The following is a 115,343-nucleotide window of genomic DNA, read 5'->3' on the forward strand; positions in this document are numbered from 1 at the left end:
TTGTATCATGTATGGCAATAATAGCTTTTAAACCAGATTGTTTATCCTGTACAAACAGCAATTGTTCATAATCATATTGCTCCATATATTTAAAAATTTCCATTTTTCATTTCCCCTCTCTATCTTCGGTCTAACCTTTACTTTTTACTGACCTTTTCACACTTTAAGATTTAAAATGAAGTTATTTGGCTTTTTAGGTCCTTTTAGGGTGTTGACCGTAGTTGAACTTGCCTCCTCTGCAGACTTGTTATGAACAGCACAGCTGCTGTAAAACTCAAGCCACCATCTTGGCCCCTTGTTTTGGTCCACCCACAGTCTTTAGATGCAAGAATCGTGCCAACATGAATTTTGTTGAGTAATCTACCTTTTTAGAAGAATCTTTTTTCATAGAACCTGCAAAAATTTGCACATACGAAAAATTCTGCATGCAAATTTATTCAAGACTAAACTTTTGCAATTTATAATAAAAATTACGAATAGACAAACCTAGATCACGGCTGGCAGCAGTTTTATTCCCATTATGCTTTTCTAAAGAACGCATAATAATGCTTTTCTCCACTTCATCCAATTGATCCGCTAAACTTTGTTTATCATTTATTGTTGATCTTTTTTCGATTGTATGGTTAGGAGAACCTTCTGCAGCCTTCAATAATTTTTCAGGTAAATGCCTCTTTTGTATAATTTTTTCATGCTGATCCATAAAAATTATGGCTCTCCCTAATATATTCTCTATTTCCCTTACATTTCCAGTCCAATCATATTCCTGAAGCATGATGAGTGCCTCACCGCTTATATCCTCAATACTTCGGCCATACTCCAAATTCAACTTTTTGATTAAGTGGACGCATAATGGGGGAATATCTTCCTTACGTTCCCTTAAAGGCTCAATATATATAGGCATTCTGTTAATTCGGTAATATAAATCTTCTCTGAAGTTTCCTTTTGCAATCGCTTTCTCAAGATTGACATTGGTCGCTGTTATCACACGCACATCAATGGAAATAGGCTTGGTTCCTCCTACACGAACTATTTCATTCTCCTGCAAAACGCGAAGAAGCTTCGCCTGCATATTTTGAGAAAGCTCACCAATTTCATCAAGAAATATGCTGCCATTATTGGCTTCTTCAAACAGTCCTCGTTTACCGCCACGCTTTGCACCTGAAAAAGCTCCATCTTCGTAGCCAAATAACTCACTCTCTAAAAGCGACTCCGATATCGCTGCGCAATTCACGCGGATGAATTTATTATATTTTCGATCACTGGCATTATGGATTGCATGGGCGAATAGTTCCTTGCCTGTACCCGATTCACCCCTCAATAATACGGTAACTGGCGTACGGGCGCATAAACGGGCCTGCTCCAATGCCAATTTCATCTCTTTAGATTGGCCAATAATATCGTCAAATGTATATTTAGCTTCTAGATTACGAATGATTTGTCTCGCCCTTTTCAATTCCTGTGTCAGGCTTTGTATTTCAGAAAGGTCATGAATGACGCCAACGCTTCCCTTCAAATAACCATTCACCATAATCGGTGCTACATTAACCACCACATCCCGGTTCGATGCCCCCACCTTCATTCGTACGCCTCGGACAGGTTTTTTTGTTTTCAAAACCTGCATATGCATACTTTTACCTTCTGTAATATCTGCCGTAGCAGGTTTGCCCAGGACATCCTCTTCGGTCAACCCGGTAATTCTGGTATACGCAGGATTAATTAAGATTCCATTCCCATCCTCATCCACTACAGTTATGGCATCTTCACTCGAATGAATAATAGCTTCGAGCATGTTTTGAATATGCTTTAAATTTGTAATTTCCTCTGCTAAGCTTGTAAATTCCGTGATTCCTTTGAAAACGGCCAAAGCTCCCAGTAAACCGCCTTCTTCATTCTTGATAGGCATTCTGGTTGTTACCACATCTAAATTTTTATCCAAATGAGCCCGTTGATTGCTCTCCGTTTTTCTTGTTTTGAGGATTTCAGGAAGACGGGACGCAGGAATAACTCTATGTATGTGCTGACCGATTGCTTGTTTTCTGGGGACACCCGTAATCGTTGCTGCAGCCTGATTAAAAAAGATTATTTTCTCTTCTGTATTTATAAGTACCATCCCGTTATCGGTCGCATTCAAAACTAATTCATGTAAATAAGCCTCTTCTTTCGACTTCCTGATTAAACTTTCTTTCTCTTGAATCAGATTGGCTAACAGAAAGGCAATCTGCCCGTGAACTAAAAGAGTGTGATTACTTTTATGGCGGGCTATATCCTGGTAAACTTGCTCATCCCCTGTCACTTCAAAAATGATATCCGAGCCATCAGTGATAAAATCTACCCAATCACTACCTGTTTTTATATGATTTTGTTCAGCTAATTGAAGTCCCACTGCACTCGAATGACGATCCACCACTCCTATAACCTGATAATCCTTTGCCTCAAGTAAGATTTTTAAAATGGATAGCCCTCCAGTGCCCGCCCCAATAATCAAAACTGTTTGCAAGGCAATCTCCTCCTTTTGAAGTGAGGGTACAGAATAGTGCAAATTTTTTCATTGTTTCCTCTATCATAAGTTATTTGAATAAACTTGACAAATTTTCTATATTTTATAAAGTTGAAGATAGAAATACACTTGATCAGGACGTGATGAATTGCAACGGATAATCGCCTTTGCGCTTTTATTGATTCCGGGCCTTCTAACCGCACTCGGAATTAAATGGATGAGAGACATGATTTTTGGCAGACTCAGCCCAATGCTACCTGCCCTTTGGGTACAATTTTTATTAGGTTTACTATTATTTATTGGCGGACTTTCTTTTATTGCCGGATTCGTGTTTTATCGCGATCGAAAACGTAATAAAGTTCAAAATCGATTTAGTGAGAAACCTGTCCGTAAATGAATTTCAGGTGATCCTTACAGGCATACAACCATTAAGTTTTGCAAGGGTGCCAATAGAAGTACCAATTTTGAAGACCAGATCCTACATGATTTGGTCTTTTTTTATGACACATATTTAAAAGAGTTGGTAATTGAAATGTTATTTAAATTAATCGCTATATGAGGATAAGGCAGGAGGTGAGGGAATTATAAAAGGATTTGTTCGTAACCTTGGTACTTATGACTAAAGAAGGAGACAGCTTTTATTGGCTGTCTCCTTAATTGACCTAATTTCGCAATTAGTTCTAAAAGATGTAAAACTATTTTATTTAATGGCTGAACTTCCAGTAAACTTTATGAAATCCTTTTCAAATTATATAAACTAACAGCGTGAATAATATAGGTTCCAGTTAATAAGAACCATATAGCCATTTTGTAACCATCAAAAGAAAATGGTGTTATAAATTCATCAATTAAAAAAATAAAGAACCATCCTAATATGAATATCGGGAAAGCAATTGAGTAAGATGTGTTTAATATACCCTTCCCTCTCTCATCCTTACTCTCGTCTCCAAATTGGAATTTCACACTAAAGAACACAGAACCAAAAAAGATCAATATATACGCGATTATAGCGATAAGCAGAAACACTGCCATTATAACCCCTCCCCTTTTTTTCTATACTGGAATACTTCATTAATCCCAACATTAAAAGCTTCTGCAATATCAAAGGCTAGCACTAATGACGGGGTATAGTTACCTTTTTCTATCGAAATAATTGTCTGTCTGCTAACCCCTGCGCTTTTAGCTAAATCCTGTTGAGTCATTTTTCGTTCGGCTCTTAGAATACGAATTCTATTTGATAATAAATATCCCTCTCCTCCCACACAAGCCCTCCTTTGTAAATATTTGTTAAGTTAATTGTAAAACTAATTTTACCAAAAGTAAAGTTTGTTTTACAAATTAGTTTAAAATTGGTAACCTCATTCCACTCTTCTAACCGTTAGCTGAAAAAGTATATATTCGTTTTCCATTTCCGAAATACCTTTTTTCATACTAAAAAACGAACGTATACAATACGTTCGTCTGTTATAATGCTATTCACGAAACACGATTCCACGCTTCGACTATATCACGATTAGAAAGGCTCCAACCAAAAGATATCCTATTGCTATATCCTACTTTAGTTGATCTATTTATGTACGCATATATCTAATTTTAAACCAAAGGCTGCCCATTTTAGTCTACTTATATGATCTGCCTTCTTGCAAATACTTTTGGTAGGCCTCTTTTACTTTATCTTTTCTTGGCTCATCTTTTAAAAGATAATTATGTACCTTAGTTATAAGGTATAAGCTTCTGACAAGACATCCTAATACTATTCCCAAAACAATTATACCGCCATATAAGTAGCCAAATATCGCAAAGGTAAAATACCCTATAACTATGCAGCCGACGATACAGAGTAACACTAACAATTCATCATCCCCTATTTATCTATATGGATAAATATACCACGAAAATGGATAAGTTCAGATGAAATTATTGATATTGATTCCTGAGCTGAATCGCTTTATCTGGGTCATCCGTAATAAATGCAGTGCATCCCACCTTAAATAATCGCTTCATATCTGCTTTGCGGTTCACCGTATAAGGCCTGACTGCAATCCCAGCTTTCATAGATTCCTCAATGATTTCATTAGGTGCTGCTTTGTATTTTGGATGAATCCCTTTCGCTTTTATCGAGCTTGCATAAATCCAGGGCATATATAGCCCATCTGAGTATAATGGCGCTGTTTCAATCTCAGGAGCCAATCGATGACAATAGACCATACTATAGTGATTAAACGAGGACAAAACCGTCCTCTCTTCCATGTCATACTCACGAATCATTTCAATCACTTTTTCTTCCATGCCTGGATAGGGAAATACCCCATTTTTTAATTCAATGTTCAATAGTAAATCATTTGTAGCCAACCACTCCATAACTTCCCGAAGAGTAGGTATACTAGCAAATTCTACAGTTTTGGAGTTATTGGCAGCATTGAGCTTTTTAATCTCTGCAAGAGTAAAATCACGAACATTACCTTCTGAGTCTGTCGTACGGTCAACCGTTAGATCATGGATGACAACAAGCTCACCATCTTCCGTTAATTGTACATCCAATTCAATCCCATCTGCACCTGCATTAAAGGCTTCGATAAAAGAAATCATCGTGTTTTCCGGATACACAGCAGCATATCCTCTATGTCCAAATATTAATGTCAATATTCATACCTCCGTTCAAAACATATAAATTCCTATTCCCTATATCAGTTTATTTCATGCATCTATTTTATAGGACAGGATTTAGAATACAAACTAACAAAACCGGAGGAAGTAGGATATTTTCTCTGGAGGTAATTATTAAACAGTATTCCCGTAAAGGTAGCTGTTCTTTCATTTTCGAGTCTCACAAGATTAGGAAAATCTGCAAGGCATAAAGCTAGGGGAGTACATGAAGAAGGGGTTAAAACAAAACGGGTAAACTTTTGTAGCTAATATGTGGTATTTAATCCAGATTAAAGGTCAGATGATTAGAAAGAAAAGAAGTATCCATGCAAATTTCATTTCACAGATACCTCTTTATGATAATAAACCAGACAGTTGGTACATAAGGTTTATTAATTAATCGCGTCGCACCACTAAGGGTTAGATCACAAGTACGTCAATTACATATGATTAAGATGCTTTATGTTCGAGTCGAAGCTTATCAGCGACCATTGCAATAAACTCACTGTTTGTCGGTTTCGCTTTCGTCATACTGACTGTGTATCCAAATAATGAGGAGATGGATTCAATGTTTCCTCTGCTCCATGCGACCTCAATTGCATGTCGAATAGCACGTTCTACACGGCTCGCAGTAGTGTTGAATTTTTTCGCAATATCCGGATAAAGGACTTTAGTAATCGAACCAAGCAGTTCAATGTCGTTATAAACCATAGAAATTGCTTCACGTAAATACATATAGCCTTTAATATGCGCAGGTACCCCAATCTCGTGGATAATGCTAGTGATACTTGCATCAAGGTTTAGAGGCTTAGATTCCGATGGCTGACGCGGTGTATATGTGCTCGTTCTCGCTATGCCAGCACCCTTTTCACCTGTCTGTCTAATATGATTGACAAGGTTATCCATATCAAATGGTTTAAGTATAAAATATGACGCTCCTAGTTCAACCGCTTTTTTCGTAACATCTTCCTGGCCAAAAGCAGTTAACATGATGACATTCGGAACACTCGTTCCTTTTTGAGAATCTTTAATTCGCTCCAAAACGGCCAGACCATCCAAATGCGGCATGATAATATCAAGTACTAAAACATCCGGCGTTTGCTGTTCAAGCATGCTTAAACAATCCTGTCCATTATGGGCAACCCCTGTAATCTCCATATCCGGCTGTTCTGATATATACTCTTCCAATAAAGCAACAAGTTCACGATTGTCATCAACGACACATACTTTTATTTTTTTCAACCAGATATCCTCCTCAGACATTTCCTTTATTTTCTATCATTTCTAATCTTTATTCTAACCGAGAAATTCGACATTGCAATATAAAAAGCATTGAAAAAATGAAAAATACTTAAAATTATATATTAATACAAGTTTTGCTCCTGAATCCTCTTTATTTCGACTGTTTTCGTCTTAACATGCAAATAATATTATTCAATTGTCGAAAAATCTCCACTCTACTCCCCATTATACTACCAATAAAAGGAAAAAGCAGGCTGAATTACCCTGCTTTTTGATCCTTTTGATAGATATTAATACCTGCTTCATTGAGCATCCATTCAATATGAACTCCGTATCCGCTTGTTGGGTCGTTGACAAAAACATGCGTGACTGCGCCAATAACCTTCCCTTTTTGTATAATTGGACTCCCACTCATTCCTTGCACAATCCCGCCAGTTTTGCTTAATAAATCTTTATCGGTAACCTTCAAAACCATTCCTTTAGTTGCCGGAAATTTTTGCGGAATAGTACTGATTATCTCAATATCGAATTTCTCTACCTTATTTCCGTTCACAACTGTATAAATCTCAGCTGGTCCTTCTTCGACTTCATTTGATAAAGCAATTGGCATTGGTGTATCATTTACTCCATTGTCCACTTGCCGATTCAACCGTCCAAAAATACCGAATGGAGAATTACGGTTTATATTCCCGATTACTTCCCGATCAGCTGCAAAACGAGCCAGCTTTTCTCCAGGATTTCCATTGCTTCCTTTTTCTATCGAGGTAACGGTTGACTTAACAATTTGACCATCCTTCACTACAATTGGCTTTTTTGTATCCATATCAGAAATAACATGACCTAAAGCCCCATATTTTCTCGTCTGTGGATGGTAAAAGGTCATTGTACCTATACCCGCAGCTGAATCACGAATATATAACCCCAATTTAAATACTTTCTCATTCTTATCCTTTAAAGGAGATAATTGTTTGGTCAATTTTACATTATCCCGAAATATATCTACAATCAGCGGTTTATTATTCTTCTCAAATTCCTGAACGAAAGGAGCGACATCCTGCATTTTGGTAATTGGTTTCCCGTTTATAGCAGTAATAATATCTCCAACTTGCACTCCTGAAATCTCACCTGGCGAAAGGTTGCCTTTCTCGGTTGCTATTTGATGATGGCCTACCACAAGGACACCCAATGTATTCAATTTCACTCCAATGGATTGCCCTCCCGGAATTACCTTAAAATCCTTTAAAACCTCTATGTCAACCGTTTTAACAGGAATACCTGCAATATTAAAAACGACTTGGTTATACCCATTTTTAGAGCCCTTAATATTCAGAGCCTTGGAACGATTATCAATTAAAACTCCAGAGTTTGCAGAGACCACTTCTGCGTTAAGGAACTGGCTTTTTTTAAATGATTTATTTTGTCCTTCAAATAAAGTAAGTTTGGTGGGAATTTCAAAATATTTTTGCATTGGGTGGCTAAAAATAACGGCTAACAGCGAAACAAGGAGAAATACACCGAAACATTTTCTTATTGATATCGATTTCATCCATTCACTCTCCTCGTTTCTATGGCTACCCTTATAATTTTGCCGAGAGGGATTGACTTTATAACAAAAGTACAAAATAAAAAGCTACCCATTATGGATAGGAATAACAATGGTAAAATATTTACATAAGATAATTTTAATGAGGAGACAATAGTATTGAAAAAAACTGAGGAGAACGCTCCTCAGTTTGTCTTTATATTGTATTTAATTTGATCAGCCTGATTCAGCATTTCTTTTACATGCTCTTCTGTTAAAGCTGTTAATTCTTTACCGGAAATCATTCGGCCAATCTCTATTACTCGTTCCTCTTTTTCAAGCGGTTTGACATTCGTTTTTGTACGGCCTTCTGTAATTTCCTTAGAGATAAATAAATGAATGTCTGCCATAGCTGCTACCTGCGGCAAGTGACTGATACATAATACCTGCGAGCCTTCCGACACACGGTATATCTTTTCGGCTATTGCCTGTGCAACCCGTCCGCTGACTCCTGTATCTACTTCGTCGAAGATAATCGATGTGATTCCCTGGTGTTGAGAGAAGATATTTTTGATAGCCAGCATAATACGTGAAAGTTCTCCACCGGAGGCTGTTTTGGATAGCGGCTTTACAGGCTCGCCAGGGTTAGCAGAAATATAAAATTCCACCTGATCTATCCCGTTCTCACCAATAAGATTGGATTGATCTTGTCCAGAATGATGAAAATACACTTCAAATACGGCTTTATCCATGTACAGCTCTTTAAGTTCACGGTGGATTGCGTCCGTTAGAAGATGTGCATATTTTTGTCTCAGCTCTGACAGATTTGTGCCCTCTAGGATTACTTCTTTCTCTAAAGCTGATAGCTGGGTTTTTAATTTTTCAAGATGTGTTTCGCGATTCAATATCGTATCAATCTCTTCCTCAATGGTTGCAGCATACTCCAGAATTTCCTTGATCGTCTTACCATATTTCCGCTTCAAATGATTAATTTCATTAAGTCTTGCATCAATATCATGAAGTCTTTCAGGATCAAACTCCAATAAATCCAATTGGGAACGAATCGAGCTTGTTACATCCTCAAGAATATAAAACGCATTTTTCACTGATTCAGATAACTCTTTATATTGTTCATCAATGTGTTCAATTCCTTGTAGGTCTGTCATCGCATTACCGACCCAATCAAGTCCGCCATTCTCATTATTTAAGGACATATAGGAATTATGTAGACTTTGGTGAACCTTTTCAAAGTTACTCAGTTTATGCTTTTCCTCCATTAATTGCTCTTCTTCATCAATCTCCAATTCAGCCTTTTGGATCTCATCAAATTGAAATTGTATCAAATCAAGCCTGTGTGCCATTTTCTGCTCATTTTCACTTAATTTTTTCATTTGCTGACGGGTTTCATTATATTGCTTATAAAGCTTCCGATATTCAGTCAGAGATTGTTTAATATCCTGCTCGCCAAATTGATCCAATAAAGGGAGATGAAAATCGGGATCCATTAACTCCTGGTGTTCATGCTGTCCATGAATATCAATTAATTTTCTCCCTACCTCTCTTAAGGTTGAGATTGTAACCATCTTCCCATTGATTCGGCACACACTTTTCCCTGAGGTATACATATCTCTTCTGATAATAATTATATTGTCTTCAGATTCAATCCCAAATTCTTTTGCTTTCTCTATGGCTGGGTGTAATGAATCCGGCAACTGAAACAAACCTTCCAGTTCAGCTTTTTCTTCACCATGTCTTATGAATTCAGACGATCCTCGTCCACCGGCCAATAGCTGTACTGCATCAATGATTATAGATTTACCGGCACCTGTTTCACCAGTAAGTACAGTCAAACCTTTATCGAGGGAGAGCGTTTGTGATTCAATGATGGCGAAATTACGAATGGAGAGTTCCAATAACATCTTTCATCCCAACTTTCTTAAAGCATATCAAGAAAACGTTTTGATATGATTTCAGCATCTTTTTCATCTCTGCAAATAATTAAACATGTATCATCTCCGCAAATCGTTCCGAGAATCTCTTCCCAATCCAAATTGTCCATTAACACACCAATTGCCTGAGCATTACCTGGTAATGTTTTCATGACCAATAGATTGTTGGCTGAATCAATTCGCACGAACGCATCTACCAATGCCCGTTTAAGTTTTTGAAAAGGGTTAAAGCGCTGATCTGCTGGCAGGCTGTATTTATAGCGTCCATCCTGCATTGGTACTTTTGCCAGATGCAGTTCTTTAATGTCTCTTGATACAGTCGCTTGCGTAACATTTACCCCTTCCGCTCTTAAAATATCCACTAAATCATCTTGTGTTTCAATATTATTATTTGTAATGATTTCACGTATTTTTATATGTCTTTGACCTTTATTCATCTAGTTTGACACCTCTCAATATAATGCCTTCCATACCTAATGTTAGCGGATTTTGTCACAAAAGTACATGTATTTTATGTATTTTTATGCAAGGATTGCATAAAGAAATAACCCCCATGGCAAAGCCACCGGGGGATTAAACATTTCACTTATCTTCACCTTTATTCGTTTTTAACGCTTCGTGTGCCGCTTCAACTACCTGCTCAAGATTCACGACTACATCTTGTGTACAATCGGAACCTTCCCCTGGCCAGTATAAATGGAATAAAAATTCAATATTTCCATCCCCGCCTGTAATGGGGCTAAAAGTAGCTTCTTTTAGTATATAGCCTTCCTGGATAGCAAAGTCTCGAATTTGCTCCACAACTTGAAGATGTACTTTTTTATCACGAATAATTCCTTTTTTTCCAACCTGCTCACGACCAGCTTCAAATTGCGGTTTTACAAGACTTACAACATCGCTTCCAGGCACAAGAATTCGTTTTAAAGCCGGTAAGATAAGCTTTAACGATATAAAAGAAACATCAATTGTAGCAAATTCTGGCAGACCTTCAGTGAAATCCTCAGGTACTGAATGACGGAAGTTCGTTCTTTCCATTACGACTACCCGCGGATCCTGTCTCAGCTTCCAAGCCAGTTGGTTATAACCGACATCAACAGCATATGATTTTTTTGCACCGTTCTGCAGGGCACAGTCTGTGAACCCTCCCGTCGATGACCCAATATCAATCATTAACTTATCCTTAACGGAAATAGTAAATGTCTCCATAGCCTTTTCCAGCTTGTAGCCGCCTCTTGATACATAAGGCATTACTTGCCCTTTTATGGATAGCGGCGCATCGGTAGCTATTTTTTCACCAGCCTTGTCCATTCGCAGGTCGTTTGAATAAACAATACCAGCCATTACTGCCCTTTTTGCCTTTTCTCTTGTTTCCGCTAATCCACGTTCAACCAATAATACATCTACACGTTCTTTTTTCATATTTAATACGCCTTTTTCGTCACTTTATAGGTCATCTTAGATAATTTTTCTACCACTTGTTCAGCAGTTAGGTTGATATCATGAAGCAATTTACCAACGCTGCCATGTTCTACAAATTCATCCGGTATTCCAATTCTTTCGATATAGGCTTTATGGAATCCATTTTCCTCTGCAAATTCAAGTACTGCGCTTCCGAAACCTCCCTGAAGAACAGCTTCTTCTATTGTTAGGATTGGCAAATTGGCAGACATTAATTCTGAAAGCATTTCATGATCCAATGGTTTTATAAAACGAGCGTTTACTACCTTCACATGAATATTATCCTTCTGGAGTCTATCAGCTGCTTCCATCGCCATTGGAATGGTTGTGCCGAATGTTAATATGACAGCATCATTTCCTTCACGCAGGACCTCCCAAGTACCAATCGGGATTGTTTTTAGCTCTTCATCCATCGGAACACCCATACCATTTCCTCTCGGGAATCGCATGGCAATCGGACCATCATTATATTGAATAGCTGTATTCACCATATGCTGTCCTTCATTTTCATCTTTAGGCATCATAATGACCATATTAGGCATAGGGCGCAGGAAGGAAATATCAAATACACCCTGATGGGTTTCTCCATCTGCTCCAACAAGTCCTGCCCGATCAATTCCAATGAAGACATTTAATTTTTGTCGGCATATATCATGAAGAACCTGGTCATAAGCACGTTGCAGGAATGTAGAATAAATCGCCAGGAATGGCTTCATTCCCTGCGTGGCAAGTCCTGCAGCAACAGTAGTCGCATGCTGTTCCGCTATTCCGACATCAAACATTCGATCAGGGAATTCAGAAGCAAATCCGAGCAGCTTCGAACCTACCGGCATTGCCGGAGTAATCGCTACAATTCGCTCATCTTCTCTCGCCAATCTTCTGACTGTTTCGCTGACAAGTGCACTCCATGCAGGAGGTGCATTCAATTCCTTGATTATATCGCCTGTCTCGATTTTATATGGCCCCGTACCATGCCACGTACCAATTGCATCTGTTTCCGCAGGTTTATAACCTTTTCCTTTTTTCGTAATCACATGCAAAAGAACAGGACCTTTTGTTTTTTTAGCATATTTAAGGTTTTCAGACAAATCTTCAAAGTCGTGTCCATCAACCGGACCTAAATAAGTAAAGCCCAGTTCCTCAAAAAACATTCCGGAAACAACCAGATACTTCAAACTGTCTTTTATACGTTCAGCTGTATTAGCAAGCTTGCCACCCACAGCCGGTATTTTTTTAAGCAGTTGTTCCAGCTCATCTTTAACATAGTTATATTTGCCTCCTGTCCGCATTCTTCCGAGAATAGAATGCAGGGCACCTACGTTTGGAGCAATGGACATCTCGTTATCATTTAAGATAACAATCATATCTTTTTTTTCATGTCCTATATGGTTTAATGCTTCAAGGGCCATACCACCTGTTAAAGCACCATCACCAATAATAGGAATGATAAAGCTTTTTTCTTTTTTCAAGTCACGAGCAATCGCCATACCCATTGCAGCTGACAAAGAAGTTGAGCTATGACCTGTCTCCCAAACATCATGCTCACTTTCATTCATCTTTGGAAATCCACACAGCCCTTTGTATTGACGGAGAGTTTCAAACTGACATGCCCGCCCTGTCAATATTTTATGAACATAAGACTGATGGCCGACATCCCACAAAAATTTATCCTTTGGGCTATTAAACTCCTTATGTAAGGCGAGCGTTAACTCTACTACACCCAAGTTTGGTCCAATATGCCCGCCGGTAACAGATAGTTGTTTAATTAAAAAATCCCTAATATCCTGTGCCAAAGACTCCAATTCCGCATTGGACATCTTTTTAAGAAAAGATGGGTCTTTTATGGATAGCATATCCATCAGGATCACTCACTTTCATTTCTTTTTCTTTTGAGTCTCTTTCCCTTATTTTCCTTTATAATAACAATTTGGAAATGTTCTTCGAGAATGTACAATACTTTGCCCACTGCAAATATAATATCCTTTGAATATCGAATAGCAAGGGTTTTGCCCATTGCTTTACCGCCCACTGTCAATGCTGCGATTAAACTCGTTAAAATAATCGAACCAACACTTTCAGCTACTGACGCTTCATTCCAGTCAAAGCTGATTGATAATTGCACAATCACAATTGCAGTTGCTGTTCCACTAACAATACCCGAAATATCCCCGATTACATCATTGCAGAAGCTTGCAAACCTATCGGCATTTCGAACGATCCGAATAGAATGCTTCGCTCCGTGTACCCGATTGGAGGCCATTGCATGAAAAGGAATTTCATCAGCAGCAGTAGCTGCAATACCAATCATATCAAAGAAGATACCAATAAGTACAATGCTAAGAACAATCGCCAAACCACTTATCCAACCAACGCCATTTAAAGCTACGGTAGATACGACTGTAAATATAGCTGCAAGAAGAAACGTAATAACGGTAATCGTAACTGTCCATCTGGCTGATTCTTTCAATATTTTTTTCATAATATATATACTCTAACCATCCTATATGCAAAATAAAGCCTGCTATCAGCAAGCTTTTAAAGTAATTTTTATAGGAGAGTGGTCATATAGGAAGTTAATTTTACGGCTTAGGTCCAGTAGGATTTCCCAGTCAGTTACCGAATGTCGCCATATCGGCGGTTCCCCTTTAAATCTGACTCAACTGCGTTTCCGTCAATTGGACTGGATTGCCACTTAGTCCGTACCTTAATCCTTCATATATGTCATTGAACAGTCTAGGAGATTTCCCCGACAGCCCTTAACCAATTCTTTAGCCTCTTTTGCAAAGCCGATTTCATGCGATGGCAGTAGATATATCAATGGCCAACTGATGTATATACGCTCCTTTCGCAATCCCCTCAAACTTCACTCAAGGCAGGCTACGCTGCACACAGTTTCCTGTTTATGCAGGTTTTCCAATATTCCAATTTATTTTCAAATCAGAATAAAGCCTCCGCGAAACCAGGGTCAACGCCCACATGCCATTGTGGATCGCCCTAATTCCTTACTTCCTGAATCGACCCAAAGCTGGGCGCCCCGAGCCAATCCAAGAACCATCATCGATGTGCCCTTTAGTGAATTTTTAGGCTCACTCTCCAGAACGGTAGACCGACTAGAATACTGCACCACTCTTAGATACCAAAAAGTATAGCATACATCATAATTCTAGGTAAGTGGATTTGGATGGAAAACCTTCCAAATCAATGGTCACGGTTTGCTACCAATTCAACAAACTTCAGTAATAAGGTCTCATTAAAATCAATTTCGGAAAGTAATATTCTTGCTGAATGAATATGCTGATCCAGCATTATTTTAGCTTTATCCATTGTTAAAAGGGATGGATATGTACTTTTATGATTAGTAACATCGCTTCCTACAGGTTTACCTATTACACTTTCGGAACCCTCAACATCAAGAATATCATCGCGGATTTGGAAAGCAAGGCCAAGATGGCGGGAAAACTCCCTTAGCTTCTCCTTCTGTTCCAAGCTTGCTCCCGCAAGTATGGCTCCGGCCATAATGCTGTACCCAAGTAGTTTACCAGTCTTATTTTCATGGATATACTCAAGACCCTGTAAATCAACACCATTTTCCTCTGCTTCTATATCGGCCACTTGACCCCCAACCATGCCCTCAGCTCCGGCTGCTCTCGCCAATTCAAGAACTAATTCAAGTTTGACTGACGGGTTTATTTCATATTTAGACTGATTAGCAACGACTTCAAATGCTAATGTAAGGAGTGCATCGCCCGCCAGGACTGCCATTCCCTCTCCAAATACCTTATGGTTCGTTGGCTTGCCTCTTCTTAGGTCATCATTATCCATACACGGGAGATCGTCGTGAATCAATGAATACGTATGTATCATTTCAATAGCACATGCTGTATCAAGGCCAATCTCTCCCTCTTTGCCAAAGGCATGTAAAACAGCCAGCACTAATAAAGGCCTTAGTCTTTTTCCGCCGGCTTCCAAAGAATAACCCATTGCCTTTTGGAGAGTTGACGGGGTATTTAAATTAGAGACGATTTCTTCCATCCTTGACTCAATTTGATGTTTATTACTATTTAAGAAGGAAGCAAACTCTTCCATGTTACTCCTCCTCATCAATGGAAAATGGCTTAAACGCATCTTCTTTCATAATTAACGTTAATTGCTCTTCAGCTGTTTTAAGCTTATCATGACACCATTTGGATAACTCCATTCCTTCTTTGTAAAGATTAATCGACTCTTCCAATGGTACTTCTCCATCCTCGAGTCGCGCCACGATTCCTTCAAGCTTAGACATTGCCTCTTCAAATGTGATAGCAACCTCTTCCTTTTTACTCATATCAATCACTCTCCCTAATATCATTAACCGTACAGTCGATTTCACCGTCTTGTACAACAACTGTTATTTGATCGCCTATTTTTACAGACTCAGTTGATTTTATCAAGTTATCTTCATCTTTATAAACCAGTCCAAACCCCTTTTCCATAATCTTAAGAGGGCTGACTGCCTCAAGAAGCGTTACCGTATTCAAATAATCCCGCTGTTTACTTTTAACTGTATGGACAGCCGCACGGGTCATGCGAGACTCTATTTGTTCAATTTCACGTATTTTTCTCGATATCGAATTCAATGGAATATTACGCTCCACCGCTTTCGTGAGTGCCAACAATTGGTCTTGTTTACGTTCGAAATAAAGCTTGCTGTTCCGTGAAATACGCTCCGCCACTCTATCCAGCTGCTCTAATTTTTGTTGATATAACAGGTGGGGATATTTGAAAGCATATGATTTATGAATAGCAGACAAGCGATTTTTCTCTGTTTCAATCCGCTGATTAGAGTAACGAATCAGCTTCGTTTCCATTATAGTAATCCGTTCTGCAATATCACTTACCCTTGGCGCTGCCATTTCTGCTGCCCCAGTAGGAGTAGGAGCTCTTAAATCAGCTACAAAATCACTGATCGTTGTATCTGTTTCATGGCCAACAGCTGAAATAATCGGTATTTTAGAAGCATAGATAGCTCTTGCGACTATTTCTTCATTAAATGCCCATAATTCTTCAATAGATCCACCGCCCCGACCGACAATTAAGACATCAATCGGATACTCATTTGCTTGTTCAATCGCTTTTACGATAGAGGGTGCTGCCTGTTTCCCTTGAACTAAAGCCGGAAAGATCAAAATTTCCCCAATTGGATAACGCCTTTTTAAGGTCGTAATAATATCGCGAATCGCAGCTCCAGTTGGAGACGTAATCACTCCAATTTTAGCCGGAAACAGGGGGATTGGCTTTTTATACATCCTTTGAAAGAGTCCTTCTTGCTCGAGCTTTTTCTTCAACTGCTCAAATGCAATAAAGAGCTCTCCAATCCCATCAGGCATCATTTCTTTTATGTACATTTGATATCCGCCGGTAGGTTCATAAACACGTATTTCTCCTCGCAACAGAACCTTCATCCCGTTTTCAGGAGTAAACGCGAGCGATTGTGCAGATTTAGCAAACATCACCGCATTAATTCTTGATTTATCATCCTTTAATGTCAAGTACATATGACCGCTGGAATGCTTTTTGAAATTTGATATTTCTCCCTTTACATAAATATCCGCAAGATGAGGATCTGCATCAAATTTTCGTTTAATATACTTGGTTAAGGCGGCCACAGTTAAATATTGATTTTTCTCCATTTTATATATGGCCTCCTTCTTCGAATTATTATTTTACACATAAAAAAGCTGCCGTAAATGTTATTATAGCAATTTTCGGCAGCTTTTTATAATCATACTCTTTATTATTTTACAAAGATTTTTTAGCAACTTGAACCGTATTATACATGAGCATCGTAATTGTCATCGGACCAACACCACCGGGAACAGGCGTGATATAAGATGCTTTGTGTATGACATCATCAAAATCGACATCACCGCATAATTTATTCGATTCATCCCTGTTCATACCAACATCAATTACTATAGCGCCTTCTTTTATATCATCCGCTTTAATCATTTTAGCAATTCCCACCGCTGCAATCAGGATATCGGCCTGCTTAGTGAAGTGTCTCAGATCGACTGTTTTTGAATGACAATAGGTTACGGTCGCATTCTCATTTAAAAATAGCTGTCCGACAGGTTTGCCGACAATATTACTTCGACCCACAACCACAACATGTTTACCGGCAATCTCAATTCCTGTTTTTTGTACCATTTTTAATATCCCAAATGGTGTACAAGGCAACAATGCCTCCTGCTTGGTCATCATTCGGCCAATATTAATTGGGTGAAAACCATCTACATCCTTAGCAGGATCAATCGTTTCAATTACCCGTTTTTCATCAATATGCCCCGGTAAAGGTAACTGAACTAAAATCCCATGGATATCCGGACGATGATTCAGCTCTACAAGCTTATCAAGAAGCCTGTCTTCGGAAATAGATGCAGGGTAGGTGATCAACTCGGATTTCATCGCCAATTGTTCACATGCTTTTTCTTTATTTCGCACATATGTTTGCGATGCCTGATCGTCACCGACCAGGATAACCGCAAGACCTGGTATAATGCCGTTTTCTTTTAATAATTCAACTTCACTTGCAATCTCTTCGCGGATTGTTGCTGATATCGATTTCCCGTTAAGTATCTGTGCCGGCATGACAGCAGCTCCCCCTTAAAATCTTATCATCTTTTCTATTTATAAAGATTCTTTTATCTTGGATAATACTGCATTAATAAACTTCGGAGACTGATCATCCCCAAATAGTTTAGCTAATTCGATTGCTTCGTTAATGGCAGCGTTCTGCGGAACTTCTTCGTTGAATAACAGTTCGTATGTAGTTATTCTTAAAATATTACGATCTATATTAGAAAGACGGTCCAATTTCCAATTCTCTAAATTGGATATAATAAGACTATCTATCTTTTCCAACTGATCTGTCGTTCCATTTACCAATTGAACCAAATAGGGATCTGCCTCTGATTCTTCCACCACATGTTCTATAGCTAGTTCTCTTTCTACTTTCCCAACGTCTATTTGAAAAAGAGCTTGAAGAGCTTTTTCTCTTGCCTCTCTGCGTTTCATGAATAATTCTTACTCCTTTACTTTCGAAAAGTACACTAAACTTTGTGCACCTCGTATCATATATGAAATCATACCACATCATGACAAGTAAAGGTAGTATAGTAACATCATTTAAAGATTGTCATTAAGTGATTTACTATTAACTTACCTGCAGATGCGAACGACATCTTAGATCTCCCATTATTTCCCTTATAGTGAACTATATACAAAATTTGTTTCCAAAAAATAAAAGCACTCAGTATGGCTGATCTACCCCAAGAAAGTTAGATGGATACCTAACTTAATATAGGGAAGTTCAGTTCTGAGTGCTTTTTAGTCGGTGCGTCAGTGCCACAATGAGGGCAGCCTATACACCATTAGTTATACAATTATTTAGATTGTATCCTGGTAATCTGATTCAGCTTTAGCTGTTTCAAATTGAATGCCAACAATATGAATATTCACTTCAGTTGCTTCAAGAGCAGTCATATTTAATAATGTTTGGCGGATATTCTCCTGTGCTTCCTGAGCTACTTTCGGGATAGATACACCGAATTTCACAAGGCAATAAACATCAATTTTAATGCTGTCCTCATTAAGTTCAACTTTTACACCTTTGCCATGATTCTTTTTACCAAGCTTTTCTACAACACCTGAAGCAAAATTACCTCGCATTTGGGCAATTCCTTCTACTTCACTTGCTGCTATACCAGTGATCACCTCAATAACTTCAGGGGCAATTTCAACCTTGCCCAATCCATCATCATAGCTCTCTAAATCTACTGTTTGATTTTGTTCCATGTCATACACCTCCAAATCTTCTACCTCTATTATGGATTCATAACGTCATAAGTTTCAAGAAATTTTGTGTTAAAATCTCCAGAAACAAAAACATCATGGTTCATTAACCTTAAATGAAAGGGTATGGTTGTTTCAATACCTTCGACTACAAATTCTGATAATGCACGTTTCATTTTTTGAACAGCTTCGTCTCTCGTTGGAGCATGGACTATCAATTTTGCTACCATAGAATCGTAATATGGAGGAATAAAATAGCCTGTATATGCTGCCGAATCAACCCTTACGCCAAATCCACCTGGGGGTAAATACATTTCCACTTGACCCGCTGACGGCATAAAATTTTTATTCGGATTTTCCGCATTGATTCTGCATTCAATTGCCCAACCGTTAAATTGAACATCATTTTGCTCAACCGATAATTTTTCACCGGAGGCTACTCTGATTTGCTCCTTAATTAAATCAATTCCAGTCACCATCTCTGTAACAGGATGTTCAACTTGAATCCTTGTATTCATTTCCATGAAATAAAATTTTCGCTTGTGATGATCGAAAATAAACTCAACTGTTCCCGCTCCGGTATAATCGACAGCTTTTGCTGCAGTCACTGCCGCTTCGCCCATTTCGGCTCTCATTTCACTATCAATTGCAGGCGAAGGTGTTTCTTCTACGAGCTTTTGCATTCTTCTTTGAATTGAACAATCTCTTTCACCCAGATGGATGACATTCCCAAACGTGTCCCCTAAAACCTGAATTTCAACATGGCGGAAATCTTCAATAAATTTTTCAATATAAACACCGGGATTGCCAAAAGCAGTTAATGCCTCTTGGCGGGTAATGCGAAAACCTTTTAGCAGATCGGCTTCATCTCTTGCTATTCGAATCCCTTTACCGCCGCCCCCGGCAGTCGCTTTAATAATGACCGGATATCCGATGTCAGAAGCAACCTGAATGGCAGCATCTTCATCATCCACAATTCCTCTCGAACCTGGCACTACCGGTACACCGGCCGCGCGCATGGTCTCTCTAGCTACATCCTTTGTACCCATTTTTGAAATGGCATCCGCTGACGGGCCAATAAAAATCAGATGACATTCTTTACACATTTCGGCGAAATCAGCATTTTCGGCTAAAAAGCCGTAGCCTGGATGAATAGCATCACATCCTGTTAATTTTGCCAGACTGATTATATTTACCTTATTTAAATAACTGTCCTTAGAGGCAGTGGGCCCAATACAGTAGGCTTCATCCGCAATTTGTACATGCAGGGCAGTTTTATCAGCTTCAGAATAAACAGCTACCGTTTCAATATCTAATTCCTTGCAGGCGCGGATAATTCGAACGGCAATTTCACCACGGTTTGCAATTAGTACTTTCTTTATCATGAGTCGGTTCCTCCTATTCGGCTTTTACTAAAAACAGAGGTTGACCGTATTCAATCAATTGGCCATCTTCCACCAATACTTCCACAATCTCACCGGAAACTTCAGCCTCAATTTCATTAAACAATTTCATCGCTTCCACAATGCAAACAATTGTATCCTTCTTAACTTTTTCACCAATTTTTATGTATGGGTCTTCATCAGGCGATGATGCTCCATAAAATGTGCCAACCATTGGCGAAGTAATCTTGTGAAGGTTGGATGGTTGTTCTGTTTTTTCTCCCACAACAGGCGGTTTCTCTTCTATACTCTCAGATTGAACCTCTTGTTTAGATACAGATTGTACTGCCGGTGCAGGCACTGGTGCATCTGTTGGTTGTATACTGTTTTCTAATCCAGTACTTTTAATAATTTTTATTTTTGTACCCTCTTGTTCAAACTCAAACTCATTAATAGTTGTTTGGTTAATTAATTTTATAATTTCTCTTATTTCCTGTACTTTCATCAGGAACCACCCCTCCTATTTATGACCAGATACTAATATAATACTATAATAGCTGGTAGAAATTCAATTTTGATAAATAGATACCCCTTTTGCAAGTTTCTAATTTTTGTTAAAAAGATTATTAAAAAAATCCAGTTATTCAGTCTGTATGCGCATACAAAACTTACTCTAGCTGCTTGATTCGGCAATGAAGTGAGTAGTTTATTTCCTCAAAAAAAGCATTTAAATTTCACTAGTAAAATCTCTATAGATCAATTTAGAAGCTTTCCTAATTTAACTCCCTCCTCTGCTTTCTCTTATGGCAGGTTATTTACAAGTTCGATAAAAACACCTCACAATCCTTTTTATTTACATATAAAATTATTGGATTGTTTACTAAAACTAATAATCCCACCCTGAGATGAGCTACGTTAAATATCTGTAAAACTATATAAACAGAATTTTGCCGGCCTGCTTTTAAAGAGTTTCCTAATCTCTCTGGACGTATTCCAGATAATCACAGATTACCTAAAATCCTTTTTCAGATACGCCAACTTGTCCGATTCCATTTTTATTTACTGATGGCTACACAGAGTATAGCTTCCTGCCAATACTAACATTTTGAGAACACTGTTCACCTGATTACGCTCCATCATTTGCTGGTAGTTGTGATTTGAATTATATAAACTAGCAATTATGGAGGGGAATTGGCTTTTAACTCTTTCCTTACACCAAAAACGATATCGGCAGCTCACCGATATCGTTTCATAGATTGGTATTATTTTTCCGGTTGAAATTCAACAGCAACTGCATTTGTTTTGCCAATTTCTTTTGTGACCATTTGGATAATTTCATTTGCAGCCCCTGCATCCTGTTTATCAGCTTTTACAGTAATTTGAATTTGATCACCATCAGCCCTTACCAATGCGTCTTTATAACCAAGCGCAATAATCATCGTCTCTAGCATATCCTCTTTTGTGGACATTTCGGCCAATGCCTCAATCTGTGCGTGTGCTTCCACTCTCTCTTCTTCCGATAAATCGCTTGAAGCAACTTTATTTGTCAGTTCCTCTTTCTGCCTGCTTCTTTCATCATTCAGATCAATACGCATCGCTTCAAAAATAGAATCACTTGATTCATTTGTTATAACTGTGGAAGACTCTTCATTTTCAGTTGAATCTTTAGACGAATTTGTATTTGTTTTTTCTTTCGTAGTCTGAGTATCCTGTTCCTGATTTACCGCTGTATCCTGTGGTGTTGTTATATAATATACACTTAGCACCGCCACCAAACTTAACATCGTCAATAACCAAACTGTTTGCTTTCTTAACAACATATTTTTCCTCCTTAAAATCCTTATTTTTTAGCTGATACGGCTACACGGTGACTTGGTACATCCAGCACCCTGGTTACCGCATCAATGATTTCCTTTTTTACACGAACATCATCTGCTCCCTTTGCCACAATTAATACTCCACGAATAGCCGGTTTCTTCGTTTCTCTAACCAGAGGAACCTCTTTATCCCCTTCGCGTATAATCACAATCTTTTCATCTGTTGAAAAATCCTCAACCTTTCTCTGCCCGCCATCACGGTCTGTTTCTTCTGTTGTTTGGCGCTGCGCGACTGAATTCTTTTCGTAAACCTTTGTTTCTGTTGCGTCAATATTGACGATAACGGATACATTTGATACCCCTTGCATCGTTTCCAATGTACCCTTCAATTCACTTTCATACATTTTTTCAATATCTCCGATTGATCCAGACTTTTTTGATGAAGTTGATTTCCAGGTCGTGACCGCTTCCTCTTCTTTCTGATTTTGCGTAGAACTCGCTTGAAAAACTTTATTTGTTTGTCCATTTTCAGAGGTGGGTTTATTCGTAAACATGCTTGCCACCATCAGTAATATACCGGCAATTAAAATAATGGCAAGATACCGATATGTTTTCTTTTGTTTGCCTCCCTCATCTCCTTTGGACAATAAGTCCTTAATCTTTTGAATCCAATCATTCTTCAAAGCCCATCACCCCCTTCATTTAATCCGATTACAATTTTATTTGAATCGATCCCCCATATATTAGATAGTATTGTGGATAGTTCGGATGACGGTATATCATTCATATTGGTTTGTTTCTGATCAATGTTAATATCAATTTTTTCTACGGGCTGCACAACCTCTGAGCTGGACTCTTGGCTTTCTGCCACAAATACGTGTATGGTTTCAATATTTTCTACATTCATTTCTCCATTCTTATCCAAAAGTGTAATTGTAATATCTTGAATGGCATAATTACTTTGGTCCATCAGCTCCTTTTCTGCTTCATTCTTTAATTGGACAGCCATATGTTCCAATATATATGCCTGCTGTGTCTCTTCTATTTCTCTTTTCTTACTTTCCATTGAATTTTCTAATTTTGGATTTTTCCATGTACTGCTCTGCATGATTTTTTCCTGAATGTTACTTGTAAAATTTTTATTAAAAATAGATAGAATGGGAGCGATGAAAACAGCGATCAAAAGTAACCCGATAACTAGCTTTGTATATTTCTGCATGGTTGAGTTTGGGAGGAGCATGTCCAAAATGATCGCAAATAAGATAAAAACGATTATATTAGTTACCCAGTCAGTTAAAATACTCATTCATTCAGCCTCCTATCGAACCATCATCGTGATATTTCCTGCAGCCACGATTACAGTAACGGTCAGGAAGAACATAAGGCTGACAATGGCCAATGCAGCGAAAACGAAAATGATATTTTTGCTGATAATCTCGAGACACTTAATCATCTGCCCAGCTCCAAGCGGTTGTAAAATCGCTGCAGCCACCTTATATACCATGGCGATTAACAATATCTTTAAAGCTGGAAAAGCTGTCATAATCAATAGAATGACCACACCCGCTATCCCAACTGTATTTTTTAAGAGGAGAGATGCTCCAATTACGGTATCAGCTGCATCGGTAAACATCCTTCCAACTACCGGAATAAAATTCCCAGTCACAAATTTTGCTGTTCTAATCCCAATTCCATCCGCCACTGCAGTTGATACTCCTTGCACGGAGATCACTCCTAGAAATACGGTCATGAAGATACCTAGCAATCCCACACTCCAGGTTCGTAATAAACCAGCTAATTGAGTGACCTTGTAGTGCTCAGAAAGCATGCTGACTATGCTTAGCAGAGTCGATAGAAATAACATCGGCAAAACAATATATTCAATTAACGCTCCGCTCGTATTCATTAAAAACAGGAGCATCGGATGAAAGAATGCTGATGACAGAACACCTCCAGAGCTTGCGATTAGCGCAAGCAATAAAGGGATTAAGGCAACCAGAAAATCCGTGATGGCGGCAATCGTATCTATCACATAATCAACTGCTACATAGAAGCTATTCAGTGCAATAATCATCAAAACCATAAAGACAATTGCATTTGCCACTTTACTGACAGATGTTTTTTCAAATGTGCTTTGCAATGTTTGCAGAAAGACACTGAATACAGTCAACAGAATGAGCGTTCCGAGTAATTTTCCATTAGCAATAATTTCATGGAAGATGAATTTGAGAATACCACTGAGCCATTCTTTTAAAGAGAATTTTTTCTCTCCACTTATAAAATCTACAAAGCTTCCTTTTTGGGACTCAGGCAAAAAACCTCCATATTCCTCGTAAACCGAATCCCAAAATTGTTTTAAATCATCAAGAGGAATATCGCCCACATTAAATGTTTCAACAGCCTGCGTTTCTTCTGGCAAATCAGTAGAGGTGGGAGAGGCTTGAGTTGTTTGGCCATTGCTTAAGCTAAGAATTAGAAATAGAATGATGATACTTGTCCACTTTAATTGCTTCATTTATTCTTCAGCCCCTTTAAACCTTTCACCACAATGATTAGTTAGGAATCATCTGAATGACACTTTCAATAATGACCGTTAAAATTGGAATGGCCATCGTGAGGATAATAATCTTTCCAGCCAATTCAATTTTTGAAGCAATTGCACCCTGCCCGGCATCTTTTGTTATTTGTGATGTAAATTCAGCAATATAGGCAATTCCAATGATTTTCAAAACTGTTTGTAAGTAAACCATATTCACATTTGCATTAACGGCCAATTGCTGAATCATTTGAATGATTTCGTAGATTTTATCTATCAGAAAAAGAAATATAGCGCTTCCGACAAATACAACAAGTAAGAAAGCTAAATTTGGCTTTTGTTCCTTGATGATCATTGCCAGAAATGCCCCAACCAATGCAACACCCGTTATCTGCAACATTTCAATGGCTCATCACCCCAATATTCCTATTGAAATAAAAACACGGATTTAATTCGATCAATCAACTGACCTACCACCTGTGCCACATTAAATAAGATATAAATAAAACTCACCAATATGACCCATTGTGAATATTCCTTCTTGCCCACCTGATCAAGAATCGTATGAATGAACGCAACAATCAGCCCGACCCCTGCAATTTTAAAAATAATATCGATATCAATCCCCATAACCCACTATCCTCCCTCTCGCTACATCATTAAAATGGCAATGAGCAGACCTGCAAAAAACCCTAGACTTCTGGCCATTTTGTCGTATTTCACCTGCTTATCAACGGCATCTGCTTCCTCCCTCTCGAGATGAACCAATGCCAACTGAATTTGTTTTTGCTGGCTCTCCCGATCATGTCTACCTAATGTTTCTCCGAATTGGAGAAGGATATCTATTTCTTTTTGCTGTAGTTCTGATTGTTTTCTTACCACTTCAAGACTTTCACCCCATGCTGCCGACACAGATTGATTGGCTGAGCCGAGCCTGCCTGCAAAGTCCGAAAAAAGAATTGAAACTGGAGCAGGAATTTGTTTCGCCAGTGTTAATACCGCTTCTTTTAAGGGAGAATGCCCATACATAATTTCAGCTTCCAAAATTTGAAGTGCCGCTCGTAAATCACGGATATGTTTAGGTCTGGTGATTAATTTTTTAGAAACTTCAAAGCCGATAAGGGATGTAGCTATAACAATTAAAACTGCACCTAAAATTTTAATCATATTCTCACTCTTTCCCCATCAAATAGCACCTTGCCTGTACGATCTTTTATTTTTGATATACATCCTGGCCGATCTATTCTCTTGAGTTCCACAATTCTCTCAAAATTAGCTTCCTGTACGATGTTTTTCATGATGGGTCTGGCTAATATATCATCAAGCGAATGTCCATGCGCCGTTATAAAGAGCGTTATACCAGCGTTTACGGCTTCCATCATCGCCTCAGCATCTTCTATTCTTCCGATTTCATCGGCCACAATGATTTCCGGGCTCATAGATCTAATCATCATCATCATTCCTTCAGCCTTTGGGCAGCCATCAAGCACATCTACTCTGATACCGAAATCCATTTGTGGAACTCCTTGAACACATCCGGCAATTTCAGATCGCTCATCTACAATTCCCACTTTCATCGCACGGATCGGATAGGAGCGATCTCCACTGGAAGCATAGCGGGCTAGATCTCTTAAAAATGTCGTTTTCCCCGTTTGCGGCGGTCCGATAATCAGAGTCGATAGCCATCGATTATGATATAAATAACGAACCCATTCATTTACCAACCCCTTCTTTTGTCTGGCAATCCGGATATTAAAAAAAGTGATATCTCTAAGTCCCTTCACTCTTCCATTTTCTAGAATGACTCTCCCTGCTAAACCAATCCGATGTCCTCCCTGAACGGTTATATAACCGCGTTTTAACTCTTCCTCGAGCATATAAAAGGAAAACTGGCTGACTTTATTAAGAAATAAATCTGCATCCTCCCGTAATACAGGCTTATGCCCATACGTGATTCCATTTCCGAACATGACTTCAAGCGGTCTTCCAACTCTAATTCTTATTTCTTCAATTTCCCCTGGATTTTTGGCTATTTCTTTTAACTCAGCGCCAATAGCCGGAGGTAATAATTCAATGATTGAATCCATATCTCTCCCTCGCCTGGTCTGTCATTATTTAAAATGTATTCATGGACAGGCCGTTTATGACTTTTTTAGAAACAAACGCGCGGTTAAATGACTATAACCGTAAAATAAAAATCTCTTTAGATTCGGAAAAAAGGTATAGAGATAGAAGAATCCAGTAAATTAATTGGAATGGCGGAACTAAGGAAAGGTGGAATTGGATGACGGGGTTGTTCACTATATATTTTGGCTTAAACAAAAAACTCCCGGGAATTTACTCCCGGGAGTCTTTACACCTATTTATTAACCTCTTGATACATAAGATGCATCAGAAGTATTGATGATCAGTTTGTCACCTTCATTTACAAAGAAAGGAACTTGAACAGTAAGACCAGTTTCAACAGTAGCTGGTTTCGTACCGCCTGATGCTGTATCACCTTTGATACCTGGTTCTGTTTCAGTTACTACCAATGTAACAGTTGTTGGAAGCTGAACGCCAAGTGTTTCCGTTTGGAACATCATGATAGACACTTCCATGTTTTCTTTCAAGAATTTCAATTCATATTCGATTTGCTTAGATGACAATTCGATTTGATCATATGTTTCGTTATCCATAAACACATGATTATCTCCACTTGCATATAAGTATTGCATTTTACGGTTTTCGATATGTGCTTTAGCAACTTTTTCACCAGCACGGAAAGTTTTCTCCTGGATAGCACCTGTACGAAGATTACGTAATTTAGAACGTACAAACGCAGCTCCTTTACCAGGTTTTACGTGTTGGAATTCAATTACTTGCCAGATACCGCCATCCACTTCAATTGTTAAACCAGTTTTAAAATCATTAACAGAAATCATACAATATAGCCTCCTACAGCCTTATAAAATAAGTAAATCTTTCGTTGAATGAGTAAAGGTTTCGTTAGAATCATCCGTAATAAGGAGATCATCTTCAATTCTTACTCCTCCAACTCCAGGTAAATAAATACCAGGTTCACAAGTGACAGTCATGCCTTTTTCCAAAATAATATCAGATTTAGCAGAAAGTCCAGGACCTTCGTGCACTTCAAGCCCAATCCCATGTCCAAGGGAATGACCGAAGTATTCCCCATATCCTTTGGCAGCTATGATATCTCTTGCAAGAGCATCTGCTTCGCGACCTGTCATACCCGGTTTAATATGCTCCATTGCATACAACTGAGCTTCCAGGGTAACATCATAGATTTTCTTTAATTCATCAGTTGGGTTACCGACCGCCACTGTACGTGTAATATCAGATATATACCCATTATAAAGGGCACCGTAATCCATTGTGACAAAATCGCCTTTTTCTATTACTTTTTCTGTTGCAACACCGTGCGGCAATGCAGAACGTGCACCAGAAGCGACAATGATATCAAATGATGATGAAGTAGCCCCTGCTTTACGCATAAAGAATTCTAATTCATTTGATACTTCTATTTCAGTTAAACCTGGACGAATATACTCAATAATATGTTTAAATGCAGCATCTGCTATGTCTGCTGCTTCCTTTAATATCTTAATCTCTTGCGGTGTCTTAATCAAGCGCAATTTTTCAACAACATTGGAAACAGGAACAAGTTCACCTTCCACAACTTTTTCATATAACTTATAGGTCGCATAAGTAAGGTCATCCTGTTCAAACCCGATTTTTTTTGCATTCATTTCCTTCAATTGAGCTGCTATCTCATCTTGAATTGGTCCGCTATGTTTGACAATCTCAAATCCAACTGCCTGTTTACCCGCTTGCTCCACGTATCTAAAATCTGTAATAAATTTTGCATCCTTCTGGGAAATTACGACTACTCCCGCTGTTCCAGTAAAGTTAGAAATATATCTGCGGTTATATGGGTTTGTAATAATGATAGCATCAATATGTTCCTGACTTAATCTTTCACGCAATCTCTGAATTTTTTCCATTGAATAGACCTCTCCCTCATGATTAACTAGTCAATAAAGCACGTAACGCCAATTCATAGCCATTCAACCCAAGCCCTACAATTTGACCCTTCGTGACAGGGGCAGTGACAGATTGATGACGAAAAGGTTCTCTGGCATGGACATTTGAAATATGTACTTCTATTACCGGAACTGAAATAGAGGCGATCGCATCCCGTATCGCATAGCTGTAGTGCGTAAATGCCCCTGGGTTTAAGATAATCCCTGAAGCCGAGTTTGTTTCCGCCTCATATAGCCTATCTATTATCGCTCCTTCGTAATTGGATTGAAAACACACCAATTGCGCCCCGAGTTTTATAGACTGAGTCGCTAACGACTCTTCAAGATCTGCAAGAGTCGTTCTTCCATAAATCTCGGGCTCTCGAAACCCCAGATAATTTAGATTTGGTCCGTTGATTAAATAAATTTTTTTATCCATAACCAGGCTCCCGTGTTTTAAAGTGATACTTTCAATTTTAACACAAGAGTGAAAAATTCGACTACCTATTACTGGACGGAATCCACTTTTACTTTCTTTCCTTCCTCTGCCTCTAGTTTCCGTTCATGATATTCAAAACTAATGGAGTACCCGACAAATAGTCCGTACAAGACAAAGATACATAGTGTCGTTACAATGGTATCCGCTGATAGTTCCCCAACCGTTTTCATTCCTGGAAATAATGGCCTTAATACAAGGAATGAAAGACCCCACAGAGCAATCCCATAAACAATACCAATCCAATAAGATTGCATCTTACGAAAAATAAAGGAGTAAACATAAGCAAAGAGCATAGAAATAAGACACAGGCATAAAATTGACAGTACCACGCCCATCCACCCTTTAACAAAATCGGCTTTCACCCATGTGCGAAGAAGAAATGTTGGACCTATTTCCGTAAAATGAAAATAGTGACAGATTTGAAAAATCGCACCCCAAAGCAATCCTCCATAAAATCCAACTGAATTAATTACACCATAATAGCCCATCGGCTTTTTCAGCTTTTCTTTTGCTGTTTCCATATCCAATCACCTCACAACTGCTAGTATGTGCGAAATAGACAAAGTTCATAAGAGAAATGGAAACAATCACTAGTGAAATAGAGAAAAATTCTGTAGAATAGATAATATAGACAACTTAACCATTATGGAGTGATGAATAAATTGGATAATAAGCCAATCTACGGCGGACAGGCTGTATTAGAAGGTGTAATGTTTGGAGGCAAACATTGTACCGTTACAACCATTAAACGAAAAGATGGATCATTCGATTCCTATGCATTGCCAAAAACAAGCCATCCCCTGCTGATAAAATTAAAAAAGATTCCGTTTCTGCGTGGTATTGTGGCTTTATTAGAATCCAGTGCAATCGGCTCCAAGCATTTATCTTTCTCTACAGATCGATATGACGTTGACCCAGCAGATGACCATAAGATTGAAGAAGAAGAAACGTCTAAACTGGGTATGATTTTGGGCGTAGCAGGCATTGGGATTTTATCCTTTATACTCAGTAAATTACTTTTTACCGTAGTACCAATATTTTTGGCTGTTATTTTTAAGAGCATAGCACCCGGAGAAACAGTACAAGTATTATTAGAAGGTTTTTTCAAACTCACATTATTATTACTATATATCTATATCGTATCGTTAACACCGCTCGTAAAAAGAGTCTTTCAATACCATGGGGCAGAACATAAGGTTATCAACGCATTTGAAAGCAATAAGGAATTAACGGTGGAAAATGTTCGTAACGCATCTAGATTGCATTATCGATGCGGAAGCAGCTTTATTTTATTCACCGTATTTGTTGGAGTTTTTCTATATATGTTCGTTCCTTCTGATGTCCTTTATATTCGTATTTTAAACCGAATTGCCTTAATACCAATTGTCCTAGGTGTATCATTCGAAGTACTGCAGTTAACCAATAAAGTACGTAACGTTCCTGTATTGCGCTTTTTAGGTTATCCGGGACTATGGTTGCAGCTTTTAACGACAAAGGAACCAAGCGATGAACAAATTGAGGTAGCCATCGTATCATTTAACAAAATGCTCGAAACTGAAAATAACTACAAACAAGGTTTACTCGAAGAAAAAATAGTGTAAAGAATAATAAAAGAAAAATAATTTCCTTGCTTATTGTTTATTTTTTCCTAAATATGCCAATGATGCTCTTAAAGGAGGTGCTTTCTGTGAATCGTAAGAATTCGATGATTATTATTTATATCCTTCTTGGTTTCGCAGCTTTGGGGTTAATTTCCACTTTGATAAATAACCCGTTCGAACTAATTAAAAACGTACTCATTGGAGCCGCTGTTGTTGGGTTGATTTATTTTGTTATTACACGATTCAGGAATGGTAACTCGGGTGGAGAGTATCAGGCATACAGGAAAGCAGCCCGAAAAACAATCAAGAAGAAACGTAAACATGAAATGATTAAAACAAAAAGAAGCAAACATAATACACATGGATTAACTGTCATTTCTAAAGAACAGCTGATTAACAGACCTAAGAAAAAGTCAGATGTCAAACTGACTGTCATAGAAGGAAAGAAAGCACGTAAAAAAAACCGGGCCCTTTTTTAAAGAGTTCGGTTTTTTACGTGCTTTCGTTAAAGAACAATATATGATTGATACTTTAATCCTTATTTCACCTAACGGGTAAAATTAGAATAATAAGCTAGGGTGATTATAATAAAGGATAATCCATAAGTTATAGATTAAAAGTTTAACTGATAAATTGACTTATTTAAATTCTCCACGATACAACCATGGAAAAAGGCCATCTAAAAATCGTTCAGTTGCCGGCATAAAATAGGAACCATAATGATAGTCAGGATCAAGAGTCGTAATAATCCAAGTGCCCTTAGTTGATTGTTCATCTATATACAGTACAGATCCGCCATCATCCGTAGCTATAAGTGTGGTAGCATGCTCTGGTGGCCAAAATACTCCGTGTTGATGCCATGTTGAATCCTCAAGCGTAATATACTTAAAAAATTCATGGTCATCATTTTTAGTTACTAACCCACTATTTGCATTTTCTTCAAGCCACCACCAAAAATTCGTCTCGCGTTCTTCCCATTTTTGATTAGGGAGCCATTCCCATGGCTGTGGACCCATAGCCACAATAATACCGCCCTGATCAGCAAACTCATAGAACTTCTCTTTATTATCAAGCAGTATTTGACCATTTAATTGAGAAGGAACAATCAACACATCAAATCCTGTTAAATCAAAATCTTTCAATTCAAGCTGATAAATAAGAGAGTCTATGAATTGCGCATACTTTGGCTCATGAAAAGTTCTATAATGCGGCGCATGCCCGCCATAAATCACAGCTATTTTTCTCATTATGCCTCAACTCCTTTGGTGCGTACTATTTCCTTCTTAAGAACCTCTATAAATTGAGGAGTTATTTGATTTGTTGTGTTTTTCCGCTGACCATATCCTAATAAACTCCTGCCAGCATGAACAATAACTGTCCCATTCGTTGTTTCACGATCAATGTACGTAATGGCCTTACCATCTGTAAATGTTAGGCAAATCTCCGCATGTTTCGGTGGCAAATAAAAACCTCTTGCAAAGAAACCTGCAACACCCTTCGTATATACCATATCCTCTACTTTTACACCTTTAAAAATCGGTGAATCCTCAGGAACCTCTACTAGGTAATCCTGATGGCCGCGAATCTTCTTCGGCATCATTGGCGTACAGCCTGGCAGCCATTCTCTGAATAAGTGGCCACAAAAGACAACAATCTTTCCTTCGTTTAAGAATTGCTCTATTTTTTCTTTATGTTTATACAAATACTCCTGATCTGCAAAATCCGTAATAACCAAAACATTGTATGGAGCCAATTCAATGTTTGCAAACTCATATTCCATTAATTTAGTATGTTGACCGGATGATAATTCTGTTTTATAACCAAATGCATGATTCGGACATAGTTCCAGTATTTTAAGTTCCATTGTATCTCCTCCTTGTGTTGAGTAATCTAGCTTCAACTCCTAACTCCTCGAGTCATAAGTGTAGCCACTACAGGAGGAAAGATCACCTCCCTACGTGCCTCCTCTTATGCTTGTCGGAGCTGGGCAGTCGTTTCAGCTTTTTGCGCAATCTAGCTTCAACGGCTAGAAGCTCAGGACATAAGCATAGTCTCTGCGGAGGGCTACAGGACGTAGGTCACGAAGGCGTTGCCACACGATGTGGCGCTCTTAGCCTTTGTTCCTTAAAGCCTTCCCCTACGAGCCTCTGTCTTATGCTCTTCGCGGGCCTACAGGATGTAGGTCATGAAGACGTTGCCACACGACGTGGCGCATTTAGTCTTCGTTCCTTAAATCAGCCGTCTCAGCTTTTTATTTAATCCAGCTTCAGGGCCTAGCCGCTCGAGGTCGTAAGAATAGCCACTACGGAGGCCAACACGATGTTGGTCACAAAGACGTTACCACAGGATGTGGTGTCTTTTGTCTTTAGTCTTTGTTCCATCAAACACTCTCCCTGCGCACCTCCTCTTATGCTCTTCGCGGGCCTACAGGATGTAGGTCATGAAGACGTTGCCACACGACGTGGCGCATTTAGTCTTCGTTCCTTAAATCAGCCGTTTCAGCTTTTTATGTAATCTAGCTTCAACGGCTAGAAGCTCAGGACATAAGCATAGTCTCTGCGGAGGGCTACAGGACGTAGGTCACGAAGGCGTTGCCACACGATGTGGCGCTCTTAGCCTTTGTTCCTAAAAGCCTTCCCCTACGAGCCTCTGTCTTATGCTCTTCGCTTCTGGGCAAGCCGTTTCAGCTTTTTATTCAATCTAGCTTCGACTCCTAGGAGCTCGAGTCATAAGCAAATACTCTGCGGGGAAGAACTTTCCCTTCGAGTATTCGTCTTATGCTCTTCTCTCCTGTTCAGTCGTCTCAGCTTTTTATTTTCAAAGTAGTAGCATGCCTCTACTAATTTTTTTGTGTAGGGATGTGTTGAGTGGTTTAGAACTTGAGAAGGAGGTCCGCTTTCGACAATGGTCCCTGTCTCAAGTACCATCATTCGATCTGCTACATTACCGACAGACTGAATTCGGTGCGTAATGTATAAAACAGACATATGGAATTCAACCTGAAATTTCTTTAATAGGTTGATGATTAACTTTTCTGTTTGCGGATCCAGAGCAGATGTAATTTCATCGGCTATTAAAAGCTTAGGATTCATTAATAAAGCTCTAATAATAGCTAATCTCTGCTTTTGCCCACCGGAACATTGGCTTGGTTTTTTTGCTAATAATTCTGTTGGCAAGTCTGCCTTAGCCATTAATTCTTTTATTTTCTTTTTTATTAATTCCGGTTTTTCCTTTTTAAGGACAAGCGGTTCCATTAAACTTTTCTCCATTGTCCAAAACGGATTAAAGGAACGCTCCGGATTTTGGTAAATATATTGAATCGTACAACATGGCTCTTTTTCAACAAGTCCGCTTGTCGGTGATTGAATCCCCATAATGATTTCAGCCGTTGTAGATTTACCTGATCCTGATTCTCCTATCAAACAAATAAATTCATTGCACAAAATCTCAAAATTGATTCCCCGAAGCACATCCTGATTTTGGTAGCTTTTATTTACATCTTGAACTCTTAACATTCATTGCACTTCCTTCATCAGTTGTTTATCATTTAAACTAAACATCCGATCCGAGATTGCATACGCTACATCTAAATCATGCGTGATAAATAATAGACTGATCCCATGTGAACGGACTTTTTCCTCCAAGAGTTCCACTACTTCTTTTTTCAATATAGGATCCAGCGCACTTGTGCATTCATCTGCAATCACAAAAGCTGGTTTATTTACCAAAGAAAGTGCGATTAGAGCCCGGCTCAACATGCCGCCGGAGCACTCATGCGGATACTTGTCCAAAATGTTTTTATTTAACGCGACTTCCACAACACTCTTCTCAGCTTCCACAAGACTTATACCGGTTTCTAAAAACTGTTCTTTTATTTTTAATACTGGATTAAATGCCGCCCGTGCATCCTGATAGATAAATGAGCATGTTTTCCAGTAGTGCTTTTCTCTAAAGGATTTCTCGCGAACAGACTCACCGTCATATGTAACATCGCCAACCCAGTTCTCAGCCGGCAATAATCCGTACAAAGCTCTGGCTATCGTTGTTTTTCCACTGCCTGAAGGCCCAATCAAACTCACAATCTCTCCTCTTTTGATCGTAAACTCGATATTTTCAACAATAGTAGTCTCGTCATATGTAACCTGCTCCAAGTGACAATATAAATCGCGAGACTTGCCGGTCACTGGTGTTGTACCCTTTTGTTTCTTTGTTTTTGAAGACTTCTTCTGTTTATCTTCCAATAAGAAAGCAAGCGAAACCGATGTGATGAGCAGCATAATCACTGGCGGCAATACAATCCATGTCCATTGGCCAGTTAAGAAAATAGATGTTTGTGTGAAAGCCATATTTAACATGCTTCCCCAAGATATCACATTCGGGTCACCCAAACCTAGGAATGCTAAACCTGCTTCTGTCAAAACAGCAGATTGAAATGTCATCACGAATTTAGTCTTTATGATGGGCTGCAATTGCGGAAGAATATGAGATTTCAATACATAAAAAGAACTGCCACCAAACAGCGCCGATGCTTTTACAAATTCTCTTTCTTTTAATGTTAAAACAGAGGATCGAATAATTCTCATATAACCCGGCCACGATAAAAGACTTAAAATGATTACAAGCTGAATTACACCGGAACCCGTAAAAGCAACAACCAATAATATCAAAAGCAAATTTGGAAGCACTAATAAAATATTGGCCAGCCCGTTAATGAATTTATCGAATTTCGGCAAATATCCCGCTGCCAGTCCCAGCAATACACTTAAAACTGTCGAACACAGAGCAATACAAAGTCCAATTAAGACACTTGTACGGGTTCCATATAATAATTGGCTAAATATATCCTGACCTAAACGATTTGTACCCAGCCAATGCTCAGATGAAGGAGGTTCAAACAATCCTCCGCTATAATCCATTGCTGAATAAGGAGAAAGTAATGGACCAAAGAATGCCAACAGCATGACCACGGCTAAACAAAGTAAAGGGAACTTATAGAACTTTTTCAACATGTTTGCCCCCTCTAACACGTGGATCTAGTTTAGGATAAATAGAATCTGCCAGTGCATTGCAAATCAAAATCATAACAGCAAATAATAAAAACAGACCATGCATCAATGGGTAATCCCGTGAAAGAATGGACTCTTTTAATAACTGCCCAATTCCCGGGTAAGAAAATAACGTCTCTACAAAGATTGCTCCTGTAAAGGTGTAGCCAATTCTTATCATAATCAGAGTAAATATAGGTATTAAAACATTTTTAAACGCATGTCTGAAAACTAACCGGATTTCCCTGACGCCCTTCATCTTCGCAAATTCAATGTAAGGTGAGGAAGCTACCTGAATCGTTTCATTACGCACGAGTAAATAGATCCTTGTCAGGTTTACCATGGTTAATGTCACTATTGGTAAAATAGCATACTTAGCCGCATCATTAACTTTTACCCATATTGATTCGCTATCCATAAACGGTGTATGGGCTCCGCTCATTGGAAGCATATCCAGCATAACTCCAAACACAATAAGCAATAGCATACCGAATAAAAATTCGGGTAAAGCGCCAATTGCCAGCATTGTTGACATGAATGTTTTATCACCTTTTTTATGATGAACCCAACCCGATAACAGTCCTAAAAAAATACCAATTACAATAGATAGAACAGAAGAAATTCCGACAATCCATAGCGTGTAAGAAATATGGTCCATTATGATATCATTAACAGGCAATTTATAAGTATATGAAAATCCAAAATCAAACTGTACGATGCCAACTATATAATCAATAAATTGTTCAGCCATTGAATCATTCAGCCCATAATATTCAATCATTGAATTCTTTTGTTGCTCTGTTAAAGTTGCACCGCTTTCCTGCCCCTCTAAATATTCAAGAGGTCCCCCCGGCATTAGTCGAGGAAGAAAAAAATTTAAGAGAATCAAGATAAGAAGAAGAGAACCGTACAGCTTAAAAATTTTAATCATATTCAATAAACGCTGCCTTGTTATCTGTTAATGGAATTCCGTCTGAAATACCACCATATGTGTTAAACCATCCATCAAATACATTAGCATCATAAACAAAGTAGAACGGGCGATGGTAAATCACTAATGTAGGCAGCTCTTCAGCTAAAATATCCTGCATAGAATCAACTGTTTCGTTACGCTCTTCCCCTTCTTGAGACAGTTGTTTACTAGCCAACTCGTTAAATTCTTGATGATTGAATACAGCATTCCCAGCATATGCATTGCTTGCCTGACCAGAGAACCATAAGCGGAGGAAATCAGGATCCCCACTTAATCCAATGTGCCCTGTTAAAGCCATATCATATTTCCCTTCACTCATAGCAGTTGTAAAAGTAGCTGTATCTACTGTTTGAATTTGCAATTTCACCCCTACATCAGCAAGCATTGATCTCATTAATTCGGCTTCCTGAGGAGTAGAAGAAACCAGAAGTTTTAAGCTAAGCTCTTCTCGAACACCATTTTTATTTTTTTCATATCCGAGTGAATCTAACATTTCATTTGCTTGATCCACATCATAATCATATTTTTTTACATCTTCATTAAACCAATCCGAATCAGGTGGAATTACCCCTCCGCTACCAACAATGGTTTTGGAATTCCCCAATACTTTTTCTGCTATTTCACCTCGATTAAGTGCATAGGCAATTGCTTGACGTAGCCTTTTATCACTTAACTGTTCATTTTCCAAATTAAAAACAATACGAACTGCGCTTCCTGTTGGATTACTTTGAAGCGCTTTAAACCCTTGTTCTTCCATTTGCTTCACTTCTGTATAGTTATACGTCATGCCGCCGGTTATTTCCCCTTTTTGCAGGGAGAGCATTTTATTCTCTACATTCAAATATTGAACTTCCTTAACCGTAACATCACCTTTGAAATAAGCCTCATTTGCTAGGTAACGATAATTACCAGTCGAGCTGTTATAGCTATCAAGAACATATGGACCTGTACCTATTAATGCATTTTCTTCCGTATATTCCATTGGATTTTCGATTTCTGACCAGATATGCTCTGGTAGAATTGGAAGAATTCCGGCAATTTCAGTGATAAATGGGGAATATTCCTCGGTCAACGTAATTGCAACTTTGTGATTTGATATTTTCTTTAGTGAAGCTATTTTAGACATATCTGCATTCCACTGGAACGCATGTTTCTTAAAATAGTTATATGAAAAGACAACATCATCGGCGGTTAATGATTCTCCATCATGAAACTGCACATCTTTTTCTAAATTAAACGTGTATGTTAGCTTGTCCTCAGATACTTCCCAGGAAGATGCCAGCCAAGGAATTACCCCAGTCTCATCTTTCCAAGTAAGCGAGTCAAAAATGAAACTGCTGCGTAAATATCCTCCGGGACCATTTGAGGTAAATGTAAATGGAGATGGGAACCCACTATCTGCCCATGCAATCTTCACGGTCTTATTTTTTTCAGATGCCTTTGAATCTGTATTTGTATTTGGTGAAGTGCCACCACCTGAACATCCTGCGAGCAGGATGAATAATGATAGTAGTAAAAATGAAATCCTTTTCATCCATACAACTCCCTTTCAACATATGATGGTTCTTATCATATAACAGTTGATAATGATTATCAATATCATTATTTTAAAAAATTATAATCGTTTAATAAATGAGAAAAACGTCCTATACAAAATACACTATATAATGGAAAATATTACTAATATATAAAGAAAATGTTTTTATTTTCTCATTCAATTTATTATATCAACATATTCTTAACGTTTATAACTATTAAGAGCCACTCTTTTTGAGACAAAAAAAGCACCCTACTATTAGTAGATGCTACAAAGTGTACTTGTTTATTGTTTTATATCATCTGATTCGGTAAACCCAATCCTTAAGAAAATGCTTCGCCGCTTCTTTACCTTGATCAATTAATACTAGCCGCTGATTGTCAGAAATAGAAAACTCTATAAATCCCGCCTCTTTAATTGGTATAAACACAATGTTTTTAACGAATTTTCTTGAAATATATCTGGCATCATGAGCATTCCTCATCGTTTCAAATAAAGATGTAAAAAGTTCGATTGCATTATTGATATCACGCTCATGGACCACTGCTTGTTGTTTTTCTGGTACCAGCCTTAATCCCAGCACCGGTCTCTCAGCGATAACATTATCTTGATCAAACAGCCACATAGGAAAATTACTTAAAACCCCGCCATCTACGATAACCCTTTTCTCCCCTACCGTTCGAAGCGTAATCGGCTGAAAGAAAAAGGGGACAGAGCAGCTCATACGAATCGCTCTCGCCACTAAGAACTGATTGGGGTTTATATTATATTTTGGCAGATCATCCGGCAAAACCATCAATCTTCCATTTGTTAGATCAGATGCAATAACTCTCAATTGTTTATCAGCTAAATCTGCAAATGTCCTAATATTTTTCCTGGCCAATACCTCTTTAATCCATAGCTCCAAGGCATCCCCTTTGTAAAGTCCCATACTCCAATATAATTTGAGCCATTTGGCTAGTGGAAAATGTTTATTTTTTTTTGTTTCCAATAGCTTCGTTAATTTAACGCTTTTCATAATTTCATTAATTTCGCTCCCTGAGTACCCCGCTGCTATAAACCCGGCAATGATTGCGCCTGCACTTGTTCCGGCTACTCTTTTAAACCGATATCCCTGCTTCTCTAATTCAATTACTGCCCCAATAAGAGCAAACCCTTTTATACCTCCTCCGGAAAACACTCCGTCAATAAACAAATAAAACCCCTCCCCCCTTACTTACTCATTTTTAATCTGGGAGAGAGAGGTTTAGAACACATTAGGTAAAGTATTGTATTTCTGCATTCGGAAAGAACTCTTTGATGGAGTTTTCTATATGAGTTTTCAAAGCATTCGCTTCTTCATCAGGATAGACATATTTCCCTATACCGTATTTCCCCCATTTATACTTACGCTTCGTTTCATCCATCTCAAGCTTTGTCTTAGGATATCGTGCTTGAATAACTTTTTTTGCCGGCTTTGTAAAGCGATGCTGGATGAGTTCAAAGCTAATTTTCATCATGGACAGCTCTTCACCTAACGCATGCCTCAAACGATCAAATAATTCGTAATATCCTTCTTCCCAGCCTTCATGCATATATATCGGAGCGACTATAAACCCAAGATGATATCCCGCTGCTGCCACTTTTCGAGCAGCCTCCAACCGCTCATCAAACGAAGAGGTTCCTGGCTCAAAATTTTTTATAACATAACGGGAGTTTATGGAGAAGCGGAAACTGGTTTTTCCATTATGTCTAGCATCAAGCAAATGATCGACATGATGAAATTTAGTTACAAATCGTAATCTTCCATATTCAGTACTGCCGATAAAATTAATCGTTTCCTTTAAGGAATGCGTGAGGTGATCAATACCTACTATATCGGAGGTACAAGCCGCCTCAAATCTTGTGATTTCCGGCGCTCTCTGTTCCATATATTTACTTGCCTGTTCAAAAATCTCTTCTAGATTCACGTACACTCTAATATAGGGCTTACTGCCAAGCGTTGTTTGTAAATAACAATAATGACAATGCCCCATACATCCTGTAGCCAGCGGGATCGCATACTCTGCTGAAGGCTTTGATGTATCAAATTTTAATGTCTTCCGTATTCCAATCACCATCGTGGATTTGGCGATTCGATATTTTTGCAGTTCATTATCACCGGGCAAATCGCGAATCTGATTATGGGATGTGGTTTGCCTAATTTCCACTGGCAGGCTCTGAAATTTTTCATATAAAGCCTTTCCTAACGGATATTCCAATGCTTTAGGTTCAAAATAAACTAATTGAGGAATAAATGGTTTCATGTTTTTCACCTACTTAACAGATAGTGTGTTCAGAAATAAAAAAAAGGATGGCGTTAATCTTTACCATCCTTTTTATCACTTATATCAATTTTTTATTTACAATCCACATTTAAGCTGAGCACCGCAGTTCGTACATGTATTGCACCCACCAAGTTCCTCCACTTTTCCTTGGCGGCAGACCGGGCAAGTATTTCCAACTTCGCTTCCGATTGTTACGCTTGTTGATTCAAGTGCATCAATTGTGTCGATAAGAACAACATGCTGCTTCGTATGTTGTGGCTGAGTGGATTGATCCGTATCGTTTTCAGCCTTTAACGTTAATACCTGTGTATCACGGCTTCCATCTACGTATACAGTTCCACCCTTAGCTCCGCCTTTATATAGACGCTCATACACTCGTTCTACTTGTTCAACGGAATATCCTTTCGGTGCATTTACCGTTTTACTGATCGAGCTATCAATCCAACGTTGGATAATGCATTGTACATCAGCGTGTTTCTCAGGAGTTAAATCCATTGCAGAAATAAACCATGAAGGTAGATTATTGCTGTCTGCATTAGGATTGCGACGTAAATACTCTTCTACTATATCAGCTTTCACTTCAATAAATTTACCCAAACGTCCGCTTCTGAAATATGTGAATGAGAAGTATGGTTCAAGACCTGTAGAAACACCTACCATTGTACCAGTGCTTCCAGTAGGAGCAACTGTTAACAAATGTGAGTTACGAATACCATATTTCATGATTCCTTCACGAATATGTTCAGGCATTTTTTTCATATACCCTGTATTAATAAAACGTGTGCGCAATTCTTTCGTTTCTTCCTCTGATTCACCAACTAAGAATGGGAAGCTGCCTTTTTCTTTCGCGATTTCAATAGATTCCTCATATGCTGCAGTTGCAATTGTTTCAAATACAATATCAACCAGCTTATTTCCTTCTTCGGAACCATATTCTTTTTCACAATAAATAAGCATATCATGCAGACCCATTACACCTAGGCCAACGCGTCTTTCCCCTAGAGCCTGTTTTTTATTGGCTTCAAGGAAGTATGGAGTCGCGTTAATAACATTATCCTGCATGCGCACGCCCACTTTTACCGTTTGTTTCAGTTTCTCCAAGTCCACTTGTTTGCGATCTTTATCTGTCATTTCAGCCAGATTGACAGCAGCCAAGTTACATACAGAATAAGGAGCCAATGGCTGTTCCCCACAAGGATTCGTCGCAACTACTTTTTGACCGTACGCTTTAGCGTTTGTCATATCGTTTGCATTATCGATAAAGAAAATGCCCGGCTCCGCAGAATAAGTCGCACAGATATTGATTAAATTCCATAATTCGCGAGCTTTAATTTTACGATATACACGCACAGCATAACCTAGTTTCTCCCATTCGCGTACATCACCGCAATCAGCCCATTTTTCATTATAGGCTTTCATATCTTCTTCATTATAGGACTCAACATCCGGGAATCGAAGTTCATATTCTCCGTCATTTTCTACAGCTTCCATAAATTCTTTTGTTAAGCACACTGAAATATTGGCACCTGTTAAAAAGTCTGGATTATGAACAGTATCATTTCCACCAGCGGAAAGTTTTTCTTCTGCTTCCTTAATGATTGCCTCATTAAATCCGCCAAACCCCGAGATGTTTTTATAATTGACTATGCCTTGATACATGGCTTCCTCTTGCATTGTGAGCGGAGTGAATTTCAATTTTTCAGATGCATGTCTACGAATTACTTCATCCTTGCTGACTTCCATTAAGAAGCGCAAAATTTTAGGATTTTGCATTTTTGAGATGATAAATTCTACGATATCCGGATGCCAGTCAGAGAGCATAATCATTTGAGCTCCGCGACGGGAACCACCCTGTTCAACTAAGTGAGTTAATTTTGCAATATCATCCAACCAGGATACTGCACCTGAGGATTTTCCGTTTACACCGCGAGCAAGCGTGTTTCTTGGACGTAAAGTGGAACCATTCGTACCGACACCGCCTCCGCGACTCATAATTTCCATCACATGTTTGCGATGTTCAGAAATCCCTTCACGGCTGTCATTAATAAATGGCATTACATAGCAGTTAAAGTAGGTTACTTCTGTTTCAGAACCGGCTCCATAGAGCACACGTCCTGCCGGGATAAAATTCGTTTGAACTAATTCATTATAAAATTTATCAAACCATTCCTTGCGTTTCTCTTCCGTTTTTTCAACTTCAGCCAAACCGCGTGCATTCCGTTTCGCAATCTGTTCATAATAAATTTCAAGTGGTTTTTCAATGACGTCGAGTGATTTACAAATCAGACCGGTTTTAATTTCATCATGCTTGTCCAAGGATGAGCGGAATTCTTCTTCAACCAATACATGTGCTTTCTTGGCTTCCCAATCAATATGTTGGATGTACCCAAGTCCACGGGCAGGAAATTTTGGGTCTTCTTTAATGGTAAGTACAACAAAATCTCCATTACTAAGTGTCATTTTTTCCGTATCTTTGAAGGAATAGCGATCTATCATCACAAGCCTTGAAACACCCTTATACGTCTTATTCATGTCTGGAGTAATCGGAAAAACTTGCGGAAATAGGGCTATATCTTTATTTAACCTTTCGACATTTATAGACAACTTGCGATTTGTTACAGTAGGCAATTTGATCTCTCCTTCAACCAATAATATTATCTCTTTTTTATTTATCTTTGTTAAGTTCTTAAATGAATATCTCTACGTTATCATAGGCTACATTTTAATTCAACATATAGTATTTGTATTTTTATAATTCATACCACATATAGTGTCTGGAGCATCTTCTGCTAAAATTGTCAATTATTAAAATTTTACAAAAAGTAAAGAAAATCAAAGATATAATCTTCTTTTTAACTATTTTCGAACCAAAATAAACAAAATCTCAGCTTGCATATTATGAAGCTTAACTATGCTTCATATAACAGCATTTTTGCATTTTCGACCCAAAATTTTTTTCCTAAAAAATAAATTTTTGTCCATAATGCACGATACTTGATTTATAGTGATTTGTAAACTTATTGTCCTTTCTAATAACGCTATATCGATATAACCATTATTTTGAATCCAAAGACAATATGTCTACCTTCCTAAATGCAATAATTTTTTATCACAAATTCGTAAACTATTACCAGAAAATTTTTTTGCCAGACAAATATACGAACTGTATAATAGTAAAGTGAACAGAAAGAGAAAGTGGGGATTGAATTGCCAACATCATTAATCGTATTAATTGTTCTGGCTGTATTGATCATTGGATATTCCATCTACAGTTGGTTCTCCAGCAAAAAAATGGTTACGACATTGTCCCAAGAGGACTTTAAAGCTGGCTATCGAAAAGCTCAGTTAATAGATGTTCGTGAGCAAAAAGAGTTTGATGGCGGACATATTTTAGGAGCCCGCAACATACCTTCAACACAATTGAAAATGCGTATGAAGGAACTCCGCAAAGATAAACCTGTTTATCTTTATTGTCAAAGCGGAATGAGAAGCACACGAGCTGCTCAGATGCTATATAAAAAAGGCTATCGTGAACTTTATCAACTCGACGGCGGCTTCAAACAATGGAAGGGTAAAATTAAAACTAAATAAAATCAAAGAGCCAATGCAGGGTATGCACTTGGCTCTTTATAATTAAACAGATATTTTTTATGATTTCGTTTTATTACCACTGTTAAATTCATCTACCAGATTCTCTGCTGCTTTTTTATACAGCTGGCTCATATGAGAAAGAGAAGCGATCATTAATAATTTCTCAAAATATTCAACATCGCCATTGAACTCATCCAGAGTGCCGCCTAAATGTACCCCTTCTTCTTTTGCCTCAGAGATACTCTCTAGTATGTCTTCTTTAAATTTATGAGCATTGTGATCAGTCAAGCGCAGAAAGCTGGAATACAGCTCATCAAGCTGTAAGTCTTCCTCTACTATCTTAGTGTTCAAGGGTCCCAGAATCGTTTTAATGTCACTTATAGAGAGTGTCCCTTTCAACTGATAAATCAGGCTGATTACTATTAAATGCCGCTTAGAATATTTTTTATTTTTAATAGGAAAAAATACTTTACCCTTGGCATAATTGTTAATCATCGTTTTAGTTAAAACTTTTTCATCATCATTCCGCTTAGACATTTTGAATTTACTCTCGAATAATTGAATGACTTGATCCATATATAAATCAATATCTGGTATATCCTCTAATGTGATTTTATCTTGCAATCCCAGTTGATTGATAAGTTCTTCATTGTTTTTCATTTTGTAACCTCTGTTTACTAATAGTAATTTCTATTATACATTAACCATTCAGATTCTGTAAGGATGGTGAACTTTTAGCATTTTATAATTTATCGGAATACTTGGCAATTTGCTCTATCTCATAGGAAGCAACTTCATTTATACCCTTTTTATCCTGCAGCGCACATATATACATAGCCTCTGCCACCATTTTTCCTTGTACCGGCTTATATTTCTTAAGAGGACCTTTAAATACAAACGGGCAAGATTTACTGACTAAAGCTGCCAATCCCTCTCCCAATCTAAATTCTTGCCTATTCCCCAATAAAAGTGATGGTCTAAAAATGGTTAGACTGTTTAATTGAAGCTGTTTCAATGCAGTCTCCAGTTGCCCTTTTGTTTTGCTGTAAAACACATGGGATTTTTCATCAGCACCCATTGCAGAAATAATTAAGAATTGACGAACCTGGTGCTGTTTAGCATTCTCTGCAAGCATCAACGGGTATGTATAATCGACTTTCCTAAACGCTTCCTTTGTCTTCGCTTTCTTAATGGTTGTACCCAAACAGCAAAAAATACAATCAACATCACTTGGTAGAGGTTCCTGATCCAATTGTTCAAAATCCGGAAAACTTTCCCTAAGCTTTGAATGTTGAATACCCGTGCTGGTCCTTACCCATACAATCACTTTCTCAAATTCACGTGAATCCAAAAGCGTTGTCACCAACTCCTTTCCAACTAATCCGGTTGCCCCAATTACTAACCCTACTTTACCGGTCATCTATTTTCCTCCATCTACCCTTTATTTTCGTTTCCTCTATTATAATCTATTTTCGTCATGCATGAATTCCATTAAAATTGAGAAAATAACTATAAATCCATAAGAGGGAGGATGAAATATATGAAAGAAGAAAGCACTCATGAATTTGTAGAAAATTTGCATGAAAAGCAACAAAAGGCTGAAAAGAACCAAGCTAAACAAGGATATGGACGTCCAAGCAAAAAACTTCCAAATAAACAGCATTAATACCTTGTAATCGAATGCCATGAGTTATGTTTCTCATGGCTTTTTGCTTACTTGCCAGCCTTTCTTACGATTAATTAATCCCATAAATAGAGTAACACCTATTAGTACCAGAATAAATCCAAAGGTTTACGTTTTGAGATGCTTTTCTAAAAATACTCTGAAGTAATAACCTTTTTGATATCATAAATGGCATAAAGATAAAGAAAACACGCCCCAAAAAACGGCGTGTTTTCTTTATTATAAATATTACTTCTTCTTTAACTAATCCTCCATTAATTTATTAAAATGCTATCTACGCCCACAATTGGGTTCGTTCTTTATACTCCTCTGATAGATTCACCAGTCCCCCCTATTTCCTCCAAGTAGTATTATAGCTTCGTTTGTTATACAAGATCTCAGTCCACCTAGCCTTATATATATTTATACAAGTAGGGGGTGAACAGTTTAGCGGAGGAAATCCATATCAGTCCCACATCCCCGTAAATTCTACCCTGGCTACTGATAGAATAAATCCATATAAAAAGTTCAACCAGAAAGTCCTGGCTGAACTATATAATACGAACCATACCAACTTCCCCTTCCATACGAAAGCCACAATCTTTACGAAACAGCCTTTTGTTAAGGTTCTTTATAATGACCCATTACCTTTTTCATAACAAAAAGGAAGGAAACAAAGCTTCCCTTCCTTTATATATATTTTTCTCTCATGTAGATTTATTCAGCTTTCATATCAACTACGGCTTTTTTTCCTTCCAATATATCCAGACTTAACTGAACTGATTCTCCGATGGCTTTTTCTATATCATCTGGCTGTACACCAAAGTGGTCAACAATTGTCTTTTTATCAATGAAAAGATTTTTAGTAAAGATTTTTGCGAATTCAGCCGTATCCAATCCCAGTTCTATTCCAGCACTCTTTTGTTTTTCTGCTTTCGCCTTCATCGCTTCAATATAATTAGAGGCAGGAATTGTTATGATTTCTTTGTCCGGTGTTCCCATGTATTTATGGAAGATGGTCAGCATTTCTTTCCACTCCATATTATAATAGCCAACCGGATAATTACCTGTCTTCCCATTTATTAAGGCACCAGCAATGCACTCCCCGATCTGCTTCGCTGTCACCATGGTTGTTCCTCCTTCAGGATACATGACAGCTTCTTTCATATTTTGAATCTGTTCAACAAGGAATACCCAAACAGGCTTACGTCCCTGCTGGCTTCCAAAGACATATGGAACCTCCAAAACGGCTACACTCATATCATCATCCCCGAAGGATAAAGCCATATTAGCCTGATCTACACGGCTCCTTATATATGGATGGTGCTTCGTCAGTTCATACTCGGGTAGTTCTCTATTAAAATAAGCAAAATACGACCCAAGTACAACTGAATGTTTGACACCGCATTCCTTTGCTATTCTTAATAGCCGTTCTAATGGTGTAATATTATATTTTTCAAAAAATGAATAGATTGGTGATGGTGCCTCTACTCTTTCATCTACACCTGCCGCAAAAACAAATCCGTCACAGCCTGTTAAATATTTACGAATATCATCATCTGTCAATGTTAAATAATTTCCCAGAGTTATCTCCATTTCTTCAGGAAGGTTACTGCCTTCAGGGATAGGTGGCAGTGACAATGTTGCCACTTCATGCCCTTGTTCAATTAATACCCTTGCGCCTTCAGCACCTAATAAGCCCGTACCGCCAATCATAAATACTTTCATGTTGGTTGCCTCCTCCGTTTCATTCTCCTAAATTTTATCATCTAAGATAGTGGTATATTTGACCAAAAATGTATTTTATGTGAAATCTTATACTCACATTTCCCTTTACCTTTAAACGGTAAACAAAAAAGCTCACAGGTAGAACACCTGCAAGCCTATTCCTCAATTTCCTGAAGCATAACACTCTCCACATAATTCACAAATCGACGTAAATCCTGAGCCAGTTCGCGATTTATTTGGCCTTCTTCATACATTCGCTGAATGTCAGCTCGTTCAGCTTCAATAGCTTTGAAACGTAATTCTTCTTTTTGCTGATCCTTCATACTATTATTTGAACGGGCTTTATTTGGTTGCTTCAGTTTATCAATAATTCTTCGATACTCATAAATGATGGATGAAACATGTGAATTGTTCGTTTCCTCTACATATTTTTCTAGACTTTCAATGGCAGCTTTTGTCGCCTGAATCTGAATATCCCGCATATCATTTAACAAGACTGCTGTCTTTTCGTTTTCCTTGGTTATCACACGCTTATATTGCTTATACTTCCTATATAATTGGCCAAAAAGAGTCGTTATTTTGGACATGAAATTCTCTGTGAGTAAATTTTCTCTTATATCCAGGGACTTCTCGAGTCTTTTCACGATTTCTTCACTTACGGAACCATCAGCAGCAGCCTCCTGGATATAATGTCTTTCTGCTCTTAAACCAACTAAGCGAGCCTCTATTCTCTCTTTTTGCGATACCTTAATAAATTCTAAATCCTTATTTTCATAGCGAATTTGCTCAATCATCTTTTTATATTCACCAATTAACTCGTAACCAGCGGATTGATTCTCCGGCTCTAGTTCTTCTTCAATCCGCTTTATGGCAGTCCTCAATATTTTTAATTTCATCTGAGCATCTAAAAACTCTTTCTCTTCATCACTCTCTGGTTCAATGGCTTTTTTACTGATCAAAGGCAATAGAATAGTCGCAGCTAAAAGAGTAAATAAAATAACACCGCCTGCTATAAATACAATTAGAGACCGTTCAGGAAATAAATCTCCAGTTGCTACAAAGTATGGCATTGACAATACACCTGCCATGGTAATTGCACCGCGTACGCCAGTCAAGCCGGTTAGAAGGGCCACTTTCCAGCTGGGCTTCGATTGTTCTTTTCTGTTAGTTATGTAATAACCCATGCTTAAGAAGCAGTAGGACCAAACAATTCGGATAATCATGATAGCCAAACCAATCGCCAGGACATAACCGAGCACAAGCCAATTGCTGATTAGAGGATTCTCTACCGTTGCTCTCATAGAAGAAGGCAAACTCAAACCCAATAATAAAAACACCACTCCATTGAGTACAAACAAGATGATCGACCACATATTCTCAGTGACCACCTGTTCCTCCGCACTTTTCATTCCAGTCTTTTCACTTAAACTGGAATGAACAATACCTGCAGCTACTACAGCAATTACACCAGAGGCGTGCAGGACTTCTTCTGAAACAATATAAACAATAAATGGCGTTACAAATTGCAGCAAAGAATAAAAGGTAACATCCTGTATCCCTTGTCTTCTTAGTGAATAACGGATTAGGATAGCTAATAATCCGAGGATAATACCAGCAATCGCGCCAACAATGACCACATAAACAAAATCGGCTGCTGCCTCCCGCAATGAAAAATAACCTGTTACAACCGCAGCAACCGCATAATTAAAGGCAATTAAACCAGACGCATCATTAATCAACGATTCGCCTCGAACAAGACGTAAAATAATCGTCGGTAAGTAAATCCTTTCGGCAATTCCGTTCACCGCTACTGGATCCGTTGGAGAAAGGATAGCTGCTAAAGCAAAAGCAGCGGCCAACGGAATACTGGGAATAAGCCAGTTAATAAAATACCCGCCAATTATAGTCGTTAAAAAAACAAGAATAAATGCATTGGCCAATATTGGCCAGCGCATTTTCCATAAATCATCGCGTGGAAATCTACGTCCATCATTAAATAATAGTGGTGCAATAAATAAAAGCAAAAACCATTCCGCTTTCAACTCAAATGATAGATCCTGTATGAATAAAGCAAATAAAATCCCCAAAGCTATTTGAGTTAAAGCTGTGGGGATGGATGGAATATAGTGGCTAATAATATTCGATATTAAAAGCATCACTAAAAGCAATATAATTGATAAAAGTAAATCCATTATTCTCCCTCTAATTCGATATTATTAATGTTTATATTCTGCCACAAAAAGAGGCTACTTATTACCATACCCAAACAGTTATGTAGGAAACATTTCTCTTTAATCGGATTCATTACTGCGTTGTAATCGATCCGCTTCAATCTTATATCCAAGTTCCCTTAACTCACTTAAAACGAACTCCCTGACTTCTTCATCATCCATTATAATGCCAAGAGTTTGTGCATCTCTGACATAAGCAAGTTTATTTTCTACGGAAGCTTTCTGAAAGTATGCCTGTAAATCCTGAACGTCAATTTCCACATCCTCTTCCAATTCGTATTTATCGCGTGTGATTGGTTGATTACTTATCGGAATCACCCCAATCCCGTCTTGTGTATGTATAGCGATTTGCTGTTTTCTCTCCTTAAATAGATTCTTATAATATGACTTTACATCTTGAATAACCGTACAATTTAATGATTCCTTTAATTTTCCAAGTACATATTCCCTCTCTTGTAAAAACTCTTCTTCATCATATTCAAATTCCGCTTCGTCTTCACGTTCTTCCCCTTCATCAGCCATGTCAATTGATAGAAAATTTCCGATTTCGATCGCATCCTTCATCGTGAAAAGGAGATTCGTAAATTCCTTTAAATTACGAGCAGCCAAAAATACAGCTGATCCAAAGTCCATAGGACTAACATAAACCACATAGGCCTCTTCTAAATCGGTAACAGCTCCAAAATCAGTCAATAAACCAAAATGAATCCCATCCCGATCCGGTAGACGCAAATGTAATGACATCGCATGGTGTGACGAAATAATTCTGATCCTCCGTATCCAGCATTAGTCCAAGTGAATCTAAAGAATACCCGTCTTCTTCAAGATTGTCCTGCAGTTTCTGTAACTTTTGAAAAGTGGGTGGCATCTCTTTATAATGTCTAACAATATCCACGTAACTGCCTCCTTTGTATTGCCTTTTCTATAATTATAAAGGAAAATATTTCTAAAAGAGATTAAATAACAGAAAAATCCAAAAGGTTTATTTAAGTGAGGACAACTTCAAAGTACAGGAGGAAAGGAAATACTTGAGAAATTATATACAAAATCTAATTAATCAATTACCCGAACTTAAAGTAGGACAAAGATTTATTCTTGGTATTGATGGCCTCAGTCGTTCTGGGAAGACGACTTTTACCAAAAGAATGAAACAGTCACTTGAGAAACAGAGTCTATCATTTCACCTTTTTCATATTGATGATTTTATTGTAGATAAAGATAAACGTTATCATACTGGTCACGAAGAATGGATTGAATATTACCGACTGCAATGGGACGCGGAGTGGCTAAGAGCTAATTTTTTCAATCAATTAAAGAAATCAGCTGAGTTACTCCTGCCTGCATATGACCCCACCACTGATAAGCAAAAATGGCAAGTAATCCAGATTCCAGTAACCTCCCTCATTATCATTGAAGGTATATTTCTGCAAAGAAAAGAATGGAGAGCATTCTTTGATTATATGATTTACCTGGATTGTTCCAGAGAAACTAGATTCAGCCGTGAAAGTAAGACCACACAGGAGAATATTGATAAATTTCGAAATCGATACTGGAAAGCAGAACAGTATTATATAAAAACAGTTACCCCGCTAGAACGAGCTGATTTGGTTATCAAGAATGATGATTAGATCTTCAGCATGGATCTAATAAAACAGCCCTTCCGAACGATTCGGAAGGGCTGTTTAGATCGGTGAAGCAATTAGTATTATTCAAATGCCTCATATACCTTTAATTTCTTTCCTTTAATAGTTTTATTCTTCATAGCCTGTAAGACGATTGGACCTTTATTGTTCAATATTTCAACAAATGTAGCCTGGTCTTGAATTGTGATAATTCCAATGTCTTCAGCAGATATGCCTTCAATTTTTGCAATTGTCCCCACAAAATCGACAGCTCGCAATTTCTTTTTCTTGCCGCCATTGAAAAACAGCTTCATAATTCCACTGTTTAATTCGGTCGCTTTATCTTCCTTTATCTCATTTTCGAACATTTTTGATTCGAAATTCGGTCTGCATTTTTCTACTTCTGCTTCAGTTGGCTCCTCTTTTACCTGAATAGCAAAGCCTATATATTCTTCTGTCTCTCTCAATAATTCTTCATCAAAAGGAGTTACAAAAGAAATGGCTACTCCCGTATGTCCCGCACGACCCGTTCTTCCCGTCCTATGTACATAGGATTCCTTTTCCACTGGAAAATCGTAATTCAAGACATGCGTAATATTTTCAATATCAATTCCGCGCGCAGCGACATCCGTGGCAATTAAATATCGAAACTCACCCCGTTTAAATTGATTCATAACATCGAAGCGGTCCTCTTGATACATTCCACCATGAATTTTGCCGCATGAATACTCCCATTTAACCAATGTATCGAACAGATTGTTTACCTGTTCCTGTGTGCGGCAAAAAACGATGCAGCTATCCGCATTTTCTATCGTCGTAACTTTCCTTAGCAGCTCCGCTTTCTTTTCATGCTTGACCCTATAATAAGAGTGTTCGATCAACTGAGTCGTCATCTCTTTTTTATTAATTTCAATAAATATTGGTTCTTTTAAATATTGATTGGATAGGTTCTGAATATCATCCGGCAATGTTGCTGAAAACAGCATGCTGATTCGTTCCTTAGGTAATTCATTTATAATGGCTTCAACCTGATCAATAAAGCCCATATTCAACATTTCATCTGCTTCATCAATTACCAGATAGCGAAGTTCGCCAACGTTTAATGTTCCTTTTTGGATATGATCTAACACTCTTCCAGGTGTTCCAACGACAATATGATTTTTTTGCTTAAGCTCCAGCTGTTGCTTGGCAAATGATTGCTTTCCATAAACAGCTGCTGCTTTAATCCGCTTAAATCGACCAATATTCGTTAAATCTTCCTTCACCTGTGCAGCCAATTCTCTGGTCGGTGTTAGGATAAGTGCCTGAGGTTTATTTTCTATCCACTCTATATGATGACAAATCGGGATTCCATACGCAGCTGTTTTCCCACTGCCAGTTTGTGCTTTTACGATAAGATCCTGATTTTCCAGCGCTGTTGGAATTACTTTCTGCTGTACCTCTGTCGGTTGAAAATAATTCATTTTACTTAATGCCCGAATAATTTCGGGACTTATGTTAAAATCTTTGAAGCTATGTTCAGTCATGTATGTTCCTCTTTTTCGGTTACTTAGCTGATTCTCCACTTGAGAGATGCTTTTATTCATTATACCTGATTGGCACTGAATAATCGAAATTAGAACGATACTCTAATCTCAGGCTACCGTTCTAAAACACTGTATAATAATGAATCACGCCAGCCTTCTCTCATGATCAAATGGTCGCGAATGATTCCTTCCCTAACCATTCCAACTTTCACCAACACCTTTGCTGAACCTATATTTCTTGGGTCACAGGTTGCAAATATACGATGCAGGTTCAGTTCCTTAAATCCAAATTCAATTAACAAAGACGCGACTTCTGTCGCCACTCCTTTTCCCCAATAATCCGGATTAACAATATAGCCAATTTCTCCAGCTTTATTAGTGAAACTTCGTATAGTAAGCTCTCCAGCCCCAATCATATTTCCATTATAAATAATTGCGAAGACAAACCTTGCTCTTGGTTTTTTTGTTGAATCTTCGATTACTTGGCTCACAAATTTTTTCGATTCTTCTTCCGTATTCGGTCCCCAGGGCTGGTACTGACAAACGATATCTTGTGATGCGTATTTATGTACATCAACCCAATCACTACTAATCATTTCTCTCAGCATGATTCTTTCATTTGAAAGGCAGAATATATTTTCTATCGTATTTCCCTCCCTATCCTGAACCACTTCATTCTTCTAAAAAAGCAGCTATCTGGTCATGATAGCTGCTTAAAATTTATTCTTATTAATTTTGATATCTCAATACAGGCTTACGAGCAGCCAGTGCCTCATCCAAACGGCTGATTACCGTTGTATGTGGTGCTTCCTGTACAATTTCCGGATTCTCCTCTGCTTCCCTGGCAATTTGAATCATAGCATCAATAAAGCCATCCAGTGTTTCTTTTGATTCTGTTTCTGTTGGCTCAATCATCATGCATTCTTCCACATTCAAAGGGAAATAAATGGTTGGTGGATGATAGCCAAAGTCTAACAATCTCTTGGCAATATCAAGAGCCCGAACACCAAGTTTCTTCTGACGTTTTCCGCTGATAACAAACTCATGCTTACAGTGCTTATCATATGGGAGATCATAGTACTCTGCCAATCTTCTCATCATATAGTTTGCATTTAAGACAGCATACTCCGTTACTGCCTTCAATCCGTCTGGTCCCATAGACCGAATATACGTATAGGCACGGACATTGATTCCAAAATTTCCATAGTACGGCTTTACTCTGCCAATTGATTGCGGACGATTGTAATCAAGCTGATAGCCATTCTCTTCTTTTACAATAAGCGGTTTTGGTAAGAACGGAATTAACTCCTTCTTAACCCCAACCGGCCCTGAACCTGGCCCACCGCCGCCATGTGGTCCAGTAAATGTCTTATGCAAGTTAAGATGAACAACGTCAAATCCCATATCACCCGGGCGAGCCTTGGATAGTACAGCATTCAGATTGGCACCGTCATAGTATAGTTTTCCACCGGCATCATGAATAATTTCGGCCATCTCGATGATCTGTTCTTCAAAAAGCCCCAGTGTATTCGGATTTGTAAGCATTAAGGCTGCTGTATCTTTCCCTACAACACTTTTCAAATCTTCCAGATCTACTAAACCATCCGGACCTGACTTCACGGTAACAGTTTGCAATCCCGCAACTGTGGCTGAGGCAGGATTCGTACCATGCGCAGAATCAGGAACAATTACTTTTACGCGGTCAAAATCACCATTCGCCTCATGATAGGCACGAATCATCATTAATCCCGTCCACTCTCCATGCGCTCCCGCAGCCGGTTGCAAAGTGACTTCGTCCATACCTGTGATTTCCTTTAGACTTTGCTGCAAATCATACATTAACTCTAAAGAACCCTGTACAGCTTCTGCATCCTGCAGAGGATGAACATGTGCAAATCCATTTAGACGGGCAACATTCTCATTAATTTTCGGATTATATTTCATGGTACAGGAACCGAGCGGATAGAAACCGGAATCGACGCCATGATTTCTTCTCGAAAGTGCCGTGTAATGACGCATGATATCCAACTCGGATACTTCAGGCAGCTTTGGTTCCTCTGTGCGAATGAACTCCTCAGGCAAAAGCTCAGTTAATGCTGACTCCGGAACATCCATTTCCGGCAACGAATAGCCGATACGGCCCGGCTTGGTTTGTTCAAATATTAATGGCTGATCCTGTTTATTCATGGAAATCCCCCAATTCCTGTGCAAATCTATCAATCTCTTCTTTTGTACGCAGCTCCGTCACTGCCACAAGCATATGATTGGTTAAGGTAGGATAATCACAAGCTAAATCATAACCACCAATTATGCCTTTTTGTAGGAGCATTTTATTAGCTGCAGCTACAGAACCATTTAACTTAACAACAAACTCATTGAAAGAAGGTCCTTCAAAGGCAATTTCAAGTCCATTTGCTTTTAATTGCTCCTTTGCATAATGCGCTTTTTGGAGATTTTGAAGCGCCATCTCCTGCACGCCTTTCTTACCTAACGCAGTCATTGCCACAGAGGCTGCGAGAGCATTTAATGCTTGGTTAGAGCAAATATTCGAGGTCGCTTTATCGCGACGAATATGCTGTTCCCTCGCCTGCAAGGTTAATACAAACCCACGCTTCCCATCCTCATCAACCGTTTGGCCAACCAAACGTCCAGGTACTTTTCTTATCAGCTTAGAAGTAACTGCAAAATATCCGCAATGAGGTCCGCCAAATGCAGCCGGGATTCCGAACGGCTGTGCATCCCCTATGACAATATCTGCACCAAATTCACCCGGCGGTTTCAAGACACCAAGTGAAAGTGGGTTACTTGAAACAATTAACATTCCTTTATGTTCATGAACAATTTGTTCAATTTCAGCTAAGTTTTCGATTCGGCCAAAGAAGTTTGGATATTGAGTAATAAAACCAGCTACCTCATCAGTCATCATACCCGCCAATTGTTCTGTATCCGTCACTCCATTTTTACAGGGGACAACTTCAAGCTCAAGATATTGGCCTTTTGCATAAGTGGATAAAACAGCCCGTGATTCCGGGTGCACTGTCTCTGAAACAAGCAGTTTCTTACGACGTGTATGTCCTGCTGAGAGCATGGCTGCCTCGGCCAGAGCAGTTCCCCCATCATACATGGAGGAGTTCGCCACATCCATTCCGGTCAGTTCACAAATCATCGTTTGAAATTCAAAAATAGCCTGCAATTCTCCCTGGGAAATCTCCGGTTGATACGGTGTATAAGCGGTATAAAACTCTGATCTTGAGATAACGTGATCAACGATGACTGGCATGTAATGGTCATATACTCCCGCTCCAAGAAAAGAACTATGGGTCCTGAGATTGGCATTTTTCTCGGCCAGCTCAGTTAATTCTTTCAGAAGTGCTGATTCAGACTTTGCTTTTTTTAGCTTGTATTCACCCTTAAACCTTACTTTTTCAGGTATATCAGAAAATAAGTCATCGATTGATTCTACACCAATCGCTGTTAACATCTGTTCAGTATCCTGCTCTGTCATTGGTAAATAACGATGCTTCATTTTTTTACTCCTCCTGCCTGAGTGCGTTTATAAAATGGAGTACTAACAATTTTCGCCTTTAATCTTTTTCCCCGTATCTCAACCTCGACTACCTCATCAAGGTTAGCGAATTCTACATTAATCAGGACAAGGCCTACGTTTTTCTTTAAGGTTGGGGATTGTGTTCCAGTGGTCACTTCCCCGATGTTTTCATCCTTAACGAAAACCGGGTACCCATGTCTCGGAATACCGCGGTCAATCATTTCGATTCCGACAAGCTTTCTAGGGGCGCTATTTTCCTTCTGTTCCTTTAAAACTTCCTTACCAATAAAATGTTCTTTATCGGTTTTTACAGCGAACCCAATCCCCGCTTCGATAGGTGTAATCTCTGGAGATAACTCTTGGCCATATAAAGGAAGTTTTGCTTCAAACCGAAGCGTATCTCTTGCCCCAAGTCCACATGGAACCAATCCCTTATCCTTACCGAATTCTAAAAGATCTTTCCAAAGCTTCACTGTATCTTCGCTCTTACAGTACAATTCAAATCCATCTTCACCGGTGTAGCCAGTTCTTGAAACAAGTACACTAATGCCATTTATCATGACATCTTCACGAAAAGCAAAGAAACCAATGGTATTGAGATTTACTTCCTCTGCAAGGTTCTGTAATATATCAGCTGCAAGCGGTCCCTGTAATGCCAATTGCCCTATTTGTTCCGATATATTTTTTAGTTCTACATCTTCGCTCGCATGCTTTTTTAACCACTCAAAATCTTTATCAATATTAGATGCGTTCACAACTAACAAATAATCATCTTCACCTTTTTTATAAATAATCAGGTCATCAACCGTTCCGCCATTCTCATAGCACATAGCAGTATACTGTGCCCGGCCCGTTTTCAGCTTACTGACATCGTTGGTCATCATCAGCTGCAAAAATGGTAAAGACCCAGCACCCTTAATCATGAATTCGCCCATATGTGATACATCAAAGAGGCCTGCTTTTGTACGCACTGATTCATGCTCCTGTTTAATGCCCGAAAATTGGACAGGCAATTCCCAGCCGCCAAAATCAATTGTTTTTCCTCCGTACTCCCTGTACACACTGATCAGCGGAGTCTGCTTTAATTCTCCCATCCTTACCCTCCTAAAATATTCGTTTTATACGGATTCTCTTGCTTGTTATGCCATTTAAATGATTGCTTGTTAACTTATTAAGTAAAACGCCGCTTTTCCACATTTGACCGAAGCGATATATCCTTCAGCGATCCACGAAAAAAAGGACAGAAACCTCCCTTAATTAGGGGGGCTCTGTCCTGATACCTGAAAGTTTACCGCCGGGTAACGTACTTCGGCGTTTCCTCTTGGGTGGCTTCACAATAAAGGAAGCGCTCTCCAGAGATGCGTCCAGCAAGAGTCTCTGTACCTGAGAGATTCATGGATTCACCATTTGCTCCTTCGGTGCCGCAAATACGGTCTCTCCCCTTGCCTTCATTCGCTCATATAATTATGTAAATTGGTCATACTAAACAAAAAGCAAGAGATAAGCCGTTTTCTAAATAGTCTTACATTTATATCCTACCATCAACAATTATCAGGTGGCAACATTTACGTTATCTCGATGAATGATTGGAAACTAAAAAAATATCAGTAACACCTCAGCTTTATTGGGGCAAAAAAATTGTTTAGGCGTCACTTAATAAATTCCTTATAATTTTCTGCCATCCGCATAAAGCATTTAATCAGATTTTAGCCGGAGATTAAACTCCTACTATTGTTTAGAAATTAATGACACCACCTATACCTATATAAGGTAAGAGAATTCTATTGAATTTAGTTAAATTACAATCAAGCATTTATCTAACTAGCTTAAATAAAGAAAGTTGGGATTCACATTGAGTTTAACACCAAAGGTCTATTTTGATGAAGATTGGGAAAAGGAGCTTGAGGAAAAGATTATGGAGGATGGCCCCTGGTGCAGCTACTCCCTTTTTAAACTCGGATTGGAGGCCGAAAAGCATAATCTGATTCCAGATTTCAACGGCCTCCTTGCACCAAAGCATTTATCAGGATTTACACCTTTAACCCATCAGCTCGAAGCTGCTACCGAAGTCATCGAAAGAATGAATGGTAAAGCCATATTAGCTGATGAAGTAGGTCTTGGTAAAACAATAGAGGCCGGTCTGATCTTAAAGGAATATATGATTCGGGGCCTGGCAAGCAAAATACTAATACTAGTCCCAGCCTCTCTCGTATCTCAATGGGCACAGGAGCTTAATCAGAAGTTTCACATACCAGCTGTCATATACAGAAAGGGGTATGGGTGGGATTCTGAATGTATAATCACTTCCATAGATACTGCTAAACGAGAGCCTCATCGTTCTGCCATACTCGAACAAACCTATGACATTGTCATCATAGATGAAGCTCACAAGTTAAAAAACAATAAAACCAAAAACTATGAGTTTGTACAAAAAGTCCAGAGAAAGTTCTGTCTACTGTTAACGGCAACCCCTATTCAAAACAAGCTAGAAGAAATTTTTTATCTTGTATCATTGCTTAAGCCAGGGCATTTGGGAAGTTATGCCAAATTTAATGAACGCTTTTCTGCTAAGAAACGTTCATTAAAGGATGATGCTTATTTGAAAGAATTGGTTAATATGGTGATGATTCGAAATAAACGTCAGGATACCGGCATTGAATGGACTAAGAGAAAGGTTGAAACCATTTTTATAGATTTCACCGAAAAGGAACAGGCTCTATATGATGGGGTTTCTTCATTTAGGAAAGAATTACCGGAGGGTATCGGGAGTACATTTTCTTCGTTAATCCTTCAGCGTGAAGCATGCAGCAGCAGGGAAGCCGTCTACTTTACGCTAAAAAATATGCTCGATCGAAACCCGGATGCCGGACTAAGCTTTAAGGAAGCCATACATAACCTTATCAACCTGGTCGAACTGGTTGATTGCAATTCAAAAGCGAAAAAAGCACTTGAAGTGATTCATTCTATAAAAGATAAGGTTATCATTTTTACCGAGTATCGAGCCACGCAATTATATTTGCAGTGGTTTCTTAAGCAAAATGGAATCACTTCTGTTCCATTCCGCGGCGGATTTAAACGTAGTAAGAAGGACTGGATGAAAGAACTGTTCGAAAAACAAGCACAAGTCTTAATTGCTACAGAAGCAGGTGGAGAAGGAATTAACCTGCAGTTTTGCCATCATATTATAAACTTTGATTTACCTTGGAATCCGATGCGACTGGAACAAAGAATCGGCCGAATTCACAGACTTGGACAAACAGAAGATGTCCGAATCTATAATTTTGCGACCAGGAATACCATTGAGGATCATATTATGAAAATTCTCTACGAAAAAATTCAATTATTTGAACGTGTCGTTGGGGAACTTGATGATATTCTAACGAGGCTGGAGGTTAAGAATCTTGAAGAGCATTTAACTGACATCCTCAATAAATCAAAAACAGAGGGTGAGATGAAGGTTAAAATGGATAATCTCACGTCTTTAATACAGCTTGCTCAAGATCTAAAAAAGGAGATGCCTTCACATGCAGCAACAGGAAATTCTTGAGTTTCTCGTTCAATTTTTCACAGCCAATCAATGCGAAATCATCAATCAAGGGCCAGGTCATCTAACTGTGCAGTTGACAATTGATATGGATAAAGAACTGATGAACCGACCTTTTTATTGGCATTATCTCGAGAAAGTTGGCGGAGTGCCTAATCCGATGAGCTTAACGTTTATCCTCGACAAAGAGGCAGCTCCTCCTGATTTAAAAGGGGAATTCATACATTTTGGATCCCCTCGCCTGCACCAAATATTCGCGTCTGCCCAAAGACTATCGAAGCATATCCGCTTATTTGAGGAGATTAAAGTGACTAGTGGTCAGATGCCTTTATTTCCCTGGTTAGGTGTAAATGTTAATATATCCTATGAATGCGACCGAAAAAAGGATTTATTCTTTTCAATAGGATTGAACCTGATCAACGGTCTTTTTGTAGAAAATTTTATTGATTCAGCTGATAAACTCTCGCTTACACCTAAAATATCTGACTATACATTTACCCTCACACCCATTATTCGTTATCAAAGCGGGTTGCATCGTATCAAAACTTACATCCAAAATAAAATTAATCAGGATGACCATGGGTGGGCTGATGAGGCTCTCGTGCGCTGGAATAAAGACTTGAGTTTGCTGAACCATTTTTATGAGGATAAAAAAGAAGAGGAAACTCACATGTATGACCTTGAAAAAGAAGCATTACGAATGCAATACGAACCCAGAATCCGTGTCAGCATTATAAATGGCGGACTTTTTTATCTTAGCGGTCAGGCTATCTAAAAGAGGTAATTAAAGTTAAGGCTGAATTCTCGCATAACCTAAACAATAGTTTGGAATAAAGCTTAATCTTTGCTGAAGATATAAAATGAATACAAAAAAAGCAGTGGGTTGTAAAAAATCCACTGCTTTTTTAAACAAACACTATTTATTACGCCTTACGTTTAAAGAGCATTTCAATTGATAACGGAATGATTCCGAACCAATGGTTCATTAATGGCGGCCGATCATCTCTATGATGACGGCGTTGCTCTTTACGTACTTCCTTTGGCTGCTTCATATACACTAACCACTGAATTGTTAAAAATTTTATATAATCATTTGTTTTCATCGACATTCACCCATCAGAAGTATCTCCATTTATCATGGATGTTATTCATTATTTTCTAAAAAAGATGGCTAGTTTATGGTGATTTTCATTAATATCTCTTCTGTAATCTCCATTTTTGTTTTTCTGTCCGTATGAACCTGTAAATCAGCAGCTAGCTTATATAGGTCAACCCTCTTTTGATAAAGCTGCACTATTTGTTCCTCTTTATTTCCGGACAATAAAGGGCGTGATGAGTCAGTCTCGAGTCTTTTTATGATTTCTGTCGGATTGGCATGGAGCCAAATAACTGTTCCCTTTTCCTTCATATATTTCCGGTTGTCTTCCCTAAGAATGATACCCCCGCCTGTCGCGATGATACAATTTTCGATAGGCAATGATTGCAATGCCTGCTGTTCTAGGTCCCTGAATCCATCTTCACCTACTTCATCAAATAGCTGCGGAATCGACCTTCCTGTACGTTCAACCACCGTCTGATCACTATCATAAAAGGGACAACGCATTTTTTCGGCGAGAGCCCTACCCACAGTCGTTTTCCCAGCTCCCATAAATCCAATTAAATAAATGGCTTTCATCTCACTCCCCCTAACTCCTAACTATCTATCCATTTCACTACTTTCTTTGCTTCAATTGAGTACGTAATCGTCTCCCGTTTCACCGTATGATCAGTCTGAATATCCAATGAGATCTCATAGAACCCTCTCTCAAGCGGTTTTATATGATAGCCTATTCTTCCATTATAATAAATCCATTCCCCTTTTGTCTCAGGAACACTATCATCATCAAGCATTAAAATTGCAGCATGTGTACCCGTATCACCCAGATAGGTGGTAATTAACCATTCGGTTTGATACTTATGATAATTCACTTCCTGACCCATATTTCCTATCGAATACATACAAATGATAAAAATAACCGAAAAAAACAATAAAGCAACAGGCATAAATATCCCACGTTCATTTTTAAGAAGGTTCAAATTTATATCGTTTGAACAGCCGTTTTTCATACTTATCACCATTTATAAGAATCACAGATATGATCAGTGACTCTCCTTCTTTTTTAACATGAAAGCTCTTAATATCTTGAAGGACCATTTCATGTCCAGCGCCATCCACTCGCCTTCTTACCATATTGTTATAGACTTCATATGTTATTTCTTCTCCACTTTTATCAAGTAAAAGGACATTGCTTTTAGGTACTCCAAAGTCTTTTGTCTTTTGAAATTCTCGTTCCAATTGACGTATAAAGATATTCCATTCCATCCTTGTATTTGTGTTCGTATCCTTGACATGCCAGTCTGTTATACTGGCAAGTGCACTCGTCATAAAGACACCTAATAACGAAAATAAACCAAGAGCAAATAATATCTCTACCAAAGTAAAGCCATCATCTTTCAGGCAGCTTTTCATACACTTTCTGTAATTTATCCTTTGAGTTGCTATACTCTGCAAAATAAACGTCCCCTTCAAGATAAAAAGTATAGGCTTTCCCCTCAATCTCTGCTTGTCCAGTAAACAGTGGACGGCCGTTTATCTGATATTCATTTAAATTTTCAAACAATCTATTAAGAGCGGCTTCCTCCATTCTTAAGTCATTCTTTAGCGTAATGCTTTCCATATATGCCGGAAGCAATAAACAGCAGCATAAGATAAGTATTCCAAACGAAATCAGCAGGTCCAAGATAGCATATCCATGCTCTTTATACTTTTGATATATAAAATCTCCCCCTCCCTAATTGAAAGACAAGCTTGTATATCGTTTTACCATTTTTATCGGTTAAATAGATTGTTGTTGGATTTTGGATATTTCCTGCTGGAATATAGGTAATTGGCACATTGCCAACTTTTTTAAACTTGATTGATTCGGCCTTCTGAGTCGAAATAATATGACTGTTTGTTTTGTATGAGTAAGCTGAATATTCATTTTGGTCAGTTACAAATCTTAGTAAGACATACGTGTTATTTTCCATTGCATAGACCTGAGCATAGTAAATATCCTTCTCCAGTTGATTTAAAAATGCTTGCTGTTCATATGTTTCAAACATTTTACTTGTAACCGCACTTGCTATAGTCAGCATTAACGTCAGACATCCAAGTACAATCAACACCTCTACTAACGTAAACCCTTCTTCGTTCTTTTCCATTTTTATTGTCCCTGAAGAGTTACAGTCCCATCATCCGAAATCACCGCGGTTTTTCCTTCCGGACATTTAACATCCTCTTTTAAAAAACCAGAAGAGATAAGCTTCTCCATCGTCGGAAGCGTACCTTCCTTTAATTTATAGGCTTGTACCTGTCCCTCAACCATCTTGACGAATGCCTCGCATCCCTTACTATTAACTGCTTCCTGGTTTTTCATTACATTGGGTACTGTAATAATCAATAGAACTGATATAACCAGCATGACAATCAACATCTCAATCAAGGTAAAACCTTGTTCATTTTTGTATTTCATCAAAAACACCTTCCTATATCGTATTCATCAATGAAATCATTGGCATTAATATTGCCAAATACAGAAGGATCACTAAAATGGCAACAAGGCCAAACATTAATGGTTGAACCACCTTTATATATTTTTCAGTCTGTATCTCCATCTCATTTAACAGATATCTGCTGTAGTAAAGAAGTTCTTCTCCTAATAAACTATTTTTTTGCCCATGGCTGATTACTCGCTCAAAATCATTCATAAAAATTGTGAGATTCCCACTAATGCTTTCTAATGAATCTCCCTCCTGAAGACTTTTAATCATGTGATGGGTTATTTCCTTAACTAAACTTTTTGGATCCTGCTGACTCATAATCGTTAACGCATCAATAATCGAAATACCACCCTTTAATAATGAGCCCAGCTGCATAGAAAAATAATACGTTGTGGAAAGCTTTCTAAAAGAACGCAGGAACGGAATTTTATTCATCAGTAATTCCTGTTTTATTTTGGATAGTTTTTTTAAATAATAGTGGTATATAAACAAATGCATGGTTAGGAGCACAATGATAAAAAATGGAAGATTGTTAACGAGGGTTGCCAGTAAAACGGATAACTTTAAGAATATATTTGATTCCTGCCCTGCGCCCTGATACATACTTGAGAATTTTGGCAACAAATAATTTGTAAATACTTGCAGCAAGGTAAATGTAAAAACAAGTAGGAAGACTGGGTAATACAATAAATTTTTTAGTTTTGCGCGATCCTCACTTTTCTTAAGCCATATTTCCCCTCCATTCTGCAAGGATTTGGATAGCTGTCCGTGTTTTTCACCGTAGGAAACTAAACCAACGAGCTCTTGTTCAAAATCGAGCCATTCTAAAAAGTCCCTAAAAGTATGGCCATCTTTCAATAGTTCCAATGCATCCTTAATCTCTTCTCGATACTTCTTTTTTCCATGAATAAGAGAAAATTCAATACCCTCATAAAGAGTAAAGCCATTCTCCAATAAATCGCCCAATTCCTGAAGAAATCTCGCCTGATCCCTGCAAGACCATCGGGACTTTAGATTACTCCTCATGCACCCACCTCTCATACTCTTTTCGATCCACAAATCCATAGGCAACAGCCTTGCTGATGAGAGAAGCTAAATCCGGATAATGAAAGTTCACATCATCTCCCTCCATCTCTGCCCAAACCTTCGCCAATTCATTGCCATAAATCATTTCATGCACACTTACCCGCCCTCTGCTCTTTTCCATAAGGCAGTATGGTGAGCATTCACCCTCACAAAAAGGACAGTGCAATTCCAATAATCTTTGGGAGGTTACACCTAAAAGAGTTTGCTTTGCCTCCTCCTTGTCTATCCCAAATTCCAAAAGCCTTCTAACTGCACCCAATACATCACTGGCATGCATTGTAGTTAAGATTAAGTGGCCTGTTAAAGCGGCGCGCACCGCTATTCTGGCCGTTTCAGCATCCCTGATTTCTCCAATCATGATAATATCGGGATCGTGGCGCAGGGCAGCTTTTAAGCCTACTGAATAACTGATACCGGCTTTTTCATTAATCTGGACTTGAATGGCATCATCGGACTGATGTTCAACAGGATCTTCCAGTGTAATAATATTTCGGTTAACGGTATTTTTGGCATGATGGAGCATGGAATATAAAGTTGTAGTTTTACCACTTCCAGTCGGTCCACAGATGATCATTAATCCATGGGAATGTTTAAGCATGGAAATTAACGTAGTTGACATTTTTGGAAATAAGGAGATTTCTTCGATTGGGAGAGTTTGTAAACTTGGAATAATACGAATGACGAGAGATTCAGAGTATGGGGTAGGCAAGGTGGATAATCGGAGACCAATCCATTTATTTGAAACAAACATCGTTAAGGCCCCTGACTGAGGACGTCTTTTTTCTCCTATATCCATGCCGGCCATAAATTTAAAATGAGAGATGAGTCGTTGGGACCTGTCTCTTTGGTAACTGCCTTCTGAAAATAAGCGATTGTGAATCCGATAGTAAAGATGGGCTTTCTTGCGTTGGGGAACAATGTGGATATCTGAGGCTTTGAATTTTACTGCTTCTGTTACAACTTTTTCAGCTAACTTATCGATGGTGAGCAATTCTCGTTTCACCTCCTTATATGTTACTCTCTTATGTTATTAGACATTAATTTTTCAATACCTGCTGGCATAACGAAAGTTTCAAAATCTGTCACAATTCGTCGTTAATTTGGGTAATTTTTCATAATCATGAAATATTTCATTCCTTTTATTCTGTTAACATATTTACAGATTAATTTTAAAATTAAGATAGTAATATATACATGTTAAATATTGATTTATCAAAATGTGGCTAAATTACAACATATGTTTCCAAAGAGTCAGAATAGCCAAGAACAGCATATCAATGCTTGATTGACTGTATTATAATGGAACTATTAAGGAGCGCGAGGTGGACCACAATGGACCAAACATTAAAAATTACCAATGTATTATCAGATCCGACCAGATACTATATTTATCAGCATATAGCTAAAAGGCACAGCGAGGTGACGGTACAGGAAATTGCGGATATATTTGAGATTCACCCCAATGTTGCGCGTTTACATTTAACAAAGCTCGAAGATGTAAATATGCTTGTTTCTGAAACTAAGAAAACAGGAAAAGGTGGAAGACCAAGCAGATTATATAGATTATCAGATGATGTCATACAATTAAACTTCCCATACCGCGATTACCAACTGCTTGCAAAAATAGCCCTTCAGACAATGTTCTCACTGGGAGAAGCAGGGAAGGAAGCGTTATTCAATACCGGAAGATTATTTGGGAAAGATTTGGCTGAACAGCATATGAAAGGAATTGGAGAAAGTCAGGACAGCCTGTCTTTCGACCACAAACTCTCTATCATAAAAGATGCATCGACTACTGCTGGATTCTATCCGGAATTCATAACAGCTGAGGATCATTCAACCATTTTCTTTAGAATACACAACTGTCCTTTTAAAGAAATTGCCTTTGAGCAAAAAGAAGCCGTATGCGGAATGCATTATGAGTTTTTACACGGTATGTTCAGCGTCCTTTTTGATTCAATCGAATTAATAGAAGAGGAAAATATGTTTGATCATGCAGGTTGCCAAGCTTGCACATACAAGATGCTTGCCGGAAATTAATCACACAATTCAGTCATCCTATTTTAAGATAGTTTACATTCTTTAACAATATCCTTATAATAGTAGTGATGGAATTATAAGGGGATAAGGGAGGTTAAGGAATGGACAGAATGTTCAGAGTATGTGGTTTCTGGACTGGAATTATGGCAGTCATGTTCTTTGTTGGCGGTATGCATACTACATCACTCATCTTTTTCGGTCAAACTGGTTTCTTTGTTATTTTAAGCTATTTAAAATTGTCTGAAAGAATGTACTTATATGTTTTCGGTGCTTATTTAACAGTTTTCTTTGCAGGGTTCACCTATTGGACAACGTTCATGATGACTCCTGGAGCGGGACATTAATTTACAGTAAAACCTTGATTGAGCTGGAGCAATCAAGGTTTTTTTATATTCTTAGATTGAACTAAAACACTGAAACTATCACTAATCCAGTCTCCCAGAACTAATTGTTTGATTTGTCTGTTGCGCCTGGCGACAGGAGAAAAAGGATCTGCATCCGCATGTGGAACCAGCTCATCCAATATCCCTTCCTCTAATAAAAATGACTGTTGTCCTCCCCAGTACTCTAGATCAAGCCCTCTTCTCTTCCCTTCACATTTAAGCAATGAAAAATTGACGGTACTCGTTATATCTGTTTCTCCTGGATTTTCGAGAATTGAGCCGATTAATTGATGGTCCTTAAATCCTCTTAAGGTACCATTTTTACGGGCAGGTATATATAAATCCTCCGCATCCATTCCATAATCTATCGTCATGAGATATCCACTCTCCATTTTATCGACAATTTGCTCGTAGACAACCATCATTGGGCATGGCACCTCTATACGATAAATAAACTCCGGGATATTCAACTTCTCTATAACGGATAAAATCATCTGATTATTGAGATCTCTGGTCGTTTCAAATAGCTCTCCATTCTTTACTGTGACGCCCGCTTCTTTCCACTGATTCTTATCTTTAATCAAAACATGAACTGGAAAAGCATCAAAAAATTCATTTGAAAAAATGAACCCCTCTATTTCTGGCATATCCTTGATCGAATCTAACAAACGAATTCTATCATCCTTTGCCGCCGTATCTAAAATCAATTCTCGATGATAGGAACTGGATTCAACAATATAATAAATTGCATTAGATGCCAGCTCTGGGTTGTACAGTTCCAATCCTCTCAAAAAATCACATGCCATCTTCCCGGTGCCGCCGCCAAGCTCACATATAGCGGGAGGCAGGTCAGATTCAATTAGCTTCCTTCCTGCCCATTTACCTATAAATTCACCAAAGATAGGGGACATACTCACCGAAGTATAGAAATCACCGCTACTTCCAATTTTATCTTTTCTCCGTTGGTAATAGCCATATTCAGGATGATACAATGCCAACTCTATATATTTGTCATACGGTAAAAATAAATCTTCTGTTTCCTCAATGGACCGAATGATTATGTCTTTCATAAATTCACCTAATTTTGTAAATATTTCCACAATAGGCGTTGACATCACATTATCCCTATTGTAAATTTATGGTATAGCTTAAAATGGCCCCTCCCATTTTATAGGAAATACCCCCTGACCCTCCTTATCTAATTGTTAAGGAGGGTCTACAATTAGTACACCTCTTACCTTAAAAATGGATTATGATTCATCTCATCTTCAATGATGGTTTCCGGCCCATGTCCAGATAAACAAAGCGTATCTTTTGGAAGAGTTAATAATTTTTTATGAAGACTATCCATTAGCTGTTGATGATTTCCACCAGGTAAATCGGTCCGGCCTATACTCATATGAAATAATGCATCTCCTGAAAATACAATCGCCTCGTCCTTATCATAATAAGAAACACTTCCTGGTGAATGTCCAGGTGTAAACAGTACATTAAAGGTGAAATCCCCAATTTTTAGAATACCTTCCTCTGAAATCACATTTTCTGCGGGAGCAGCCTTAATCTCACCAAGTTGGAAAAATCGCGAACCGTTCAAAGCTGGGTTTGTTAACCATTCTGTTTCTTTTTTGTGCACATAAACCGGGATACTAAAGACTTCCCGTACCCTGTCCACTGCCCCTATATGATCAAAATGAGCGTGAGTTAAAAGAACTGCAATTGGTTTCCATTTCTTTTCACGAATGATTTGAATCAGCTTTTCTGCTTCCTCGCCCGGGTCGATGATTAAACATTCACCGTCCTGCTTGGCATATAAATAACAATTTGTTTGCAAAGGTCCTAAAGGAACTCTTTTCCATGTTTTTTTCATGTCTTTCCTCCTGAAGTCTCAGTTTAGTTTCTTTTATTTTACACAAGTGATGGTTTTGTATAAAGAGTCTTATACTGTATTGTTCCTATTCCTTCCAAATTGCCTATAATATCTCGACAAATAATCTGAAAAGAATTAAAATACTATTGAATGCATTTATTTTACAATTTAATGATTTATTGGGTTTTATTACTTAATAATTCCAGGGGAGGTAAATGAAATGGGATTGGTAATTATTTTTGGTTTAGTTGCCATTTTGGCTATTTTCGCATTAATCAGCGCCTTTAAAAACAAAAATTTCCTTGGTCTAGTATTCGCTTTGGGTACTGCCGTTGTATTTGGCTGGTTCGCCATCATGACCTTCATTAGAGATGGCTATCCTGCTGTACATTAATTAATTGTATACGTCATACATCTGAAAAAGAGGAATCCTTTAAACAGGATTCCTCTTTTTCGTTCACCAGCTCCTGTCTTCTATAAATAAAGACAAGCATTTAAAATTGGTTTTGTATCCCGATAAATTTGTTCAAATTGTGATAAAGGAAGTGGATTGATTCCTTTACCCAGCTCTAATGTAAATCCAGGCTTCTTGAACTGATCAATAAACCAATCCTTAAAGCCTGCATGGCTATCAATATAGCGAACGGCCTTGTAGCCAGATCTTGCGGTAAATTCCATAGCCATAACAGAGGTGATTTCCGGCTCTTTTTTCTCATATCCCCAGTAAAATTCTTCTCCCTGGGTGTGCAGAGAAACTACACGATCGAACCCTTCCTTCAGCACAAGTGCAACCAGTGATTTCACTTCACTTTCTGTTAATGGCTCGATTCCAGGAAAATCTCTTGCTGCTGGTTTTTTCGGCCGTTTTCTCTTTTTCTCAATCTCCCAGTTTGCCGGAAATTGATTATTTAAGTCAACTCCTCTAATATTCGCTTTCCAGCCTAAAAATTCTTTTCTTCCATCATTCATCCTAATTAAATCTTTTTTCATTTTTTCAGATGGACCATTTACTACTAAATCTACACCATCAGGATTCACCATCATAACAAGTGACAAATCACACTCCAGGAATAGCTCCAATGCTGAACATTCTCCTAAATTTGTCCCCGTTGTTAATGCCAGTAAATAATCATTCAGCCACTTCATTAAAACCAAGCTAGTAATCCATTCATTCGCATGCATCGAGGCATTCATATGGACTTTTTTCGGACCAATACCAATTCGCAGTTCCCAAATATCCTGGCCAAGTTCAGATTTCCCGATAGATTTCATCTGCAGGAAAGGATAGATGGTTGTAAGTATTTCCATGTCATTCATGCATTTACTTGATGAGTATGGACAAGTCTGATCCACAATACTATGTTGAATTTTCACAGGCAATCTAACAGATTGCTTCGGATTCTCTTCCATACTCTCCATTGAATTAGCTACCTGAATTCTTTCACGTTCTACAGGGTGTGTGATATCCAAGGACGATAACCTTTCCTCCCTTGTCCAATATCCAGGTATATGAACCATATCGCCAACAGATAGCTCATTATTACTAATATGTAAATTACATTCCCGTAAAAGTACGAACGGTATAGAATACAAAACGGCCAATCTCGATAATAAATCAGGCTTCTTTATGATGACTTCCATAGAATCACATCCTTTTCTACTCATTTTATGAATACTCCGATCAAAAAATACAGAAGCTAACAGATATTATGTATAGATTCGTAAAAAACAGCTTGATTATAGTTGCCTTTAACTGTATAAGCCTTTTTAGTATGCCATTTAGCGGGGTATGGGCTGGGGAAAGGCAGGGTGTAGATGGGGCATAGGTGTTTCATAGGTGGGGCATAGCTGCTTTCCTACACACTTCACCCACCTTTCAGGCACTTTTACCCCGGTATAGCTGGAGCATAGGTACTTCATAGGTGGGGCATAGCTGCTTTCCTACATACTTCACCCACCTTTCAGGCACCTTTACTACCCCGGCATATGGTTTGGTGCGGCTATCTCTGTCCTTTGACAAGTACCTCCTACATCCTCACTCAACTATCCAATTCAAACCGAATGAAAAACAGTTGGGTCAACGAAAAAAAAAAGGCATTAACCCGTATTGGATTAATACCTAATTAATTGATTTAGTTAAAAATATCCCATCAAAGAAAACAAATTCAAAAGGGCGAATTTCATTTCCTACTGACTAATTTTCCGCTCACTCTCCCATAACCATTTAAACCATCTGCCGTGCCCGTCGGTTTCTGCAATCGTATTTTTGTTCAGAATGCCATCCAAATAATAATCCACATGCAAATATCTATCTTGAATATTATTATAAATATGAAATACCTCTCTCTTCTTCCCAATATCCTCGATGGTTTCCAACAGATGCTTTTTCACATCCATTGGCATTTGGTTAGCAACATGTGTATGAAAAATACAAACAGCATGATTCTCTGGGATATCCTGTATACAGTCAGGTAATAGATCAGCGCCATCACCATTTATCAATCTTAAGGAACTTCCCCTCACATAGGCTGCAGCTTTTTCAAACATAGACAACCGCTCCGCATGCTCGGGCCATATTAAGGATTTAAGCCACAATTTTTCGTCCTCAACATTTAAATCAACCGTATGTAAATCCAAGCCAACCCTAAACGAAACTGGCGGCGGCATGAAGGGAAGGTTTGGCACATTTTCTCCTTTTATTTCTGCTGAAATTTTAAGTTTAGATTCTGAATTTCCATAGGTACTTTCTTGCCCATATGTATATGAATAGTGGTCCCAAAGAAGCTGTAATCCTGCACTTGTTCCAATTTCAATAAGTGCCAAGGGTTTCTTTGCTATCTCATGAACAGTACAAAAGGCGGGGTACAGGTATGCACATCTTCGCACTTCATTGGTTTGAACCCGTCTCGATCTAAGAATAAATTCAATCTCTTCTCGATAAGTAAAGCAAAAATCCCTAAAAGGTCCATAAGATTCCATAAATGCTTTCGGATACTCAACCAAACTAGGATAATACTCTTTCAGTGAATGTTCTTGACCCTTTAACAGAAGATAGTGGACAGCACCGAATAAGAGATTTGGTACTGGCTGACCCTCCCTCGCATTCATACATATCTCTAAAAGCGCTTCATCTCCAGAAATTTTTATAGATAAGTGCTCGTATAGCCTGCTGGAGCCTATACATTCTCTTTCAGCAAAATTTATAAAGGTTTGAGACAGAACACTATTAAACAAATGGAACCCCCCTTTTAAAACTAAATAAATGACACCCGCTGTTTGATTTTGATTGGCTTCATTCACCTATAGCTCCTTCACGATTCTTACCATTAAATTCGACATAAAACGGCTGAATGCTTTCGTCCAGACAATACTCGATTCTTTGTCTAAAATTATTCCAGGTTACCATTTCCAATGCCTCTGCTATGGGATAAAAACCTACCTCTAAACTTTCAGGGCTGGTAGTGGGAGTACCTCCAATCGCCTTACCCAAGAATAAGGTGTTACAAATAGAATGGTCTATATTTTGAAAAACACCACAAAATTTAGTTACTACGATATCAATCCCCGATTCCTCTTTTGTTTCTCTTATCGCAGCATCTTTGAGTGACTCGCCTTCCTCGACTTGTCCTCCAGGCATTTCCCACCCCCGGTGCGGACCCCTAATCAACAAAATTTCCCCAGCATCGTTTAATATAACCGTTGCTGCAGATACAATATGCTTCGGCACCCTCATCCCCCAAACCCTCTATCATCGGATTTTCATGTTATACTCATCAAATTAATTTCGACATATGGTTTTTATATTCCTTTATAAAAACTTTTGCAAATAAAAAAGCACTTCAACAAAATACATTGAAATGCTTCCAAAATTAATTAAATTCTACTAAGTAATTACCGTTTACCTCAGCACGTGGACTCTTAAATCTCTTGTCCTAGTTGCTGCATGATTAAGCCCGCTGCGCCTATAACACCCGCATCATTACCAAGAGATGCAACTTTGATTTCAGTTGATTCCGCAACCCGCGGAAAGGCAAATTGCTTAAAGTATTTCTCAATTGGTTTTAAAATAATGTCCCCAGCTTTTGAAACACCACCACCGATTACGATGATGTCGGGGTTAATCATATTGCCCACATTGGCAGCTGCAAGTCCAAGGTATTTAGCTACCTCATCAAGGACATCCTGACTTGCCTGGTCTCCGCCTATAGCACAATCAACTACGTCTTTAGAAGTGATCAACCCATTTTCGTTAAAAACAATCGAGAGGTCCGAATCTGGTTTCTCTTTAATCTTCTCTAACGCCAGCCTTACGATACCGGTAGCTGAGGCGATCGTTTCAACACAGCCTGTTTTCCCACAGTTACAAGGAGCTCCACCCTCTGGCTGAACCGTTATGTGACCGAGCTCACCAGCTGCCCCACTAATTCCATGCACCAAATGCTTATTAGTGATTACACCGCCACCCACACCAGTTCCGAGAGTGATACAGACTAAATCATTTGTACCTTTTCCTGCTCCCTTCCAAAACTCACCGAAGGATGCTACATTCGCATCGTTATCAACCACTGCAGGAATTCCTAATTCTTTTTCCAGCAACTCCTTTAAAGGAAAATCTCTCCAACCGATATTCACGGCCACATAGATTGAACCGTTCTCAAAATTAACTGGACCAGGAGCACCCATTCCGACACCTACTAAATTACCATCCTGCCATTCTTCCAATTTTGCCCTGACAGATTTGCCAATGTCAGAAACGATATGCAGACCATTTTCTTCCGTTCTCGTTATGATTTCCCATTTATGTACAATGGTCCCTTCTTTATCTATAAAAGCAAGCTTAATCGTTGTACCGCCAATATCAATTCCCAGTAACCAATCTTGTTTCCCCAGCATATTGATTCACCTTTTCGATTGTTTTTGTTTTAGCTGTTGCTTTTCCTTCTCATACTCTATTTCTTGTTTCAAGATTAAAATTGCCGTTTGATAATCTCTGATTTCAATCAATTGAGAGTGAAATAGCTCTCTTAATTCTCCTGCCATCATCTCTAGATCAGCTAATCGATCACCCATGTATATGATGGTTCCAAACCTCTTTAAATATTGTTGAATTTCATATACGGATTTCATTTTTGTCACATTCCTTCCTGCTTCTTTAGTATATCTGAATTTAGTTGTTCTCCTCAAGATACTTTCTTTCTGTATTCCGTCAATTGTGACATTTATAAACAAAGCATATGTATTTAGAGTTACACATATATTGCTTAGGACAAAGCATCCGTCTATTTATCATTTGACATCCATTTAAGAATATATACGTAAGGCAATAATCTAAAGTGAGGAGAGAATCCTTTTGAAAAAATATATTGGTTACCTAATAGTCGGTTTAGTACTCATATTTACCTTTATGTGGTGGAAACAGCTTTATATACAAAGGGATATAGCTGTTATTAAATATTTTCCACTTAATCAAAAGGCTGCGTTTATTAAAACAACCTCTTCCCTTGTCATGCCTAAGCAGGAAAAAGATACAGAACAGTACGATGTTGCGTTATCGACTGAATCTATTTTAAATCAAACAAGTTATCTCAGACAGGATTTCTCACTTCTTTTTCAAAACGGTCGTTTAAAAGAGTTTACAAAGAAATGGGAGCAGAATACAGATCGAATATCCCAAAAGACAACCGTAAAAGCTCATGAATCTTCTTTATTTCAAGTGGTTACCATTCATTATGCTGAGATTCATACGGAAAACGACAAGATTACCAGCTCATTTAAATTAACTGATAGTAATCTGTTTGTCATTGCTTCACGTTATGGACCAACCAAATCATTTCATTCTCCTGAAACCGAGGAACAAAAGGAATGGGCCTTTACCCTGTCTTCTGTAAGTAATTCCAGGCTGACTAAAGTGCTCAATCGCTATACAGATAACAAAAAGATTGATATTACAAGGTATCACGTAGTTCCCCTGACACAGTTTTCGACTGAAGAAAAAAGATTATTAGCCGGATATTCAGAGCAAAAGCGTCTGGAGATTACGGAAAAGCTATGGGAAGCTTTTTATTCCATTTATGTTTCAGGAATAAAAAAACAGGATGGTACAGTCATAAATCCGATAGACAGTACCATCCCCTTGATTTTGCGTAAACAAGACTCAAACAAACTAATTATTCTTATTCAGGATAAATCAGGCAATATACATGAATATTATCAGCAGCTGCCTTAAAGTAAGATAACTATTCGGAATCAAGCTCATTCAGCGTTGTTTTATAATCTTCATTATCCGGTTCCTGATAAACTGCTATTTGGATATAATCTTTAGCTTTATCGATTTGTCCCAGTTGCCAGTAGAGCAGTCCAATATCATAATATGCTTCTGGAAACACTTCTTGCTGTTCAATGGCTTTTAGAAAATACGTCTCAGCCGCTTTCAGATCATATTGATGATACTTTATATATCCTGCTAAAAAATATGCTTCTGGAGCGTCTTCTTCCTTTAGATAGCCTTCGATAAGCTCATAGGCTTTGGCATATTCCTTAGAATTCACATATTCATGAGCAAGAGTGACATCATTATGATATTTATGGTCAGATTCATTTGATGAATACCCATATACTAAAGCTCCTATTGTTAACAAAACGGTCAGGAGCAGCGCACCCATTTGCACGGCAAGCTTAGGATTTTTCGGCAATCTGACAATCGCTGCTGCGAGGAATCCACCTATTAAACCGCCGATATGGCCGGCACTATCTATAGCATCTGCAGAGAATGTAATAACCAGGTTGATGGCCAAAATTACAATCACATTCCATCCCATTGTTCTGAAAAAAAGATTGGGGTGGAGTATACCAAACAATAGCAAGGCACCGAGTAAGCCAAATATCGCACCACTGGCACCGGCTGATAGATTGGGCATCAAAATAAAACTTGCTACCGAACCAATAAAGCCTGCAAAAAAGTAAATAACCAGAAATCTTAAGCTTCCATAAATACGCTCAACAATAACTCCGACAAAATACAAACTTAAGGTGTTCAGAATCAAGTGTGTAAATCCAATATGAAGAAAGATGGGTGTGAAGAATCTCCACCATTCCCCTTCCATAATCAATGGGTTATACTTTGCACCAAATTGGATGAGGGTTTCAGTGTTTGTACTTCCGCCACGCATCTCGAGTAAAATAAACACAAGAACTTGGATGGCCATTAACAAGTATGTAAAGATTGGTTTGCCATGGCTAAAGATTTGTTCATCTTGTTTCTGCTTTTGGTAAGAAGCAGCCAAAGCATCTTCTTTAAGATGGTTAATTTCATTTTCTTCTATAAACTCATAATCCCTGTTGACCACTTCCAACGGAAACCCCAGAAAGCTTTCCAATTCCGTCAAAGATTCTTCCATAGCCTCTGTTTGAAAAATCATGGTATCAATCGTAATTTTTGCACGACTTTCGTTTGAGTATCTTCCAAGGACATCCGAATAATCATCAACCGGAGCATATTGACTAACATAAATGGTTTTAACAGTTAGTTCCTTCCTGGAAAGAAACCTACGAATCTTCTCTGCATTCTGCAGTACAAGATTTCGGTCACGCTTCATATTATTGGACCAATCCAAATCTTCTCTTTTTATACGGATTAGGGGATCTATCCGACTCGACTGATTTTCAAGCCATATTTCTTGCTGATCAGTGGATGCAGATATAAATCGATACCCTTTTTTCGTAATCAATTGATTGATAAAGGACCAATAGATATATTCTTCTTTAAAACTCACGGATTCCCCTACTTTCTCTCCCTAAAAAGTTTCTATATCTATTTTATCATTACGTAAGAGGAACAGAAATAATTCCTCTGGTCATTATGTTTGATCTTGCACAGTTTTAAAAATTGGCAATTCCATTAGAACGGCTATAAGGATGTTGCGCAGTACTTGATTCTTCATAATGGAAGACCTCTTTTGAAACACTATATACCCTATTATGCCAGATACGAAAATAATTAAGAATTTATTCATGTAAAAATCCCTCCTGTATTACCATATAGTTTGGTGAACAGGAGGGATTTTTATTCTACTTATAGTAACTGATCAAGAATTGGATTCATCGTTTCTTTTAATACTTTAACAGAATGTGAAAATTTCTCTTGCTCATCATCTGATAATTTCAGTTCGAGGATATCAGAAATTCCTTCACGGTTTACTATCGCAGGGACACCTACATACACATCTTCTTGTCCGTACTCCCCATCTAGGAAGGTTGACACTGTCAAAATGCTGTTTTCATTCTGAAGGATGGCTTTTGTAATACGAACCAGACCCATGGCAATTCCATAGAATGTTGCACCTTTTCGATTAATGATTTCATAAGCTGCATCACGTACATTAATAAAAATCTTATCCAAATCTTCCATGGAATGATTAGGTTTATCTTTAATCAGTTCGTTCATATTCTTTCCGCCTACATTGGCATGGCTCCATACAGGTAATTCTGTATCCCCATGTTCTCCAATGATATAGGCATGGACATTTCGAGGATCCACTTCAAAATAATCGCTTAACATAAATCGAAATCTGGCCGTATCAAGAATCGTACCAGAGCCAAGTACGCGATGTTTAGGAAGACCTGAAAATTTCCATGTTGCATATGTAAGGATATCAACTGGGTTCGCAGCCACAAGAAAGATCCCATTAAATCCATTAGCCATAATTTCTCCAACAATGGATTTAAAGATTTTCATATTTTTTTCAACTAAATCTAAGCGTGTTTCACCAGGCTTCTGATTCGCTCCTGCAGTTAGAACGATAATGTCTGCATCTTTACAGTCTGAATAATCTCCGAACCAAATTTTCGTTCTATTCGGTGCAAATGGAGTTCCATGATTCAAGTCCATTGCATCGCCTTCTGCTTTATCCTTATTTAAATCAATTAAAACAAATTCTTCAGCAATTCCCTGATTTAACATAGCGAATGCATAGCTGCTTCCAACAAAACCTGTACCAACAAGGACAACACGATTTACATTCTTTTTCATTAACAAAAACCACCTTTTCACACTGCATACAAGCTCTTTATACCATAGTATTATGTGATACTATACCAAGTTATTATACAAAAAATAGTGCTTATCAGAATTGAGCTTAGATTTACAGTTTCGTTATTAATCCAGTTAATTCCTTTCCTTTTAACAGTCCGTGTATTGCAGTGCACTTTTTTCTCCGTATGAACCGAACAAACTGGGCATATATATTCGACTTGCAGGAAAGCCCCCAGTAAGGTATCCAGAATACTGCCCAGAAATCCGAATGCACTCAGTAGGAGAATTGTTGAAAATGACAGATTAAACAGTATACCTGCTATTACTGCAATGAAGATGGAGCCAAACAGCCCGGCCAGAGTTCCATGGACTGAGACTGCCCCTGAAGTCCCCCGTTCACATCTCTTCAAACTGATGATATGCATTGGGTCGGATTTACTTAATACACCAAGTTCAGATGACCATGTATCAGAAGTAGCTGCTGCAATTGAAACGATAAAAGCAATTAACCAGATATCCGAACCGTCAGATATAAAATAAAATAAAGAACTTATACCAGCAGGACCGCCATTTGCTGCCACCTGGGCCCAATTTCGCCTGCTTCCGTTTGCTAATTTTTTATCAATACTCTGCTTAATTCTTTTTTTGTAGCTGGAAAACAAACTAGATGAGGAAAAAAACAAACCAATTAGCAGTAAACCTTCCCATCCAAGTCCTATAACAATCGAAGCTCCCAAAAGAAATGCTGCGAGAGCACCGGATTTACTCAGAGCTTTAAGCCGATAAGCCCCGTAGGAGCCGATAGCAACAGCGCCATAAATGATTAAGTTACCCACAATTTATTACCCCTTGTTCTGTGAATAGATGGTCGACAGGGATGTCGAACTCTTCTGTATGGATATCATCTCTTATTTGCATCATAAACGCCAGCGAAAGTTTGATTCCATAAAATGATGTCAAATAACGATCATAATAGCCGCCGCCAAATCCAATCCGATATCCAGATGTTGAGAATAGGAGTCCCGGAACAACCATTATATCGATTTGGTCGGATTCTATCTTTTGTGTTTTATCCGGTCTGGGCTCTTTTAAGCCACTATAAACTGACTCAAGTATCGTATTCGGATAATAGTCATAAAATTCCATTTGTTTTGTATGTGGATAGCATTTTGGAATCACGATATTCTTATTCTCTTTCCACGCTCTCTCGATAATCCCTTTGGTTTCAATCTCAGGATGCCGAGAAATTGTGATTCCGATTGTCTTTGCATTCTTCCATATATCATGACTAAATAAGTATTCGACAATTTTAGATGTATATATATCCCGCTCGTATGATGGAAATTCCGCTAATAAACTCCGATAAGTCGATCTCAATTCTCCCTTTAACATTACGTTAAATCCCCTTAAATTCTATATAATTCCAAAAAAAAACAACAGGAGAGAACCTCCTGTTGTTTTATTTTGTTTCGCGGTGTGCAGTTGTACGCTTCTCTCTTGGGCAATATTTTTTAAGCTCAAGACGATCAGGATTATTACGTTTATTTTTTGTGCTGATATAATTACGCTCACCGCACTCTGTGCAAGCTAAAGTAATGTTTACACGCATGTGAGTCCCTCCAGTTCATTCAAAACTTCATTTTATACGACTTTTCTATAATATCACCTTTCACTAATAAATGCTAGTCTGATTTTTGACCAAGTAATCAAACAGCATAACTTCCTCTTTATTCTTGCCTGTAATTATCCAATTAGAGACCCCCATTTTTACTCCGGGCTCAACTAAAAGCTTGTACATCGTTGTACAGAAAACTAGGCCTCTGGCTAAAGGAGAGTGGATAATTTGGCCATTTTCCATTAATTCGTACACCGCTTTTTTATGTTTTCGTTCCATTATCGATATAGATGCACAATCATTTCCATTTAATAAGCTTATCGTATTCTTACCATATAAATAGATTAAAGAATCCGCAGGACTATAAAAACTTGCTGATACTTCACTGAAGGCCTCATGGACAAAAAATATCTTCATCTCAAGTGGCCGATCCCCATCATTTTTGCAGACTACATCTACTCTATCGAAATAATCATTATTTGTTAACTGTACTGCAGCAGATATCCCCTCTTGATCTTGATCGTTTTTGCACCAAAGATAGGGTACAATTAATCCGGATTTATCATCGACAAGCCTTTTACAGCTGGCTTTTTTAGTATTTTTATTTAAAGAGTCTAACTGGTCCATGCGGTCCCACCCCTTTCATTCATCTTGCCTTCTTTAGCGAACCACTAATATCTTCCATTAAATCCTAACACTCCATGAACCAGATGACAATGAACGCAAATTGTCGAAGAAGCACTACCTACTTCCAAATTATGAGTAATACTTCCTTTTTCATATATTTTTACCAAAATCAAGTGAAAATTGTTGTACAATAGGGATTGTAATTTAATTTGGGAGGTATTCATGATAGTCATTATGATTTGTTTATTTTCTCTATCTGCCTTACTGTTCTTGCTATCGTTATTTTATAAAGGACAGGAAACTAAAGTAGAAAAAGAGATTGAACAGCTTTCATTAGAGCATGTACAGGAAATGTATATAATAAAAAAACGAATTCGTGCACTTGAAGAGGAAATCCTGCACGAGGAATCGTTATCAGAGGTATCTTTTTTAACTAATTCCTCGCCCATACACGAGGTTATTCAAAATCAGGTCATTCATTTGTACAAACAAGGATTATCGATTGAACAAATTTCCAGACAATCTGCATTATCAAACAATGAGGTAATTAGAATCCTTGAAAGTCAGGGAGGCGATCTTCATTGAACCGACCATACATATCTGGAGCAGCTGCAGGTATTTTTTTAGCCACAAGCGTATTTACGGCATATTATCTTTCTGCAGATGAATCAACAGCTAAAAGGGTGCCTCTTTCAAGCGAGGACGCTCATAAAACTCTACAGGAGGATGGTTATCATGTTTTATCAAAAAGTGAGTGGGATGACTATCAAAAGAACCTTCAATCTATTAATCAACTAAAAACAGAAAATCAACAAAGTAATAAAGAAGAAACTGTAGCCATTAAATTATCGATTAAGCCTGGAATGGCTACCGACGAGATTATCAGCCTTTTAAAAGAGGAGCGCGTGATTGAGGATACTGAAAAGTTTTCTACCTACTTGAATGATCGGGATCTCACAAAAAAGATTCAGACTGGGACCTATACAGTTTATAAAAACATGGACTATGCTGCCTTATCTGCCATTTTAACGAAGGGTAAATAGTGCATCAAAGTGGCAGATTTTCAAACTGGGATGACCTTTGCGATAACATCCCAGATTTTTCTGTTTTGATCAATACTCTCTTCCCCTGAATCGATAATATCGGCTTTTTCAATCAAATTTTCCATCGCTTGATCAACAAAACCGGGTAAAGGCAGTTCTTTTATCGCTTTGGCCATTTTTTCTGGATAGATATGCCCGTAGATTTCAATAGCCATAGAGAGCTCAGATACCGATAATTCCCTTCCGTATTTCTTTTGATAGTTTGCTTTCAGTTTCCTTGCCAGCTTAATGGCTGTTTTAGGGTTTGGGATGATGGATTCCAATTCTTTATTATTGTCTATATGAACCGCTTTTTCACTCAGAAAATAGGTTATAGGTACTCCGTCCACTTCTACTGTCTCTTTTTCCTTCATTCTTCTCATTCTCCTTTTATGAATAAATGTTATTTTCTTATATCCAAGTCACCAATTTATAAACCTCTTTAAGAATTGTCCGTTAGTCAGATAAAGCTAGAGTTTAGTTAAACACTTTTTACAGCCTCAATAAAACTGTTATACATACTTATCCACCTTTCCTCATAATATGTACAAGTTACTAATACATAAGAAGATGGAGTGAAAGCGTGAGCGGACATATTATGTTTAGTTATTTTTTGTTAGGAATAACATTAGCGGCACCCATTGGTCCGGTTAACTCAGCCCGAATTGATAAGGGGATCAAAAATGGTTTTTTACACGCCTGGATAGTAGGCGCAGGATCTATGATTGCGGATGGAATATTCATGTTATTGGTCTATTTGGGTTTTGTACAATTTATTACGATTCCATATGTCCAGATTTTCCTGTGGCTCTTCGGAGGATTTGTTCTTATTTATACCGGAATTGAAAGCATTTTGAGGGTCCATACACTTTCATTAGAAGATTATCGTACGAAGGACTCGTTATCGAAATCTTTTTTAACTGGATTTATAATGTCCATTACAAGTCCATTATCCATCCTCTTTTGGATAGGGATATATGGGTCGGTTCTCGCTAAAACAGTTACTTCGTACGGAACAAGCTCTCTTCTCGTATACAGCTTGATGATTTTCCTCGGCTTAACCTTTTGGGACATTACCGTTGCCTTTCTAACAACCGGGTTCAGAAGATTTTTAAATGACACTAGCTTGAAAGCTATATCAGCCTTTTCAGGACTTTCTCTAATCGGTTTTGGGGCATACTTTGGTTTTCAGGGCATAAAGACACTGTTTTTTTAAGCATTAAAAATAGGCACAAGAAAAAAATGGAGTACCCTATATGGGAATCTCCATTTTTATTATCACAATTCTATTCATTTAAATGATAGTGTCTTCCTTTAATCATATAAAGGGTTTCTTCCGCCATATTAGTTATATGATCGCCTATTCTTTCATAGTGGCGGACAATAAACAATAACTGAGAATTTTCGTTAACCGTAGCAGACTCAGGATGCTTCATTTCAAGTATTTTACGGATTTCCTGTCCATATAAATCATCCACTGTATCATCAAGCTCTGCAAGTTCCTTAGAAAGGACAATATCTTCCTCCATAAAGGATTTATTGAACATATCAAGCATCTTCATACAAGTGGCGTGCATTTCGCCTACAGCCTCATTAACAAAGGGCTTTTCTTCCTTTGATAATCTAATCGCAGTTTTGGCAATATTCTTTGCATAATCACCAACCCGTTCAATTTCAGAACCGATTTTAATAGCTGAAACAATATGCCTTAAATCCGTTGCAACAGGCTGCTGCTTTGCAATCATCAAGATAGCCAGTTCATCAAGCTCTTCTTCCATTTTATCAAGTTTTTTATCATCCTCTATAACAGAAAGTGCTAGCTCTACATCATTTTTCAGCAATGCTTGGTACGATTTATTCAAGGCAGATGAAGCAAAACGTTCCATATCTATTACTTTAAGCTTTAATTCCTTTAGCTCGCTCTCGAACTTTTCTCTTAAAACCATTTTTTATTCTCCCTTCAAAATGATCTGGCTTATCCAAAACGTCCTGTTATATAATCTTCTGTTCTCTTATCATATGGGTTTGAGAAAATCTTATCTGTCTTGTCATATTCAATGACTTCACCATTCAAGAAGAAGGCAGTTTTGTCAGATATACGAGCTGCTTGCTGCATATTATGCGTAACGATAATAATACTGAATTTCTCTTTCAACTCTTGTACGAGTTCTTCAACCTTTAATGTTGAAATTGGATCTAATGCGGAAGTCGGTTCATCCATTAATATCACATCAGGAGAAACGGCAAGGCATCGTGCCAAACAAATACGTTGCTGCTGTCCGCCTGATAGTCCGTTGGCGTTTGTATGCAATCGATCCTTAACTTCGTCCCAGATTGCTGCGCCACGTAAGCTTTTTTCTACAATTTCATCCAATTCTTTTTTGTTTTTAATACCATGTATTTTAGGTCCGTATGCTACATTTTCATAAATAGACTTTGGAAAAGGATTTGGCTTCTGAAATACCATTCCAACTTTTGTCCGTAATTCTTCCACTTGAAAATTTTTATCAAAGATATTCTGTCCCCGGTAAAATATATCACCAGAAGTACGAACACTTGGAATAAGCTCAATCATTCTATTTAATACTTTAATATAAGTAGATTTCCCACATCCAGATGGGCCAATAATGGCTGTAACTTCATTTTCATTAATGGCAAGATTAATATCCTTTAAAGCATGGTGATCACCATACCACAAATCCAAACCCTGTGTATCGTAAACAAGTTTACTAGACTTTTCCGTTTTAGCCGGGTTGGCTTCTTTTAATTCTATCATCTCAATTTCCCCCTTGGTAATGGTGATTTCACTTAAGACACAGATGCCTTTTGTTTTGTTTTACTTTTGCCGCCTTCAAAATGTTTTTGGATAATTTTTGAGAATAAACGTGCAAGGAGATTAAAGATTAATACCATTATAATCAATACTGCTGCTGATTTAGTTGCGATTGCCGTTGCATCCGGAACAATTCCTTCAGAATTTAATTTCCAAATATGAACAGCCAATGTCTCTGCAGGTCTGAATATATTAAAAGGATTAACCGGACTTGTTAGATCGGCTGCTGTATTCAAGATTGGTGTTGTCAATCCTGCTGTAAAAATTAACGCTGCTGCTTCACCAAAAATACGACCGGCTGCCAGGATAACTCCCGTTATAATTTGAGGCATTGCTGTAGGAAGAGCAATTTTTACAATTGTCTGCCATTTGGTAGCCCCAAGTCCCAGACTGGCTTCTTTAACGCCGGCTGATACCTCTGTAATTGCCGCTTCACTGACACGTGTTAAACTCGGTAAATTCAGGATCGTAATTGCTAGTGCCCCTCCGATAATGGTGTACCCCCAACCTGTAGCTGTGACAAATACCAATAAACCAAATAAACCAACTACAATGGACGGGAGAGATGCCATCGTATCAATACATAACCGGATAAATGTTAATAACTTTCCGGGTTTGGCATACTCCGCCAAATAAATACCTGCGCCTAAGCCAAGCGGTACAGAGATTATCAGAGTAATAATTAACATATAGAAAGAGTTAAATAGCTGATATCCTATTCCCCCACCAGCATCTATATTGCTGGAACGACCAGTTAGAAAAGATGGATCCCAGAAACCCCAGCCCTTTTTGAGTATTTCAAATACTAAATAACTCAATAAAATAATGACAAAAATAGCAACGATATAGAAAATACCCGTCCAGATTTTATTTACTGTTCTAGCGCTCATTTCTGTGCCCCCCTATTCCCGATAAAACGAATAATCATGATGAATAAGAATGACATGATTAAAAGAATTAGCGCGAGGCTCCATAATGCATTATTCCATGCAGTTCCATTCATTGTATTAGACATGTCCATCGTTAAAATTCCAGTTAACGTTGCCGTGGGATCATTTAAGCCAGTCGGCAATTTAACCGTATTTCCGATAACCATCTGAACGGCAAGTGCTTCACCAAAAGCACGGGCAAGCCCCATAACGATTCCTGTAAAGATGCCATTCTTTGCGGCAGGAATGATTACTCGGCTGATTGCCTGCCATCTCGTGGAACCGAGCCCATAGGAGGCTTCCAGAAGTTGTGGCGGGACATTTTTTAACGCATCTGTTGCCAAGCTTGCAATTGTCGGTAATATCATGATACTAAGTACTATTATCCCGGCTATTAAACTGAATCCCACTCCGCCGAATGTATTTCTAAGTAGGGGAACTAATAAAGTCACACCCAGCAAACCATAAACAACGGATGGAATACCAACCAGCAATTCCAAAACCGGCTGCAAGACCTTTTTTCCGAATTTCGGGGAAATAAAATTCGTAAATATTGCTAGAGCTATTGCAATAGGTGCACTGATAACAATAGCACCAATTGATACAAGTATAGAACCAATGATAAAGATCAAAGCTCCATATTCCCCATCATTGGGACTCCAGTTTGTTGAGGTCAACATCTCCACTATAGAGATATTACTGTTTGTAAATGACTGAATACCCTTTCCTGTAATAAAAACGATAATAGCCAAAGTTGTTACAACGATTAATAGTCCACATAATGTAACAAGAATCCGTCCGATATATTCACTTTTCCAATAGTTGATTGGTTTATGATCATTCAAGCCTTTTCGCTCCTTCCGGCAAACAGATGATAACCAGGCTGTTTGACTTCCTGTTTACTTCATCCTTGGAATTATTCTTTATTTTCTAGCTCTAACATTGGAATGTATCCCATTTTCGTAACGGTTTCGGCAAACTCATCACTCCTAATGAAATCCATATAACCTTTAACAGCTCCGCCTATTTCGCCTTTCGTTACCATATATTCATAGGACCAAAAAGGGTAGCTGCCATTTACCACATTCTCAATTGTGGGTTCAGCCCCATTAATAGTTACCGGTTTTAAGGATGAGCCTTTCCCCTCAGCGAGGTAGCTCATAGCCAGATAACTAATAGAACCAGGTGTGGAATTAATCGAGTTTTCTACAGCACCGTTAGAATCCTGAGTTGTTCCAACCCCTGTATTCATGCTGACATCCTTCATGATTGTTTTTTCAAAGGCATATCGGGTACCTGATGATTCTGGTCTGTTCACGACATTTATTTCTGAATCAGCTCCGCCAACCTCTTTCCAGTTTTTAATTTTTCCGGAGAAGATTCCTTGGATTTGTTCAATTGTTAAATTATCTACATTGGCATCATCATTCACCACTATGCCAAACGCAATACCGGCTACTTTATAATCAACCAGTTCTTCTGCTAATTTCTCATCTTCAATTTTATCTGCTGAAGGTAGATCAGAGTTTCCGATATTGACTGCACCACTCGCCACTTGATTTATACCTGTTCCGCTTCCACCGCCTTGAACAGTAACCGATACATTTGGATTTTTCGCCATAAATTCAGTTGCTGCTTCATCTGCCAATGGTAGTAAAGCTGTAGAACCAGCTGCATTTATGATTCCTGTGTATCCTTCTTCTTCAGAGCCGCTTCCTGCCTTTGCTCCTCCTCCATTATTACTGGTACAAGCTGCCAGCAATCCGATTATAAGTATCAAAGTAATCATAAATGCTGTTTTCCTTCTACGCATTTCCAATCCTCCCATATACTTTGGCTATTTATTTGTAATTTTTAATTTTCACCCTTTACATTTTCTATAGTAAAGATAAAGTTTAAATACTGTGTTAAAGAATTGTAAACGTAGTGTAAAAAATCAAAAGTTTATTGTAAAGATGACTGCAAAATCCTAGAAACCGCACTATTTATTTGTAATAATAATCCAAAAGAATGATACTTACCTAAATTATGCTGGCAGTAAATAAAAAAAGGTCTGCCCCATAAATCAAGGCAGACCCAATTTTCTATTAATCTTTTATTTTTGTTTAGCTCGTTCTTCTTTTAATTCATAATATTTTTCATAAACTTCTTTTGCGATTTCGAGGTTCATTTTATGTCCTGACGAATTTTGGTAAGCCCATGGTACTACTACACTCATGGCAATTTCCGGGTTATCGGCAGGAGCATAGGTAACAAAGGTTATATTATAGGTTTCTGGCTGTACAGTACCCTTTTCCCATTTAGGTCCATCATAAAAGGCTTCCGCTGTACCTGTTTTACCTGCTGGTTTATAGTCAGCATTTCCAAAATAAGAGTAGGCGGTTCCTCCGGTGGATTGGGTAACTTGTCTAAATCCTTCCTGGACACGTTCAATCCATTCAGTTTTCATTGGAAGAGTATTCATCACTTCTGTTTTAACCTCTTTAATAACCGGTCCAAGCGTATTATCTTCATCATCATCCACTGGCTCACGGACTTGTTTTAAAACATGCGGTTTTATACGGTTACCTCCATTTGCAATGGTAGAAACATATTGAGCCAACTGCAATGGAGTATACGTATCGTATTGGCCAATGGAAAAGTCCATTAATAATCCGGCACCCTGCGAGGATCCTTTATAGCCGATTTGTTCACCAGGTAAGTCTATACCTGTTTTAACACCTAAGCCAAATTGACTGTAATAATTCCTCATTGTGCTGAATGCTGAGTTATTAACTTTCAGAGAGCCTCCCGGAACATAGTTTCCTTTACCAAGAGCAATCGCTGTTTTAAACATGTAGACATTGGAGGATACTTTCAGTGCTTCAATGTCACTAATATTCCCAAAATTCTTCCATGATTTTTTAATTGGCGTAGCTTTAATCTTCATTGGTCCATCATAAATGACTTGTCCAGGTTTTATTGCACCGGTCTGGTATCCCGTTAAAATAGTTGCTCCTTTAACTGAAGAGCCCATGGCATAGGATGAAGTAAAAGTTCCCAATGCCATATCATTCATTTGCATTTTTCCATTATCATCGGCTGCATATTGTTTACCAGCCAGAGTTAGGAGTTCACCAGTATTAGGATTCGTTACAACAACAAAAGCACGATCGAGATATTTTGTATTCCCGCTTGCTTTCTTTTCCTTCAATTGCTTTTCAATAATTTCTTCTGTGGCTATTTGAAGATCCATATCAACTGTTAATACAAGATCCTTACCTCTTTGTCCTTCAGAAATAACCTCCGTGCTGACAATATCGCCGGATGTATTAGTTACATTTCTAATTTTCTCCTGTTGACCGCGTAATAAATCTTCATATTGCTGTTCTAAGTAGGAGGTTCCAACTCTATCATTTCGACTGTAGCCCCGAGCTAAATAATAACTTGTTTTATCAGAGGGCAATCCTTCGCTGGCACTTGATACTTTACCTAAAACAGATTTAAGCGTATCGCCATACGCATATTTACGTTCCCAATCTGTTGTTGTATCAACGCCTGGAAGAGATTCAATCTGCTCATTAACTCTCGCTACCTCTTCATATGTCGTTCCTTTATTTTTCACAATTTGCGGAGTTAAATAGTAACCGGCAATAAACTTGCTATAGATCGCCAGCACTTCCAACTCACTTTGACTGTAATCTATTTCTTTTTCAGTAATTCGCTCAAGCTGTAATTTGTATATATCATCATCTGTCAGCTTTCCATCACTTAATTGCTGATATTCTTTTTCTGTTACTTTCTTTTTAGCAGCTTCTGGGTTATTTAAAATCCAAAAGTCTTTCATATCCCTTTCACGAACTTTATCAGTATCAACCTCAATTAGCTTGGAAAGTTTTTCAGCAGTTTCAAGCATCTCTTTGCTTGAGGTTTTTTGTGTACGTGTGTAAGTTATCGCATATAAAGGTTGATTATCAACGATGATTTTTCCATTTCGATCATATATTTTTCCCCTAGGCACAGAATTGCTCACAGTTACATCCTCTGTCCGCTCTATTTCACGCTTATAGTCATCTCCATATACAATCTGAACAATTCCTAAACGGAGTATTAATGCAGAAAACATTACAAATACTGCAAAAAACAGTAGATTCAGGCGAACAGGTACATGTTTTTTCTTTTTCTTTTTTCTGACTTTCACTGTCCCCATCCCTTCTAATACACATTTCTTATCATTTTATTATCAATTTTTAAAGATTAACAGAAGTAAAAGATTCCAGCAACTTTTAGTTTCTTACATCTTGATGTCTTTTACAAAATAATAAACAAACAGATGGCCGGACCCTAATAATAATAGCAATATTTTGATGCCGGTACTCTCCGGCAAAGTTTTAATGAACAATATAAACATAAGAATCGATGCGGCTCTTCCCATATTTAAAAATAATTCCCGGATTACCACATATTCGATACGATGTTCCCCTGCTTCCCAGGATCGTCCTATTACATCATACGTGACAGACATATAGGGGACAAGCAATAAGGGATAAGCTACTGCAAGAATAGACGCATATGTAAGCAGTTTAGTGAATGACACTTGATATATCAGAAAAAAGATTGAACCATAAAGGAAAATGGCCCCCACCAGCATCGACCATTTTCGGTAACGAACCTTTATATATCTGCTGACTAAAAAATAAGCAATAAATGATACTCCTGAACTAATTAATCCATATGTACCTAAAGCCATTTCGCTACCGGTTTCGACAAATACAAAAACGGAAACAACAAAGAGAAACGTCCCTTCCCTTAGCCCCTGCGAAAAATTAGCATACGTAATTCTTCTCCAATCTTTATTATTTTTTCTTTCATCAAGAATACGCTTCAGCATATACTTCCCATTAGCTGCTCTGCTTTTTAATAAGAAACTGACAAGTACTGCCACGATAAACAAACACAGGGAAATTCCAAAAATGAACAGATAGCCATTGTTATCAGTCAAAACCGTAATAATATATCCCGCAAAAAAAGGACCAATCATTCCGCCGATAGACCCAGTTATCCCTTGGAGCCCATTAAATGTATCTCTAGTTTCAGGTTCGGTAATTTCGAATGTCATGAGATTATATGCAAGCCAATAGAATCCATATCCTATTCCAAGTAAACCACCAATCAGAACAAGATAAAGGTGAGAGGTAGAACTGAATGTCAGGACCGCTATATAAAATGCAGCTAAAAACAAGATTCCAATCCTCAGTACAATAATACGATCTATGCGTTTAGCCAATTTCCCAGCTAAAATAAAGGTAACTCCCTGAAGGATTACAACGGACAGATTATAAATCCCCAGATTGATCAATGCCTCAGACTGTTTCCATAAATAGATATTGACAAAAGTATTGGAAAGAGCCGTACTCAAGGAATAAAGTGCTCCAATTAACAAAAGGATATAAAGTTCTTTATTTGTTTTTATTTTATTGACAAATTGATTATCCATTTTCATAAAAACTCCCCTTCACTTCCGGTTAGTTTTCCTGTAGATAATCCTCTTATGTAGAATTAAATCATTTGGTATTTGTTAACAGCACAATCCTTTATTTTTTGCACAAAAAAAGATACAGGAAACGAATCGGATTCGTTTCCTGTATCCACACTTATTATACGATTATTTTGCTGCTGCGTAGCGCTTAGAAACTTCATCCCAATTTACAACATTCCAGAAAGAATTAATGTATTCAGGACGACGGTTTTGGTAGTTTAAGTAGTATGCATGCTCCCAAACATCAAGACCTAGGATTGGTGTTTTACCTTCCATTAATGGAGAATCCTGATTAGCAGTGCTGGAAAGTTCTAGTTCACCATCTTTAACAGTAAGCCAAGCCCAACCGGAACCAAAACGAGTTGTAGCAGCTTTCGCAAACTCTTCTTTAAAGTTTTCAAAGCTTCCGAATTTAGCTGTTAGTGCATCAGCTAATTCGCCTTCTGGTTGTCCGCCCCCATTAGGAGATAGAATATTCCAGAATAATGTGTGGTTAGCATGTCCACCGCCATTGTTTCTAACAGCAGTACGAATGTTTTCAGGTACAGAGTCGATGTCAGCTAAAAGATCTTCCAAGCTTTTTGCAGCCAATGTTTCCTGTCCTTCTAAAGCATTGTTTAAATTAGTCACATACGTGTTATGATGTTTTGTGTGATGAATATTCATTGTTTCTTTGTCGATATGAGGCTCCAACGCATCATACTCGTACGGTAATTGTGGTAAAGAATAAGTCATAATTCTCTCCTCCTAATAATTGTAATAATAAGTACTTTCGGGCAATTCTGTAAGTACATGTGTTACGAAAGTCTTTATCTTTAGATTAGCAATTGAAACCGTTTATTTCAACCTTTATGCCTTATCAGAGCACTCGGATAAAGAAATACACAATCATAATGATCTGAATGATAAATTTGGTTATCACACTGCCGACAAATCCAACGACAGAACCCATACCAATTTTCACTGCATTTTTTAGCGACTGTTTATGTACCAATAATTCAGCTATGACTGCACCTAAAAACGGTCCCAGTATAATACCAAGAAAAGGAATGACAAACGGTCCAATCAGCAATCCTATTGTACTACCCCAAACACCTGCTTTTGAACCCCCAAATTTCTTAACACCAAAAAGATTGACCAAATAATCTGCTCCAAACAACAGTAAAACAAACATTCCCTGTACAATCCAGAAAAACCACGAAAACGGTTCAAATGAAAAGAATACCCCATATAAAAGCATTCCACCTACTATAAATAGAACACTTGGAATAATAGGATATATCAATCCTACAAACCCAATAATAAATACCAGCCAAATAATGAGCCAATACATCCACTCCATTTTCGACACTCCTCTCAAATACCCTAATTCAATACACACTTAACGCTTTTCCGATTTGTTTCGCTATAATAAGCAGAACTTTCTTGTCTTATCGACATAAGCCAGATAGAATAAAGAATGAATTTAAAAAAAGGTGTTGTAGCCCATGAATATATTCTCACAATTTATTAAAAGTCTATACTCGCCAAAGCATATTGCGTCCTTTCGCTTTCAGGGTATAGGGAAAACCATCCTCTATGCTTTTTTATTATCTCTAATAACTATTTTACCATCATCGATCTATCTTACAAATGCAATCCTAGATGGGGCAGATCATATGGCAAAAACATTAACGACAGATTTTCCTGAATTTGAAATTAAAGATGGCAGACTTCATTCAGATGAATCATTACCTGTCGCTATTAATGATGATGTAGCTACGTTCCATTTTGACAGCACCGGTAGTCTGAATGCAAATGATATCACCAGCCCTACTGGAATAGACTTTGGAATACTACAGGATGAATTTGTCATTGCTGCAGACGGGGAATCACAAACAATTCCTTATTCTATGATACCCGGTCTTGAATTAACCAATGAAAAGGCCAGCGATTATATTAAATCCGCAAAAACATCTTTATACATAATTATCGGTCTATGTATGCTAGTGATGTATCTATTTACAACAGCAATATTCTTCTTGGAGATTACACTTTTAGCCTACCTTACCGGCTTATTTGTCACTTCTATGAACAGAAAAGCTACTTTTGGACAACAGTGGAGGATAGCCACTTACAGCTTTACCTTAGCCGTAACGTTCTTTACGTTTATGAATTTTATTCAGGTTCCTGTAATAGGTGATGTTTATGTCAAATGGTTTATTACACTAATGATGATCTACCTGACTATTAAAGAAATGCCTATTCCAAAAAGTAAACAAAAGACCATACAATCATAAAGATAAGCCCTTCCGAATTTCTGCGGAAGGGTTTATCTTTATCCTCTAGTATTAAATGCGGGTCATCCAGGTCAACATTTCCTCTATTCTATCTAAACGTTAGCTCTAAAAAAATCCTTCAAAATCAATTCTATTATCTCTACTAACTTCATATACTCTAGTAAAAGATGGAGGGAGTGCTAAAAGAAATGAAAAGAATAATCCTGTTTATCGGTTTTTGTATAGTAGCTTACTCGATATATTTTGATATAAGTGTAGGCACCCTTCCTGCCTACTCCTCCGAGAATATGGATAAAATGAATGAAAACTACTATAATATAAAAGTAGAGCCGGGAGATACCGTTCTTTCTATAATAGAGAAAAGTGAAGGTACTGTCCCAGTACCGATTGATCAAATGATTGAAGACTTTTCATTATTAAATAACGGAATGAAACCGGAAGAAATAGAAATCGGACAAACTTACCGATTTAAAAATTACTAAATAGCCAATTCATAATCAACTTTATTGTTATTTTAGCTAAAACGCTGATACAATAATTTAGAAGATAATATATTTATTGGTATTGAGGCAACAGCCTAAAAGGAGAGAATGACCAGTGAGTGAACTAATACATCGTACAAAAACCCGCCCCGTAAAAGTGGGACCACTGACTATCGGTGGCAACGATGAAGTTATAATACAAAGTATGACGACAACGAAGACACATGATGTAGAAGCAACAGTCGCGGAAATAAATCGTTTAGAAGAAGCGGGCTGCCAAATTGTACGTGTAGCTTGTCCTGATGAACGGGCTGCTCATGCAATTTCTGAAATAAAAAAACGTATTAATATACCTTTAGTAGTTGATATTCACTTTGACTATCGTCTGGCTTTAATCGCGATTGAAGGCGGAGCTGATAAAATCCGTATTAACCCGGGCAATATCGGCCGACGCGAAAAAGTGGAAGCCGTTGTAAAAGCAGCAAAGGCGAAAGGGATTCCAATTCGCATCGGGGTCAACGCAGGATCTTTAGAACGTAAAATCCTTGAAAAATACGGTTACCCAACTGCAGACGGTATGGTTGAGAGTGCTTTACATCATATAAAAATTCTTGAAGACTTAGACTTCCATGACATCATCGTATCAATGAAAGCATCTGATGTACGCTTGGCAATTGAAGCCTATGAAAAGGCAGCACAGGCCTTTGATTATCCACTTCACCTTGGAATCACAGAATCCGGCACGTTATTCTCAGGAACGATCAAGAGTTCTGCCGGTATAGGTGCCTTATTAAGTAAAGGCATTGGGAATACATTGCGTATTTCTTTAAGTGCTGATCCGGTTGAAGAAGTCAAAGTAGCCAGAGAGCTGTTAAAAGTTTTTGGTTTATCAGCCAATTCCGCTACCTTAATATCATGTCCGACATGCGGACGTATAGAGATTGATTTAATTTCCATTGCTAACGAAGTGGATGAATATATTCAAAAAATTAAAGCTCCAATTAAAGTGGCGGTATTAGGATGTGCCGTTAACGGACCTGGCGAAGCAAGAGAAGCTGATATCGGCATTGCTGGTGCTCGCGGAGAAGGTCTATTGTTCCGCAAGGGTAAAATCGTTCGTAAAGTGCCAGAAGAAATAATGGTTGAGGAACTAAAAAAAGAAATCGATATTCTTGCTGAAGAGTATTACGAAAAACAAAGAATTGAAAAAGAAAAAGCAAGCCTGTCTTAAATTAAGCAGAAGCAATTCAGGTTCGAACCAGAAACTTTAAACTTATTTAAAGGTATGAGAATTTATTCTTTTTCCCAGTATATGTAAACAAAGAACTTCAAAATAATTATTATTTTGAAGTTCTTTGTTTTATATCTGTTATTTATGAATGGAGGGATTGGATAAAAATCCACTCCCTAAACTATTTGAGATTTGAAAGCCCCTAAACGATTCAGGCCTAATGTATTAGAAAAAGGGATATACCAAAAGACCAGCAACAACAGAAAATACACCAATTACTATTGCTGCTATCCCCATCATACGCGATTCAGTTTTCATCGCAAAAATCCCTGCGACAATGCCAATTGTTCCAAAAATCACCGGCATAAAAAATAGAGAGGCAATTGACAAGGCTAACGCCACTATACCAAAGCTGCCAGCCTTAGAAGTGGTCTTATTATTATTTCCTGTTTGACTATGACCTCTGTATTCAGCAGTATCCATAAATTCTGCTCCGGTCTCCTCATGATAATTGAGCTTTTGACACACGTCTTCATTTTTAAATTTATCTCTTTTATTTCTTGCATTCCAATGTCTTTTTGAGGCTGACAATAGCATCCCCTACCTTCCTTTATTGAAGCCTTCCTAGTTTGCTCCATAAAAGGCTAACTCATAAGCAGGGATTGTTTCATGAATCTACAAAATTTAGAAAAGCAATTTGTCGCATTTTGATGTAAACTACAGACAAACATATTTTGGAGGAAATGCTTCATGTCAAAACCTAAACGTTTTGGAATAGATATTGATGGTACCATCACTACACAGGATTCCATGCTTCCTTATATCAACAAAGCCTTTCGCTTACAATTAACATTAGAGGATATTAACCAATATGAATTTTATCCGTTTGTAAATGTTCCAGAGCATGAATTTGATCTTTGGTTTCAAAAACACGAACCCATCATCTATTCTGAATCACCTATGGCAAAGGATGCCAAACGAGTTTTACAGGAATGGAAAGAAATATATGAACTGTATTTCATCAGTGCCAGAAATCAAAGTTTATTGCCAGTTACAAAGGAGTGGTTCAGTAAAAACGATTTACTGTATCACCACATCGAATTAATCGGTACGCATAATAAAATTGCAACGGTAAAAAAACACCAAATTGATCTTTTCTTTGAGGATAAGCACGATAACGCTGTTGCAATTGCTGAGGAATGTGAAATTCCAGTCATCTTATTTGACGCACCTTATAATCGGATGGCTATCCCAAACAATGTGAATAGGGTGAAAAATTGGGAGGAAGCCTATCAGTGGGTAAACCATTGGAATAAAGAAAATCGGTAATAAAAAGGAGCCACTCTCCAAAACGCAGAATGGCTCCTTTCTAGTTACTTTGTTGTATATTCTCCTGCAAACAATCTGGACATCTTCCGTATATTTCAAATTTATGTCCTGAAATATCATATCCTTTAAAATCCTCTGTTATTTTTTCCATTGGGCATAACTCTACATTACGAGTTTTTCCGCATTCCATACAAATGAAATGATGGTGATGATGATTTCCAACACAAGCAAATCGGAATCTTTTTTCACCAGATAGCTCAGTGGTTTCTAGAATCCCTAAATTTGCATACAAGGATAAATTTCGGTATATCGTGTCATAGCTCATACCTGGGTACGAACTTTTCAATTTTTCAAGGACTTCTTTGGCTGTTAAATAACGATTGCTCTTCGAAAAAAGTTCAAGCATGTCTTCACGCTTCTCAGTGTATTTGTAGCCCTTATCTTTCAAGAGTTGTATTGCTTCTTTAACATCCATCTTCAGATACCTCCTTACGCAGTCATTCTCCATTTCTTGATAAAAATTGTGATTAAAAGAATGATAATTGCCAATACAACGATTGTACCACCCGGAGCAAGATTTAAGTAATAGGATGTGAATAATCCGCCTATTACAGCCAATTCTCCAAACAGAATGGAAATAAAAATGGTTTGTTTAAACCCCTTCGCTACTTTTAAGGCAGCGGCTACCGGTAAAGTCATTAATGAAGAAACAAGCAGGACACCCACAATTCTCATAGAAATGGCAATGACCAATGCAACGAGCACGATAAAGATAAAGTGAATCGCTTTAGCCGGTATTCCGGAAGTTTTAGCATGCTCCTCATCAAAGGATAAAAGGAATAATTCTTTATATAAGAATATAACAATTGCGATAACAGCAATACTGATCGCCAAAACAATCCATAAGTCTGTCCGACTTACCGCACTGACACTTCCAAATAAATATCCAAATAAATCAGTCGTGAAGCCATTAGCGAGCGAGATAAAAATAGCTCCCAGCCCTACTCCTCCGGAAAGAATGATTGGAATGGCAAGTTCCTGATAATGTTTATAGACGGAACGCAGTCTCTCTATAAACAGAGATCCCGTTACCGAGAAGGCCATCCCCATATATAAAGGGTTGATAGGACCCAGTGCAGGCACTTCCTTACTTAGTAACAAACTGAATGCAATTCCAGTCAGGGTTACATGGCTAAGGGCATCTGCAATTAAGGAGAGTTTTCGAACTACAATAAATACACCTAACAGCGGAGCAATAATACCAATCACAATCCCCGCTAGAAAGGCATTTTGTAGAAATTCATACTGAAACATTGATAACATACTACTTCCTCCAAATTAATGATCATGTGTTAATGTATAAACATCATGGCCATAAAAAGCTGACATATCCTTATCATCTAAATGTTCATATTCACATGTATTCCCGTGAAAATGCAATTGTTTATTTAGACAAGCAATATGAGTGACCTTTTCTGTAATGGTACCAGTATCATGAGTAACCAAAATAAGTGTCAATCCAAGGTTACGGTTTAAATCGTATAGTAGGTCATAAAAATTAGTAACATTCTTTACATCTACACCAACTGTAGGTTCATCCAGTATTAACATAGCAGGATCGCTGACCAGTGCTCTTGCAATGAATACCCGTTGTTGCTGACCGCCCGATAATTCTCCAATTGGTCTTTTGATGAAATCCTGCATTCCTACTTCTTTGAGCGCTTTCACCACTTTTTGGCGATGAGTTTTATTATAGAAACGAAAAAGTCCTATTTTCTTCGTTAATCCGCTTGCTACAACTTCTTCCACTGTAGCTGGGAAACCACTGTTAAAGGAATTGGCCTTTTGTGATACATAGCCAATTTTCTCCCAATGTTTAAATTTGTTTATTTTCTCACCGAATAAGAAAATTTCTCCTTGCTGTACTTTATTTAATCCAAGCATCAGCTTCAGCAATGTTGATTTGCCAGAACCATTCGGTCCGACAATAGCGAGGAAATCTCCATCCTTGACGGATAAATTAATATCTTCCAGAACGTTTTCTCTCTCATATTTATAAGTAACATGTTCAATTTTAATTAAGTCATTATTCATAATCGGCCACCTGTTAATAAGAATGATTACGATTTATCTCAAGTAGTATACAGGACAATTTCAGTAAAGTAAACACATTTACTTAATATTGTATAATTTAGTTCATTTTTTTCTGTCCTTTTCATATGGTAAACATGGGGTGGTAATTTGAAGCTATTTGAAAGCATTGTTAACTTAAAAATCAATCGTATCACTGCCAGTGAATTGCTTGATTTTGCCGGGCAGAATGGTTTAACTTTAACAAAAACGGAAGCTGAGGAAATAACCAAACTAATCCGGGGGAAATCCGTTAATATTTTTGATCAGACTGAACGAAAACAGCTTTTAAAAAATATCGAGAAAATTACTGGTGCTGAGAAAGCGCAGAGAATCGAGAAAATATTCTATAGCATGACCGGAATTTAAAAAGGAAGCAGTACATCTGTACTGCTTCCCCTTCTCTTTATACCGTTTGTCCAAGCATGGAAGCTTGAAAATCTACCCAAGCTCCATCTCTTAGCATATCAATTTCATGTTTATACGGTGCTTTTTTGTTTGTTTTATCCGTACCCACAAATGGAGTCTCCAATATTTTTGGTACAGAGCTTAATTGTGGATGATGGACAATGTAATGAAGAGGCTGAAAACCAATCTTTCCATACCCGATATTTTCATGTCGGTCTTTTCTCATTCCACATTCATTTTTACTGTCATTAATATGCAGCACTTTAATACGATCTGCACCGACAGTTTTATCAAAATGATTTAAAACGCCATCAAAATCATTCACAATATCATAACCCGCATCATGCGTATGACAAGTATCAAAGCAAACACTCAGCTTATCATTGTGTGTAACTCCATCGATAATCATCGCTAATTCTTCAAAGCTTCTTCCACACTCTGAGCCCTTTCCGGCCATCGTTTCTAATGCGATTTGGACTTTTTGATCAGGGGTAATGACTTCATTTAATCCCTCGATGATCTTTTTAATACCTACTTCTGAACCTTCTCCGACATGAGCACCTGGATGCAATACAATTTGGTAGGCCCCCAGAGCTTCCGTCCGTTCGATTTCCGAACGAAGAAAATCAACACCCAATTGGAAAGTAGCGGGATTTACTGCGTTACCGATATTGATAATATAAGGAGCATGGACAACGATATCGCTCATTCCATTTTCCTCCATATGCAATAGGCCTGCTGCAATATTTAAATCCTCGATTTTCTTTCTTCTTGTGTTTTGAGGAGCGCCTGTATAAATCATAAATGTATTGGCACCATAAGAAGCTGCTTCTTCACTTGCGCCTAAAAGCATTTTCTTTCCGCTCATGGAAACATGTGATCCAATTTTAAGCATCCATTTGCCCCCTTTTATCTTTTCTTTAAGCGTCTTTCTCTCTTTTTGATTTTTTCTACTTCTGCTTTAACTTTCTTTTTATAGCCAGGCTTTACTTTACGTAAATGCTTAGAGAATTTACCATAATTCTTTACCTCACCGGCTGCTTTAGGTGAATTTTTACGTTTTTTACGCTTATTGCGGTCATCAATTTCAACCCATTCACCTTTTACTACGTCACGGTTGCTGAATGTTACACCCATGGATTCGAGTTTATTCAGAGCTTGATCATCCTTCTCTTCATAAAGGGTAACAGCGACTCCGGACATACCTGCGCGCGCTGTACGGCCACAGCGATGGATATAGAAATCCAAGTCCTGAGGAAGTTCATAGTTAATCACATGACTTACACCTTCAATATCAATACCTCTCGCTGCTAGGTCTGTCGCTACAACATATTGATATTTAAGAGCATTAATCTCTTTCATAACCCTTTTTCTTTCTCTTGCCGGTAAGTTACCGTGTAGTCTTCCTACCTGCAATCCCTTTTCAAGGAGGGCATCTGCCAGCTCATCTGCGTTTTGCTTTGTGTTAGCAAAAATAAGCACAAGGAAAGGATTTTGAAGTTCAATAATTGACTTAACCAATTGAACCTTGTCTCGGTGTCTAACAGGAACGAGAATGTGCTCCAATTTTTCTACAGACACTTTTGTCGGATCCACATGGATATGTTTCGGATTGTTCATATACTTTTTCAAGAATGGCTGTAGCTTTTCTGGAATTGTCGCAGAAAATACTAGCATTTGCAGCTTAGGAGCCATCCTTGAAGCGATTTTATCCACATCTTCCATAAATCCTAAATCAATCATTAAATCAGCTTCATCAACTACTAAAATATCGGCAGAAAAAACACTCAACGCATTTTCTTCCGATAAATCTTTAATACGACCAGGTGTACCGATCACAAGCTGTGGTTGAACGGTGAGCTTGTCAATTGAACGTTGTTTATCTGTTCCACCTACATAGCTTTTTATATGAATTTGTTTATCTTCAGGAAATTTCTCATTCAAAGAAACAGCAGCTTTATAAATTTGGGCCGCTAATTCTCTCGTCGGTGCCGTAATTACAGCCTGTACTTCCATCTTTTCCTGATTGATTTTAGCCATGATCGGCAATAGAAAAGAATGGGTTTTTCCAGTGCCAGTTTGTGACTGCCCTATAATACTCTTACCGCTAAATACAGCTGGAATGACTCTTTCCTGTATGATTGTCGGCTCCTTAAATCCTACCTTCTCAACAGCTTCCAATACATATTCGGGTAACTTAAACATTTTAAATGAACTCATTTTTTACCAACTTTCTGACATGCTTACAAGCTTTTTAGCAACTATCCTTCTCATATTACCTTATGTGAAGGACTAATAACAAGTTTTTGTAGATTAAAAGCCTATTCTTTCATATATTCGCACTTTACCGTCCCTAACTGACATATTCTATTATGGGAACTTAAGTAAAATATTGAATAGAAAGGAGGGTTAAATATGCCGCCTATGAGACCACCCATTTTCGGCCCGCCACGAGGACCAGGCTTTATCAGAGGTTCTGCCCCACCACAATTTAATACAAGAGGATTATTCGGTCCACCTATGCCAAGGAGAGGAATTCCTTTTGGAGCAGCAAGTGCTCCCAAGCAAGGAGGAGGATTTCTGGCTTCTTTGTTTGGCAGAGGAGGAGGTTCCGGCTTGGCACAGGGTGCCGGTACAGCTGCTAAAGCTGCCGGAGGAGGTTCCACTTTAACAAATTTTATGAACAGTACGCAAAAGGTGTTAGCAGCAGGGGAACGTGTGGTACCAATGGTTCGCCAAGTTCAGCAATATGGACCTTTAATTAAAAATTTACCATCCATGTGGAAAATTTATCGGGGATTAAATGCAACTACAGCAGAAGATCAAGAAGAAGCTATCGATCAGGTCGACTCAAACATTTTGGAGTCATCCAACCATATAGAATCTTCAGCTTCTCTTAAAAGCTCTAAAAAGGAAAAGAATGAATCTAGCGAAATAGACTATTCACACGAGCTTCCTGGAAGCACAATAATAAAATCGAAACCTCAAAATGTGAAACCATCCCTGCCAAAGCTTTTCATCTAACTATACAGCGCCCCTAAAAGGAGCGCTTTTCTACATATGCAATATCTCCCGAAGGATTTCTTTTTGTAAGTTTTTAATCACTCGCTTATAATATAAGAAACACTCCATCTGTCAAACAGACATGGAGCAAGGAGGTTTTTTTGAATTAATGAAAGTAGTTAAAATTTCCCCAAGAGGATATTGTTACGGCGTTGTTGATGCGATGGTTATCGCCAGAAATGCCGCTTTAGATAAAACTTTGCCACGCCCTATTTATATTCTGGGTATGATTGTTCATAATCAGCATGTAACGGAAGCGTTTGAACAAGATGGGATTATCACCCTCGACGGCAAAGACCGTAAAGAAATAATCGAGAAGGTTGATTCCGGCACTGTCATCTTTACTGCTCACGGTATCTCACCTGAAGTAAGAGAAATTGCCAAACAAAAGGGGCTTGTAACGATTGACGCAACCTGTCCGGATGTAACAGCAACTCATAATTTAATTGAAGCAAAAGAAAAAGAAGGATATGATATCATTTATATCGGTAAGAAAGGCCACCCGGAACCTGAAGGCGCCGTTGGTGTAGCCCCGGATATCGTCCATCTCGTTGAGTCCAAACAAGATATTGATGACCTCACAATTGAAAACGAGAAAATCATTGTGACCAACCAAACAACTATGAGTCAGTGGGATGTTGCCGACTTAATAGATGAAGTTAAGAAAAAATATCCTGCAGCAGAAATTCATAAAGAAATTTGCATGGCTACTCAAGTCCGTCAGGAAGCTGTTGCTGAGCAAGCAAAAGACCTTGACGTTCTTATTGTAGTTGGAGATCCTAAGAGTAATAACTCAAACAGATTGGCACAGGTATCGGAAGAAATCGCCCATACAAAAGCCTATCGAATTGCTGATGTCAGCGAGTTGGAAATAGAATGGATTAAAGATGCTCAAGTAGTTGGTGTAACAGCTGGAGCATCCACACCAACACCTATTACCAAAGAAGTCATTACATTCTTGGAACAGTTCGACCCGGCTGATTCATCGACATGGAAAACGGAAAAGAAAGTACCTCTTTCCAAAATATTACCTAAAGTGAAAGTGAAATAATGCAATAGCTACAAAGAAAAAAGGACCCCTGGGTCCTTTTTTCTTTTTATTACTCTATCTTCAGGCCTTAACCGCTCGAGTCATCATAAGACAGGACGTTTTGGTCACAAAGACGTTGCCACACGACGTGGCGTTCTTAGTCTTTGTTCCTCAACCAGTCGTCTCAGCCTTTTAGTCAATCCAGCTTCGACGGCTAGAAGCTCAGGACATAAGCATGACCTCTACAGGAGGAAAGAACACCTCCTTCCGAGCCCCTGTCTTATGCTCCTCGCTTCTGGGCAAGCCGCCTCAGCTTTTTAGATTACCTGGAATGGATTTGTGTCTATTTCTGATGCGATAAATTCTACCTCATAGCCAGCGTTTTTGCATAGGGAGGTCATTTTTTGGGAGACGCCCTGTTTCATAATTTTTTCAACATTATGGCCAGGGTCAATGATATTCATGCCTTCTTGTTTAAAATCAACGGCTGTATGGTAATAAATATCTCCAGTAATAAATACGTCAGCACCAGCAAATTGAGCTGTTCTTACAAATTTATCACCGTCTCCGCCTAAAACAGCTACCTTCTTCACTATCGCGTCCAGATTCCCGATTACACGAACAGAAGTTACATCCAGTGCCTGTTTGACATGCTCTGCATATTCTCTTAAAGACATAGCCTCTGAGATAGCACCTACTCGACCTAAACCAAATTCCTTACCTGACTCGTTTTCAAGAACATACAAATCGTAAGCGACTTCTTCGTAAGGATGAGCTTTGAGCATTGCTTTTACGACTTTGTTTGTAATAGATTCCGGAACAATTACTTCTATTTTTACTTCTTCTACGTGTTCAAACTCGCCAGAAGACCCAATATACGGATCTGCCTCTTGATTTGGCTTAAATCTACCCGTGCCTGATAGGGTAAAACTGCAATGACTGTAATTGCCCAAATTGCCTGCACCAGCTTTTCCTAATGCTTCACGCACTTCAGTTTCAGCTGAAGTAGGCGTATATACGGCTAATTTGTAAAGTTTTTCTCGATGGGTAACCTTCAAAACAGAAGTATTCTCTAGTCCCAATGCATCAGCAAGCATATCATTGACCCCGCCCTCCGCGATGTCTAGATTCGTATGCGCTGCATACAGAGCAATATCATTTTTAATTAATTTTTCAATCGTTCTCCCTGCAGGCTGATCAGGGATGATTTTTTTTAATGGCCGAAAAATTAACGGGTGATGTGCAATTATTAAATCTACACCTTGATTTACAGCTTCATCAACCACTTCTTCCGTTACATCCAATGCCACAATAACTTTCTTTACTTTTTTAGCAAGACTACCTACCTGCAATCCAATTGGATCTCCATCCTCAGCTAAATATTTGGGAGAAAAGCTTTCAAAAAGCTGGATGACTTCATAACCATTCGGTGTTTTCATTATTGAAGCGCCTCCTCTACCAACTCTATGGATTTTTGGATTTCTTCTTTCTTTTCCTGAGTCCGTTCGTTTTCACTGGACTCTATTTGTTTCAAAATCTTATTCCAATGCTTTAACTCCATTGTCCACTTTTTCATAAAGATAGGATTCTTTTCTTTCAATAAAAATGGCCCCATTAATTCTGCTGCTTCAAAAGGTAATTCTCGATAAGACTTCAATGGCTCTCCTTTTTCCGCTACTAAAATTTCATATATTTTTTCGTCCTCTTCCAGGATTTCTTCCGCTTTCAATTCCCAACCCTCGGCAATCAGCCATTTCCGGATAAACTGAGCACCAATATTGGGTTGAAGAATTAAGGTCTCCCGTCCTGATAGTTTAGATTTTCCGTTTTCTAAAATACTCGTTATTAAAGACCCACCCATACCGCATATTGTAATGGATGTTACTTCTCCATGAGATATGACTTCCAGCCCATTTCCTTTACGAACGGATATAGAGTCTTCTAGCTTAGATTCCCTCACCTGGCTTAACGCAGATTGAAACGGACCTTCCACTACTTCTCCTGCAATAGCTTTTTGCACGATGCCTTCTTTAACTGCATAGCAAGGCAAATAAGCATGGTCAGATCCAATATCAGCCAAAACACTGCCCTTTGGCACATAGGAGGTTACTCGCGTTAATCTTTTTGATAATTTATCTACATTCATTACTTCATACTCCACTCTTAATAGGAATTCATTTATTTCTTTAGTATAAGAAAACTCATCCCCTATTGCAAAGGACTTTCTTCAGAACATATTTTTCAGCCAAAATATTCCTCCTTGTTTCAATATTTTGGTTTAATAGAGATAGGAACGTGAAAACTGAAACTATATCAACATCCAAACTATAGTAAAGCAGGTGCGTAAATGAGAAAAAGGTGGGTAACCGGTACAATCCTTATCATTAGTTTACTGACAACGTTTCTATTACTCGTTGGCTTTATTCAGGGTACCAGGGCAGTTATAAACCCTAAGGAGATTAATCAGTATAAAACGGTAAAAGAGAAAGAGCCGCTTACTAAAAAAGACACCACAAAATTGTCTATTGTTGCTCTTGGCGATTCTTTAACTCGAGGTGTTGGCGATGATAGCGGAGATGGATATGTAAAAAGATTAAGCACCAAATTAACAGAGGACTATAATCAGAAGATTAGCTTGTCCAACCTCTCAATCAGCGGAGCTAAAACAACCGATTTACTAACCCTTCTTGATACTTCAGGCACCAAGCATACTCTTAAGAATGCTGATTTAATAGTTATGACAATTGGAGGAAATGATCTCTTTCCCGGTGTCGAAACATTAACAACCAACCTCGCTGAATATATACCAGATACAAATACTTTTGTTAATAACAGCAAGAAAATTATCGAGATAATCCGGTCAAATAATGCGGATGCACCTATCTATTGGATCAGCCTGTACAATCCCTTTGAAGAATTCAAGGAATTAGGGGACACGTCTAAGTTTGTTATTGACTGGAATCACCAGCTGCAAACATTAGCTACCCAATACCCCGAATTACATATCATTCCGGTATTTGACTTATTTCAGGGTCAAGGAAAAAACTTTTTGTACACGGATCATTTTCATCCAAATAAAAAAGGCTACGAGGCTATATCAGAACGATTAATCCAGTCCATCGCAAGCCAACAACAGTTGGGAGGGGATTGATTAATGAGTCAATCTGTATTAAAAGTAGATCATTTAACCAAAGTCATTAAGGGAAATCACCTTGTTGAAGATATCAGCTTTGAAGTGAAGCATGGAGAAGTTTTTGGTTTTTTAGGGCCTAACGGTGCAGGTAAGACAACTACCATCCGAATGCTGGTCGGTTTAATTAAACCAACAAAAGGAACCATTACAATTGCTGGTTACAACCTGCGAACATCATTTAAGCAAGCCATGCGCCAGGTAGGCTCGATTGTAGAAAACCCCGAGCTCTATACGTATCTGACAGGCTGGGAAAATCTCAAACAGTTTGCCCGGATGCTCGGAGATGTCCCGGATAACAGAATCGAGGATATTATAAGGCAGGTAAATCTTGAAAGCAGAATACACGACAAAGTTAAAACTTATTCTCTTGGGATGAAGCAACGCCTTGGAATTGCCCAAGCGTTACTAGGAAATCCGCAATTATTAATATTAGATGAACCTACTAATGGCCTTGATCCATCGGGAATACGGGAATTACGTGAATTTGTCCGTTATTTAGTTGAAACAGAAGGTATCAGCGTATTTATATCCAGTCACTTATTAAGTGAAATCCAATTAATGTGTGACCGGGTAGCCATTATCAATAAAGGAAAAATGATTACCGTTTCTACGGTTAAGGATTTACTTGATCATTCCAGAGACAGGGTCGAGTGGAAGGTCACTCCTATAAGAGAAGCATATGACCTATTGAAAACAAAAGAAAACATACAAGATCTACAAATAAAAGATAATCTGCTGATTTGCAGTTTACAATCGGATTTAATCAGTACATACAATCGATTATTGATTGAAAATGGGATTAACGTACATTCTGTTTATGAAAAGACATTAACCTTAGAGGATCTATTTATGGAGCTGACAGGGGGAATCAATCATGATTGAGTTCGGTAAACTCGTATTTAACGAAGCAGAAAAAATAATTAAAAAGCGGCGTATTGCGGTTATCATCCTAATCCTGTTAGTTCTGATTCCAATTTTCCTTTATGCTCAAAACCAACAGACAAAAGAAACTGAGAAACGGATGGGTACAGATGACTGGCGCGTTGTTCTTCAGCAGAGAATTGTCGAAGGTCAGAACCGCCTTAGCAGTACCGGGATATCAGAAGAGTGGAAACATTATTTAAGCATTCAGGTTAAACAGCAACAATACTATTTGGAGCATGATATTAATCCAAGCTCTCCGGGTGCTCCAACATTTGTAAGGGAGTTCCTAAAGCAGGGAATCGGCATGTTTATACCTTTACTCGTGATGATAGTGGCGATTGATATAATCAGCGGAGAGCGCAGTGACGGCACAATAAAATTATTGCTAACCCGACCTGTGAAAAGGTGGAAGATTCTTTTAAGCAAATATGTGACACTGCTCCTATTTATTTCATTAATTGTTTTAATTGTTATAGCTATGGCTTATTTGTTAGCTGGAATATTCTTTAATTTTTCGGGCTGGAAATTACCGATAGCGACAGGGTTCGAATATGCTAATGGCAACTTGATTACTGATTCCATCCGGCTCATTCCACAGTGGCAATATATTTTAATGTCAGCAGGACTCGTTTGGTATGTCAGCGTTATCGTAGGTACAATCGCTCTTATGGTCTCTATACTGATTCGTAACACGCCTGGTGGTATGGGGGTTATGTTTGCTTCCCTTATTGCAGGCGCTATTTTAAAAGGATTTGCAACGGCCTGGGATGGGGCAAAATATATTTACAGTGTGAATATGGAATTAATCGACTATCTATCAGGTAGTATGCCCATGGTTGATGGAATGACTTTACCTTTCTCCTTGTCCATTTTAGCAATATGGGGACTTGGCGCCCTGCTTGTTTCCTTTATTGTATTTACCCGACAGGATATGCTTAGCTAATGTAAAGAACTTTCCACTTAAGCAAGCTTATTCTCAAATAACAGAAAAAGACAAAAACAGGCTAAGGAAAACGAAATCGTTTCCTTAACCTGTTTTTAAAATAGGGAACCTCTTTTAGAGTCCCGCTCGTATACTTATTTTAAGCCAGCTATAAACTCAACCATATCGTCAACTTTGTCTTCTGGGACAAGTCCGCCAGGCATCATGCCTTTACCATTTACGATACGATCTTTAATAAGCTCTTTATCCGTAACCCCAGTTAGCTTCGGACCTGCTCCACCTTCATAATTACCGCCATGACAAGATAAGCATTGTGCTTTATAAATGTCTTCAGGTTTATCAGCACTTGCTGTTTCTTCTGTTTTTCCACCTTCTTCTTTCTCCTTGGCCATTTTATCAGCATCCCCAAGGCCCTTAATGGATAAGAAAAAGACTAGTGTAAGACCAATCACCATAATTAAAATGTATGGCATAAATGCATTGTTTTTCATAGTAGTTCCCCTCCCCTATGTAAATACTAATTAACCATCAACTTACATTTACCCTTCTTTATTTTACTGTAAAAACCAATTTTGGAAAAGTTATAACTTGCATTTTCTTCAAAGTTTTCCATAGTTTCTACAATTCAAATCAATTTTCGGGATAACATTCCCAGTCAATGACATGGTATTTCTCTATATTCCACCCCACTGAAAACTCTTTACATACACTCCCCTAAGCCAGTTTATTGATTTCAAACAACATTAATATGTACTGATAAACCGAACCACTCGAGGTCAAAATGAATAGGTCTACTTTATTACAATAAAAAAACAGCTCTACTTAGAAAATCCAGTAGAGCTGTTTTATTTTCAAACCAATTTATGGTATATTCTATTCTAAGAAATCCTTAAGACGTTTACTGCGACTCGGATGGCGTAATTTACGAAGAGCTTTCGCTTCGATTTGTCGAATACGCTCACGTGTTACACCAAATACTTTACCAACCTCTTCCAATGTACGGGTTCTGCCATCATCTAACCCAAAACGTAAACGAAGAACATTCTCTTCACGGTCTGTTAAAGTATCCAATACATCTTCCAGCTGTTCTTTCAATAATTCATATGCTGCATGATCAGAAGGAGATGTGGCATCCTGGTCTTCAATGAAATCTCCCAGGTGAGAGTCATCTTCTTCACCAATTGGTGTTTCTAATGATACAGGTTCTTGAGCAATTTTTAAAATCTCGCGAACTTTTTCCGGTGTTAAGTCCATTTCTTCAGCTATCTCTTCTGGAGAAGGCTCGCGTCCTAAATCTTGAAGGAGCTGTCTTTGGACCCGGATTAGTTTATTAATGGTTTCTACCATATGCACCGGAATACGGATTGTTCTGGCTTGGTCAGCAATAGCACGAGTGATAGCTTGTCTGATCCACCATGTTGCATACGTACTGAATTTGAAACCTTTACGGTAGTCAAATTTCTCAACTGCTTTAATTAACCCCATATTACCTTCCTGAATCAAATCAAGGAACAACATGCCGCGTCCTACGTATCTTTTCGCAATGCTGACAACGAGACGAAGGTTAGCTTCCGCCAGACGTCTTTTCGCTTCTTCATCGCCTTCTTCTATACGCTCTGCCAAAACAATTTCTTCTTCAGCAGATAATAGATCAACACGACCAATTTCCTTTAGGTACATGCGTACAGGGTCATTAATTTTTACACCTGGAGGAACACTTAGATCATTTAAATCAAACTCTTCTTCTTTTTCAAGTTCTTGAGTCCCTGGATTATCATCAGCATCACTTTCATTCACTATATCAATACCCTGTTCTCCAAGATATTCATAAAATTCATCCATTTGTTCTGAATCAAGCACGAAGCTGGAAAGTCTCTCTGCTACATCCTCATAGGTAAGGCGGTTTCGCTTTTTCCCTAGCTCTGTAATAAATTCTTTTACCTGATCTAATGTCATTTCTGTGTTGTTATCTACTTCTTTTTCTTTGGAACGTGCTGACTTTTCAGCCATTTGTTCCCCTCCTTCTCAATCCACTTCTTATTTAAAGTCATAAAGAATTTCTTAACGAGATGAGCTCGATTCCTAATTCGACAGCACGGCTTGTGTCCTGTCTTCTTGTGGCCTCAAGTAGCTCTGCCTCTTTTTCCTTAATGACTAATAATTTTTGATATTTAGTGATTTGGTGGACATAATCATTTAATTCCTGTTCACTCGGATCGTGATTATAGGTCATCATTTCGATTTCTGTTACAATCTTACGTAAATTTGGATCCGGAAGAAAATGCAGAAACAAACTTGTATCAGCTTCGTGGTCTTCTTCATAAAAAGCAAATAAATACGTAATAATGGCCTGGTGATCATCCACTATCATCTGATTTTCTCCAAGCATTTTTTGAATACGAAATGCAAGTTCACGATCATGGAGCATTAAAGCCAGCAAAGTCTCCTCTGCTTTTATATAAGCAGGTTTCATCCGATTATCCCTACGCACAGTAGTAAATGCTTGCATTTGGTTATTCGGATTAGGAGAGTTTTTTGCCTTCTTATTATGTTTACCCACTTTGCTCTGTTGATTAAGCAAAGAATCAAGAGAAAGTGTGAATTCTGTAGCAATTTGCCTCAAATAAAATTCTCTTTCCACTTCACTATCAAGCTTTGCTGTTTCACGAAGGACTTGATCGATGTAGTCCATCTTATCTCCTTCGTTTGCAAAGTTCTTCCCTCTTTTATGGTAAATCATTTTAAAAGAGATATACGTATGAGCGGCCCCTATTATATCATTTTGGAATTTTTCTTCTCCAAATTCCTTGATATAGTCATCGGGATCATACCCATTAGGCATGACTGCAATTTTCACCTGACAGCCGCTCTCCCGGATCAAATCAGCCGTTTTATTTGCTGCCTCTATCCCCGGGGCATCCGAATCATAACAGATGATAATGGTATCTGTACTTCGTTTAAGCAATTGAAGGTGCTGTTCCGTTAATGCTGTACCCATCGTTGCAACACCATTGTGTACCTCTGCACGATCTGCAGATATACAATCAGCAAATCCTTCAAACAAGATAGCTGCGCCTTTTTTTCTTATAAACGGGCGAGCCAGATGATAGTTATATACTATTTTGCTCTTGTTAAATAGAGGTGTCTCAGGACTATTTAAATACTTTGGTTCATCACCGGCTGCAAGCGCTCTTCCAGAAAAAGCAATTGTTTTACCTTGCCTGTCAAAGATCGGAAACATAATTCTATTTCGGAATCGATCGAAATAATTCTGTCCGTCTTCCCGTTTAACCAGCAAACCTGCTTTTTCCATACGTTCGATTGAAAAGTTTCGCTTCTTTAGGAAATTATGCACATAATCCCAGGAATCCAATGAGTACCCTATCTGAAATTTTTCTATGGATTCCATTGTAAATCCACGACTCAGCAGATATTCCAGGGCGTCCTGACCCTGTTTTGTATTTACAAGCAAATGATGGTAAAATTTCCTTAACAGCTCATGTGCTTCCTTCATATCATCGAGTTCATGACGGGGCTTTGTCCCATCCGAAGATTCATTTTCATGAATATCTAATGGTATATTGGCCCTTTCAGCCAAACTTTTTGCAGCTTCTGTGAAGGAATATCCTTCTATGTCCATTAAAAATGTAAATACATTCCCTCCGGCACCACATCCAAAACAATGGAAGATTTGTTTATCAGGGGCTACAGAAAATGATGGACTGTTTTCATTATGAAATGGACATAGACCAAAGTAATTTCGACCTTGTTTTTTTAGCTGAACATATTCACCAACGACATCAGCGATATCATTTTTATTGCGAATTGCGTTCACCGTTTCTTCTGGTATTAATTGGTTTTTCAAATTTTAACACCTGTTTCATAATAAGCATGAATAACTTAATTCTATATCGGTCCCTGAAATCCTTCAATTTTCGACAATATTTTTTGTAATGCTTCCGAAAATTTATTTTTATCAAGGTCCTTTATTTTCCTTGGCCCTTTTTCATACTTGCCGGATCTCCTTGCTTTTGCATTCAAATGCCTGGTTTCAAGAAATGAATCAATTTCATTATCTGTTATCTCTTTACCTCTTGATGTTAAGACGTAAGCATGTTTAGCAAGACATCCTGCAGCCAATCCTATATCTTCAGTAATTACAATATCATGCCGCTTTAAATGATTTAATATATATAAATCTGCCGCATCTCTTCCCGGTTCTACCCATTTCCAGGTAACATCAGGATAACGGTCGGTAGTATTGGTATAGGCTGCCACAAAGTTAATATCTACTTCATATGGTTTGCATACGCTCAAAACCTCTTCTTTAACCGGGCAGGCATCCGCATCTACAAAAACCGTTAAACGACTCTTCCTTTGTATTTCTACATCTCTCATCTTAATCCTTCTTTTTTCCAGGCTGATTATCCATTTGTCGAATTATTTTTTTTAGGACTTCTTGACTTTTTGTTTTTTAAAAGCTTATTCTAGTTTATTCCTTTATAAATAACTCTAAACCTGATGAAAGGTATTTTATCACGATTTTTTATTATAAAATAAATCTTGTCAAATTGCCACACTTTTCACTCGTATAACATAATCCTATATTTTACATGTAAAAAACATGCTTCCGCATGCCTTTTTTATTGTTGTTTATTTACGATATTAACAATAATATTTGCAGTTTCTTCTACGGCCTTATTAGTTACATCAATAACTGGGCAATTTAATTTATTAACAATTGCTTCAAAGTAAGCTAATTCTTCTTTTATGCGATCCATATTTGCATAAACCGCACTATCATTCAATCCAAGAGACTTTAAACGTTCTTTTCTGATATTGTTTAATTTTTCACTGCTAATCGCCAATCCAATGCACTTATTAGGATTTATCTTGAATAATTCTTCAGGAGGTTCAACTTCTGGAACAAGCGGGACATTCGCCACCTTAAATCGTTTATGTGCCAAAAATTGAGATAAAGGAGTTTTTGAGGTACGTGATACACCCAATAGTACAATATCAGCCTTGACAATTCCTTTTGGATCTCTTCCATCATCATATTTCACTGCAAATTCAATTGCCTCAACACGCTTAAAATAATTTTCATCCAGCTTTCTAACCAATCCAGGTTCATTTAAAGCTTGTTCTCCAAACTTATTTTCAAGCGTATCGATGAAAGGTCCAATTATATCAAAGGATACGATCTCTTTTTCTGCAGCTTTTTTAGCCATATACTCGCGTATTTCCGGCTTTACCAATGTATAAGCAATAATTGCATTATCCATTTCAGCTAAGCTCAATACCTCATCAATGGTCGATATATCTTCCACGAATGGTATTCGCTTAAGCGTGATATTATGATTACTAAATTGACTCACTGCTGCCTTTGTCACAAGGTCAGCTGTTTCACCCACTGAATCCGAAACCACATATATGATAGATTGATTCATTGTCTCCTCCAGTAATGAATAATTTCTCTTTTATCTAAAATTGGTTAATGGTCGTCTCTCGCCAAACCAACAAACGCCTTTGTAATGTTTGTTTTAGTTAACCGGCCTGTGACTTCAAAGCCTTTTGGACTCTTTTTAACAACCGGTAGGGCATCAATCTGCTTATCGATTAATTTCTCTGCCACATCAATCAGCAAATCTTCTTTCGTACATATCGTAATATTAGGCATCCTTGTCATAATAATATGTACCGGAATACTGCTTAATTCCTGTTGACCGAGACTAGCTCTTAACAGATCTTTCCTGGAAAGAACACCAACAAGAAGCGACTCTTTATCCACAACAAATAAAGTACCCACATCTTCCAAAAACATGGTGCATATTGCATCATAAACAGATACACCTTCACTGACAACAATCGGTATAGACTGATAATCTCCGACCAATAGCTTTTTAAGATTATCCGTGAGCAATTGGGTTTCCGTCCTGCCTGTGTAGAAATACCCTACACGCGGCCTTGCATCCAAATAACCAGCCATTGTCAGAATCGCTAAGTCTGGGCGCAATGTTGCACGTGTTAAATTTAATTGTTCGGCAATATTTTCGCCTGTAATCGGCCCATTATCTTTAACAATTTGAAGGATCTGTTCTTGTCTTTTGCTTAGTTCGATCTTACTCACCACCCTAAAGTGCCCATATACTTAAATTATATAATTTAATTATAAACTATTTATCCATGAAGTGTAATAAATCCACTTAATTTAAAATAAGCCTGCCCAATAAGGGGACATCGCATTCCTTATTGAGCAAGCTTTACCTTAAAATTTAATTTTTGCTTGTAAAAAGGCTGGAAGTTCTTCGATACTGATACGAGTTTGCTCCATTGTATCACGGTCACGTACAGTTACTTGCTTATCCTCAACTGAATCAAAATCATATGTGATACAGAAAGGTGTTCCAATTTCATCATGACGACGATATCGTTTACCGATAGAACCAGCTTCATCATAGTCTACCATAAAGTCCTCTGACAGTTTGGCAAATACTTCTTTTGCCCCCTCAGAAAGCTTTTTGGACAACGGCAATACTGCAGCTTTGTATGGCGCCAGTGCCGGATGAAGATGCATTACCGTACGGGAAGTACCATCTTCAAGCTGTTCTTCTTCATATGCATCAATTAAGTAGGCCAATGTAACGCGGTCTGCTCCCAGAGATGGCTCAATACAATAAGGAATATACTTTTCGTTTGTCTCAGGATCCAAGTAGTTGAAGTCTTCTCCTGAATACTCCATATGTCTCTTTAAATCAAAGTCTGTACGAGAAGCAATCCCCCAAAGCTCTCCCCAGCCAAATGGGAATTTATATTCAAAATCAGTGGTTGCATTACTGTAATGAGATAGTTCTTCCTCCTCATGGTCACGAAGGCGGAAGTTTTCCTTTTTCATACCTAATGATAACAGCCAATTTTCAGCATAATCTTTCCAATATTGGAACCATTCCAGTTCAGAACCTGGTTTGCAGAAGAATTCCAATTCCATTTGTTCAAATTCACGTGTACGGAATGTAAAGTTACCTGGTGTAATCTCGTTACGGAAGCTCTTACCAACCTGAGCAATACCAAAAGGCAATTTCTTTCTCATTGTACGCTGTACGTTTTTAAAATTAACAAAAATACCTTGTGCTGTTTCAGGACGAAGGAAGATTTCATTTGTACTTGTTTCAGTAACACCCTGGAATGTTTTAAACATTAGGTTAAATTGTCTAATTTCCGTAAAATCCTTTGCTCCACAATCTGGACATGCAATATCATTCTCTTGAATCAATTCTTGCATTTTATCAAAAGATAAGCCATCCACGATCATTTCTGTACCTTTAGCTTGCAATGCATCCTCAATCAATTTATCCGCACGATGACGAGCTTTACATTTCTTACAATCAATCATTGGATCATTAAAGTTTCCGATATGACCG

The 115,343-nt window shown here is 38.1% G+C and carries 125 protein-coding genes and 2 riboswitches (2 of these 127 running past the window's edge); of the genes, 25 read left to right on the forward strand and 100 right to left on the reverse strand.

The genetic code is table 11. From position 1 onward, the window contains the following. Together bcd and FHY47_RS08015 are read right to left on the reverse strand one after the other, a co-directional pair. On the reverse strand, nt 1-103 hold the start of the coding sequence (gene bcd / locus FHY47_RS08010; RefSeq protein WP_148630098.1) for a branched-chain amino acid dehydrogenase. The gene continues 995 nt to the left of window position 1, outside the view; only the first 103 of its 1,098 coding nucleotides appear in the window; it begins with the start codon at nt 101-103; its stop codon lies off the left edge, out of view. A gap of 330 nt (nt 104-433) precedes the next feature. Continuing rightward, nucleotides 434-2,497, reverse strand: a complete 2,064-nt coding sequence (locus FHY47_RS08015; RefSeq protein ID WP_066104908.1) for a sigma-54 interaction domain-containing protein — start codon at nt 2,495-2,497, stop codon at nt 434-436. 148 nt (nt 2,498-2,645) lie between these two features. Here FHY47_RS08015 and FHY47_RS08020 point away from each other — a divergent pair, with 148 nt between their 5' ends. Continuing rightward, nucleotides 2,646-2,894, forward strand: a complete 249-nt coding sequence (locus FHY47_RS08020) for a DUF2627 domain-containing protein (protein WP_066104911.1) — start codon at nt 2,646-2,648, stop codon at nt 2,892-2,894. A gap of 332 nt (nt 2,895-3,226) precedes the next feature. Here the strand turns inward: FHY47_RS08020 and FHY47_RS08025 are convergent, their stop codons facing one another. The 30 genes from FHY47_RS08025 to FHY47_RS08170 all read right to left on the reverse strand — a co-directional run bounded on the left by FHY47_RS08025 (nt 3,227) and on the right by FHY47_RS08170 (nt 29,924). Next, entirely contained in the window at nt 3,227-3,529 is a 303-nt protein-coding gene (locus tag FHY47_RS08025) for a hypothetical protein (RefSeq protein ID WP_066104914.1), read from the reverse strand. Next, entirely contained in the window at nt 3,529-3,759 is a 231-nt protein-coding gene (locus tag FHY47_RS08030; RefSeq protein ID WP_139063837.1) for a helix-turn-helix transcriptional regulator, read from the reverse strand. Before FHY47_RS08030 ends, FHY47_RS08025 begins: the two co-directional genes overlap by 1 nt. A 655-nt stretch (nt 3,760-4,414) precedes the next feature. Then, nucleotides 4,415-5,140 (reverse strand): glycerophosphodiester phosphodiesterase, encoded by a 726-nt coding sequence (locus tag FHY47_RS08035; protein ID WP_140462039.1) that lies wholly within the window; start codon nt 5,138-5,140, stop codon nt 4,415-4,417. Nucleotides 5,141-5,593: 453 nt separating this feature from the next. Continuing rightward, a complete protein-coding gene (gene spo0A, locus FHY47_RS08040) occupies nt 5,594-6,385 on the reverse strand; it encodes a sporulation transcription factor Spo0A (RefSeq protein ID WP_066104919.1) in 792 nt (263 codons plus the stop codon). 259 nt (nt 6,386-6,644) lie between these two features. Continuing rightward, nucleotides 6,645-7,931: a SpoIVB peptidase gene (gene spoIVB, locus FHY47_RS08045; protein ID WP_066104920.1), complete on the reverse strand. Its 1,287-nt coding sequence runs from the start codon at nt 7,929-7,931 to the stop codon at nt 6,645-6,647. A gap of 182 nt (nt 7,932-8,113) precedes the next feature. Then, on the reverse strand, nt 8,114-9,826 hold the full coding sequence (gene recN, locus FHY47_RS08050) for a DNA repair protein RecN (RefSeq protein WP_066104921.1): 1,713 nt from the start codon (nt 9,824-9,826) through the stop codon (nt 8,114-8,116). 17 nt (nt 9,827-9,843) lie between these two features. Further along, nucleotides 9,844-10,293 carry a transcriptional regulator AhrC/ArgR gene (gene ahrC, locus FHY47_RS08055; RefSeq protein ID WP_066104923.1) on the reverse strand — a complete coding sequence of 150 codons (450 nt, stop codon included), beginning with the start codon at nt 10,291-10,293 and terminating at the stop codon, nt 9,844-9,846. 145 nt (nt 10,294-10,438) lie between these two features. Continuing rightward, nucleotides 10,439-11,275, reverse strand: a complete 837-nt coding sequence (locus tag FHY47_RS08060; protein ID WP_066104926.1) for a TlyA family RNA methyltransferase — start codon at nt 11,273-11,275, stop codon at nt 10,439-10,441. A 2-nt stretch (nt 11,276-11,277) separates the two neighbouring features. Further along, nucleotides 11,278-13,173, reverse strand: a complete 1,896-nt coding sequence (gene dxs / locus FHY47_RS08065; RefSeq protein ID WP_066104929.1) for a 1-deoxy-D-xylulose-5-phosphate synthase — start codon at nt 13,171-13,173, stop codon at nt 11,278-11,280. Nucleotides 13,174-13,178: 5 nt separating this feature from the next. Further along, the gene (locus tag FHY47_RS08070) at nt 13,179-13,793 is read right to left on the reverse strand and encodes a CNNM metal transporter family protein (protein WP_066104932.1); all 615 of its coding nucleotides are present in this window, start codon (nt 13,791-13,793) and stop codon (nt 13,179-13,181) included. A gap of 719 nt (nt 13,794-14,512) precedes the next feature. Further along, nucleotides 14,513-15,400 carry a polyprenyl synthetase family protein gene (locus tag FHY47_RS08075; protein WP_066104933.1) on the reverse strand — a complete coding sequence of 296 codons (888 nt, stop codon included), beginning with the start codon at nt 15,398-15,400 and terminating at the stop codon, nt 14,513-14,515. A gap of 1 nt (nt 15,401) precedes the next feature. Continuing rightward, nucleotides 15,402-15,638: an exodeoxyribonuclease VII small subunit gene (xseB, locus tag FHY47_RS08080; RefSeq protein WP_066104937.1), complete on the reverse strand. Its 237-nt coding sequence runs from the start codon at nt 15,636-15,638 to the stop codon at nt 15,402-15,404. A gap of 1 nt (nt 15,639) precedes the next feature. After that, nucleotides 15,640-16,983: an exodeoxyribonuclease VII large subunit gene (gene xseA, locus FHY47_RS08085; protein WP_066104940.1), complete on the reverse strand. Its 1,344-nt coding sequence runs from the start codon at nt 16,981-16,983 to the stop codon at nt 15,640-15,642. 109 nt (nt 16,984-17,092) lie between these two features. Then, on the reverse strand, nt 17,093-17,941 hold the full coding sequence (gene folD / locus FHY47_RS08090; RefSeq protein ID WP_066104942.1) for a bifunctional methylenetetrahydrofolate dehydrogenase/methenyltetrahydrofolate cyclohydrolase FolD: 849 nt from the start codon (nt 17,939-17,941) through the stop codon (nt 17,093-17,095). Between the two features lie 39 nt (nt 17,942-17,980). Continuing rightward, a complete protein-coding gene (gene nusB / locus FHY47_RS08095) occupies nt 17,981-18,367 on the reverse strand; it encodes a transcription antitermination factor NusB (protein WP_066104944.1) in 387 nt (128 codons plus the stop codon). 372 nt (nt 18,368-18,739) lie between these two features. Beyond that, nucleotides 18,740-19,147: an Asp23/Gls24 family envelope stress response protein gene (locus FHY47_RS08100; RefSeq protein WP_066104947.1), complete on the reverse strand. Its 408-nt coding sequence runs from the start codon at nt 19,145-19,147 to the stop codon at nt 18,740-18,742. A 29-nt stretch (nt 19,148-19,176) separates the two neighbouring features. After that, nucleotides 19,177-20,529, reverse strand: coding sequence for an acetyl-CoA carboxylase biotin carboxylase subunit (accC, locus tag FHY47_RS08105; protein WP_066104950.1), 1,353 nt, complete (start codon nt 20,527-20,529; stop codon nt 19,177-19,179). A gap of 13 nt (nt 20,530-20,542) precedes the next feature. Further along, a complete protein-coding gene (accB, locus tag FHY47_RS08110; RefSeq protein ID WP_066104953.1) occupies nt 20,543-21,034 on the reverse strand; it encodes an acetyl-CoA carboxylase biotin carboxyl carrier protein in 492 nt (163 codons plus the stop codon). Nucleotides 21,035-21,788: 754 nt separating this feature from the next. After that, the gene (locus FHY47_RS08115; protein ID WP_066104956.1) at nt 21,789-22,346 is read right to left on the reverse strand and encodes a SpoIIIAH-like family protein; all 558 of its coding nucleotides are present in this window, start codon (nt 22,344-22,346) and stop codon (nt 21,789-21,791) included. Nucleotides 22,347-22,366: 20 nt separating this feature from the next. After that, nucleotides 22,367-23,026: a stage III sporulation protein AG gene (spoIIIAG, locus tag FHY47_RS08120; RefSeq protein WP_066104959.1), complete on the reverse strand. Its 660-nt coding sequence runs from the start codon at nt 23,024-23,026 to the stop codon at nt 22,367-22,369. After that, nucleotides 23,023-23,649 (reverse strand): stage III sporulation protein AF, encoded by a 627-nt coding sequence (gene spoIIIAF / locus FHY47_RS08125; RefSeq protein WP_066104961.1) that lies wholly within the window; start codon nt 23,647-23,649, stop codon nt 23,023-23,025. Before spoIIIAF ends, spoIIIAG begins: the two co-directional genes overlap by 4 nt. 12 nt (nt 23,650-23,661) lie before the next feature. Beyond that, a complete protein-coding gene (gene spoIIIAE, locus FHY47_RS08130) occupies nt 23,662-24,858 on the reverse strand; it encodes a stage III sporulation protein AE (RefSeq protein ID WP_066104964.1) in 1,197 nt (398 codons plus the stop codon). A 37-nt stretch (nt 24,859-24,895) separates the two neighbouring features. Continuing rightward, nucleotides 24,896-25,279: a stage III sporulation protein AD gene (gene spoIIIAD / locus FHY47_RS08135; protein ID WP_066104967.1), complete on the reverse strand. Its 384-nt coding sequence runs from the start codon at nt 25,277-25,279 to the stop codon at nt 24,896-24,898. A 26-nt stretch (nt 25,280-25,305) separates the two neighbouring features. Further along, complete coding sequence (spoIIIAC, locus tag FHY47_RS08140; RefSeq protein WP_049670184.1) at nt 25,306-25,509, reverse strand: stage III sporulation protein AC; 204 nt, start codon at nt 25,507-25,509, stop codon at nt 25,306-25,308. A 21-nt stretch (nt 25,510-25,530) separates the two neighbouring features. After that, on the reverse strand, nt 25,531-26,046 hold the full coding sequence (gene spoIIIAB / locus FHY47_RS08145; protein WP_066104970.1) for a stage III sporulation protein SpoIIIAB: 516 nt from the start codon (nt 26,044-26,046) through the stop codon (nt 25,531-25,533). Next, nucleotides 26,043-26,966 (reverse strand): stage III sporulation protein AA, encoded by a 924-nt coding sequence (gene spoIIIAA / locus FHY47_RS08150; protein WP_066104973.1) that lies wholly within the window; start codon nt 26,964-26,966, stop codon nt 26,043-26,045. The genes spoIIIAB and spoIIIAA overlap by 4 nt, the downstream gene beginning before the upstream one ends. Before the next feature lie 279 nt (nt 26,967-27,245). Then, a complete protein-coding gene (efp, locus tag FHY47_RS08155) occupies nt 27,246-27,803 on the reverse strand; it encodes an elongation factor P (protein ID WP_066104976.1) in 558 nt (185 codons plus the stop codon). Between the two features lie 21 nt (nt 27,804-27,824). Then, complete coding sequence (locus FHY47_RS08160) at nt 27,825-28,886, reverse strand: M24 family metallopeptidase (RefSeq protein WP_139892486.1); 1,062 nt, start codon at nt 28,884-28,886, stop codon at nt 27,825-27,827. A 22-nt stretch (nt 28,887-28,908) separates the two neighbouring features. Beyond that, the gene (gene aroQ, locus FHY47_RS08165) at nt 28,909-29,343 is read right to left on the reverse strand and encodes a type II 3-dehydroquinate dehydratase (RefSeq protein ID WP_066104979.1); all 435 of its coding nucleotides are present in this window, start codon (nt 29,341-29,343) and stop codon (nt 28,909-28,911) included. A gap of 68 nt (nt 29,344-29,411) precedes the next feature. Then, a complete protein-coding gene (locus FHY47_RS08170; protein WP_066104981.1) occupies nt 29,412-29,924 on the reverse strand; it encodes a YqhR family membrane protein in 513 nt (170 codons plus the stop codon). Between the two features lie 132 nt (nt 29,925-30,056). Between FHY47_RS08170 and FHY47_RS08175 the strand changes: the two genes are divergently transcribed. Beyond that, the gene (locus tag FHY47_RS08175; protein ID WP_066104984.1) at nt 30,057-31,004 is read left to right on the forward strand and encodes a DUF1385 domain-containing protein; all 948 of its coding nucleotides are present in this window, start codon (nt 30,057-30,059) and stop codon (nt 31,002-31,004) included. Nucleotides 31,005-31,090: 86 nt separating this feature from the next. Continuing rightward, nucleotides 31,091-31,483: an SA1362 family protein gene (locus FHY47_RS08180; RefSeq protein ID WP_077248061.1), complete on the forward strand. Its 393-nt coding sequence runs from the start codon at nt 31,091-31,093 to the stop codon at nt 31,481-31,483. Between the two features lie 159 nt (nt 31,484-31,642). On the opposite strand, the gene FHY47_RS08185 is transcribed toward FHY47_RS08180, so the two are convergent. The 9 genes from FHY47_RS08185 to FHY47_RS08225 all read right to left on the reverse strand — a co-directional run bounded on the left by FHY47_RS08185 (nt 31,643) and on the right by FHY47_RS08225 (nt 43,493). After that, nucleotides 31,643-32,251, reverse strand: a complete 609-nt coding sequence (locus FHY47_RS08185) for a hypothetical protein (RefSeq protein ID WP_066104987.1) — start codon at nt 32,249-32,251, stop codon at nt 31,643-31,645. Continuing rightward, nucleotides 32,251-32,868 (reverse strand): phosphate starvation-inducible protein PhoH, encoded by a 618-nt coding sequence (locus tag FHY47_RS08190; protein ID WP_066104990.1) that lies wholly within the window; start codon nt 32,866-32,868, stop codon nt 32,251-32,253. Before FHY47_RS08190 ends, FHY47_RS08185 begins: the two co-directional genes overlap by 1 nt. An 862-nt stretch (nt 32,869-33,730) precedes the next feature. After that, nucleotides 33,731-34,519: an ABC transporter ATP-binding protein gene (locus FHY47_RS08195; protein ID WP_148630103.1), complete on the reverse strand. Its 789-nt coding sequence runs from the start codon at nt 34,517-34,519 to the stop codon at nt 33,731-33,733. Next, nucleotides 34,520-36,010 (reverse strand): ATP-binding cassette domain-containing protein, encoded by a 1,491-nt coding sequence (locus FHY47_RS08200; protein ID WP_187393458.1) that lies wholly within the window; start codon nt 36,008-36,010, stop codon nt 34,520-34,522. Further along, entirely contained in the window at nt 35,994-36,980 is a 987-nt protein-coding gene (locus FHY47_RS08205) for an ABC transporter permease (RefSeq protein WP_139892494.1), read from the reverse strand. Before FHY47_RS08205 ends, FHY47_RS08200 begins: the two co-directional genes overlap by 17 nt. Continuing rightward, a complete protein-coding gene (locus FHY47_RS08210; RefSeq protein ID WP_066105003.1) occupies nt 36,973-38,556 on the reverse strand; it encodes an ABC transporter substrate-binding protein in 1,584 nt (527 codons plus the stop codon). The genes FHY47_RS08205 and FHY47_RS08210 overlap by 8 nt, the downstream gene beginning before the upstream one ends. A 301-nt stretch (nt 38,557-38,857) precedes the next feature. Beyond that, nucleotides 38,858-39,754: a patatin-like phospholipase family protein gene (locus FHY47_RS08215; protein WP_066105006.1), complete on the reverse strand. Its 897-nt coding sequence runs from the start codon at nt 39,752-39,754 to the stop codon at nt 38,858-38,860. A gap of 61 nt (nt 39,755-39,815) precedes the next feature. Then, a complete protein-coding gene (splB, locus tag FHY47_RS08220) occupies nt 39,816-40,844 on the reverse strand; it encodes a spore photoproduct lyase (RefSeq protein ID WP_066105011.1) in 1,029 nt (342 codons plus the stop codon). Between the two features lie 96 nt (nt 40,845-40,940). Further along, entirely contained in the window at nt 40,941-43,493 is a 2,553-nt protein-coding gene (locus FHY47_RS08225) for a vitamin B12-dependent ribonucleotide reductase (RefSeq protein WP_066105649.1), read from the reverse strand. Between the two features lie 579 nt (nt 43,494-44,072). Between FHY47_RS08225 and FHY47_RS08230 the strand changes: the two genes are divergently transcribed. Then, nucleotides 44,073-44,456, forward strand: a complete 384-nt coding sequence (locus FHY47_RS08230; protein WP_262365983.1) for a rhodanese-like domain-containing protein — start codon at nt 44,073-44,075, stop codon at nt 44,454-44,456. A 57-nt stretch (nt 44,457-44,513) separates the two neighbouring features. Here FHY47_RS08230 and FHY47_RS08235 read toward each other — a convergent pair whose 3' ends face one another. Beyond that, nucleotides 44,514-45,116 carry a DUF1836 domain-containing protein gene (locus FHY47_RS08235; protein WP_066105014.1) on the reverse strand — a complete coding sequence of 201 codons (603 nt, stop codon included), beginning with the start codon at nt 45,114-45,116 and terminating at the stop codon, nt 44,514-44,516. A gap of 82 nt (nt 45,117-45,198) precedes the next feature. Beyond that, the gene (locus FHY47_RS08240) at nt 45,199-45,876 is read right to left on the reverse strand and encodes an NAD(P)H-binding protein (RefSeq protein WP_139892497.1); all 678 of its coding nucleotides are present in this window, start codon (nt 45,874-45,876) and stop codon (nt 45,199-45,201) included. Between the two features lie 120 nt (nt 45,877-45,996). Between FHY47_RS08240 and FHY47_RS08245 the strand changes: the two genes are divergently transcribed. Further along, the gene (locus tag FHY47_RS08245; protein ID WP_077248062.1) at nt 45,997-46,122 is read left to right on the forward strand and encodes a DUF4023 domain-containing protein; all 126 of its coding nucleotides are present in this window, start codon (nt 45,997-45,999) and stop codon (nt 46,120-46,122) included. Between the two features lie 714 nt (nt 46,123-46,836). On the opposite strand, the gene FHY47_RS08250 is transcribed toward FHY47_RS08245, so the two are convergent. From FHY47_RS08250 to FHY47_RS08265, 4 genes are all read right to left on the reverse strand, one after another. Further along, nucleotides 46,837-47,847, reverse strand: a complete 1,011-nt coding sequence (locus FHY47_RS08250; RefSeq protein WP_139892499.1) for an NAD-dependent epimerase/dehydratase family protein — start codon at nt 47,845-47,847, stop codon at nt 46,837-46,839. A gap of 155 nt (nt 47,848-48,002) precedes the next feature. After that, a complete protein-coding gene (locus FHY47_RS08255) occupies nt 48,003-50,039 on the reverse strand; it encodes a Na+/H+ antiporter (RefSeq protein ID WP_148630108.1) in 2,037 nt (678 codons plus the stop codon). Nucleotides 50,040-50,138: 99 nt separating this feature from the next. After that, entirely contained in the window at nt 50,139-50,822 is a 684-nt protein-coding gene (locus FHY47_RS08260; RefSeq protein WP_187393459.1) for a hypothetical protein, read from the reverse strand. Then, nucleotides 50,764-50,973: a hypothetical protein gene (locus tag FHY47_RS08265; RefSeq protein ID WP_148630112.1), complete on the reverse strand. Its 210-nt coding sequence runs from the start codon at nt 50,971-50,973 to the stop codon at nt 50,764-50,766. Before FHY47_RS08265 ends, FHY47_RS08260 begins: the two co-directional genes overlap by 59 nt. Nucleotides 50,974-51,106: 133 nt before the next feature. Between FHY47_RS08265 and FHY47_RS08270 the strand changes: the two genes are divergently transcribed. Beyond that, entirely contained in the window at nt 51,107-51,706 is a 600-nt protein-coding gene (locus tag FHY47_RS08270) for a kinase (RefSeq protein WP_148630115.1), read from the forward strand. 77 nt (nt 51,707-51,783) lie between these two features. Here FHY47_RS08270 and FHY47_RS08275 read toward each other — a convergent pair whose 3' ends face one another. From FHY47_RS08275 to gcvT, 5 genes are all read right to left on the reverse strand, one after another. Further along, nucleotides 51,784-53,226, reverse strand: coding sequence for a DEAD/DEAH box helicase (locus FHY47_RS08275; protein ID WP_148630117.1), 1,443 nt, complete (start codon nt 53,224-53,226; stop codon nt 51,784-51,786). A 113-nt stretch (nt 53,227-53,339) separates the two neighbouring features. Beyond that, nucleotides 53,340-53,834, reverse strand: a complete 495-nt coding sequence (locus FHY47_RS08280) for a GNAT family N-acetyltransferase (protein WP_140462120.1) — start codon at nt 53,832-53,834, stop codon at nt 53,340-53,342. 121 nt (nt 53,835-53,955) lie between these two features. Continuing rightward, nucleotides 53,956-55,413 (reverse strand): aminomethyl-transferring glycine dehydrogenase subunit GcvPB, encoded by a 1,458-nt coding sequence (gene gcvPB, locus FHY47_RS08285; RefSeq protein WP_066105034.1) that lies wholly within the window; start codon nt 55,411-55,413, stop codon nt 53,956-53,958. Further along, nucleotides 55,406-56,752 carry an aminomethyl-transferring glycine dehydrogenase subunit GcvPA gene (gene gcvPA / locus FHY47_RS08290; RefSeq protein WP_148630120.1) on the reverse strand — a complete coding sequence of 449 codons (1,347 nt, stop codon included), beginning with the start codon at nt 56,750-56,752 and terminating at the stop codon, nt 55,406-55,408. Before gcvPA ends, gcvPB begins: the two co-directional genes overlap by 8 nt. Next, on the reverse strand, nt 56,749-57,867 hold the full coding sequence (gene gcvT / locus FHY47_RS08295) for a glycine cleavage system aminomethyltransferase GcvT (protein ID WP_148630122.1): 1,119 nt from the start codon (nt 57,865-57,867) through the stop codon (nt 56,749-56,751). Before gcvT ends, gcvPA begins: the two co-directional genes overlap by 4 nt. Nucleotides 57,868-58,039: 172 nt before the next feature. After that, nucleotides 58,040-58,131, reverse strand: a riboswitch (glycine riboswitch). A gap of 3 nt (nt 58,132-58,134) precedes the next feature. After that, nucleotides 58,135-58,225: riboswitch (glycine riboswitch) on the reverse strand. A gap of 463 nt (nt 58,226-58,688) precedes the next feature. Between gcvT and FHY47_RS08300 the strand changes: the two genes are divergently transcribed. Together FHY47_RS08300 and FHY47_RS08305 are read left to right on the forward strand one after the other, a co-directional pair. Further along, nucleotides 58,689-60,320 carry a DEAD/DEAH box helicase gene (locus tag FHY47_RS08300; RefSeq protein WP_148630310.1) on the forward strand — a complete coding sequence of 544 codons (1,632 nt, stop codon included), beginning with the start codon at nt 58,689-58,691 and terminating at the stop codon, nt 60,318-60,320. Continuing rightward, nucleotides 60,298-61,092, forward strand: a complete 795-nt coding sequence (locus tag FHY47_RS08305) for a YqhG family protein (protein ID WP_148630124.1) — start codon at nt 60,298-60,300, stop codon at nt 61,090-61,092. The genes FHY47_RS08300 and FHY47_RS08305 overlap by 23 nt, the downstream gene beginning before the upstream one ends. Nucleotides 61,093-61,240: 148 nt before the next feature. Here FHY47_RS08305 and FHY47_RS08310 read toward each other — a convergent pair whose 3' ends face one another. The 9 genes from FHY47_RS08310 to comGA all read right to left on the reverse strand — a co-directional run bounded on the left by FHY47_RS08310 (nt 61,241) and on the right by comGA (nt 65,976). After that, complete coding sequence (locus FHY47_RS08310) at nt 61,241-61,420, reverse strand: YqzE family protein (RefSeq protein ID WP_066105047.1); 180 nt, start codon at nt 61,418-61,420, stop codon at nt 61,241-61,243. A gap of 68 nt (nt 61,421-61,488) precedes the next feature. Then, the gene (locus FHY47_RS08315; RefSeq protein WP_148630126.1) at nt 61,489-61,992 is read right to left on the reverse strand and encodes a shikimate kinase; all 504 of its coding nucleotides are present in this window, start codon (nt 61,990-61,992) and stop codon (nt 61,489-61,491) included. A 17-nt stretch (nt 61,993-62,009) separates the two neighbouring features. Beyond that, nucleotides 62,010-62,393 carry a competence type IV pilus minor pilin ComGG gene (locus tag FHY47_RS08320; RefSeq protein ID WP_148630128.1) on the reverse strand — a complete coding sequence of 128 codons (384 nt, stop codon included), beginning with the start codon at nt 62,391-62,393 and terminating at the stop codon, nt 62,010-62,012. Beyond that, nucleotides 62,380-62,826: a competence type IV pilus minor pilin ComGF gene (gene comGF, locus FHY47_RS08325; protein ID WP_148630130.1), complete on the reverse strand. Its 447-nt coding sequence runs from the start codon at nt 62,824-62,826 to the stop codon at nt 62,380-62,382. The genes FHY47_RS08320 and comGF overlap by 14 nt, the downstream gene beginning before the upstream one ends. Continuing rightward, nucleotides 62,804-63,097 carry a hypothetical protein gene (locus FHY47_RS08330; RefSeq protein WP_148630132.1) on the reverse strand — a complete coding sequence of 98 codons (294 nt, stop codon included), beginning with the start codon at nt 63,095-63,097 and terminating at the stop codon, nt 62,804-62,806. Before FHY47_RS08330 ends, comGF begins: the two co-directional genes overlap by 23 nt. A 19-nt stretch (nt 63,098-63,116) precedes the next feature. After that, nucleotides 63,117-63,560: a competence type IV pilus minor pilin ComGD gene (gene comGD / locus FHY47_RS08335; protein ID WP_066105059.1), complete on the reverse strand. Its 444-nt coding sequence runs from the start codon at nt 63,558-63,560 to the stop codon at nt 63,117-63,119. Nucleotides 63,561-63,562: 2 nt separating this feature from the next. Further along, nucleotides 63,563-63,871: a competence type IV pilus major pilin ComGC gene (gene comGC, locus FHY47_RS08340; protein WP_139892543.1), complete on the reverse strand. Its 309-nt coding sequence runs from the start codon at nt 63,869-63,871 to the stop codon at nt 63,563-63,565. 13 nt (nt 63,872-63,884) lie between these two features. Further along, entirely contained in the window at nt 63,885-64,925 is a 1,041-nt protein-coding gene (comGB, locus tag FHY47_RS08345) for a competence type IV pilus assembly protein ComGB (RefSeq protein WP_187393460.1), read from the reverse strand. Next, nucleotides 64,915-65,976 carry a competence type IV pilus ATPase ComGA gene (gene comGA / locus FHY47_RS08350; RefSeq protein ID WP_148630136.1) on the reverse strand — a complete coding sequence of 354 codons (1,062 nt, stop codon included), beginning with the start codon at nt 65,974-65,976 and terminating at the stop codon, nt 64,915-64,917. Before comGA ends, comGB begins: the two co-directional genes overlap by 11 nt. A 341-nt stretch (nt 65,977-66,317) precedes the next feature. On the opposite strand from comGA, the gene FHY47_RS08355 reads away from it, so the two are divergent. Beyond that, nucleotides 66,318-67,025 (forward strand): helix-turn-helix transcriptional regulator, encoded by a 708-nt coding sequence (locus FHY47_RS08355; protein ID WP_148630138.1) that lies wholly within the window; start codon nt 66,318-66,320, stop codon nt 67,023-67,025. A gap of 101 nt (nt 67,026-67,126) precedes the next feature. Continuing rightward, nucleotides 67,127-67,369: a DUF2626 domain-containing protein gene (locus tag FHY47_RS08360; RefSeq protein ID WP_066105073.1), complete on the forward strand. Its 243-nt coding sequence runs from the start codon at nt 67,127-67,129 to the stop codon at nt 67,367-67,369. 32 nt (nt 67,370-67,401) lie between these two features. Here FHY47_RS08360 and FHY47_RS08365 read toward each other — a convergent pair whose 3' ends face one another. Next, nucleotides 67,402-68,523 (reverse strand): class I SAM-dependent methyltransferase, encoded by a 1,122-nt coding sequence (locus FHY47_RS08365; RefSeq protein WP_148630141.1) that lies wholly within the window; start codon nt 68,521-68,523, stop codon nt 67,402-67,404. A 119-nt stretch (nt 68,524-68,642) separates the two neighbouring features. Beyond that, entirely contained in the window at nt 68,643-69,275 is a 633-nt protein-coding gene (locus tag FHY47_RS08370; RefSeq protein WP_066105078.1) for an MBL fold metallo-hydrolase, read from the reverse strand. Between the two features lie 220 nt (nt 69,276-69,495). Between FHY47_RS08370 and FHY47_RS08375 the strand changes: the two genes are divergently transcribed. Further along, the gene (locus tag FHY47_RS08375; RefSeq protein ID WP_066105081.1) at nt 69,496-69,669 is read left to right on the forward strand and encodes a DUF2759 domain-containing protein; all 174 of its coding nucleotides are present in this window, start codon (nt 69,496-69,498) and stop codon (nt 69,667-69,669) included. Nucleotides 69,670-69,749: 80 nt separating this feature from the next. On the opposite strand, the gene FHY47_RS08380 is transcribed toward FHY47_RS08375, so the two are convergent. The 5 genes from FHY47_RS08380 to FHY47_RS08400 form a co-directional block, all read right to left on the reverse strand. After that, nucleotides 69,750-70,916, reverse strand: a complete 1,167-nt coding sequence (locus tag FHY47_RS08380) for a M14 family metallopeptidase (RefSeq protein ID WP_262365984.1) — start codon at nt 70,914-70,916, stop codon at nt 69,750-69,752. Nucleotides 70,917-71,462: 546 nt separating this feature from the next. Further along, nucleotides 71,463-72,509 (reverse strand): DUF2332 domain-containing protein, encoded by a 1,047-nt coding sequence (locus FHY47_RS08385; RefSeq protein ID WP_148630312.1) that lies wholly within the window; start codon nt 72,507-72,509, stop codon nt 71,463-71,465. A gap of 58 nt (nt 72,510-72,567) precedes the next feature. Continuing rightward, a complete protein-coding gene (locus FHY47_RS08390) occupies nt 72,568-73,008 on the reverse strand; it encodes an NUDIX hydrolase (protein ID WP_148630143.1) in 441 nt (146 codons plus the stop codon). 185 nt (nt 73,009-73,193) lie between these two features. Next, nucleotides 73,194-74,168, reverse strand: a complete 975-nt coding sequence (locus FHY47_RS08395) for an ROK family glucokinase (RefSeq protein ID WP_066105090.1) — start codon at nt 74,166-74,168, stop codon at nt 73,194-73,196. Between the two features lie 6 nt (nt 74,169-74,174). Next, nucleotides 74,175-74,402, reverse strand: coding sequence for a YqgQ family protein (locus FHY47_RS08400; protein WP_066105666.1), 228 nt, complete (start codon nt 74,400-74,402; stop codon nt 74,175-74,177). A 223-nt stretch (nt 74,403-74,625) separates the two neighbouring features. Here FHY47_RS08400 and FHY47_RS08405 point away from each other — a divergent pair, with 223 nt between their 5' ends. Further along, nucleotides 74,626-75,501 (forward strand): hypothetical protein, encoded by an 876-nt coding sequence (locus FHY47_RS08405; RefSeq protein WP_066105093.1) that lies wholly within the window; start codon nt 74,626-74,628, stop codon nt 75,499-75,501. A gap of 10 nt (nt 75,502-75,511) precedes the next feature. On the opposite strand, the gene FHY47_RS08410 is transcribed toward FHY47_RS08405, so the two are convergent. The 7 genes from FHY47_RS08410 to FHY47_RS08435 all read right to left on the reverse strand — a co-directional run bounded on the left by FHY47_RS08410 (nt 75,512) and on the right by FHY47_RS08435 (nt 80,548). After that, the gene (locus FHY47_RS08410; RefSeq protein WP_139892552.1) at nt 75,512-77,047 is read right to left on the reverse strand and encodes a rhomboid family intramembrane serine protease; all 1,536 of its coding nucleotides are present in this window, start codon (nt 77,045-77,047) and stop codon (nt 75,512-75,514) included. Nucleotides 77,048-77,131: 84 nt separating this feature from the next. After that, on the reverse strand, nt 77,132-77,287 hold the full coding sequence (locus FHY47_RS18915) for a hypothetical protein (RefSeq protein ID WP_175354273.1): 156 nt from the start codon (nt 77,285-77,287) through the stop codon (nt 77,132-77,134). A 59-nt stretch (nt 77,288-77,346) separates the two neighbouring features. Then, nucleotides 77,347-78,303: an L-lactate dehydrogenase gene (locus FHY47_RS08415; RefSeq protein ID WP_066105102.1), complete on the reverse strand. Its 957-nt coding sequence runs from the start codon at nt 78,301-78,303 to the stop codon at nt 77,347-77,349. Between the two features lie 50 nt (nt 78,304-78,353). Continuing rightward, a complete protein-coding gene (locus FHY47_RS08420) occupies nt 78,354-79,142 on the reverse strand; it encodes a DUF92 domain-containing protein (protein ID WP_148630145.1) in 789 nt (262 codons plus the stop codon). Continuing rightward, nucleotides 79,135-79,698, reverse strand: a complete 564-nt coding sequence (locus FHY47_RS08425) for a 5-formyltetrahydrofolate cyclo-ligase (protein WP_139892556.1) — start codon at nt 79,696-79,698, stop codon at nt 79,135-79,137. The genes FHY47_RS08420 and FHY47_RS08425 overlap by 8 nt, the downstream gene beginning before the upstream one ends. A 67-nt stretch (nt 79,699-79,765) precedes the next feature. Then, entirely contained in the window at nt 79,766-79,915 is a 150-nt protein-coding gene (rpmG, locus tag FHY47_RS08430; RefSeq protein WP_066105110.1) for a 50S ribosomal protein L33, read from the reverse strand. A 63-nt stretch (nt 79,916-79,978) separates the two neighbouring features. Then, a complete protein-coding gene (locus tag FHY47_RS08435) occupies nt 79,979-80,548 on the reverse strand; it encodes a hypothetical protein (RefSeq protein WP_148630147.1) in 570 nt (189 codons plus the stop codon). Nucleotides 80,549-80,770: 222 nt separating this feature from the next. Here FHY47_RS08435 and FHY47_RS08440 point away from each other — a divergent pair, with 222 nt between their 5' ends. Next, entirely contained in the window at nt 80,771-81,133 is a 363-nt protein-coding gene (locus tag FHY47_RS08440; protein WP_148630149.1) for a hypothetical protein, read from the forward strand. Beyond that, complete coding sequence (locus FHY47_RS08445; RefSeq protein WP_139892560.1) at nt 81,130-81,591, forward strand: MltG/YceG/YrrL family protein; 462 nt, start codon at nt 81,130-81,132, stop codon at nt 81,589-81,591. Before FHY47_RS08440 ends, FHY47_RS08445 begins: the two co-directional genes overlap by 4 nt. Nucleotides 81,592-81,611: 20 nt before the next feature. On the opposite strand, the gene FHY47_RS08450 is transcribed toward FHY47_RS08445, so the two are convergent. Beyond that, on the reverse strand, nt 81,612-82,004 hold the full coding sequence (locus FHY47_RS08450) for a hypothetical protein (protein ID WP_139892562.1): 393 nt from the start codon (nt 82,002-82,004) through the stop codon (nt 81,612-81,614). A gap of 224 nt (nt 82,005-82,228) precedes the next feature. Between FHY47_RS08450 and FHY47_RS08455 the strand changes: the two genes are divergently transcribed. Further along, on the forward strand, nt 82,229-82,846 hold the full coding sequence (locus tag FHY47_RS08455; RefSeq protein ID WP_139892647.1) for a LysE family transporter: 618 nt from the start codon (nt 82,229-82,231) through the stop codon (nt 82,844-82,846). A gap of 70 nt (nt 82,847-82,916) precedes the next feature. Here FHY47_RS08455 and phoU read toward each other — a convergent pair whose 3' ends face one another. The 9 genes from phoU to FHY47_RS08500 form a co-directional block, all read right to left on the reverse strand. Further along, entirely contained in the window at nt 82,917-83,576 is a 660-nt protein-coding gene (gene phoU, locus FHY47_RS08460) for a phosphate signaling complex protein PhoU (protein WP_139892564.1), read from the reverse strand. A gap of 29 nt (nt 83,577-83,605) precedes the next feature. Continuing rightward, a complete protein-coding gene (gene pstB, locus FHY47_RS08465; protein WP_139892566.1) occupies nt 83,606-84,406 on the reverse strand; it encodes a phosphate ABC transporter ATP-binding protein PstB in 801 nt (266 codons plus the stop codon). Between the two features lie 32 nt (nt 84,407-84,438). Next, a complete protein-coding gene (gene pstA, locus FHY47_RS08470) occupies nt 84,439-85,353 on the reverse strand; it encodes a phosphate ABC transporter permease PstA (RefSeq protein WP_139892568.1) in 915 nt (304 codons plus the stop codon). Continuing rightward, nucleotides 85,350-86,237 carry a phosphate ABC transporter permease subunit PstC gene (gene pstC, locus FHY47_RS08475; protein ID WP_139892570.1) on the reverse strand — a complete coding sequence of 296 codons (888 nt, stop codon included), beginning with the start codon at nt 86,235-86,237 and terminating at the stop codon, nt 85,350-85,352. The genes pstA and pstC overlap by 4 nt, the downstream gene beginning before the upstream one ends. A gap of 71 nt (nt 86,238-86,308) precedes the next feature. After that, the gene (locus FHY47_RS08480) at nt 86,309-87,205 is read right to left on the reverse strand and encodes a phosphate ABC transporter substrate-binding protein PstS family protein (protein WP_139892573.1); all 897 of its coding nucleotides are present in this window, start codon (nt 87,203-87,205) and stop codon (nt 86,309-86,311) included. 282 nt (nt 87,206-87,487) lie between these two features. Then, nucleotides 87,488-89,572 carry a peptidoglycan D,D-transpeptidase FtsI family protein gene (locus FHY47_RS08485; protein WP_254654710.1) on the reverse strand — a complete coding sequence of 695 codons (2,085 nt, stop codon included), beginning with the start codon at nt 89,570-89,572 and terminating at the stop codon, nt 87,488-87,490. A 93-nt stretch (nt 89,573-89,665) separates the two neighbouring features. After that, complete coding sequence (locus tag FHY47_RS08490) at nt 89,666-90,874, reverse strand: MFS transporter (protein ID WP_148630152.1); 1,209 nt, start codon at nt 90,872-90,874, stop codon at nt 89,666-89,668. A 162-nt stretch (nt 90,875-91,036) separates the two neighbouring features. Further along, entirely contained in the window at nt 91,037-91,645 is a 609-nt protein-coding gene (locus tag FHY47_RS08495) for a superoxide dismutase (protein ID WP_148630154.1), read from the reverse strand. Between the two features lie 124 nt (nt 91,646-91,769). Next, nucleotides 91,770-92,252 carry a DUF456 domain-containing protein gene (locus FHY47_RS08500; RefSeq protein WP_148630156.1) on the reverse strand — a complete coding sequence of 161 codons (483 nt, stop codon included), beginning with the start codon at nt 92,250-92,252 and terminating at the stop codon, nt 91,770-91,772. A gap of 145 nt (nt 92,253-92,397) precedes the next feature. Between FHY47_RS08500 and FHY47_RS08505 the strand changes: the two genes are divergently transcribed. From FHY47_RS08505 to ispG, 3 genes are all read left to right on the forward strand, one after another. Then, entirely contained in the window at nt 92,398-93,189 is a 792-nt protein-coding gene (locus tag FHY47_RS08505; protein WP_148630158.1) for a DUF1189 domain-containing protein, read from the forward strand. Nucleotides 93,190-93,377: 188 nt separating this feature from the next. Beyond that, on the forward strand, nt 93,378-93,671 hold the full coding sequence (locus FHY47_RS08510; protein WP_148630160.1) for a hypothetical protein: 294 nt from the start codon (nt 93,378-93,380) through the stop codon (nt 93,669-93,671). A gap of 115 nt (nt 93,672-93,786) precedes the next feature. Beyond that, complete coding sequence (ispG, locus tag FHY47_RS08515; protein ID WP_139892578.1) at nt 93,787-94,902, forward strand: flavodoxin-dependent (E)-4-hydroxy-3-methylbut-2-enyl-diphosphate synthase; 1,116 nt, start codon at nt 93,787-93,789, stop codon at nt 94,900-94,902. Nucleotides 94,903-95,127: 225 nt separating this feature from the next. On the opposite strand, the gene FHY47_RS08520 is transcribed toward ispG, so the two are convergent. Then, nucleotides 95,128-95,499 (reverse strand): DUF308 domain-containing protein, encoded by a 372-nt coding sequence (locus tag FHY47_RS08520; protein WP_148630162.1) that lies wholly within the window; start codon nt 95,497-95,499, stop codon nt 95,128-95,130. Nucleotides 95,500-95,652: 153 nt separating this feature from the next. On the opposite strand from FHY47_RS08520, the gene FHY47_RS08525 reads away from it, so the two are divergent. After that, nucleotides 95,653-96,231 (forward strand): 5' nucleotidase, NT5C type, encoded by a 579-nt coding sequence (locus FHY47_RS08525; protein WP_148630164.1) that lies wholly within the window; start codon nt 95,653-95,655, stop codon nt 96,229-96,231. Between the two features lie 40 nt (nt 96,232-96,271). Here the strand turns inward: FHY47_RS08525 and FHY47_RS08530 are convergent, their stop codons facing one another. Genes FHY47_RS08530 through FHY47_RS08540 form a run of 3 tightly spaced genes read right to left on the reverse strand, consistent with a single transcriptional unit; the run spans nt 96,272 to nt 98,325 of the window. Beyond that, the gene (locus FHY47_RS08530) at nt 96,272-96,706 is read right to left on the reverse strand and encodes a Fur family transcriptional regulator (RefSeq protein WP_066105166.1); all 435 of its coding nucleotides are present in this window, start codon (nt 96,704-96,706) and stop codon (nt 96,272-96,274) included. Between the two features lie 14 nt (nt 96,707-96,720). After that, nucleotides 96,721-97,554 carry a metal ABC transporter permease gene (locus FHY47_RS08535; protein WP_066105169.1) on the reverse strand — a complete coding sequence of 278 codons (834 nt, stop codon included), beginning with the start codon at nt 97,552-97,554 and terminating at the stop codon, nt 96,721-96,723. A gap of 15 nt (nt 97,555-97,569) precedes the next feature. After that, nucleotides 97,570-98,325, reverse strand: a complete 756-nt coding sequence (locus FHY47_RS08540; protein ID WP_140462011.1) for a metal ABC transporter ATP-binding protein — start codon at nt 98,323-98,325, stop codon at nt 97,570-97,572. Nucleotides 98,326-98,472: 147 nt separating this feature from the next. Between FHY47_RS08540 and FHY47_RS08545 the strand changes: the two genes are divergently transcribed. Then, nucleotides 98,473-98,730, forward strand: coding sequence for a DUF2624 family protein (locus FHY47_RS08545; protein WP_148630167.1), 258 nt, complete (start codon nt 98,473-98,475; stop codon nt 98,728-98,730). A gap of 37 nt (nt 98,731-98,767) precedes the next feature. On the opposite strand, the gene FHY47_RS08550 is transcribed toward FHY47_RS08545, so the two are convergent. Continuing rightward, entirely contained in the window at nt 98,768-99,664 is an 897-nt protein-coding gene (locus tag FHY47_RS08550; RefSeq protein ID WP_148630169.1) for a deoxyribonuclease IV, read from the reverse strand. 14 nt (nt 99,665-99,678) lie between these two features. After that, the gene (locus FHY47_RS08555; RefSeq protein WP_225983608.1) at nt 99,679-100,974 is read right to left on the reverse strand and encodes a DEAD/DEAH box helicase; all 1,296 of its coding nucleotides are present in this window, start codon (nt 100,972-100,974) and stop codon (nt 99,679-99,681) included. Between the two features lie 210 nt (nt 100,975-101,184). Here FHY47_RS08555 and vrrA point away from each other — a divergent pair, with 210 nt between their 5' ends. Next, a complete protein-coding gene (vrrA, locus tag FHY47_RS08560; RefSeq protein ID WP_139892582.1) occupies nt 101,185-101,793 on the forward strand; it encodes a VrrA/YqfQ family protein in 609 nt (202 codons plus the stop codon). Nucleotides 101,794-101,941: 148 nt separating this feature from the next. Beyond that, entirely contained in the window at nt 101,942-102,883 is a 942-nt protein-coding gene (locus FHY47_RS08565; protein ID WP_066105183.1) for a 4-hydroxy-3-methylbut-2-enyl diphosphate reductase, read from the forward strand. Nucleotides 102,884-103,179: 296 nt separating this feature from the next. Here FHY47_RS08565 and FHY47_RS08570 read toward each other — a convergent pair whose 3' ends face one another. Continuing rightward, on the reverse strand, nt 103,180-104,301 hold the full coding sequence (locus FHY47_RS08570) for a Nif3-like dinuclear metal center hexameric protein (RefSeq protein ID WP_148630171.1): 1,122 nt from the start codon (nt 104,299-104,301) through the stop codon (nt 103,180-103,182). Next, nucleotides 104,301-105,008, reverse strand: a complete 708-nt coding sequence (locus FHY47_RS08575; protein ID WP_066105189.1) for a tRNA (adenine(22)-N(1))-methyltransferase — start codon at nt 105,006-105,008, stop codon at nt 104,301-104,303. Before FHY47_RS08575 ends, FHY47_RS08570 begins: the two co-directional genes overlap by 1 nt. 201 nt (nt 105,009-105,209) lie before the next feature. On the opposite strand from FHY47_RS08575, the gene FHY47_RS08580 reads away from it, so the two are divergent. Genes FHY47_RS08580 through FHY47_RS08590 form a run of 3 tightly spaced genes read left to right on the forward strand, consistent with a single transcriptional unit; the run spans nt 105,210 to nt 107,922 of the window. Next, a complete protein-coding gene (locus FHY47_RS08580) occupies nt 105,210-106,013 on the forward strand; it encodes a GDSL-type esterase/lipase family protein (protein WP_066105191.1) in 804 nt (267 codons plus the stop codon). Nucleotides 106,014-106,016: 3 nt separating this feature from the next. After that, complete coding sequence (locus FHY47_RS08585; RefSeq protein WP_066105192.1) at nt 106,017-106,937, forward strand: ABC transporter ATP-binding protein; 921 nt, start codon at nt 106,017-106,019, stop codon at nt 106,935-106,937. Continuing rightward, nucleotides 106,930-107,922, forward strand: a complete 993-nt coding sequence (locus FHY47_RS08590; protein WP_066105195.1) for an ABC transporter permease — start codon at nt 106,930-106,932, stop codon at nt 107,920-107,922. The genes FHY47_RS08585 and FHY47_RS08590 overlap by 8 nt, the downstream gene beginning before the upstream one ends. Nucleotides 107,923-108,056: 134 nt before the next feature. Here FHY47_RS08590 and cccA read toward each other — a convergent pair whose 3' ends face one another. From cccA to FHY47_RS08625, 7 genes are all read right to left on the reverse strand, one after another. Beyond that, entirely contained in the window at nt 108,057-108,413 is a 357-nt protein-coding gene (cccA, locus tag FHY47_RS08595; protein WP_066105198.1) for a cytochrome c550, read from the reverse strand. A 382-nt stretch (nt 108,414-108,795) separates the two neighbouring features. Next, a complete protein-coding gene (gene rpoD / locus FHY47_RS08600) occupies nt 108,796-109,932 on the reverse strand; it encodes an RNA polymerase sigma factor RpoD (RefSeq protein ID WP_066105200.1) in 1,137 nt (378 codons plus the stop codon). Nucleotides 109,933-109,969: 37 nt separating this feature from the next. Further along, the gene (gene dnaG, locus FHY47_RS08605) at nt 109,970-111,787 is read right to left on the reverse strand and encodes a DNA primase (RefSeq protein WP_148630173.1); all 1,818 of its coding nucleotides are present in this window, start codon (nt 111,785-111,787) and stop codon (nt 109,970-109,972) included. Nucleotides 111,788-111,828: 41 nt separating this feature from the next. Beyond that, a complete protein-coding gene (locus FHY47_RS08610) occupies nt 111,829-112,320 on the reverse strand; it encodes a YaiI/YqxD family protein (RefSeq protein ID WP_066105206.1) in 492 nt (163 codons plus the stop codon). Nucleotides 112,321-112,565: 245 nt separating this feature from the next. Further along, a complete protein-coding gene (locus FHY47_RS08615) occupies nt 112,566-113,372 on the reverse strand; it encodes a pyruvate, water dikinase regulatory protein (protein ID WP_066105209.1) in 807 nt (268 codons plus the stop codon). A 44-nt stretch (nt 113,373-113,416) separates the two neighbouring features. Then, nucleotides 113,417-114,052 carry a transcriptional regulator CcpN gene (gene ccpN / locus FHY47_RS08620; protein WP_175354274.1) on the reverse strand — a complete coding sequence of 212 codons (636 nt, stop codon included), beginning with the start codon at nt 114,050-114,052 and terminating at the stop codon, nt 113,417-113,419. A gap of 138 nt (nt 114,053-114,190) precedes the next feature. Next, on the reverse strand, nt 114,191-115,343 hold the 3' portion of the coding sequence (locus FHY47_RS08625; RefSeq protein ID WP_066105215.1) for a glycine--tRNA ligase. Its footprint extends 230 nt past the window's final position; the window shows 1,153 of its 1,383 coding nt (coding positions 231-1,383); its start codon lies beyond the right edge, outside the window; the stop codon is at nt 114,191-114,193.

It is taken from the genome of Bacillus sp. E214 (assembly GCF_008087365.1).
In the GTDB taxonomy this organism is placed as follows: Bacteria; Bacillota; Bacilli; order Bacillales; family Pradoshiaceae; genus Pradoshia.

Coding starts and splice junctions, on each gene's coding strand:
- FHY47_RS08360 (WP_066105073.1), top strand. CDS start 67,127: ATGGACAGAATGTTCAGAGTATGTGGTTTCTGGACTGGAATTATGGCA.
- xseA (WP_066104940.1), bottom strand. CDS start 16,983: ATGGAGAAAAATCAATATTTAACTGTGGCCGCCTTAACCAAGTATATT.
- phoU (WP_139892564.1), bottom strand. CDS start 83,576: ATGGTTTTAAGAGAAAAGTTCGAGAGCGAGCTAAAGGAATTAAAGCTT.
- FHY47_RS08585 (WP_066105192.1), top strand. CDS start 106,017: ATGAGTCAATCTGTATTAAAAGTAGATCATTTAACCAAAGTCATTAAG.
- FHY47_RS08415 (WP_066105102.1), bottom strand. CDS start 78,303: ATGAAAAAGAATGTAAATCGTGTTGTCCTTGTTGGTACAGGTTTTGTT.
- FHY47_RS08540 (WP_140462011.1), bottom strand. CDS start 98,325: ATGAATAATGACTTAATTAAAATTGAACATGTTACTTATAAATATGAG.
- FHY47_RS08300 (WP_148630310.1), top strand. CDS start 58,689: ATGGAGGATGGCCCCTGGTGCAGCTACTCCCTTTTTAAACTCGGATTG.
- FHY47_RS08190 (WP_066104990.1), bottom strand. CDS start 32,868: ATGGAACTTAAAATACTGGAACTATGTCCGAATCATGCATTTGGTTAT.
- FHY47_RS08060 (WP_066104926.1), bottom strand. CDS start 11,275: ATGAAAAAAGAACGTGTAGATGTATTATTGGTTGAACGTGGATTAGCG.
- FHY47_RS08590 (WP_066105195.1), top strand. CDS start 106,930: ATGATTGAGTTCGGTAAACTCGTATTTAACGAAGCAGAAAAAATAATT.
- spoIIIAC (WP_049670184.1), bottom strand. CDS start 25,509: ATGGGGATTGATATCGATATTATTTTTAAAATTGCAGGGGTCGGGCTG.
- FHY47_RS08575 (WP_066105189.1), bottom strand. CDS start 105,008: ATGAATGTAGATAAATTATCAAAAAGATTAACGCGAGTAACCTCCTAT.
- dxs (WP_066104929.1), bottom strand. CDS start 13,173: ATGGATATGCTATCCATAAAAGACCCATCTTTTCTTAAAAAGATGTCC.
- FHY47_RS08210 (WP_066105003.1), bottom strand. CDS start 38,556: ATGAAAAGGATTTCATTTTTACTACTATCATTATTCATCCTGCTCGCA.
- accC (WP_066104950.1), bottom strand. CDS start 20,529: ATGATAAAGAAAGTACTAATTGCAAACCGTGGTGAAATTGCCGTTCGA.
- gcvT (WP_148630122.1), bottom strand. CDS start 57,867: ATGGGAGAATTAAAGCAGACTCCGCTGATCAGTGTGTACAGGGAGTAC.
- FHY47_RS08425 (WP_139892556.1), bottom strand. CDS start 79,698: ATGTTAAAGGGAGAATTGAGATCGACTTATCGGAGTTTATTAGCGGAA.
- FHY47_RS08570 (WP_148630171.1), bottom strand. CDS start 104,301: ATGAAAACACCGAATGGTTATGAAGTCATCCAGCTTTTTGAAAGCTTT.
- FHY47_RS08495 (WP_148630154.1), bottom strand. CDS start 91,645: ATGACTTATTCTTTACCACAATTACCGTACGAGTATGATGCGTTGGAG.
- FHY47_RS08550 (WP_148630169.1), bottom strand. CDS start 99,664: ATGCTTAAAATTGGATCACATGTTTCCATGAGCGGAAAGAAAATGCTT.
- comGF (WP_148630130.1), bottom strand. CDS start 62,826: ATGAAAAGCTGCCTGAAAGATGATGGCTTTACTTTGGTAGAGATATTA.
- FHY47_RS08025 (WP_066104914.1), bottom strand. CDS start 3,529: ATGGCAGTGTTTCTGCTTATCGCTATAATCGCGTATATATTGATCTTT.
- FHY47_RS08365 (WP_148630141.1), bottom strand. CDS start 68,523: ATGTCAACGCCTATTGTGGAAATATTTACAAAATTAGGTGAATTTATG.
- efp (WP_066104976.1), bottom strand. CDS start 27,803: ATGATTTCTGTTAATGATTTTAAAACTGGTTTAACAATTGAAGTGGAT.
- comGB (WP_187393460.1), bottom strand. CDS start 64,925: ATGAGGAGTAATCTAAAGTCCCGATGGTCTTGCAGGGATCAGGCGAGA.
- FHY47_RS08205 (WP_139892494.1), bottom strand. CDS start 36,980: ATGATTAAAATTTTTAAGCTGTACGGTTCTCTTCTTCTTATCTTGATT.
- cccA (WP_066105198.1), bottom strand. CDS start 108,413: ATGAAAAACAATGCATTTATGCCATACATTTTAATTATGGTGATTGGT.
- folD (WP_066104942.1), bottom strand. CDS start 17,941: ATGCCGGCACAGATACTTAACGGGAAATCGATATCAGCAACAATCCGC.
- vrrA (WP_139892582.1), top strand. CDS start 101,185: ATGCCGCCTATGAGACCACCCATTTTCGGCCCGCCACGAGGACCAGGC.
- FHY47_RS18915 (WP_175354273.1), bottom strand. CDS start 77,287: ATGAATAAATTCTTAATTATTTTCGTATCTGGCATAATAGGGTATATA.
- spoIIIAF (WP_066104961.1), bottom strand. CDS start 23,649: ATGAGTATTTTAACTGACTGGGTAACTAATATAATCGTTTTTATCTTA.
- FHY47_RS08400 (WP_066105666.1), bottom strand. CDS start 74,402: ATGAAATCCGTATATGAAATTCAACAATATTTAAAGAGGTTTGGAACC.
- FHY47_RS08380 (WP_262365984.1), bottom strand. CDS start 70,916: ATGGAAGTCATCATAAAGAAGCCTGATTTATTATCGAGATTGGCCGTT.
- spoIVB (WP_066104920.1), bottom strand. CDS start 7,931: ATGAAATCGATATCAATAAGAAAATGTTTCGGTGTATTTCTCCTTGTT.
- FHY47_RS08450 (WP_139892562.1), bottom strand. CDS start 82,004: ATGAAGGAAAAAGAGACAGTAGAAGTGGACGGAGTACCTATAACCTAT.
- spoIIIAD (WP_066104967.1), bottom strand. CDS start 25,279: ATGTTGCAGATAACGGGTGTTGCATTGGTTGGGGCATTTCTGGCAATG.
- FHY47_RS08490 (WP_148630152.1), bottom strand. CDS start 90,874: ATGAAAATGGATAATCAATTTGTCAATAAAATAAAAACAAATAAAGAA.
- nusB (WP_066104944.1), bottom strand. CDS start 18,367: ATGAAACGCAGAGAGGCAAGAGAAAAAGCTCTTCAAGCTCTTTTTCAA.
- FHY47_RS08315 (WP_148630126.1), bottom strand. CDS start 61,992: ATGAAAGCCATTTATTTAATTGGATTTATGGGAGCTGGGAAAACGACT.
- FHY47_RS08185 (WP_066104987.1), bottom strand. CDS start 32,251: ATGAGAAAAATAGCTGTGATTTATGGCGGGCATGCGCCGCATTATAGA.
- FHY47_RS08355 (WP_148630138.1), top strand. CDS start 66,318: ATGGACCAAACATTAAAAATTACCAATGTATTATCAGATCCGACCAGA.
- FHY47_RS08115 (WP_066104956.1), bottom strand. CDS start 22,346: ATGTTGTTAAGAAAGCAAACAGTTTGGTTATTGACGATGTTAAGTTTG.
- FHY47_RS08075 (WP_066104933.1), bottom strand. CDS start 15,400: ATGGAAGAGTTTGCTTCCTTCTTAAATAGTAATAAACATCAAATTGAG.
- FHY47_RS08395 (WP_066105090.1), bottom strand. CDS start 74,168: ATGCTGGGGAAACAAGATTGGTTACTGGGAATTGATATTGGCGGTACA.
- FHY47_RS08305 (WP_148630124.1), top strand. CDS start 60,298: ATGCAGCAACAGGAAATTCTTGAGTTTCTCGTTCAATTTTTCACAGCC.
- xseB (WP_066104937.1), bottom strand. CDS start 15,638: ATGAGTAAAAAGGAAGAGGTTGCTATCACATTTGAAGAGGCAATGTCT.
- FHY47_RS08235 (WP_066105014.1), bottom strand. CDS start 45,116: ATGAAAAACAATGAAGAACTTATCAATCAACTGGGATTGCAAGATAAA.
- comGD (WP_066105059.1), bottom strand. CDS start 63,560: ATGGAAAAGAACGAAGAAGGGTTTACGTTAGTAGAGGTGTTGATTGTA.
- FHY47_RS08070 (WP_066104932.1), bottom strand. CDS start 13,793: ATGAAAAAAATATTGAAAGAATCAGCCAGATGGACAGTTACGATTACC.
- FHY47_RS08500 (WP_148630156.1), bottom strand. CDS start 92,252: ATGGAGTGGATGTATTGGCTCATTATTTGGCTGGTATTTATTATTGGG.
- FHY47_RS08565 (WP_066105183.1), top strand. CDS start 101,942: ATGAAAGTAGTTAAAATTTCCCCAAGAGGATATTGTTACGGCGTTGTT.
- FHY47_RS08280 (WP_140462120.1), bottom strand. CDS start 53,834: ATGCTGAGAGAAATGATTAGTAGTGATTGGGTTGATGTACATAAATAC.
- FHY47_RS08615 (WP_066105209.1), bottom strand. CDS start 113,372: ATGAATCAATCTATCATATATGTGGTTTCGGATTCAGTGGGTGAAACA.
- rpoD (WP_066105200.1), bottom strand. CDS start 109,932: ATGGCTGAAAAGTCAGCACGTTCCAAAGAAAAAGAAGTAGATAACAAC.
- FHY47_RS08100 (WP_066104947.1), bottom strand. CDS start 19,147: ATGGAACAAAATCAAACAGTAGATTTAGAGAGCTATGATGATGGATTG.
- FHY47_RS08375 (WP_066105081.1), top strand. CDS start 69,496: ATGGGATTGGTAATTATTTTTGGTTTAGTTGCCATTTTGGCTATTTTC.
- gcvPA (WP_148630120.1), bottom strand. CDS start 56,752: ATGAAGCATCGTTATTTACCAATGACAGAGCAGGATACTGAACAGATG.
- splB (WP_066105011.1), bottom strand. CDS start 40,844: ATGAAACCATTTATTCCTCAATTAGTTTATTTTGAACCTAAAGCATTG.
- FHY47_RS08170 (WP_066104981.1), bottom strand. CDS start 29,924: ATGGAAACAGCAAAAGAAAAGCTGAAAAAGCCGATGGGCTATTATGGT.
- FHY47_RS08370 (WP_066105078.1), bottom strand. CDS start 69,275: ATGAAAAAAACATGGAAAAGAGTTCCTTTAGGACCTTTGCAAACAAAT.
- ahrC (WP_066104923.1), bottom strand. CDS start 10,293: ATGAATAAAGGTCAAAGACATATAAAAATACGTGAAATCATTACAAAT.
- FHY47_RS08275 (WP_148630117.1), bottom strand. CDS start 53,226: ATGACTGAACATAGCTTCAAAGATTTTAACATAAGTCCCGAAATTATT.
- FHY47_RS08530 (WP_066105166.1), bottom strand. CDS start 96,706: ATGGATGTTAAAGAAGCAATACAACTCTTGAAAGATAAGGGCTACAAA.
- comGC (WP_139892543.1), bottom strand. CDS start 63,871: ATGAAATACAAAAATGAACAAGGTTTTACCTTGATTGAGATGTTGATT.
- FHY47_RS08255 (WP_148630108.1), bottom strand. CDS start 50,039: ATGGATTTACTTTTATCAATTATATTGCTTTTAGTGATGCTTTTAATA.
- FHY47_RS08555 (WP_225983608.1), bottom strand. CDS start 100,974: ATGTTTAAGTTACCCGAATATGTATTGGAAGCTGTTGAGAAGGTAGGA.
- aroQ (WP_066104979.1), bottom strand. CDS start 29,343: ATGGATAAAAAAATTTATTTAATCAACGGACCAAATCTAAATTATCTG.
- FHY47_RS08435 (WP_148630147.1), bottom strand. CDS start 80,548: ATGGACCAGTTAGACTCTTTAAATAAAAATACTAAAAAAGCCAGCTGT.
- FHY47_RS08240 (WP_139892497.1), bottom strand. CDS start 45,876: ATGACCGGTAAAGTAGGGTTAGTAATTGGGGCAACCGGATTAGTTGGA.
- FHY47_RS08245 (WP_077248062.1), top strand. CDS start 45,997: ATGAAAGAAGAAAGCACTCATGAATTTGTAGAAAATTTGCATGAAAAG.
- spoIIIAA (WP_066104973.1), bottom strand. CDS start 26,966: ATGGATTCAATCATTGAATTATTACCTCCGGCTATTGGCGCTGAGTTA.
- FHY47_RS08195 (WP_148630103.1), bottom strand. CDS start 34,519: ATGTTAAGAGTTCAAGATGTAAATAAAAGCTACCAAAATCAGGATGTG.
- FHY47_RS08505 (WP_148630158.1), top strand. CDS start 92,398: ATGAATATATTCTCACAATTTATTAAAAGTCTATACTCGCCAAAGCAT.
- FHY47_RS08480 (WP_139892573.1), bottom strand. CDS start 87,205: ATGCGTAGAAGGAAAACAGCATTTATGATTACTTTGATACTTATAATC.
- FHY47_RS08310 (WP_066105047.1), bottom strand. CDS start 61,420: ATGAAAACAAATGATTATATAAAATTTTTAACAATTCAGTGGTTAGTG.
- FHY47_RS08525 (WP_148630164.1), top strand. CDS start 95,653: ATGTCAAAACCTAAACGTTTTGGAATAGATATTGATGGTACCATCACT.
- FHY47_RS08440 (WP_148630149.1), top strand. CDS start 80,771: ATGATAGTCATTATGATTTGTTTATTTTCTCTATCTGCCTTACTGTTC.
- FHY47_RS08610 (WP_066105206.1), bottom strand. CDS start 112,320: ATGAGAGATGTAGAAATACAAAGGAAGAGTCGTTTAACGGTTTTTGTA.
- FHY47_RS08580 (WP_066105191.1), top strand. CDS start 105,210: ATGAGAAAAAGGTGGGTAACCGGTACAATCCTTATCATTAGTTTACTG.
- spoIIIAB (WP_066104970.1), bottom strand. CDS start 26,046: ATGATTAAAATTTTAGGTGCAGTTTTAATTGTTATAGCTACATCCCTT.
- gcvPB (WP_066105034.1), bottom strand. CDS start 55,413: ATGAATAAACAGGATCAGCCATTAATATTTGAACAAACCAAGCCGGGC.
- pstB (WP_139892566.1), bottom strand. CDS start 84,406: ATGATAGAATTAAAAGAAGCCAACCCGGCTAAAACGGAAAAGTCTAGT.
- FHY47_RS08455 (WP_139892647.1), top strand. CDS start 82,229: ATGTTTAGTTATTTTTTGTTAGGAATAACATTAGCGGCACCCATTGGT.
- FHY47_RS08510 (WP_148630160.1), top strand. CDS start 93,378: ATGAAAAGAATAATCCTGTTTATCGGTTTTTGTATAGTAGCTTACTCG.
- FHY47_RS08520 (WP_148630162.1), bottom strand. CDS start 95,499: ATGCTATTGTCAGCCTCAAAAAGACATTGGAATGCAAGAAATAAAAGA.
- FHY47_RS08535 (WP_066105169.1), bottom strand. CDS start 97,554: ATGTTATCAATGTTTCAGTATGAATTTCTACAAAATGCCTTTCTAGCG.
- recN (WP_066104921.1), bottom strand. CDS start 9,826: ATGTTATTGGAACTCTCCATTCGTAATTTCGCCATCATTGAATCACAA.
- spoIIIAE (WP_066104964.1), bottom strand. CDS start 24,858: ATGAAGCAATTAAAGTGGACAAGTATCATCATTCTATTTCTAATTCTT.
- FHY47_RS08390 (WP_148630143.1), bottom strand. CDS start 73,008: ATGAGGGTGCCGAAGCATATTGTATCTGCAGCAACGGTTATATTAAAC.
- FHY47_RS08250 (WP_139892499.1), bottom strand. CDS start 47,847: ATGAAAGTATTTATGATTGGCGGTACGGGCTTATTAGGTGCTGAAGGC.
- rpmG (WP_066105110.1), bottom strand. CDS start 79,915: ATGCGTGTAAACATTACTTTAGCTTGCACAGAGTGCGGTGAGCGTAAT.
- FHY47_RS08260 (WP_187393459.1), bottom strand. CDS start 50,822: ATGTCATTACATTTGCGTCTACCGGATCGGGATGGGATTCATTTTGGT.
- FHY47_RS08175 (WP_066104984.1), top strand. CDS start 30,057: ATGAATAAATTGGATAATAAGCCAATCTACGGCGGACAGGCTGTATTA.
- FHY47_RS08160 (WP_139892486.1), bottom strand. CDS start 28,886: ATGGAAAAAATTCAGAGATTGCGTGAAAGATTAAGTCAGGAACATATT.
- pstA (WP_139892568.1), bottom strand. CDS start 85,353: ATGAGCGCTAGAACAGTAAATAAAATCTGGACGGGTATTTTCTATATC.